At 55.0% G+C, this 89145-nt stretch carries 85 protein-coding genes and 10 tRNA genes (1 of these 95 running past the window's edge); 36 read left to right on the top strand and 59 right to left on the bottom strand.

The annotated features are described in order from the left end of the window. Positions 1-348: 348 nt before the first annotated feature. Genes bioD through bioB form a run of 4 tightly spaced genes read right to left on the bottom strand, consistent with a single transcriptional unit; the run spans position 349 to position 3935 of the window. The gene (bioD, locus tag CTZ24_RS05995) at positions 349-1017 is read right to left on the bottom strand and encodes a dethiobiotin synthase (protein ID WP_021182454.1); all 669 of its coding nucleotides are present in this window, start codon (positions 1015-1017) and stop codon (positions 349-351) included. Then, the gene (gene bioC, locus CTZ24_RS05990; protein WP_208725047.1) at positions 1014-1769 is read right to left on the bottom strand and encodes a malonyl-ACP O-methyltransferase BioC; all 756 of its coding nucleotides are present in this window, start codon (positions 1767-1769) and stop codon (positions 1014-1016) included. The genes bioD and bioC overlap by 4 nt, the downstream gene beginning before the upstream one ends. Continuing rightward, a complete protein-coding gene (gene bioF / locus CTZ24_RS05985) occupies positions 1750-2904 on the bottom strand; it encodes an 8-amino-7-oxononanoate synthase (protein WP_208725046.1) in 1155 nt (384 codons plus the stop codon). Before bioF ends, bioC begins: the two co-directional genes overlap by 20 nt. Continuing rightward, on the bottom strand, positions 2904-3935 hold the full coding sequence (bioB, locus tag CTZ24_RS05980) for a biotin synthase BioB (protein WP_021182451.1): 1032 nt from the start codon (positions 3933-3935) through the stop codon (positions 2904-2906). Before bioB ends, bioF begins: the two co-directional genes overlap by 1 nt. A gap of 86 nt (positions 3936-4021) precedes the next feature. On the opposite strand from bioB, the gene bioA reads away from it, so the two are divergent. Continuing rightward, on the top strand, positions 4022-5314 hold the full coding sequence (gene bioA, locus CTZ24_RS05975) for an adenosylmethionine--8-amino-7-oxononanoate transaminase (protein WP_208725045.1): 1293 nt from the start codon (positions 4022-4024) through the stop codon (positions 5312-5314). Positions 5315-5403: 89 nt separating this feature from the next. Here the strand turns inward: bioA and pgl are convergent, their stop codons facing one another. Continuing rightward, positions 5404-6402: a 6-phosphogluconolactonase gene (gene pgl / locus CTZ24_RS05970; protein ID WP_208725044.1), complete on the bottom strand. Its 999-nt coding sequence runs from the start codon at positions 6400-6402 to the stop codon at positions 5404-5406. Between the two features lie 144 nt (positions 6403-6546). Here pgl and CTZ24_RS05965 point away from each other — a divergent pair, with 144 nt between their 5' ends. Further along, the gene (locus CTZ24_RS05965) at positions 6547-7365 is read left to right on the top strand and encodes a pyridoxal phosphatase (protein WP_208725043.1); all 819 of its coding nucleotides are present in this window, start codon (positions 6547-6549) and stop codon (positions 7363-7365) included. A gap of 40 nt (positions 7366-7405) precedes the next feature. Here CTZ24_RS05965 and modC read toward each other — a convergent pair whose 3' ends face one another. The 4 genes from modC to CTZ24_RS05945 form a co-directional block, all read right to left on the bottom strand. Continuing rightward, positions 7406-8464, bottom strand: coding sequence for a molybdenum ABC transporter ATP-binding protein ModC (gene modC, locus CTZ24_RS05960; protein ID WP_021182447.1), 1059 nt, complete (start codon positions 8462-8464; stop codon positions 7406-7408). Further along, complete coding sequence (gene modB, locus CTZ24_RS05955) at positions 8464-9153, bottom strand: molybdate ABC transporter permease subunit (RefSeq protein WP_021182446.1); 690 nt, start codon at positions 9151-9153, stop codon at positions 8464-8466. Before modB ends, modC begins: the two co-directional genes overlap by 1 nt. Continuing rightward, positions 9150-9923 carry a molybdate ABC transporter substrate-binding protein gene (gene modA, locus CTZ24_RS05950; protein WP_208725042.1) on the bottom strand — a complete coding sequence of 258 codons (774 nt, stop codon included), beginning with the start codon at positions 9921-9923 and terminating at the stop codon, positions 9150-9152. The genes modB and modA overlap by 4 nt, the downstream gene beginning before the upstream one ends. A gap of 128 nt (positions 9924-10051) precedes the next feature. Continuing rightward, on the bottom strand, positions 10052-10207 hold the full coding sequence (locus CTZ24_RS05945; RefSeq protein WP_021182444.1) for an AcrZ family multidrug efflux pump-associated protein: 156 nt from the start codon (positions 10205-10207) through the stop codon (positions 10052-10054). Positions 10208-10325: 118 nt separating this feature from the next. Between CTZ24_RS05945 and modE the strand changes: the two genes are divergently transcribed. The 6 genes from modE to gpmA all read left to right on the top strand — a co-directional run bounded on the left by modE (position 10326) and on the right by gpmA (position 17026). Continuing rightward, positions 10326-11108 (top strand): molybdenum-dependent transcriptional regulator, encoded by a 783-nt coding sequence (gene modE / locus CTZ24_RS05940; RefSeq protein WP_021182443.1) that lies wholly within the window; start codon positions 10326-10328, stop codon positions 11106-11108. Between the two features lie 76 nt (positions 11109-11184). Next, complete coding sequence (modF, locus tag CTZ24_RS05935) at positions 11185-12660, top strand: molybdate ABC transporter ATP-binding protein ModF (protein ID WP_208725041.1); 1476 nt, start codon at positions 11185-11187, stop codon at positions 12658-12660. Between the two features lie 246 nt (positions 12661-12906). After that, positions 12907-13950 carry a galactose-1-phosphate uridylyltransferase gene (galT, locus tag CTZ24_RS05930; RefSeq protein ID WP_208725040.1) on the top strand — a complete coding sequence of 348 codons (1044 nt, stop codon included), beginning with the start codon at positions 12907-12909 and terminating at the stop codon, positions 13948-13950. Beyond that, positions 13951-15099, top strand: coding sequence for a galactokinase (galK, locus tag CTZ24_RS05925; protein WP_021182440.1), 1149 nt, complete (start codon positions 13951-13953; stop codon positions 15097-15099). Continuing rightward, positions 15093-16127 (top strand): galactose-1-epimerase, encoded by a 1035-nt coding sequence (galM, locus tag CTZ24_RS05920; protein ID WP_208725039.1) that lies wholly within the window; start codon positions 15093-15095, stop codon positions 16125-16127. Before galK ends, galM begins: the two co-directional genes overlap by 7 nt. A gap of 146 nt (positions 16128-16273) precedes the next feature. Further along, positions 16274-17026: a 2,3-diphosphoglycerate-dependent phosphoglycerate mutase gene (gpmA, locus tag CTZ24_RS05915; protein WP_013508332.1), complete on the top strand. Its 753-nt coding sequence runs from the start codon at positions 16274-16276 to the stop codon at positions 17024-17026. Between the two features lie 83 nt (positions 17027-17109). On the opposite strand, the gene aroG is transcribed toward gpmA, so the two are convergent. After that, on the bottom strand, positions 17110-18162 hold the full coding sequence (aroG, locus tag CTZ24_RS05910) for a 3-deoxy-7-phosphoheptulonate synthase AroG (RefSeq protein ID WP_208725038.1): 1053 nt from the start codon (positions 18160-18162) through the stop codon (positions 17110-17112). 291 nt (positions 18163-18453) lie between these two features. Here aroG and CTZ24_RS05905 point away from each other — a divergent pair, with 291 nt between their 5' ends. After that, positions 18454-18810 (top strand): YbgS-like family protein, encoded by a 357-nt coding sequence (locus tag CTZ24_RS05905; RefSeq protein WP_208725037.1) that lies wholly within the window; start codon positions 18454-18456, stop codon positions 18808-18810. Positions 18811-18854: 44 nt separating this feature from the next. Here the strand turns inward: CTZ24_RS05905 and CTZ24_RS05900 are convergent, their stop codons facing one another. From CTZ24_RS05900 to CTZ24_RS05870, 7 genes are all read right to left on the bottom strand, one after another. Then, entirely contained in the window at positions 18855-19874 is a 1020-nt protein-coding gene (locus CTZ24_RS05900) for a C45 family autoproteolytic acyltransferase/hydrolase (protein ID WP_208725036.1), read from the bottom strand. Between the two features lie 21 nt (positions 19875-19895). Beyond that, complete coding sequence (glnQ, locus tag CTZ24_RS05895; protein WP_036624772.1) at positions 19896-20618, bottom strand: glutamine ABC transporter ATP-binding protein GlnQ; 723 nt, start codon at positions 20616-20618, stop codon at positions 19896-19898. A 2-nt stretch (positions 20619-20620) separates the two neighbouring features. Further along, positions 20621-21277, bottom strand: coding sequence for a glutamine ABC transporter permease GlnP (gene glnP, locus CTZ24_RS05890; protein ID WP_208725035.1), 657 nt, complete (start codon positions 21275-21277; stop codon positions 20621-20623). A gap of 51 nt (positions 21278-21328) precedes the next feature. Beyond that, positions 21329-22081 (bottom strand): glutamine ABC transporter substrate-binding protein GlnH, encoded by a 753-nt coding sequence (gene glnH / locus CTZ24_RS05885; protein WP_208725034.1) that lies wholly within the window; start codon positions 22079-22081, stop codon positions 21329-21331. 137 nt (positions 22082-22218) lie between these two features. Continuing rightward, positions 22219-22770, bottom strand: a complete 552-nt coding sequence (locus CTZ24_RS05880; protein ID WP_208725033.1) for a carboxymuconolactone decarboxylase family protein — start codon at positions 22768-22770, stop codon at positions 22219-22221. A 2-nt stretch (positions 22771-22772) separates the two neighbouring features. Continuing rightward, positions 22773-24110, bottom strand: a complete 1338-nt coding sequence (locus tag CTZ24_RS05875; protein WP_208725032.1) for an aspartate aminotransferase family protein — start codon at positions 24108-24110, stop codon at positions 22773-22775. Between the two features lie 133 nt (positions 24111-24243). Then, the gene (locus CTZ24_RS05870) at positions 24244-25101 is read right to left on the bottom strand and encodes a MurR/RpiR family transcriptional regulator (RefSeq protein ID WP_208725031.1); all 858 of its coding nucleotides are present in this window, start codon (positions 25099-25101) and stop codon (positions 24244-24246) included. 120 nt (positions 25102-25221) lie between these two features. Between CTZ24_RS05870 and CTZ24_RS05865 the strand changes: the two genes are divergently transcribed. Genes CTZ24_RS05865 through zitB form a run of 3 tightly spaced genes read left to right on the top strand, consistent with a single transcriptional unit; the run spans position 25222 to position 29790 of the window. Continuing rightward, complete coding sequence (locus CTZ24_RS05865; RefSeq protein ID WP_021182431.1) at positions 25222-25806, top strand: response regulator transcription factor; 585 nt, start codon at positions 25222-25224, stop codon at positions 25804-25806. Continuing rightward, positions 25788-28862, top strand: coding sequence for an ATP-binding protein (locus CTZ24_RS05860; RefSeq protein WP_208725030.1), 3075 nt, complete (start codon positions 25788-25790; stop codon positions 28860-28862). Before CTZ24_RS05865 ends, CTZ24_RS05860 begins: the two co-directional genes overlap by 19 nt. Continuing rightward, the gene (zitB, locus tag CTZ24_RS05855; RefSeq protein WP_021182429.1) at positions 28831-29790 is read left to right on the top strand and encodes a CDF family zinc transporter ZitB; all 960 of its coding nucleotides are present in this window, start codon (positions 28831-28833) and stop codon (positions 29788-29790) included. The genes CTZ24_RS05860 and zitB overlap by 32 nt, the downstream gene beginning before the upstream one ends. On the opposite strand, the gene pnuC is transcribed toward zitB, so the two are convergent. The 3 genes from pnuC to CTZ24_RS05840 form a co-directional block, all read right to left on the bottom strand. Beyond that, a complete protein-coding gene (pnuC, locus tag CTZ24_RS05850) occupies positions 29787-30506 on the bottom strand; it encodes a nicotinamide riboside transporter PnuC (protein ID WP_021182428.1) in 720 nt (239 codons plus the stop codon). The two genes, zitB and pnuC, sit on opposite strands and share 4 nt — an antisense overlap. A gap of 30 nt (positions 30507-30536) precedes the next feature. After that, positions 30537-31598, bottom strand: a complete 1062-nt coding sequence (gene nadA / locus CTZ24_RS05845) for a quinolinate synthase NadA (RefSeq protein ID WP_208725029.1) — start codon at positions 31596-31598, stop codon at positions 30537-30539. A 157-nt stretch (positions 31599-31755) separates the two neighbouring features. Further along, positions 31756-32241, bottom strand: a complete 486-nt coding sequence (locus tag CTZ24_RS05840) for a methylated-DNA--[protein]-cysteine S-methyltransferase (protein WP_021182426.1) — start codon at positions 32239-32241, stop codon at positions 31756-31758. Positions 32242-32399: 158 nt separating this feature from the next. Here CTZ24_RS05840 and CTZ24_RS05835 point away from each other — a divergent pair, with 158 nt between their 5' ends. Then, positions 32400-33875 carry a DNA-3-methyladenine glycosylase 2 family protein gene (locus tag CTZ24_RS05835; protein WP_208725501.1) on the top strand — a complete coding sequence of 492 codons (1476 nt, stop codon included), beginning with the start codon at positions 32400-32402 and terminating at the stop codon, positions 33873-33875. 89 nt (positions 33876-33964) lie between these two features. Here CTZ24_RS05835 and CTZ24_RS05830 read toward each other — a convergent pair. From CTZ24_RS05830 to sdhC, 22 genes are all read right to left on the bottom strand, one after another. Next, positions 33965-34040, bottom strand: a tRNA-Lys gene (locus CTZ24_RS05830). A gap of 33 nt (positions 34041-34073) precedes the next feature. Next, positions 34074-34149 (bottom strand) — tRNA-Lys (locus CTZ24_RS05825). Positions 34150-34202: 53 nt separating this feature from the next. Further along, positions 34203-34278 (bottom strand) — tRNA-Lys (locus CTZ24_RS05820). A 166-nt stretch (positions 34279-34444) separates the two neighbouring features. Further along, positions 34445-35251, bottom strand: a complete 807-nt coding sequence (gene cpoB, locus CTZ24_RS05815) for a cell division protein CpoB (protein ID WP_208725028.1) — start codon at positions 35249-35251, stop codon at positions 34445-34447. A 9-nt stretch (positions 35252-35260) separates the two neighbouring features. After that, positions 35261-35773, bottom strand: a complete 513-nt coding sequence (pal, locus tag CTZ24_RS05810) for a peptidoglycan-associated lipoprotein Pal (protein WP_013508313.1) — start codon at positions 35771-35773, stop codon at positions 35261-35263. Positions 35774-35837: 64 nt separating this feature from the next. Next, complete coding sequence (tolB, locus tag CTZ24_RS05805; protein WP_208725027.1) at positions 35838-37133, bottom strand: Tol-Pal system beta propeller repeat protein TolB; 1296 nt, start codon at positions 37131-37133, stop codon at positions 35838-35840. Between the two features lie 116 nt (positions 37134-37249). Continuing rightward, positions 37250-38509: a cell envelope integrity protein TolA gene (tolA, locus tag CTZ24_RS05800; RefSeq protein WP_021182421.1), complete on the bottom strand. Its 1260-nt coding sequence runs from the start codon at positions 38507-38509 to the stop codon at positions 37250-37252. Between the two features lie 25 nt (positions 38510-38534). Beyond that, entirely contained in the window at positions 38535-38963 is a 429-nt protein-coding gene (gene tolR / locus CTZ24_RS05795) for a colicin uptake protein TolR (RefSeq protein ID WP_013508310.1), read from the bottom strand. A 13-nt stretch (positions 38964-38976) separates the two neighbouring features. Then, positions 38977-39663 (bottom strand): Tol-Pal system protein TolQ, encoded by a 687-nt coding sequence (gene tolQ, locus CTZ24_RS05790; RefSeq protein ID WP_013508309.1) that lies wholly within the window; start codon positions 39661-39663, stop codon positions 38977-38979. After that, entirely contained in the window at positions 39660-40082 is a 423-nt protein-coding gene (ybgC, locus tag CTZ24_RS05785) for a tol-pal system-associated acyl-CoA thioesterase (protein WP_369700778.1), read from the bottom strand. The genes tolQ and ybgC overlap by 4 nt, the downstream gene beginning before the upstream one ends. Positions 40083-40272: 190 nt before the next feature. Further along, positions 40273-40566 carry a cyd operon protein YbgE gene (ybgE, locus tag CTZ24_RS05780; protein WP_208725026.1) on the bottom strand — a complete coding sequence of 98 codons (294 nt, stop codon included), beginning with the start codon at positions 40564-40566 and terminating at the stop codon, positions 40273-40275. After that, entirely contained in the window at positions 40566-40679 is a 114-nt protein-coding gene (cydX, locus tag CTZ24_RS05775; protein WP_013508306.1) for a cytochrome bd-I oxidase subunit CydX, read from the bottom strand. Before cydX ends, ybgE begins: the two co-directional genes overlap by 1 nt. A 15-nt stretch (positions 40680-40694) precedes the next feature. Further along, on the bottom strand, positions 40695-41834 hold the full coding sequence (cydB, locus tag CTZ24_RS05770; RefSeq protein WP_021182418.1) for a cytochrome d ubiquinol oxidase subunit II: 1140 nt from the start codon (positions 41832-41834) through the stop codon (positions 40695-40697). Between the two features lie 11 nt (positions 41835-41845). Continuing rightward, positions 41846-43417 (bottom strand): cytochrome ubiquinol oxidase subunit I, encoded by a 1572-nt coding sequence (gene cydA, locus CTZ24_RS05765; protein ID WP_021182417.1) that lies wholly within the window; start codon positions 43415-43417, stop codon positions 41846-41848. A 660-nt stretch (positions 43418-44077) separates the two neighbouring features. Continuing rightward, positions 44078-44953: a succinate--CoA ligase subunit alpha gene (gene sucD / locus CTZ24_RS05760; protein WP_021182416.1), complete on the bottom strand. Its 876-nt coding sequence runs from the start codon at positions 44951-44953 to the stop codon at positions 44078-44080. Further along, positions 44953-46119, bottom strand: coding sequence for an ADP-forming succinate--CoA ligase subunit beta (gene sucC, locus CTZ24_RS05755; protein ID WP_013508302.1), 1167 nt, complete (start codon positions 46117-46119; stop codon positions 44953-44955). The genes sucD and sucC overlap by 1 nt, the downstream gene beginning before the upstream one ends. 73 nt (positions 46120-46192) lie before the next feature. After that, entirely contained in the window at positions 46193-47416 is a 1224-nt protein-coding gene (odhB, locus tag CTZ24_RS05750) for a 2-oxoglutarate dehydrogenase complex dihydrolipoyllysine-residue succinyltransferase (protein ID WP_208725025.1), read from the bottom strand. A gap of 15 nt (positions 47417-47431) precedes the next feature. Further along, positions 47432-50239, bottom strand: coding sequence for a 2-oxoglutarate dehydrogenase E1 component (gene sucA, locus CTZ24_RS05745; protein ID WP_021182413.1), 2808 nt, complete (start codon positions 50237-50239; stop codon positions 47432-47434). 204 nt (positions 50240-50443) lie between these two features. Continuing rightward, positions 50444-51160, bottom strand: a complete 717-nt coding sequence (locus CTZ24_RS05740; RefSeq protein ID WP_021182412.1) for a succinate dehydrogenase iron-sulfur subunit — start codon at positions 51158-51160, stop codon at positions 50444-50446. Positions 51161-51174: 14 nt separating this feature from the next. Further along, entirely contained in the window at positions 51175-52941 is a 1767-nt protein-coding gene (gene sdhA / locus CTZ24_RS05735) for a succinate dehydrogenase flavoprotein subunit (RefSeq protein ID WP_208725024.1), read from the bottom strand. Continuing rightward, positions 52942-53289 (bottom strand): succinate dehydrogenase membrane anchor subunit, encoded by a 348-nt coding sequence (sdhD, locus tag CTZ24_RS05730; protein ID WP_021182410.1) that lies wholly within the window; start codon positions 53287-53289, stop codon positions 52942-52944. Beyond that, the gene (gene sdhC / locus CTZ24_RS05725; RefSeq protein WP_036624441.1) at positions 53283-53672 is read right to left on the bottom strand and encodes a succinate dehydrogenase cytochrome b556 subunit; all 390 of its coding nucleotides are present in this window, start codon (positions 53670-53672) and stop codon (positions 53283-53285) included. The genes sdhD and sdhC overlap by 7 nt, the downstream gene beginning before the upstream one ends. Positions 53673-54310: 638 nt before the next feature. Between sdhC and CTZ24_RS05720 the strand changes: the two genes are divergently transcribed. Then, positions 54311-55594, top strand: coding sequence for a citrate synthase (locus CTZ24_RS05720; RefSeq protein WP_021182408.1), 1284 nt, complete (start codon positions 54311-54313; stop codon positions 55592-55594). 114 nt (positions 55595-55708) lie between these two features. Here the strand turns inward: CTZ24_RS05720 and nei are convergent, their stop codons facing one another. From nei to CTZ24_RS05665, 11 genes are all read right to left on the bottom strand, one after another. Further along, positions 55709-56497 (bottom strand): endonuclease VIII, encoded by a 789-nt coding sequence (gene nei / locus CTZ24_RS05715; RefSeq protein ID WP_208725023.1) that lies wholly within the window; start codon positions 56495-56497, stop codon positions 55709-55711. 11 nt (positions 56498-56508) lie between these two features. Further along, positions 56509-57156, bottom strand: a complete 648-nt coding sequence (pcp, locus tag CTZ24_RS05710) for a pyroglutamyl-peptidase I (RefSeq protein ID WP_208725022.1) — start codon at positions 57154-57156, stop codon at positions 56509-56511. A 7-nt stretch (positions 57157-57163) separates the two neighbouring features. Then, positions 57164-58156, bottom strand: a complete 993-nt coding sequence (locus tag CTZ24_RS05705; RefSeq protein WP_302474903.1) for a DUF979 domain-containing protein — start codon at positions 58154-58156, stop codon at positions 57164-57166. Then, the gene (locus tag CTZ24_RS05700; protein ID WP_208725021.1) at positions 58153-58881 is read right to left on the bottom strand and encodes a DUF969 domain-containing protein; all 729 of its coding nucleotides are present in this window, start codon (positions 58879-58881) and stop codon (positions 58153-58155) included. Before CTZ24_RS05700 ends, CTZ24_RS05705 begins: the two co-directional genes overlap by 4 nt. Positions 58882-59038: 157 nt before the next feature. Then, positions 59039-59776: a 5-oxoprolinase subunit PxpA gene (gene pxpA, locus CTZ24_RS05695; protein WP_208725020.1), complete on the bottom strand. Its 738-nt coding sequence runs from the start codon at positions 59774-59776 to the stop codon at positions 59039-59041. Next, positions 59766-60698, bottom strand: coding sequence for a 5-oxoprolinase subunit PxpC (gene pxpC / locus CTZ24_RS05690; protein ID WP_021182401.1), 933 nt, complete (start codon positions 60696-60698; stop codon positions 59766-59768). The genes pxpA and pxpC overlap by 11 nt, the downstream gene beginning before the upstream one ends. Further along, entirely contained in the window at positions 60692-61348 is a 657-nt protein-coding gene (pxpB, locus tag CTZ24_RS05685) for a 5-oxoprolinase subunit PxpB (RefSeq protein WP_021182400.1), read from the bottom strand. Before pxpB ends, pxpC begins: the two co-directional genes overlap by 7 nt. 163 nt (positions 61349-61511) lie before the next feature. Further along, positions 61512-62255, bottom strand: a complete 744-nt coding sequence (locus CTZ24_RS05680; protein ID WP_021182399.1) for a type 2 GTP cyclohydrolase I — start codon at positions 62253-62255, stop codon at positions 61512-61514. 17 nt (positions 62256-62272) lie between these two features. After that, positions 62273-63700: a deoxyribodipyrimidine photo-lyase gene (gene phrB / locus CTZ24_RS05675; protein ID WP_208725019.1), complete on the bottom strand. Its 1428-nt coding sequence runs from the start codon at positions 63698-63700 to the stop codon at positions 62273-62275. Positions 63701-63713: 13 nt separating this feature from the next. Next, positions 63714-64670, bottom strand: a complete 957-nt coding sequence (locus CTZ24_RS05670) for a YbgA family protein (RefSeq protein WP_208725018.1) — start codon at positions 64668-64670, stop codon at positions 63714-63716. 151 nt (positions 64671-64821) lie between these two features. Beyond that, positions 64822-65022 (bottom strand): DUF2517 family protein, encoded by a 201-nt coding sequence (locus CTZ24_RS05665; protein WP_021182396.1) that lies wholly within the window; start codon positions 65020-65022, stop codon positions 64822-64824. 240 nt (positions 65023-65262) lie between these two features. Between CTZ24_RS05665 and kdpE the strand changes: the two genes are divergently transcribed. Then, positions 65263-65937: a two-component system response regulator KdpE gene (gene kdpE, locus CTZ24_RS05660; RefSeq protein WP_208725017.1), complete on the top strand. Its 675-nt coding sequence runs from the start codon at positions 65263-65265 to the stop codon at positions 65935-65937. Positions 65938-65977: 40 nt separating this feature from the next. On the opposite strand, the gene pgm is transcribed toward kdpE, so the two are convergent. Further along, positions 65978-67618, bottom strand: coding sequence for a phosphoglucomutase (alpha-D-glucose-1,6-bisphosphate-dependent) (pgm, locus tag CTZ24_RS05655; RefSeq protein ID WP_208725016.1), 1641 nt, complete (start codon positions 67616-67618; stop codon positions 65978-65980). 25 nt (positions 67619-67643) lie between these two features. Next, positions 67644-68186 carry a replication initiation negative regulator SeqA gene (gene seqA / locus CTZ24_RS05650; RefSeq protein ID WP_021182393.1) on the bottom strand — a complete coding sequence of 181 codons (543 nt, stop codon included), beginning with the start codon at positions 68184-68186 and terminating at the stop codon, positions 67644-67646. 247 nt (positions 68187-68433) lie between these two features. Here seqA and ybfF point away from each other — a divergent pair, with 247 nt between their 5' ends. The 4 genes from ybfF to fur all read left to right on the top strand — a co-directional run bounded on the left by ybfF (position 68434) and on the right by fur (position 71104). Beyond that, positions 68434-69198, top strand: a complete 765-nt coding sequence (gene ybfF, locus CTZ24_RS05645; RefSeq protein WP_208725015.1) for an esterase — start codon at positions 68434-68436, stop codon at positions 69196-69198. Between the two features lie 168 nt (positions 69199-69366). After that, complete coding sequence (gene ybfE / locus CTZ24_RS05640) at positions 69367-69642, top strand: LexA regulated protein (protein ID WP_013508279.1); 276 nt, start codon at positions 69367-69369, stop codon at positions 69640-69642. 128 nt (positions 69643-69770) lie between these two features. After that, positions 69771-70301 carry a flavodoxin FldA gene (gene fldA, locus CTZ24_RS05635; protein ID WP_013508278.1) on the top strand — a complete coding sequence of 177 codons (531 nt, stop codon included), beginning with the start codon at positions 69771-69773 and terminating at the stop codon, positions 70299-70301. Positions 70302-70657: 356 nt separating this feature from the next. After that, positions 70658-71104 carry a ferric iron uptake transcriptional regulator gene (gene fur, locus CTZ24_RS05630; RefSeq protein ID WP_013508277.1) on the top strand — a complete coding sequence of 149 codons (447 nt, stop codon included), beginning with the start codon at positions 70658-70660 and terminating at the stop codon, positions 71102-71104. A 57-nt stretch (positions 71105-71161) separates the two neighbouring features. Here fur and CTZ24_RS05625 read toward each other — a convergent pair whose 3' ends face one another. The 3 genes from CTZ24_RS05625 to nagE form a co-directional block, all read right to left on the bottom strand. After that, the gene (locus CTZ24_RS05625; RefSeq protein WP_021182391.1) at positions 71162-71557 is read right to left on the bottom strand and encodes a hypothetical protein; all 396 of its coding nucleotides are present in this window, start codon (positions 71555-71557) and stop codon (positions 71162-71164) included. Between the two features lie 235 nt (positions 71558-71792). Then, positions 71793-73460: a glutamine--tRNA ligase gene (gene glnS / locus CTZ24_RS05620; RefSeq protein ID WP_021182390.1), complete on the bottom strand. Its 1668-nt coding sequence runs from the start codon at positions 73458-73460 to the stop codon at positions 71793-71795. A 151-nt stretch (positions 73461-73611) separates the two neighbouring features. Continuing rightward, complete coding sequence (nagE, locus tag CTZ24_RS05615) at positions 73612-75639, bottom strand: N-acetylglucosamine-specific PTS transporter subunit IIBC (RefSeq protein WP_208725499.1); 2028 nt, start codon at positions 75637-75639, stop codon at positions 73612-73614. A gap of 342 nt (positions 75640-75981) precedes the next feature. Between nagE and nagB the strand changes: the two genes are divergently transcribed. The 12 genes from nagB to CTZ24_RS05555 all read left to right on the top strand — a co-directional run bounded on the left by nagB (position 75982) and on the right by CTZ24_RS05555 (position 82874). Beyond that, on the top strand, positions 75982-76782 hold the full coding sequence (gene nagB / locus CTZ24_RS05610) for a glucosamine-6-phosphate deaminase (RefSeq protein ID WP_021182387.1): 801 nt from the start codon (positions 75982-75984) through the stop codon (positions 76780-76782). A gap of 61 nt (positions 76783-76843) precedes the next feature. Continuing rightward, the gene (nagA, locus tag CTZ24_RS05605; RefSeq protein ID WP_208725014.1) at positions 76844-77992 is read left to right on the top strand and encodes an N-acetylglucosamine-6-phosphate deacetylase; all 1149 of its coding nucleotides are present in this window, start codon (positions 76844-76846) and stop codon (positions 77990-77992) included. Between the two features lie 7 nt (positions 77993-77999). Next, positions 78000-79220 carry a DNA-binding transcriptional regulator NagC gene (gene nagC / locus CTZ24_RS05600; protein WP_208725013.1) on the top strand — a complete coding sequence of 407 codons (1221 nt, stop codon included), beginning with the start codon at positions 78000-78002 and terminating at the stop codon, positions 79218-79220. Positions 79221-79259: 39 nt separating this feature from the next. After that, positions 79260-80012: an HAD-IIA family hydrolase gene (locus CTZ24_RS05595; RefSeq protein WP_013508270.1), complete on the top strand. Its 753-nt coding sequence runs from the start codon at positions 79260-79262 to the stop codon at positions 80010-80012. A 306-nt stretch (positions 80013-80318) separates the two neighbouring features. Next, positions 80319-81986 carry an asparagine synthase B gene (gene asnB, locus CTZ24_RS05590; RefSeq protein ID WP_021182384.1) on the top strand — a complete coding sequence of 556 codons (1668 nt, stop codon included), beginning with the start codon at positions 80319-80321 and terminating at the stop codon, positions 81984-81986. 217 nt (positions 81987-82203) lie between these two features. Further along, a tRNA-Met gene (locus tag CTZ24_RS05585) sits at positions 82204-82280 on the top strand. 9 nt (positions 82281-82289) lie between these two features. Next, positions 82290-82374: transfer RNA gene (locus CTZ24_RS05580), tRNA-Leu, on the top strand. Between the two features lie 22 nt (positions 82375-82396). Then, positions 82397-82471 (top strand) — tRNA-Gln (locus CTZ24_RS05575). 34 nt (positions 82472-82505) lie between these two features. Continuing rightward, positions 82506-82580: transfer RNA gene (locus tag CTZ24_RS05570), tRNA-Gln, on the top strand. A 31-nt stretch (positions 82581-82611) separates the two neighbouring features. Next, a tRNA-Met gene (locus CTZ24_RS05565) sits at positions 82612-82688 on the top strand. A gap of 8 nt (positions 82689-82696) precedes the next feature. Beyond that, positions 82697-82771, top strand: a tRNA-Gln gene (locus CTZ24_RS05560). Positions 82772-82799: 28 nt separating this feature from the next. Then, a tRNA-Gln gene (locus CTZ24_RS05555) sits at positions 82800-82874 on the top strand. A 152-nt stretch (positions 82875-83026) separates the two neighbouring features. Here CTZ24_RS05555 and ubiF read toward each other — a convergent pair. After that, positions 83027-84199: a 3-demethoxyubiquinol 3-hydroxylase gene (gene ubiF, locus CTZ24_RS05550; RefSeq protein ID WP_208725012.1), complete on the bottom strand. Its 1173-nt coding sequence runs from the start codon at positions 84197-84199 to the stop codon at positions 83027-83029. A gap of 161 nt (positions 84200-84360) precedes the next feature. Here ubiF and miaB point away from each other — a divergent pair, with 161 nt between their 5' ends. The 5 genes from miaB to lnt all read left to right on the top strand — a co-directional run. Next, positions 84361-85785, top strand: coding sequence for a tRNA (N6-isopentenyl adenosine(37)-C2)-methylthiotransferase MiaB (gene miaB, locus CTZ24_RS05545; protein ID WP_021182382.1), 1425 nt, complete (start codon positions 84361-84363; stop codon positions 85783-85785). A gap of 208 nt (positions 85786-85993) precedes the next feature. Continuing rightward, complete coding sequence (locus tag CTZ24_RS05540) at positions 85994-87058, top strand: PhoH family protein (protein ID WP_021182381.1); 1065 nt, start codon at positions 85994-85996, stop codon at positions 87056-87058. Continuing rightward, the gene (gene ybeY, locus CTZ24_RS05535; protein ID WP_021182380.1) at positions 87055-87528 is read left to right on the top strand and encodes an rRNA maturation RNase YbeY; all 474 of its coding nucleotides are present in this window, start codon (positions 87055-87057) and stop codon (positions 87526-87528) included. Before CTZ24_RS05540 ends, ybeY begins: the two co-directional genes overlap by 4 nt. An 82-nt stretch (positions 87529-87610) precedes the next feature. Then, positions 87611-88492, top strand: coding sequence for a CNNM family magnesium/cobalt transport protein CorC (gene corC, locus CTZ24_RS05530; RefSeq protein WP_036624428.1), 882 nt, complete (start codon positions 87611-87613; stop codon positions 88490-88492). 4 nt (positions 88493-88496) lie between these two features. Then, a protein-coding gene (lnt, locus tag CTZ24_RS05525) for an apolipoprotein N-acyltransferase (protein ID WP_208725011.1) crosses the window boundary here: on the top strand, positions 88497-89145 show its start. Its footprint extends 878 nt past the window's final position; only the first 649 of its 1527 coding nucleotides appear in the window; its start codon is at positions 88497-88499; its stop codon lies off the right edge, out of view.

The raw sequence follows: 89145 nt of genomic DNA, 5'->3' as shown, positions 1-89145 counted from the left end.
TTTCCCGTTGCCGGGCAACAGGCAGAGGTCGAGTTTGTTTTTACTGACATCAATACCGAGATAAATCATAAGACAGCTCCCTTTCACATGAACCATCACGCCATCTTGCCTTGTACATACGAAGTCAGAGCTTCTGGTTACCGTTCAGAGTAGATGCTGGCGTGAAAGGAGAAACGGAGGGCTTTAAGCTACGGCACAAGATCGGGTCTTAAGCGGCGCGACAAGCTGCCTCCGTTTCGTGTAACGGGTAGCTAACCAGTTACAACTTCAAGATACAAGCGGCGCGATTTATCGCGCAGTTTTTTCCAGCCACGCGCGGAATTGCGCGATAAATCGCGCCGCTACGCTTCAGGGCAATGTCAGATAACGGCCACAGTCATCCTGCTGCGCGTCATCCGTAAGATACGGGATTTCGCCCAGACACGGCGCATCAAGACGCTGACGCAATGTTGCCAGATATTCCTGATGCCGCTTACCCGGCGGTTGAATAGTATTGGCGATCCAGCCTGCAAGGCGCAGGCCACTCGCATGCACGGCGGCGGCAGTTAGCATCGCATGGTTGATACAACCCAGTTTGATACCCACCACCAGGATCACCGGCAACTGCTCAGCCACCACCCAATCAGCATAGGTTTGCGTTGCCGACAACGGAGTAAACCATCCGCCCGCGCCTTCTACCAATACCCATTCTGCCTGTTGCTCCAGCTCCCGTAGCCCGGCAGACAGTCCGGCAAAATCGATTGGCCTGCCCTCTTCGGCACTGACGATATGCGGTGACGTGGGTTCAAGAAAAGCCAGCGGATTGACCTGCTCATAACGCAACGCCAGCGAGCTGTAGCGTTGCAGCGCCAGCGCATCGCTGTTGCGGATGCCTTCGGCAGTTTGCTCACAACCCGAGGCCACCGGCTTGTAACCTGCGGTGACCCATCCGGCAGCTCCCGCCGCCTGTAGCAACGCGCCACTGGCTACCGTCTTGCCGACTTCGGTGTCGGTACCTGTAATAAACCAGCGTTTCATGCCGTTAAGATTCCATACATCAGATGATAACTCAGGCGATAACCCGCCTCGTCCTGTGGCCAGCACTGCTCCAGCCGGGCCAACTGACTCCGCGTCAGTAATCCGCCCTGGCGTCCATCGTGCAGATGGGTTGCGCCAATGCCTTTCAGCGAACGCATCGCGTTGAGCGCGCTGGGAAAATGTAAGGTGATGGTTTGCAGCGTGCTGTGCAGCGCCATGCCATCGGTCGCGGCGGCGATTTGCGCCGCGCTGAGAAAACGGTTGGCGTGCTGACGTCCATCCAACTGCGCCCACGCCTGATGAACCTCATTGAGCGAACCGGCCAGCAAAGTGGAAAACAGCACGCTGCCGCCGGGGCGAGTCACGCGCAGAAATTGCTGCAAAGCAGTGCGCAGATCGCTACTCCATTGCACCGCGAGGTTGCTCCACACGCCATCAACGCAGGCATCCGGCAGCGGCAGAGCATCAATATCGCCCTGCACATAATGATGTGCCGAGTGTTGCCGGGCCGCGCTATTCAGCATGGTTGGTGACAGGTCAAGCGCAGTCAGGGTACGTCCACGGTCGCGCCAGTAGCGGCTGTACCAACCGGTGCCACATCCGGCATCCAGCAGGTGCGGGCCAAATCCGGCCGGTGCCAGCGCCAGCAGGGCATCACCACTCTGGCGTTGCAACTCGGCATGCTGCTCATAATGTTGTGCCGCCCGACCAAACGCCTGAGCAATCGCCTGTTTATTGATGTGCAGCGTCATACAGCGCCTCCAGCAGACGATCGATATCGTCAAAACCATGTGCGGCGGTCAGGGTGATGCGAAGGCGTGCTGTGCCCGGTGGCACCGTCGGGGGACGAATGGCGCTGACCCAGCAGCCCGCCGCCTTCAACCGCTGTGATAACGCCAGCGCAGCACTGTTCTCACCGACCACCAACGGCTGGATGGCGCTGGCCGATGGCATCAACTGCCAGGGGAGATCTGCCGCTCCAGCGCGAAAACGCGCGATATTGGCGTGCAACTGCGCACGCAATTCATCGCCCTGCTGAATTTGCTGTAACGCCGCCAGCAGCGCGAAGCACTGCGCGGGCGGCATGGCGGTCGAGTAGATCAAATGGCGGGCAAACTGTTCCACATAATCGGCGGTCGCGTCATCGCACAACAAAGCGGCACCGCTGACGCCAAAGCCTTTGCCGAAGGTGACGATCAGTAATTCTGGCTTCACCTGCTGCTGCCAGCAGCTACCACGACCTTGCTCACCGGTCACGCCAATACCATGTGCATCATCGACCAGCAGCCAGCCGTTGGCGCGTTGCGTTTCAGCAGCCAGCTGCGCCAGCGGTGCGCTGTCGCCATCCATGCTGAAGACGCCTTCGGTGACCACCAGGGTGTTACCCTCCACCGGCGTTGCCAACAGCTTTGCCAGGCTGGCGGGCTGATTGTGGGCAAAACGGCGCAGCGTGGCCGGGCTGTGGCTGGCAGCATCCAGTAACGAGGCGTGCGCCAGCTTGTCGGCCACAATCCGATCCGACTTTTCCGCCAGCAGATGGATCACCGCCTGATTGGCGGCGAAACCCGAGATAAACAGCAGCGCACGGCGATAACCCAGCCAGTCGGCCAGTTGTTCTTCCAGTTGCGCATGATAACGGCTGAAACCGGTCACATGTCCCGATGCACCCGCGCCAGCCCCGGCCTCAGCGGCCCCCTGTTGCCAGGCGGCAATCACTGCCGGATGCTGACTCAGGCCAAGATAATCGTTGCTGGAAAAGTGGCGATAGCGTTGCCCGGCGACGGTCAGCTCGCGCACGTTGTTGTGTTCCACGCGGATACGCTGACGCCAGCCGTCGGCGGCACGCCGCGCCGCCAGCGCCTGTTCGATGCGTTGCGACCAGCTCATTACACCGCCGCGTTGTAAAACTGCGCGGTATCGGCATGCAACAGCTGTTCACTCAACTGATATTGCTGTTCGTTATCACCGGCGGTGGTGGCGGTATGCTCCGGGTTGAGTCCCAGTTTACGGAACAGAATCAAATCCTTGTCTTCTTCCGGGTTCGGCGTGGTCAGCAGCTTGCAGCCGTAGAAAATCGAGTTTGCCCCGGCCATAAAACACATCGCCTGGGTCTGTTCGCTCATCTGCTCACGACCGGCAGAAAGGCGGACATGAGAAGACGGCATCATGATACGGGCCACCGCAATGGTTCGGATAAAATCGAACGGCTCGACATCGTCGTTATCCGCCAGCGGCGTGCCTTTAACTTTCACCAGCATGTTGATCGGCACGCTTTCCGGCGGTGTCGGCAGGTTCGCCAGTTGCACCAGCAGACCGGCACGATCTTTTACCGTTTCGCCCAGGCCGACGATACCGCCCGAACACACCTTAATGCCCGCACCACGCACTTTGTCGAGGGTATCGAGGCGTTCCTGGTAGCTGCGCGTGGTGATGATGTTGCCGTAGAATTCCGGCGAGGTATCGAGGTTATGGTTGTAAAAATCCAGACCGGCATGCGCCAGGCGCTGCGCCTGGGTGTCGTTGAGGGTGCCGAGGGTCATACAGGTTTCCATCCCCATCGCTTTCACGCCCTGCACCATCTGCTCCAGGTAAGGCATGTCACGATCGTGCGGGTTTTTCCACGCCGCCCCCATACAGAAACGGCTCGAACCGGCAGCTTTGGCTTTGCGCGCCGATTCCAGCACCGCTTCCACCTCCATCAGACGTTCCGATTCCAGCCCGGTTTTGTAGCGCGCGCTCTGCGGGCAATATTTACAATCTTCCGGGCAGGCGCCGGTTTTGATCGACAGCAGGGTACTGACCTGCACCTGACGCGGGTCGAAATGTTGGCGATGTACCTGCTGCGCCTCAAACATCAGCTCAAGGAAAGGTTTATCGAATAGTGCCTGGGCTTGTGCCAGTGTCCAGCGATGTGCCATTGCTTCACTCCAGAAAAGGGTTCATCCTGACGATTAACGTGGTTATACTTGTAAACTATATTTTTTATTTTTGGTTTACAATACCCATGTTCACTCAGGACGATCTCAATTTCGACCGCCAGCATATCTGGCATCCCTACACCTCAATGCGTGATCCCCTGCCCTGCTACCCGGTCGTCGCGGCGCATGGCTGCCAGTTGCAACTGGCGGATGGACGTGAATTAGTGGATGGCATGTCGTCATGGTGGGCGGCGATCCACGGTTATAACCATCCACGTCTTAATCAGGCATTGCAGGACCAACTGGCGCAGATGTCGCATGTGATGTTTGGTGGCATCACCCACCCGGCAGCGGTGGAGCTGTGCCGTCAGTTGGTGGCGATGACGTCAGCCCCCCTGGAATGTGTGTTCCTCGCCGATTCGGGGTCGATCGCCGTCGAAGTGGCGATGAAAATGGCGCTGCAATACTGGTTGGGACGGGGGGAAACCCGACAAAAATTTCTCACACTGAAACGCGGTTATCACGGCGACACGTTCGCCGCGATGTCGGTGTGCGATCCGCAAAACTCGATGCACAGCTTGTGGCGCGGTTATCTGCCGGAACACCTGTTCGCGGCCGCACCGGAGCGAGGGTTTGATGATGCGTGGGATGACGCTGATTTCGCCGATTTTGCCCGTCTGGCGGAGCAACATCACCGGCAGATTGCCGCAGTGATCCTGGAGCCCATTGTGCAGGGCGCAGGGGGGATGCGTTTTTATCATCCGCGTTATCTGCAACGGGTGCGTGAGCTGTGCGATCGCTACGGTTTGTTGCTAATTGCCGACGAGATTGCCACCGGCTTTGGCCGCAGCGGCAAGTTGTTCGCCTGCGAACATGCCGGGATCGTGCCGGATATTTTATGTCTGGGCAAAGCCCTGACGGGCGGCACTATGACGCTCTCCGCCACCCTTACCACTCGCGCAGTGGCCGATACCATCAGCAACAGCGCCGCCGGCTGCTTTATGCATGGCCCAACCTTTATGGGTAATCCGCTGGCGTGCGCGGTCGCGGTGGAAAGCCTGAAGATGGTGAACGAAGGTCACTGGTCGGCGCAGGTGGCACAGATTGAGCAGCAGCTACGCGCGGCATTGCTGCCGTTAGCTGACCATCCGGCCGTAGCGGATGCACGCGTTCTGGGGGCGATTGGTGTGATTGAGACTCGTCGGGCAGTGGATATGGCAGCCCTGCAACAGTTCTTTGTCGAGCGCGGGGTGTGGATCCGTCCGTTTGGGCGGTTGATCTACCTGATGCCACCCTATGTGATCACGGCGGCGGAGCTGACGAAGTTGACCGACGCCGTACGCGATGCGCTGGATTTTTCGCACCATTTTCAGGGGTGAAAAACAGCGCGATACATCGCACCGCTACCATTCCCCCCGTAACGGCGCGATTAATCGCGCAAGGTTTTAGCGATTTATCGCGTAATGACTTAACCCAGTGGGTGAATCACCACCCACATTGGGCCTTGTCCGACGGCATAACGCGCCAGCGGCGTCAGCAGACCGCGATCGTCGCTGATTTTGTAGACCTCAATATGGTGCGATTTCTGCCCGGCTGCAACCAGATATTTCCCGCTGTTGTCGATATTAAAACCACGCGGTTGCGTCTCTGTCGGCTGGAAGCCCTCGATGTTCAACAAGCCGCCATCTTCGCTGACGTTGAATACGGTAATGGTGCTGCTGGTGCGATCGCAGGCATACAGGAAACGGCCATCCGGCGTCAGATGGATATCCGCTGCCCAGCGGGTGCCGCTGAAATCCGCAGGCATCATATTCAGGCTCTGCACACGCTCCACTTCGCCGTGTGCATTGCTTAACGCCCAGACATCTACGCTGCTGTCCAGTTCGTTGACGCAATAGCTATAGTTGCCATTCGGGTGAAACGCCATATGACGCGGGCCAGCGCCTTCAACCGTGGTGACCTGGGCTTGCGCGGCGGGTGTCAGGCTGCCATCGTTGCCTAACTGGAACAAACAAATACGATCCTGCTTTAGCGCCGGCACAAACAGCGTCTGGTTTTTCACATCAATATTGGCGGAGTGACAACCTTCCAGCCCGCCGATCACCTGGCTCGGAGCCTGCGGCAGACCATCGCTACCAATTGGGCTGATGCTGACACAGGCATCATTGTAAGAACCGCAGAACAGGAAGTTACCCTGGCGATCGGTAGAAATGTGCGTCGGGCTTCCCGGCAGCGGTGCCTCTCCGGCTTCGCTCAGGGTGCCATCCGCGGCAATACGGTATGCCAGCACGCGAAAATTCGGACGCACGCCAACATAGAGGAAATCTTTCTTCGGGCTGACCACCATCGGCTGCACCTGACCAGCCACATCCGTCACCTGTAATAACGTCAGCGCGCCATCTTCCTGTAACTGCCAGGCGTGAATCTGCTGGCTCTCGGGGCTGGCGGTATACACGACTTGTTTCATGCGTTCTCCTTGTTCGGCTTGCTGAAAGGGTATCACTCTAGCGCGTTTCATTTTGCCGCGCAGGAATCATTTGTGCCCTGCTTTTTGTCTCAAAGGCGTTACCCGGTGTAGACTGGTTGCTTTGTAACCCAGACGGAAAGAGTAATGAGCTACCGCGTAATCGCCCTTGATCTTGACGGCACCCTGTTGACCCCGCGTAAAACCATTCTGCCTGAATCCCTTGAAGCCCTGGCCCGCGCGCAGCAGGCAGGCGTCAAAGTGCTGATTGTTACCGGTCGCCACCATTGTGCCATCCATCCTTTTTATCAGGCACTGCAACTGGATACACCCGCTATCTGCTGTAACGGTACTTATTTGTATGATTATCAGGCGAAAAAGGTGCTGGCCTCCGATCCGCTGGAAAAATCTCAGGCGGTGCGGGTGATCGAGATGCTGGATGAACAGCAGATTCACGGCCTGCTGTATGTCGATGACGCGATGCTTTACCAGGAGCCGACCGGCCATGTGACACGTACCCTTACCTGGGCGGAATCACTGCCTGCGGCACAACGTCCGACCTTCCTCCATGTGCCGAGCCTGGTTCAGGCTGCGCACGATGCACAGTCGATCTGGAAGTTCGCCCTGTCCCATGCCGATACCCACGCACTGCAACAATTTGCCGAGCGCACCGAAGCCGAACTGGGGCTGGCGTGTGAATGGTCATGGCACGATCAGGTGGATATCGCCCAGCGCGGCAACAGCAAAGGCAAACGCCTTGCGCAGTGGGTGGAGAGCCAGGGATTAAGCATGAAAGACGTGCTGGCGTTTGGTGATAACTACAACGACCTCAGTATGCTGGAAGAAGTCGGTCTGGGCGTGGCGATGGGCAATGCCGACGACGCGATCAAAGCACGCGCCGGCAAAGTGATTGGCACCAATCTGGAGCCGGGCATTGCCGAAGTGATTTACCAGGAAATTCTGTAAAATCCGCGCGATAAATCGCGCCGCTACGGATTTCCCGACATCAGGGCGTAATCGACACGCTTTTAATCTGGGCATACAGCCACTGATCCGGCCGAATGCCCAGCTCATCCCGCGCCCAAGGCGAAATACGCGCCCACAGCTCGCTGATGCCAATGCGCAGCTTAACCTCTACCTGATCGTCAATCTCCAGCAATTCAACCACCTGTGCGGGCAGGATGTTACGAATTGAGGTGTTTTGCGGCGGTTGCAATGCCAGCGACACATCGGCTGACGCGATACGAATGCGTAACGCGGTTTTCAGCGGCTGATTGACCCGGCTGACCCAGATATGTTGATCGCCGAGTGACAGCGCTGTCATCGGGTAATCAGGATGCTGCTCCAGCACCTGGACGCGAAGTACGCTGGTGCGATCGCTGGCCGGTAGCCACGGGCGCATCGCCGCACTGCTCCACACCTTCTCCAGCGAGCCAAAGGCTTTGACTTTACCGCTGTCCAGCACCAGCACGTTATCCGCCAGTTGCAGGATCTCGTCAAGGCTGTGCGACACGTACAACAGCGGAATATCCACCTGTTTCGCCAGCTTTTGCAGGTAAGGCATCAGTTCACGTTTACGTGGTAAATCCAGCGAGGCCAACGGCTCATCCATCAACAGAATATCCGGTGCCGTGAGCAGCGCGCGGCCAATCGCCACCCGCTGTTTCTCGCCGCCAGATAAAGAAGATGGCGCGCGACGCAGCAAGGCGTCGAGGCCCAATAACGCCACCAGGCTGTCGAATTGTGGTTTCATGGTAGCCGCCATACCGTATTGCAGATTGCCGCGCACGCTGTAATGCGGGAACAGGCGAGCATCCTGAAACACATAACCGATACGGCGTTTCTCTGGCGGTAAATTCAGTCCGGTGGCGGCATCAAACAACAGCCGTTCATCCAGTTTAATCTGCCCCTGCTGCGGCTGAGTTAACCCGCCAATCGCGTTGATCAACGAGGTTTTGCCCGCGCCAGAAACGCCAAAAATTGCGGTGATCCCTTTGCCGGGGATCTCCACGTCCACATCTAACTGGTGGGTGCCCAACTGCTGGGAAAAGTTCAGTGTCAGCATTAAACCCCCAGCCGCTTACGGCCCCAGCGGGCCAGCAGTTCCGACGCCACCAGCGACAGCAACGCCAGCACAATCGCCACCGCACACAAGCGCGCGGCGGCATTTTCCGCCCCCGGTGTTTCAATCAGGGTAAACATCGCTGACGGAATGGTGCGGGTTTCACCAGGTATATTCGACACGAAGGTGATGGTGGCACCAAACTCACCCAGCGAACGGGCAAAAGCCAGCACCGTACCGACAATGATGCCGGGAAAGGTCAGGGGTAAGGTAATGGTAAAGAACACGCGCCAGCGTCCTGCGCCGAGGGTGCGTGCCGCCTGTTCCAGTTTGGTATCTACCGCTTCCAGCGCCAGGCGAATGGCTCGCACCATTAACGGGAAAGCGATCACCGCCGCCGCCACCACCGCGCCACGCCAGCTAAAAGCAAAGCTGAAACCAAACCAGTCATATAACCAGGCACCGATAAAGCCACGCCGCCCGAGGGCAATCAGCAGCAAATAACCGACCACCACCGGCGGTAGCACCAGCGGTAGATGGATAACACTATCGAGCAGGGTTTTGCCCGGAAACTGGCAACGCGCCAGAATCCAGGCCATCAGGATGCCCAACGGCAGGCTACACAACACCGCCACAGTGGAGACTTTCAGGCTGAGAAACACCGCCTGCCATTCGGGATCACTCAATATCATTTCTTCGGCGTAAATCCATACTGTTTAAACACTGCGGCGGCTTCCGGCCCCTGCAAATACTTGAAGAAGGCTTCTACCGGCGCACGCTGATGTTCTTTGACGATCGCCATCGGATATTCGACCGGCTTATGGCTATCTTCCGGGAAACGCCCCACTACCTGCACTTTTTGGCTGGCTACTGCATCGGAACCGTAAACAATGCCATAAGGCGCTTCATTACGTTCCACCAGCGCCAGCGCAGCACGCACGTTGTTGGCCGGGGCCAGTAGCGGCACTAACGTATCCCACGCGCCCAGTTTCTGTAACGCTTCTTTTGCGTAGATCCCGGCAGGAACATGATCCGGGTCGCCCACCGCCAGACGCTGGCCCTTCAGCAGGCTTTTCCAGTCGGTTTGCGCATTGATGGTCACGGCTTTAGCGCTGTCGCTGCGCGGTGCCACCAACACCAAATCGTTACCCAACAGGGTTAAACGCGTGTTATCGATGACGCTTTTTTTCGCCACCGCATCGTCCATCCACTGCTGGTCAGCAGAGATAAACAGATCTGCCGGTGCACCCTGCTCAATCTGGCGCGCCAGTACCGACGACGACGCAAAGGACGACACCACTTCGACACCGGTTTTTTTCTGATACTGCGTGGCGATATCCTGCAACGCGTTGGTCAGTGAGGCCGCTGCAAACACGGTAATTTTCTCAGCAGCCAGTGCCTGTCCGGCCAGTGAAAAAGTCAGAACGGCAGCGGCACCCCAGCGGTAATGTTTTGATAGCATTTTTAGCTCCTTGTTACGTTATATACTGAATACTACAACGCTGGCTTCGATGCTGTCATGAAGTTTATATCGGCAGGATTTGGCGGAAGTTAAGAGCAAAACGCCCGCAAGATGCGGGCGTTGAAAAATCAATGTGAGTTGTTGGCGGGGCGATCGTCGCGGCGGCCAAATTTCGAGATGACGTTGAAGACTTCACCCAAGCCGTAAATTAAACCCAGCATGATAGCCATAACAATTGGCACCATAATGATGGCCACGGCCAGGCTTTTTAGCAGTTCCAGCATGGAAACCTCACGAAAATGATAAAAAAGTGATTGTAACGGCTTGAGAATAAACTGCCATGCCCTTTTCGTGCTTTTACTTTAGCGCATACAATTGGTGCCACTAACTTAAGGAGCTGACATGCAAGCTGAACTCTCTCTCCATATTCGCCTACAGCAGAAGTTGTTTGCCGATCCGCGCCGCATCGAACTTCTGAAGCGGATTAAGGAGACCGGCTCCATCAGCCAGGGAGCAAAACTGGCGGGTATCAGTTACAAAAGCGCCTGGGATGCCATCAACGACATGAACGGGATGGCAGATCAAACCCTGGTGGAACGCGCCACCGGCGGCAAAGGAGGTGGCGGTGCGCAACTGACACGTTACGGTGAGCGCCTGATCCAGCTGTTCCAGCTGATGGAGCAGATCCAGCAGAAAGCCTTTGATGTGCTGCAAAACGACACCCTGCCGCTCGATAGCCTGCTGGCGGCGATTGCGCGTTTCTCGCTGCAAACCAGCGCACGCAACCAACTGTACGGCACGGTACTGGCGCGTGATAATCAGCAGGTAGTGCAGCATCTTGAGGTGTTGTTAAGCGATGGCGTAACCCGCTTGCAGGTGGCGCTGACCCAGCGCAGTGCCGAACGTTTGCAACTGGAAAGCGGCAAAGAGGTGCTGGTGCTGATCAAAGCACCGTGGATTCAAGTCAGCCGCACAGCCAGCCACGGGGATAATCAGCTGCCGGTGCAGATAACCACCATTGAACCCGGTGAACAGGTGAGCGAGGTGTTGATGGCGCTACCTGGTGGAGAAACCCTGTGTGCCACGCTGCCGAATAGCGCAGTGACGCAGCAGAATCTGCAACCTGGCGACAACGTCACCGCCAGTTTTAATGCGGAACACGCCATCATCGCCACACTGCTCTGAAATCCCGGCCATGATTTGACTTCACCGACAGCGGTCGCTACAACTGAGTGACACGATGCATAAAATGGAACAAATCATGGCTTCATTGCAAATTTCGCAAGGCACGTTTCGTCTTAGCGACACCCGAGTACTGTCCCTCAATGATTTAACGCTTAACAGCGGAGAGAGCTGGGCGTTTGTCGGTGCCAACGGTAGCGGCAAATCCTCACTGGCCCGCGCGTTGTCCGGTGAATTGCCGCCGGGTAAAGGCAGCGTCACGCATAGCTTTCAACGTCCGACCCGCTTATCACTCGAACAGCTGCAAAAGCTGGTGACCGAAGAGTGGGAACGCAACAACACCGACATGCTCAGCGAAGGCGAGGATGACACCGGTCGCACGGCTGCGCAGATCATTCAGGATGAAGTCAAAGACGACGCGCGCTGTCAGGCGCTGGCGCTACAGTTTGGCATCAGCTACCTGCTGGATCGTCGTTTTAAATATCTCTCGACCGGCGAAACGCGTAAAACCCTGCTGTGCCAGGCGCTGATGGCGCAACCGGACCTGCTGATCCTCGATGAACCTTTTGATGGTCTGGATGTGGCGTCCCGTGCCAGCCTGGCGCAAACCCTGAGCGATCTGCATCAGCATGGCTACACCGTGGTTCTGGTGCTGAACCGCTTTGACGATATTCCCGACTTTGTCGATCAGGTAGGCGTACTGGCGGAGTGCACCCTCACCCACGTCGGCCAACGTCAGGCGATTCTGGCTGAAGCGCTGGTTGCCCAACTGGCGCACAGTGAAAAACTGTCCGGTATGGCGCTGCCGGAAGCCGATGCTCCCGATCAAATTCCCCCGCTGGCGGAGGATGCGCCACGGGTGATTCTGCGTAACGGCGTGGTGTCATATAACGACAAGCCGATTATCAACGGCCTGAGCTGGCAGGTAAATCCCGGTGAGCACTGGCAGATTATCGGCCCCAATGGCGCAGGCAAATCCACCCTGCTCAGCCTGGTGACCGGTGACCATCCGCAAGGCTACAGCAACGATTTAACCCTGTTCGGCATTCGTCGCGGCAGCGGAGAAACCATTTGGGACATCAAACAACATATTGGTTACGTCAGCAGCAGCCTGCACCTTGATTACCGTGTCAGCGTCAACGTGCGTACTGTGATCCTCTCCGGCTTCTTTGATTCCATCGGACTGTATCAGGCGGTGTCGGATCGGCAAAAATCGCTGGCGCGTCAGTGGCTGGCGTTACTGGGGATGGATAACGCGCTGGCCGATGCGCCCTTCCATAGCCTCTCCTGGGGCCAGCAGCGGCTGGTGCTGATTGCGCGTGCGTTGGTGAAACATCCGGCGCTGCTGATTCTGGATGAACCGTTGCAGGGTCTGGATCCCATCAACCGTCAACTGGTGCGACGCTTTGTCGATGTGCTGATTGGCGAAGGTCGTACCCAGTTGTTGTTTGTTTCCCACCACGCCGAAGATGCGCCACAGTGCATCACCCATCGCCTGAGCTTTGTCGCGCAGGATGGCGGTGACTATGGGTATCAGCAAGAAAAGCTGCGTTAAAACCCGCGCGATAAATCGCGCCGCTACGCTAGCGGCGTGATTTATCGCGCATCACACCATCAATGTAACCGTTACCATTTCATTGCCCACATATTCGGCAAACACGCCTGATAACCCCACAAAATGAGAATCGTCACCTTGTGTAAACGATACCATTTATCCAGACTGGATCACGCTTTCAGTCTGACCTTTATGCTACTTTGAACGCAGTCATTTTTATCTGTTTGTCGTTTACCAGGATCCAACATGGAAAAATTTAACCCGGTCGATCATCCGCATCGCCGTTATAACCCGCTGAGCGATCAGTGGGTATTGGTTTCGCCACATCGCGCCAAGCGTCCGTGGCAGGGCGCACAGGAAACGCCGGCGCTGGAAACATTGCCGGCACACGATCCCGACTGCTTCCTCTGCGCCGGTAATACCCGCATCACCGGTGATAAAAATCCCGATTATAAAAGCACTTACGTCTTCACTAATGACTTTGCCGCGCTGATGACCGACACGCCTGATGCGCCGCAAAGCGACGATATTCTGATGCGTTGCGAAAGCGCGCGCGGCACCAGCCGGGTGATCTGCTTCTCGCCGGATCATAGCAAAACCCTGCCGGAACTGCCGCTCAGCGCGCTGGAAGAGATCGTACGTACCTGGCAGGAACAAACCGCCGATCTCGGTCAGCACTACCCGTGGGTGCAGGTGTTTGAAAACAAAGGTGCAGCGATGGGCTGCTCTAACCCCCATCCGCACGGTCAGGTATGGGCAAACAGCTTTTTGCCGAATGAGGCACAGCGGGAAGACCATCTCCAGCGTCGCTATTACGCCGAAAAAGGCACACCGATGCTGCTGGACTACGCCGCGCGTGAACTGAACGATGGTAGCCGTACCGTAGTAGAAACCGACCACTGGCTGGCGGTGGTGCCCTGGTGGGCCGCGTGGCCGTTTGAAACGCTGCTGCTGCCAAAAGCGCAGGTGAAACGCATCACCGATCTGACCGACGCGCAACGCAAAGATCTGGCGCTGGCGATCAAGCTGCTCACCAGCCGCTACGACAACCTGTTCCAGTGCTCCTTCCCCTACTCAATGGGCTGGCACGGCGCGCCTTTTAACGGTGAAGCCAACGATCACTGGCAACTGCACGCGCATTTCTATCCGCCGCTGCTGCGCTCAGCAACGGTGCGCAAATTTATGGTTGGCTACGAGATGCTGGCCGAAACCCAACGTGATTTAACGGCAGAACAGGCGGCTGAACGCCTGCGTTCTGTCAGCGATGTCCATTTCCGCGAGGCGCAATAAATGTCATTAAAATCCATTACACAACAGACGTTCGTCGAGACATTTGGTTATCAGCCGAGCCACAGCATTCAGGCACCTGGTCGCGTTAACCTGATTGGTGAACACACCGACTATAATGATGGTTTCGTGCTGCCCTGCGCCATTGATTATCAAACCGTGATTGCCTGTGCCAAACGCGATGACCGCCAGGTGCGCGTGGTGGCGGTGGATTACGATAACCAGCAAGACAGTTTCTCACTGGATGCGCCGATTGAGCCGGTAAAAGAACCGATGTGGGCCAATTATGTGCGCGGCGTGGTGAAACATCTGCAAAAACGCGATGCCAGCTTTGGCGGCGTGGATATGGTGATCAGCGGTAACGTGCCGCAGGGCGCGGGCCTGAGTTCTTCGGCGTCGCTGGAAGTGGCGGTGGGCACCGTGTTCCAACAGTTGTATCAACTGCCGCTCGACGGCGCAGCCATTGCCGTGAACGGTCAGGAAGCGGAAAACCAGTTTGTCGGTTGTAACTGCGGCATCATGGATCAGTTGATCTCGGCGCTGGGTAAGCAGGATCACGCCATGCTGCTGGATTGCCGTAGCCTCAGCACCCGCGCCGTTTCGATGCCGGCAGATGTGGCAGTGGTGATCATCAACTCCAACTTCCGCCGGACGCTGGTGGGCAGTGAATATAACACCCGTCGCGAGCAGTGTGAAACCGGTGCACGTTTCTTCAATAAACCCGCGCTGCGCGATGTCACCCTGGCGGAATTCGAAGCGGCTGAAGATCAGCTCGATCCGCTGGTGGCAAAACGTGTCCGTCATGTGATTACCGAGAATGCGCGCACGCTGGAAGCCGCCGACGCGCTGGCAGCGGGCGATCTGACGCGAATGGGTGTCCTGATGGCCGAATCACACGCCTCAATGCGTGATGATTTCGAAATCACCGTGCCGCCGATTGACCAGTTGGTGGAGATCGTCAAAGCTGAGATCGGACCGCGCGGCGGTGTGCGAATGACCGGTGGCGGCTTTGGCGGCTGCATCGTGGCCCTGATGCCAACCGATTTGGTGGATCAGGTAAAAGCGGCAGTGGCCGGGCAGTATGAAGCCCAAACCGGTATCAAAGAAACCTTCTACGTGTGTAAAGCCTCTGAAGGAGCTGGCCAATGGTAAATGATGTGCAATCACATGCACCGGATGGACAACCGTGGCGCATTACCGTGTTACGTAATCATAACGGTATGGTGGTGACGTTTATGGACTGGGGCGCGACCTGGCTGTCGGCGCGCGTGCCAATGCGGGATGGCAGCGTGCGTGAAGCGCTGCTCGGTTGCGCCACGCCATCCGACTATCTGCACCAGGATGCGTATCTCGGTGCCACGGTCGGCCGTTATGCCAACCGTATTGCCAACGCCACGCTGAAGCCGCTGAATCTGGCACTGGTGGCCAATCAGGGCGCGCATCAGCTTCATGGCGGGCCGCAAGGATTTGATAAACGTCGCTGGCAGATCATCAGCCAGAGCGAAACCGAGGTGCATTATCGCCTCGACTCGCCGGATGGCGATCAGGGATTCCCCGGCAATCTGATTGCTGACCTGCGTTATCAACTTGATGACGACAATTGCCTGTCGATTAGCTATGTAGCGAGCACCGATAAGCCCTGCCCGGTCAACCTTACCAACCATGCTTACTTCAACCTTGACGCGCATCATGGCGATGCGCGCCAGCATCGCTTACAACTGCTGGCAGACCGTTATCTGCCGGTCGACAATGAAGGCATCCCCAATGCGCCGCTGAAAGCGGTAGAGGGAACCAGCTTCGATTTTCGTCAGCCGAAAACCGTCGCCGATGACTTCCTCGCCGATGACGATCAGAAAGCGGTAAAAGGTTATGACCATGCGTTTCTGCTGAATACCGCTGGTGACAGCAGCCAGCCCGCCGCCCGACTGTGGTCGGCCGACGGTAAGCTGGAGTTGAGCGTATTTACCGCTGCCCCGGCGCTTCAGTTCTACTCCGGCAACTATCTGGAGGGAACGCGCGCCCGCGAGCAGGGAAGCTATACTGCTTTCCAGGGCATCGCCTTAGAGAGTGAATTTTTACCGGATTCGCCCAACCATACTGAGTGGCCGCAACCGGATTGTTGGTTGCAACCCGGCGACAGCTGGCAGTCGGTGACGCGCTATCGCCTCACCCCGCACTGACCCGCCGGATGAAAAACGCGCACTGCGTCGCTGACAGGCTTACGCAGTGCGATGTTTTCCGCTATGGTATGGCGCTATCAGTGAGCCGCTTCATCAGGTGGCCGCCGCCGGTTTCTATAATACATCAAGCATTAAGGAGTTAAGCTATGGCCGTAACTAAGCTGGTTCTGGTGCGCCACGGCGAAAGCCAGTGGAATCAGGAAAACCGCTTCACCGGATGGTACGATGTGGATCTGTCCGACAAGGGTCGCACCGAAGCCAAAGCAGCCGGTCAGCTGCTGAAGAAAGAAGGTTTCGTATTCGATTTTGCCTACACCTCCGTGCTGAAACGTGCCATCCACACCCTGTGGAATGTACTGGACGAGCTGGACCAGGCCTGGCTGCCGGTTGAAAAATGCTGGCGTCTGAACGAACGTCACTACGGTGCGTTGCAGGGTCTGGACAAAGCAGAAACCGCTGCCAAATACGGCGACGATCAGGTGAAACAGTGGCGTCGCGGCTTCGCGGTTACTCCGCCAGAACTGGATCGCAGCGATGAGCGTTTCCCGGGCCACGACCCGCGTTATGCATCACTGACTGATGCCCAGCTGCCGACCACCGAAAGCCTGGCGCTGACCATCGAACGTGTGATCCCTTACTGGAACGACAGCATTCTGCCGCGCATCAAAAGCGGTGAGAAAGTGATCATTGCGGCACACGGTAACTCGCTGCGTGCGCTGGTGAAATACCTCGACAACCTGAGCGAAGACGAAATCCTCGAACTGAACATTCCAACCGGCGTGCCGCTGGTGTATGAGTTCGACGAGAACTTCAAACCGCTGAAACGTTACTATCTGGGCGATGCCGACGAGATCGCTGCGAAAGCAGCCGCCGTGGCAAACCAGGGTAAAGCGAAATAAAAAAGAAGGCCAGACGCAAGTCTGGCCTTTCTCTTTATCGCGCTGTTATCAAACCCGCGCGATAAATCGCGCCGCTACGGAAATTAACCGCGACGCTGTTTAACCGCCTGAGCCAACTGACGCAATACTTTGTCAGTATCTTCCCAGCCAATACAGGCATCGGTCACGCTTTTGCCGTATACCAGCGGCTCACCGCTGTCGAGGCTCTGGTTACCTTCCACCAGGTTACTCTCCAGCATCACACCGGTAATACCTTGCTCGCCACCGGCAATCTGCTGCGCAACATCTTCCGCCACCACCATCTGGCGCTGGAACTGTTTGCTGCTGTTGGCGTGGCTGAAGTCGATCATCACCTGTGGTGTCAGGCCCGCTTTCTCCAGCCCGGTTTTCACCGCTGCCACATGATGGGCGCTGTAGTTGGGTTCTTTACCGCCGCGCAGGATGATATGACAATCTTCGTTGCCGCTGGTTTCGACAATCGCTGAATGACCATACTTGGTGACCGACAGGAAGCAGTGCGGCGCGCTGGCAGCACCAATGGCGTCAATCGCCACTTTGATGGTGCCATCGGTGCCGTTTTTGAAACCTACCGGACAGGAAAGACCGGAAGACAGCTCACGGTGCACCTGTGATTCGGTGGTACGCGCACCAATCGCGCCCCAGCTCATCAGATCCGCCACGTATTGCGGGGTGATCATATCAAGGAACTCGCCTGCCGCAGGCAGACCGGTATCGTTGATATCCACCAGCAATTTGCGCGCCAGACGCAGGCCGTCGTTGATCTGGAAGCTGCCATCCATGTAAGGATCGTTGATCAGCCCTTTCCAGCCCACGGTGGTACGGGGTTTCTCAAAGTAGACACGCATTACCACTTCCAGCTCGCCGCTCAGCTCATCGCGCAACTTCAGTAAACGCCCGGCATACTCTTTGGCGGCTGCGGTGTCATGAATCGAGCACGGCCCGATGATCACCAGCAGGCGGTCATCTTCGCCATGCAGAATACGGTGAATAGCCTGGCGGGCTTTCGCGACGGTCTGTGCCGCGCTATCAGTCGCGGGAAATTTTTCAAACAACGCAACAGGAGGTAATAATTCTTTGATTTCTTTAATTCTTAAATCGTCGTTCTGGTAATTCATACTTAGTCCATTCAATTTCTGGCCCGGCGCGCGCCGGACGCAACCCGTCCACTGTAGCCCGTCAGACTAGCGCTGTAAATTACCCGCGCGGGGAAAGGGTATAAGTGAAATTTGCATTTATGCGGTTTTGCACTAGACTTTTAATAGTAAGAACCATGTATTGAATAAACTTCATTAGTTAAATTCACACATCACATCTTCGATGGAATTATATTCCGTCGGGGTGCTTTGTTTTCGTCAAACTGCACCATCGGGTTCAAGACGGCAACTGTCATTAATTAAAGGAGCATAATGATGAATAAGTTTGCAATTATCTTTCTCACGGCAGCAATGACACTTGGTAGCGGAGCAGCGATGGCGGCTTCGGATAGTAACGGGACAACTAATCAGGCTGCGGATGCCGGTGCGGCGGCTGGCGGCGCGAAACAGAATCTGCCTCCGAATAAAGTTGATAATAGCAAAATCAACAACACTGATGTGAATAGCGCGGCAACGTCGGGTAGTACTGACAGCAGTAATATGTCTGCCAGCGAAATTCATAAAAATAGCCAGTGTAAAGAAGGGAAATGTCCGGACATGAACAAAAAAGTCCAGACGCAAAAAGGCAGCGGTGAGGTTAATACCAAAACCGACGGTACCAGCCAGTAAGCCTGTTCAATCAGGTCGTCATCTTTAGGGTGACGACCTGTCCATTAACTGACCCAGCCCTTCAACGCGGCAAGCTGGCGATCCAGGGTGAAGACCTGCCAGTCAACCCGCTGCGAACTCAGGGTGAATATCGCGGTAGCGAGGGTGTTTTCGTCATCCGGGTCCTGCGGTGATAAACGGTAGATCGGTAGCTCAGCATCATGCTGGTCCGACAAAATCGCTTTTGCCGCATCCTCGTCCAGTTCTGACTGACTGGCCTGCCAGCCTTTTAATCTTGCCTGGCGTGAAGCTGAACTGGCGGTGATAACCTGCTGAACATCGTCCATCACCGGGTGAACAAGGTGATTGGCATGGCCCATCACATTTGTTACCTGCACCACGGAACAGCCCGAACCGGTGGCCTCCACACTGAATACACGACCGTCGCCCATCTGTCCCAGCGTATGGTGAAATGCCCCGGCACGCGTATGCGTGGTTAATTGCAGAACCGCCTCGTCCAGCGTGGCGGCGTTTAACGCCGCGCGGGCCAGCACCTGACGCGGTAAACCCGCCGGGCGGTGCAGCGCACGGATATTATTCACCGTGTTGACGATGCCCTTCTCGTTAACTGCAAAGGTATGACCGGGAATTGAGCCGGGATAAGCAAAGCTGGTGAACCCCAGCCCGTCATCCGGCGTGATGCTGACCAGCGCGCAATCCTCGCGCAGCTGCGGGAAACCATCCTCGTTATGGGCGATGATAATCTCACCGGTCACGCGACTACCCGCCACGGTAGTACAACCGTCCGAAGTGGAACGCACCAGATCGCCACGGCAGTTCCATGCGAGGACCTCGTCAACCGGGACGCCCAGCCCCTGCGCCATACCTTCCAGCTCCTGCCAAATCAGCGGATACTGCGCGATCACCGCAGCGCGCATTGCCTGGAGTTGTGCCGATCCCTGCATGGCGATCACCGTTTGCCACAGCCGGGTTTGCGTCAGCTTCTGATGCCAGGCATCACGGCCAAACTCACCTAATTGCTTACCGACGGCAAATGCGGATCCACTGATTGCGATTTTTTTCATGGTGTTATCATTCACTTATATTCAGGAAACGTGCTGCAAAAACTCTTTCAGACGCGGATTGCTGCTGGCGTTGAGCAGAATATCAGGCGGGCCATCTTCCGCAATGGTGCCACCATCAATAAAGATTAGTCGCGATGCCACATCACGCGCAAAACCGATCTCATGGGTGACGATCACCATTGTCATGCCTTCATCCGCCAGCGAGCGCATCACCTTTAACACCTCATGGCGCAGCTCCGGGTCGAGGGCCGACGTCGGTTCGTCAAACAGCATCATTTTCGGCTTCACCGCCAGCGCACGGGCAATCGCGACACGCTGCTGCTGGCCGCCGGACAACTCGGAGGGATAATGATTGGCACGTTCACGCAGCCCGACGCGATCCAGTAGCGCCAGCGCCTGTTCGCGTGCCGCCGCTTTACTCTGCTTACGCACGCGAATTGGGCCAAACATCACGTTCTCCAGCGCGGTCAGATGCGGAAACAGGTGAAACTGCTGGAACACCATCCCTGCTTCGCGGCGGATATCACACTCATTGGCGTGGGGATCGGTGATGTGCATGCCTGCCACCAGCAGGGTGCCGGAAGAAATCTCTTCCAACTTGTTAATACAACGCAGCAGCGTTGATTTGCCCGATCCCGATGGACCGATGATCACCACCACTTCCCCGGCTTCAATTTTTAAATTGATATCGTGCAGCACCTGAGTCGCACCAAAATGCTTGGAGACCGCATTAAATTCAACCATGCTCATAAAATATGGATCCTTTTCTCCAGTTGCTTCAGCAGGAAACTCAGGCACAACGTCACCAGCAGATAAATCAGCGCGACCGCGGTCCAGACTTCCAGTGCACGGAAGTTGCCCGCAATAATTTCCTGACCCTGACGCGTTAATTCAGCCACGCCAATGACAATAAATAATGAGGTGTCTTTAATGCTGATAATCCATTGATTCCCCAGCGCCGGAATCATACGACGTAACGCCAGCGGCATGATCACGTACCATAGTGTACGGCGCTGGGAGAGCCCCATCGCCAGGCTGGCCTCTTTAAAACCTTTATTAATGGATAAAATGGCGCCACGGGTAATTTCTGCAATATAGGCACCAGAGTTAATAATAATGGTGACAATCGCGGCGCTCACCGGATCGATACGAATTGGTAACACCATCGGCAATGCGAAGTAAATAAACATCACCTGCACCATAATAGGTGTACCACGGATCAGCTCAACGAAAATTAATGATATCGTTTTCGTGATACGGCCACCCAGGGCACGGCAGGTTCCCGCCAGCAGGCCAATCACAAACCCACCGAGCAATCCCGTCAGGGAAATAATCAACGTCAATTGTAATCCCTGTAATAACAGCGGCAGGGATTCCCATATATATTTGGTTTCGAAATTCATAGCACGACCAATTCAGCTAAATTCAGGCCGGTTTTCACCGGCCTGACAGGATTATTTAGGTTGTTTATCAAACCACTTTACGTAGATTTTGTTGTAGGTGCCGTCGGCGCGTAATGCTTTCAGCGCCGCATTAACTTTTGGCGTCCAGCTGCTGTTTTTCTGCATTGCGAAACCGTACTGCTGCGGCAGAATGCTGTCGGTTTCTCCGGTAGATTTCACTTTGCCATCACCGGCAGTTTTCACGTAATAGAGTACGTTCGGTGAATCGTGCACCACGGCATCCAGATTACCGGCCTGCAAATCAAGGTAGGCGTTGTCGATATTCGGGAACTCAACGTAATCCGCTTTATATTTGGCTTTCATAAAGCTGGCCGCCGCAGTGCCCTGTTTCAGGCCCACTTTTTTACCCGCCAAATCGCTGAATTTGGTGATGGCGTTATCACTGCTTTTAACCGCCATTAATAAATCGGCGTCATAATAACCATCGCTGAAATCCACCACCTGTTTGCGAGCATCGGTGATGGTAATCCCGGCCATTGCCACATCCAGATTGCGTGATTGCAAGCCCGGAATTAAACCACCGAAGTCCATTGGACGTAATTCATAGCTGACATGCATTTTCTGTGCAATGGCATCCCATAAATCGATATCAAAACCGACATATTTATCGCCTTGTTTAAATTCAAACGGAACAAAAGCGGTATCCACACCCACCACCAATTTATCCTGGGCCGTAGCAACAAAACTGGCCGAACAGGCAACGAGTGCCAGCGTGACTTTTAATTTTGAAAAAAATGCAGACATAATAACCCTCAGCGTCAGTGAAACAGCAGGCAGTAGCATTCGCGCAGCACAATAAATATTGGCTACCATTATTCATCAATGTTATTCAGCACGGGGAATAAGGGCGCAATGCCTGCCCTTATTTTCGAGTGAACCACTTATGCGGGGATAATAAAATCCCTGGTGTCGGGTACTGGCGTCTGTGCGCCATTCATTATCATGGAAAGAAAACTGTAATAACCGTTGATACCGATCAGGTCGACCACACCTTTCTCACCCCACAGGGCGATGGCCTGTTGCCAGGTGTCATCATTCACTTTTTTCTGTTGATGCAGCTGCTGGCAGAAGTGATACAGCACCCACTCATCATCCTGTAAATCTTCAGGCAAGCGTTGCTCGTTAATCGCCTGCACCGCGTGGGCGGAGATCCCCTTCTCCCGTGCGATAGGGGCGTGAATCGCCCACTCAACCGGCTGTGACCAATGGCGCGCCGTAAGCAGAATCGCCAGCTCCGACAGGCGCTGACCCAGCGCACTGCGATAACGCAGATATTCACCCATACGTTGTGCATGCGCCATCAACTCCGGACTGCGTAACAGCGGTTCAAACGGTGGCAACAAGGCACCGCGCGGTCCGTTGATGATCTCTTCAGCCAACTGACGCTGTTCTTCGCTCCATTGCTGTTCAGCCAGCGGCGGTAAACGATTCATAATTAACGCCCCGCCAGCTTGCGCGTTTCTTCGCTAATTACCTGATGCAGCGTATCCACCACAAAATCCAGTTGTGGGCGAGTGACGATGAACGGTGGTGCGATCAGGATATGATCGCCATATTGACCGTCGAGGGTGCCGCCCATTGGATACACCATTAAACCACGCGCCATACATTGCGCTTTGATTGCCGCATGCAGCTTCAGTGCCGGATCGAACGGGGTCTTGCTGGCTTTATCCTGTACCAGTTCCACGCCCGCGAACAAACCGCGCCCGCGCGTGTCTCCGACATGCAACAACTCACCTAACACCTCACGCAACGCCTGTTGCAGATATGCCCCCTGCTGCTGTACCTGTGCCAGCAGGTTGTCGCGCTCAATAACTTGCTGTACCGCCAATGCCGCTGCGGCCGCCGTGGCGTGACAGATGTAAGTATGACCATGCTGGAACAAGCCACTGCCCGCCTGTAATGCCGCGACAATTTTTTCGCTCGCCAGCACCGCACCAATCGGCTGATAACCGCCACCTAAGCCTTTGGCGATGGTGACAATATCCGGTATCACGCCGTCCTGCTCAAAAGCATGCAGGGTGCCGGTACGTCCCATGCCGCACATCACTTCGTCGGCGATATACAGGATGCCGTACTTGTCGCATAAACGGCGCACACCCTGAAAATAGCCGGGGGTTGGCGGCGTGGCACCGGTAGTCGCACCGACCACCGTTTCCGCGCAGAAACCGATGATTTTCTCCGGCCCGGTGGTCAGAATCGCTTCTTCCAGTTCATTCAACAGACGCTGGGTATATTGCTGCTGGCTTTCATCGTCACGACGATCGCGATACTCATTGCATGCCGACACGCGAACCACATCCATCAACAAAGGGGCAAACTGACGGCGACGCCACTCATTTCCCCCTACCGCTAACGCTCCAAGGGTATTACCGTGATAACTCTGCTTGCGGGCAATAAAGGTGGTGCGCTCAGGCTGACCAATCTCAACAAAATACTGACGTGCCAGTTTTAGCGCCGTCTCAACCGCTTCGGAGCCGCCAGAAACGAAGTAGGCATAGTTCAGATCGCCAGGGGCAGTGCGGGTTAATTGCGCAGCCAACTGTTCAACAGTTTCACTGGTGAAAAAGCTGGTGTGCGCATAAGCCAGTTGATCAATCTGGCGGTGCATGGCGGCCAGCACCTCGGGATGACCATGCCCCAGGCAGGAAACTGCCGCGCCCCCGCAGGCATCGAGAAAACGCTTACCATGAATATCGGTGATGTAAGCCCCCTGCGCGCTCACCGCCACGGCTGGCGTGGTACGAAGGCTGCGGTGAATGATCTGACTCATGCTTTGTTCCTGTTCCTGAAAACGCTTGTGCTCGATATTGATTGCATCTTGCATGATCCATTTGAATCACGTCAATGCAAATATGATACAAATGCATTTCATTTTCTTATGACAGGAACAAATGGATCAGCCGTCAGGATTTGCCAGGGATAACGTAGGCTCCCGAATCAATCAGATAACGTTCCGCGCTCTCAATCTTGCTGACCGCTTCGCGTCCATGACGCGCCACCAGCATCGCCAGCAGGCATTCCGCTAACCCCATACCCGACACCACCGAAGGGAAGAAGGAAGGACTGTCGATAGAGAACAACAGGGTACAATCTGCCGCCTGTGCCAGTGGGGAAACCGGGGAATCGGTAATGGCGATGATACGCGCACCGGCCTCAGTTGCCGCGTGCAGGACATCCAGCGATTCGCGTGAATAAGGCGCGAAGCTGGTCAGCAGCACACAATCTTTGCCACTTAACTCGCGGGTAAAGACTTCGATGTTACTCGCCAGACCATCAATCAATGACACCTGACGGTTAAACAGCCGGTAGACATAAAACAGCGACCAGGCGATGGGGAAGCTGGCACGAAAACCGCAGATATAGACGTTTTCCGCCTCATCCAGCAAGGTGACTGCCTGCTGCATTGCCTGTTGGTTTTCTGTCTGGGTAAAGGCCAGATTGGCCTGATGCGCCAGAAAAACCTCTTCATACAGCGCTGGCTGGGTGCCTTTCGCAATCAGTTTTTCCGCTTTGGATACATATGTATCATTGCGCAAACCCAGATCATCAATCATGGCGCTTTTCAGTTCACCCCAGCCTTGATAACCAAGGCGCTGCGCCAGCCGCAGCAATGTGGCAGGTTTGACGCCGCCTTCAGCGGCAAAAGCGCGCATCGACAACACCACCAGTTTGTTGGCATGTTGCAGGGAAAATTCGGCGGCACGCTGTAACTCTGGCGAGAGTGAACTGAACTGACTGACAATATTTTCCCGTAGATTCATCGCGTTTCGTCATCATAAAAAGGGTAACGGCACGATGTTAACACTCATACGCCGGGGAGATAATGAATATTCCCCTGCTTTTCCGTTATGCTAAAACAACGAAAACGACAGGACAGGATTATGGCTGCGCTGCTGCTTATTGATGATCACCCGTTAGTTGAAGTCGCGCTGAGTGCTGCCTGCGTCAACTCCCCGATTCCGTTACAGCTGTACGCCGCCGGTGACGAAGCCCAGGCGCGCCAATTGCTGCAACAACAAGCTATCGACCTGGTTATCCTTGATATTGGCTTACCGGACAGCGACGGGCTGGAACTGTTGCGTCGTCTGCGCATACATCATCCCGACTGTCCGGTACTGATCTATTCAGCGGAGCAGAGTCGTCATACCCTGCTGCGCGCCGCCTCGCTAGGTGCTGCTGGTTATGTGGTGAAAAGCCAGAGCATGGCGCAGTTGCTGAGTGCAATTCTCGCGGTGCTGGGCGGGCAACAGGCGTTTCCAGCCTTGCCAGAACGCATCGATTTACCACTGACCGAAAAAGAGCAGCAGATTGTTGCCCTGCTGGCTCGCGGCCTGTCGAATTTGCAGATTGCTGAACAACTGCATATCAGCAACAAAACCGTCAGCACGCATAAGAAGAACATCCTCGAGAAAACCGGGGTGCATTCGGTGGTTGAACTGGCTGAACTGTGGAAAGCACATCAGTGAGACGTCTGCTTTTGTTGCTGGTCTGGCTTTTCAGCACCGTGGTACAGGCCGATTTACAACCCGCCAGCAGCGTGATGCTGCCGTCAATGATGCCTGCGCCACACAGCACGCCGTGGTCGTCCTCTCCCCTGCGCGTGGCGCTCCCCGCGCAAAATAGCGCGCCCTGGGTGATGCGCATCGGCGATCAGATTTGGGGTGTCGACGCTGACTATCTGAGCGCGCTCAGCCAGCTCACGGGCAGCCACTTCGTGTTGCAAACCTATGCCGATCGTGACCAGCAACTGGCCGCGCTGGCGCGCGGTGAGGTTGATTTGGTGCTAAGTACCAACCACGCCTCCTTATCACCCGACATTCGCCTCAGCGATAGCTGGTACACCAGCCCGGTGCGTATCTACCGCAACCGCGAAAATCAACGCGCCGTGATGTTCAATAGCCACAATGCGCAACTCACCGTGGCCCAATCCACGCTGGCGCAGCTGCCGGAAAATTTTGTGCGTGCGCATCGCTGGTATGCGTTACCGGGGGATCTTCAGGCGCTGTATGCGCTGCTCAATCAGCAAAGCGACTACCTGGTGGCTGACCAAACCAGCGCCGGATTTCTGCTCAGTCAGTTGCAGCAGGGGCAGATCTACCAAATCACCGCTGACCCGGGTGCCGGAGATCTCACCCTGCGAGCGATGGCTCGCGATCCGGCCCTGATCCAGTGGCTTAATCAGCAACTGCGTCTGCTGCCTGCCGAATTCAGCAACCGGGTTCAGCAGCGCTGGAGTCCCCCGCTGCTGCGTTATCAGGATACGCAGACGCTGATGCTTTCTGCGACGGAGCAGCAGTGGCTGACGCAACATCAGCAAATCCCCTATGCCGCTGAGGCTGATAACGCCCCCTGGAGCTATCGTGATGCCAATGGCAACCCACGGGGTTTTGCTATTGATTTACTCAACGCACTCAGCCAGAGCACCGGCCTGCATTTCACCCCGCACTGGGTGGCGAATCCACAACAGGCGGCCACCTTGCTCCAGCAGCAACAGGTGATGCTCAGCGTTCTGCCTGCGCTGGACGGCACCACCACGCTACCGGTATGGCGTGCCATCTGGGGCATTTACACCCTGTCGACGCACCAGCCCATGAACTGGCAGGCGCTTCAGGGACAACGCGTAGGTATCTTGCGCGACGACCTGGCACAACGCATGCTGCCCGGTGGAATTAACGTCCAGGTTTTTGACGACCGTGCCCAGTTGTGGCAGGCGCTGAGTAACAACCAAATCGATGCGCTGGTGGATAATGTGCTATCGGCACGTTGGCGCATCGCCAGCCATTATGGTGAGCGCATCCATCTGGCGTTTGCCGCCAGTGATATTGCCTGGCCACTGGCCCCGCAAATCAGCGATCAACAACCGGTGTTGCGTGCCTTGCTGGATCGGGCGCTACAGCAAATCCCACCGGAAACCCTCAACCAGATGCGCGATAACTGGTCGGTGCCGCCACAGCCCGGCACCAGCATGGCGATGCGTAATGTGCCGCTACTGGTGCTGATTGCCGCGGGTATCGCGATTCTGGTGCTGCTGGTGCTGCTGATACGTCGCTACCTGCAACAACGGCGCGAACGTCTGCAACGCGAGCAGGCCGAGCGGGCCAATGCCGCGAAAAGTCAGTTTCTTGCCACCGCCAGCCATGAGCTTCGTACACCAATGCAGGCGATTCTGGGCCTGCTGGAGCTGGAACAACAGCAACATCCCAGCGCCCGGCTGGAACTGATGCACAGCAGCGCACGCTCGCTGATGGCATTGCTGAATGATTTGCAGGATCACGCGCGCATCGAGAGCCACAGTTTTCGCCTGGCACCGCGCCCGTTGAATTTGTCGCACTGGCTGCAACAGCAGCAGCAGTTCTATCATCCGTTAATGCGGGATGCCGGCCCACAGCTGGTGGTGGAGGCGTTAACTCGTCTGCCCGGCACGGTACTGCTGGACGGCGACCGCCTGCAACAGGTGGTGAATAATCTGGTGGCAAACGCGCTGAAGTTTACCCGTCAGGGTGATATCCACCTGACGCTGGCGGTCAATGACGCCATCGTGTTGGTGGTGACGGATAGCGGCAGCGGCATCCCGCAAGAGGAGCAGGCGCAGTTATTTGAACCCTGGTATCAGGCACCGTCCGGTAAAGCCCTCGCCGTGCAGGGCAGCGGTCTTGGCTTGTTTATCTGCCGGGAGATTGTGCAGCGCATGGGCGGTAGCCTGACGTTAACGTCAGCACCGGGGACGGGCACCCGCGTTGAGGTCACGCTGCCGCTCACCCTTGTCGACAGTCAGACGGAAAGCGATTCTGCCGCCTGGCCGCACTATCCGCAGCTACGCGTGGCGATTGTCGACGACCATCCCACCAATTTGCTGGTGATGCAGCAGCAACTGGCGCTTTTTGCCATTCATGCCGAGGTGTTTGATGAGGGGCGCGCATTGCTGCGCGCGGATGCTCGGCAGCCCTTTGACCTGCTGTTTATTGACCAGATGATGCCGCGTCCCAACGGCCTCACGCTGTTGCGGATCCTGCGTCGCCGCCAGCGACAACGTGGTGATAATGCGTTGCGGGTGATCTGTTCCGCAGATGCGCAGCTGGTCAAGCTGCCGCTTCAACCCAGCGAAGCGCTGCTGGTAAAACCGATCACGCTGAATGATGTTGCCCCCTTGCTGGCGCGCGCCAGCCAGGACCCGCTGATACAGCTATCCGACAGCCTGCATATCCTTGCGCAGCACAACGCCAGCATGATTCCGCGCATTTGTCAGACGTTGCAACGCACGATGCTACAGGACCGCGACACCCTGCTGACCGCCAGCACCGCGCAGAATTGGCCAGCACTGGCGCGCGCCGCACATCGGATGAAAGGCAGCTGGCTGTTGCTGGGGATGGACGAGGTTGCGTCCCATTGTCAGCAACTGGCAGAAGCCGCCAAACAGCAACGGCTGGAACCAGAGCAACTCAATTTACTGATATCATTAACGAACAGGTTACTGAAAAAACTGGAAAGTTATGGCACACACCCATTCTCACAACACGCCTGACGGCAACCATACCCGCCTCGCGGCGGCCTTTGGCATTACCGCCCTGTTTATGTTGGTCGAAGCGATTGGCGGTTGGATCTCCGGTTCGCTGGCCCTGCTGGCGGATGCCGGTCATATGCTTACCGATACCGCCGCCCTGTTGATGGCGCTGCTGGCTGTGCAATTTTCCCGACGCAAACCGAATGCGCGTCATACCTTTGGCTTGTTGCGTCTCACCACGCTGGCAGCCTTTGTCAACGCGATTGCCTTGCTGGTGATTACCGTGATGATTGTCTGGGAGGCGTTACGGCGCTTTTATCAACCGCAGCCGGTCGCCGGTGGCCTGATGCTAACCATTGGCGTGGCCGGTTTGCTGGCGAATTTGCTCTCCTTCTGGCTGCTACATCATGGCAGCGAAGAGAAGAACCTTAACGTGCGCGCAGCCGCCCTGCATGTGCTGGGGGATTTGCTGGGTTCGGTCGGTGCTATTGTCGCGGCGGTGATCATTATGTTCACCGGCTGGACGCCTATCGATCCGATTCTGTCGCTGCTGGTGTCGCTGCTGGTGGTACGCAGCGCCTGGTCGTTGCTGCGTGAGAGCTTGCACGAACTGCTGGAGGGCGCGCCCGGTCATATCAATGTTGATAAGCTCAAACGCGAACTGACTCTGAATATCGCTGAAGTGCGCAATGTCCATCATGTGCATTTATGGCAAGTGGGCGAGAAACCGGTGCTGACGCTGCATGTACAGGTGATCCCGCCTTATGACCACGACGCGCTGCTGGTGCGCATTCATCGCTACCTGCACCAGCATTATCAGATCGCTCACGCCACGGTGCAGATGGAGTACCAGCCCTGTAGCGGGCCGGATTGTGAATTGTGCTTCGACTCAGGGAGTACGCAGCATGACCCGCATCATCATGCCGGTCATGTGCACCAACATCATTAAGAGGAGAGCGCATGCGAGCCATGTTCGCGTGCGCTTTTGATCCACAAACGGGAACCGTTCAGCGCGATCAGCGTCAGGATGGCGTACTCCAGCGACATGGCATAGACGCCCTGGCGGGCAAAAATCATCACGCTGATGACATTGATCACCACCCACAGCAGCCAATTTTCCACGTATTTACGCGTCATCAGAATCATCGCCACAATCGACAACACCATCATGCTGGAATCCCAGAACGGGAAGGCATCCGGTTGTAATTGCGGCATCACCACCTGCAACCCCAGCCCCTGCATGATGCCTACCGCGCTGCGGGTCAGGAAGGCAAACACCGGATCAATCCAGAAGGTCATCAGCGCGATGGCAATGACGCATACGGCCCCCCAACCCAGCGCTTTTGGCAGCGGCAGCCAGCGAATTTTCAGCTCCGCTTCCTGCGCTTCATTTTGCCGACTCCAGGCATACCAGCCATAGACATTGGCGACAAAGAAAAACAGTTGCAGCAGCAAACTGGCGTAGAGCTGGATCTGGAAGAAGATCACCGCAAACAGGGTAACGTTGATCAGGCCGAAGAAATAATTGATGATTTTTTCCAGACTGGCCAGCCAGATACACAGCAGGCCAGCCACGGTGCCAACCGCTTCGATCCAGGAAAGATCGTAGCCGCCGACGCCGAGAGGAATATGAACCAGAATGTTTTGTGTGCTAAAGAAATCCATAACGGGCACCTGTCTGAAAGGTGCAGCGCGTCAGGCGTTCCCTTTCACCTTGAGTTTGAGTTCCGCTGCAAAGGATAGCATGCGGTTGAGTGGCAGCAACGCCGCTTCGCGTAATCCATCATCGACATGGATTTCGTGCTCACTGCCGCCCTGCGCTAACCCTTCGGCAATCGCTTTCAACCCGTTCATTGCCATCCACGGGCAATGCGCACAGCTGCGACAGGTGGCCCCTTCTCCGGCAGTCGGTGCTTCCAGCAGCTCCTTTTCCGGTACCGCCTGCTGCATTTTGTAGAAGATGCCGCGGTCAGTGGCGACAATCATCTGCGGATGCGGCAGGCTTTTCGCCGCCTGAATCAGCTGGCTGGTAGAACCGACGGCATCGGCCAGATCGACAATCGCCTGAGGGGATTCCGGGTGGACCAGCACTGCGGCATCAGGATAGAGCGCCTTCATACGTTGCAGCGCCTGGGTTTTGAATTCATCGTGTACGATGCAGGCCCCCTGCCAGCACAGCACATCCGCGCCGGTTTTCTGCGTAACGTAGCGCCCCAGATGACGATCCGGTGCCCAGATGATTTTCTCACCGAGGCTGTCGAGATGTTCAATCAGTTCAACCGCGATGCTGGAGGTCACAACCCAATCAGCGCGGGCTTTAACCGCTGCCGAGGTATTGGCATACACCACCACGGTACGATCCGGGTGCGCATCGCAAAAGCGGTTGAACTCATCAATCGGACAGCCCAGATCGAGCGAGCATTCCGCCTGCAAGGTAGGCATCAGCACGGTTTTTTCCGGGCTGAGAATTTTCGCGGTTTCGCCCATAAAACGCACCCCTGCCACCAGTAGAGTGGAGGCCGGATGAGTGCTACCAAAACGCGCCATTTCCAGCGAATCCGCTACGCAGCCACCGGTGGCTTCCGCAAGAGCCTGAATTTCTGGATCGGTGTAATAATGCGCCACCATCACCGCATCGCGTTCTTTTAGTAACCGTTTAATTTCTCCGATATAAAACGATTTTTCATCCTGGCTGAGACGCGCCGGTTTCGGCGGGAAGGGGTAGATCGCGCTTTCAGGATCGAACATCAGACTCATGACACGGCTCTCGGTTTTCTTAATTTAACAAAATCGCCTTACATGGCGATTAAGATGGCACAAAATCCGCCATCGTGTTTTATATGCTAAACAAGATAGCGGATCTCACCGAGCGTGTCGTGTTTTTTTTACCCAAAGCAGAGTGGCTGTGACGCGGTTAGCGTTTTGGCATCCCTTCCAGTTCCAGCAGGAAGGCTTTGACCGGCAAGCCACCGGCAAATCCGGTCAGTTTGCCATTGCTGCCAATAACACGATGGCAAGGTGCCACAATCGACAGTGGATTCTTACCGTTGGCCGCACCGACGGCCCGCACCGCTTTAGGATTACCAATTTGCTCGGCGATCTGGCGATAGCTGCGGGTTTCACCAAAAGGAATGGTGATCAACGCCTGCCAGACTTTTTTCTGAAACTCAGTGCCGACGGTGTCATAGGGCAGGTCAAACTGCTGACGCTGCCCGGCAAAGTATTCGCCTAGCTGGCGTTCGGTTTCACATAAGATCGGATGCTGGTCATCACGGCTGATCGGCTTGAGCGGCACGCGTTGTGATCCTTCGTTCTCCCACAAAATCGCCGATAGTCCTTTATTGCTGGCAATTAAGGTGAGATCGCCCACAGGGGTAGCGATAATTTTTGCATGATACATAGTGCGCCTCCGGCTTGATATCTGTGGTGCATTATCGCACTTTTGCTGCCATAAACTGGCTGTTTTCGGTCATGCAGATAAACTGATTAGCTGTCCGAAAGCAGCGAGTTTTCGTCGCCAGGCTGCGCGAGGATGCGGTTTATTTGCTGGAGAAGATGATGTTTGATCCCGATATTGCTTACCAGGCGCTGACATCGCGCGACAGCCGTTTTGACGGCTTGTTTTTTGTTGGTGTGACATCAACCGGCATCTATTGTCGACCGATCTGCCCGGTTAAAGCCCCAATGCAGAAAAATTGCCTGTTCTTTTCCAGCGCTGAAGCGGCAGAGAAGGCCCATTTTCGCCCCTGTCTGCGGTGCCGCCCGGAACTGGCTCCCGGTTTTGCCCCGGTTGATAGTCACCATCGTATCGCCGATCGGCTGATCCGCCGCATTGAAGAAGGCCTGCTGGAAGAGCAGGAAACGCTGGCGGAGATTGCCAGCGAGTTTGGTCTGAGTGAGCGCCAGCTGCGCCGCGTAGTGCAACAGGAACTGGGCGTATCACCGATCGAATTACGGCAAACCCGGCGCATGTTGCTGGCGAAGCAGCTATTGACTGAAACCTCGCTGCCAATCACGGAAATCGCCTATGCCAGCGGTTTTAACAGCCTGCGCCGATTCAATGATGTGTTCCAGGCCCGCTATCGTATGACGCCATCCCGCCTGCGCAAACAGGCTTCCCCTGCCCCCGGCACACCGTTGCAGGAGAGCGCGGAACTCCGCCTGAGTTATCGCCCGCCTTATGACTGGGAGGCGATACTCGATTTTCTGCAACAGCGCGTGATGAAGGAGGTGGAATGGGTGTCAGAAGGCGTTTATCACCGTACCGTGGCGCTGGGCGGTTGTCAGGGCTGGGTACGCGTCAGCCACTATCCTGAGAAACAGGCGCTGAAGGTGCAATTCACCACCAGCCTGACGCCGGTGTTGCCCGCCCTGCTACGCCGCCTGCGCGATTTGTTCGATTTGGATGCCCAACCGCAGCGAATTGCCGACCAGTTAGCCCAGGACCCGTTACTGGCACCGAGTCTGGCAAAGTATCCCGGCCTGCGAGTGCCAGGCGCGTTTGATGGTTTTGAGCTGGGAGTGCGGGCGATTCTCGGTCAGCAGGTGACGGTCAAGGCGGCGACGACGTTGAGTAGCCGTGTGGCACAGCGTTTTGGCGAGCCCATGATAACGCCGTGGCCTGAGCTGTCGCGCCTCTCTCCCAGCGCAGAAACGCTGGCGGCTGCAACCCAGGATGATATCGCCAGCCTTGGGATTGTCAGCGCACGTTCCCAGGCGATCATCGCACTGGCTCAATCCTGCGCCTCGGGTGTCTTACGTTTTAATGGCGCGGTAAATCCGGATGTGGTGCAGCAGCAATTGCTGGCGTTGAAAGGGGTCGGTCCATGGACCGCCAGCTATATCGCGATGCGGGCGCTGCGCTGGCCGGATGCGTTTCCCAAAGAGGATATCGCGATTCGTAACAATCTGGGCGGCGTAAGTGCTAAGGAAGCGGAACAACTGTCGCAGGTGTGGCGTCCGTGGCGCAGTTATGCGGTGCTGCATATCTGGCGTAGCGGTGCGATTGATCGCGCAGAAAAGCATGATTCGTAACGGTCATAAAAGAGCGCGATAAATCGCACCGCTACGCATCCGAATCCCGGGAAAGCAAAAAGGCGCCTTTAGGGCGCCTTTCTACATATTGGTGGGTCGTGCAGGATTCGAACCTGCGACCAATTGATTAAAAGTCAACTGCTCTACCAACTGAGCTAACGACCCGCTCGATGAGGGCTTACAACCAGAGTGACCAGATGGTGGGTCGTGCAGGATTCGAACCTGCGACCAATTGATTAAAAGTCAACTGCTCTACCAACTGAGCTAACGACCCATCGTGGTTGTGAAGCAAACTGAAGAAAACACTGAACCGATTAGAGGTTGAGATGGTGGGTCGTGCAGGATTCGAACCTGCGACCAATTGATTAAAAGTCAACTGCTCTACCAACTGAGCTAACGACCCATCTTCAGCGCTGCCGATACTTGTTAAGATATGTCCCGGCAACGGCGGCATATATTACTGATTTAGCGGGGTAGCGCAACCCTTATTTTCCACCAAATTACTCAATTGCTTACCTTTCATGCGGCCAGACCAGAAATCACACGAAATCCGGTCTGTGCTGCACAAATTACAACCCGGCGAGACGTTTCTGCGCCAGCTTTGCCGATTCGCTGTTTGGGAATTGTTTGATCACTTGCTGGTAGACCGCTTTAGCTTTCGCCGTGTCGTTCTTCTCCTGCATGATCACCCCAACCTTAAACAACGCTTCTGCGGCTTTCGGCGATTTTGGGTAGTTTTTTACCACAGTGGCAAAATAATAGGCCGCATCGTCCTTTTTGCCCTTGTTGTAAAACAACTGCCCCAGCCAGTAATTGGCATTGGGCTGGTAAGTCGAATCAGGATAACGCTTCACCCATGCCTGCAACGCAGTAATGGCCTGATCGTACTGCTTCTTCTCCAGAATCAGCGCTACAGCGGCATTGTAGTCGCTGTTAGCATCACCGCTTTGTGTCGGCGCTGCGGTTGCTGCGCTGTCACTGCTGCCTGCGGTGGCAGCACCAGCATCAGCACCACCGGCGGCTGCCGCTGCATCACCACCACCGCTGGCCTGAGCACCATTATTACCGCTGCTCAAACTGTCAATCTGCTGGTAGATCTGCTTCTGGCGTTCAATCACCTGATTAAGCTGATAGGTGTTCTGCTGAATTTGCCCGCGCAGCGAATCGATATCGCTTTGGTTGTCACTCATCTGCTGCTGCAACTGCTGCAAAAGCTGAGCCTGGGCATTGGAGATTCGTTCAAGAGTGGTGACACGGTCTTCGACCGAGCCTGAGCCAACGCTACTGATTGACGCCTGGGCATTAGCGGCCCAGGGGGCCGCTACACCAACCAGTAACGACAGACTCAAGAGATGAAGTCTGAAGTTACTCATCATGTGATTATCTTAGTAAACCAGAACGGCACGACGGTTTTTAGCGTAAGCCGCTTCGTCGTGACCCAGAACTGCCGGCTTCTCTTTACCGTAAGAAACGATAGACATCTGATCAGCTGACACGCCTTTACCCTGCAGGTACATTTTCACTGCGTTAGCACGACGCTCGCCCAAGGCGATGTTGTATTCCGGCGTACCGCGCTCATCCGCATGACCTTCGATGGTCACTTTGTAAGACGGGTTGCTACGCAGGAAAGCAGCGTGCTGATCCAGCATCTGAGCGTACTCAGACTGCACGTCATACTTGTCCAGACCGAAGTAAACGATGTTGTTCTGCTGCAGCTGCTGCATTTGCAGACGTGCCTGCTCGTCAGAAGACATGTTACCGTTCTGGCCAGAACCGTAAGCGCCATCAGCACCCATACCAGTCTGGTCGTTGTTGTTGTTTTTGTGAGAGCTACATGCAGCCACTGCGATAACCGGCAGAGCCAGCATCAAACCCTTCAGCACTTTGTTCAGTTGCATTTCTTTATCCTATTATTTTGTTTGCCATACATATGATCCCCCACCTCAGCAGGGGATTGATGCATCACAGATACGGCGACCAGGCAGGTGATTTTACCTGTCCATCAGTTGCCGGAAGACGCGCTTTGAAACGCCCATCGGTTGAAACCAACTGCAACACGGAACCCATCCCCTGAGTAGAGCTATAGATTACCATCGTGCCGTTAGGAGCCAGACTTGGCGTCTCATCCAGGAACGTGTCCGTTAACGTTTGAACGGCTCCCGTTTCCAGATCCTGTTTGGCGACATGCTGAGCACCACCGGCGCTGCTGATCATCACCATTGTTTTACCGTCGGCAGACACATCCGCATCCTGGTTCTGTGAACCTTCCCAGGTAATACGTTGTGGCGCACCGCCGTTAATGCCAATTTTGTAAATCTGTGGCGCACCGGCCTGATCCGAGGTGTAAGCCAGGGTCTGGCTATCCGGGAACCAAGTGGGTTCGGTGCTGTTGTAACGCCCATCGGTAATCTGACGAATCTGACCTGAACCCAGGTCCATCACATACAGATTCAAGCTACCGGTTTTAGACAGGGCAAATGCCAGTTTAGAACCATCCGGCGAGAAGGCTGGCGCACCGTTGTGGCGCGGGAAAGAAGCCACCTGGCGAATCGCACCATTTGCCAGCGTCTGCACTACCAGCGCAGATTTACCGCTTTCAAAGGTCACATAAGCCAATTTGCTGCCGTCCGGCGACCAGGCCGGTGACATCAACGGTTCCGGCGAACGATGCACCACAAACTGGTTGTAACCATCGTAATCAGAAACGCGAAGTTCATACGGGAACTGACCACCGTTGGTCTGTACCACGTACGCGATACGGGTACGGAAGGCACCTTTGATACCGGTCAGCTTCTCAAACACTTCGTCACTGGCAGTGTGTGCGGCATAACGCAGCCACTGCTTCGTCACTTTGTAAGAGTTCTGCGCCAGTACCGTGCCCGGTGCACCACCGGTATCCACCAGTTGGTAAGCGATCTGGTAGCTGCCATCGGCATTCGGGGTGACCTGACCTACCACGACAGCGTCGATACCCAGTGCGCTCCAGGCGGCAGGCTGAACCTGCTGTGCGCTGGTCGGCTGCTGCGGCAGACGTGAGCGATCCAGCGGATTGAATTTACCGCTGTTACGCAAGTCTGCTGCGACAATGCCACCAATATCTTCTGGTGCAGCGCCCGGACCGGCCCACTGGAAAGGAACCACACCAATAGGACGTGCGGTATTCACGCCCTGCGTAATTTCAATGCGTACTTCCGCGTGCAGCATGGCCGCCCACAGCAGTACAAAAAAACCTAAGGTTACACGAAGTGCCTGCTTCATCTTTTCTCCCTTATCTGAACCTGAGTTCATGATAATTCGCACTGTTCCTGAAAAAACACGGGTACTCATAGAATACGGCAAGCTAACCTTAGTTCAACCTGCCGTATGTTACTGCATTACTGAGGTTTGAAATCCATTGGTGCGTTTTTGAACACCTCATACACCGCCTGTGAAGGTGGCTTCGGTATGCGTGCTTGTTTCGCCGCCGAGACTGCCGCCTGACACAACGCAGGATCGCCACCCTCCGCCCTCACATCAATCAGCAAGCCATCCGGAGCCAGCTTGATGCGCAGGTTACACTCTTTACCTTTGTAGGAATCAGCATCATAGAAACGGCTCTGAATTGCTGCCACAACCTGACCCATATAGGAGTTAATTTCGGCTCCTGAAGCACCGGCTTTCTTCTGATTACCTTGTCCAGCCGCAGCCCCGCCACCGGAAGCGTTCCCACTTTTCGGTGCATTCTTACCGGATGAAAGACCACCCAGCAGATCATCAACAGCGTTTTCATTCTTCGCCGCTTCGGCAGCTGCTTTCTTCTTCGCGTCAGCTGCTGCTTTGGCTTTCGCCGCGGCATCCGCCTTCGCTTTCGCTGCTGCTTCGGCTTTTTCTTTCGCCTCAGCCGCAGCCTTAGCTTTCGCGTCTTCAGCCGCTTTCTCTTTGGCTTCCTGCGCGGCTTTTGCCTTGGCATCGGCCGCGGCCTGCGCTTTCGCTTCGGCATCCGCTTTGGCTTTCGCCTGAGCCGCTGCTTTCGCTTCCTGCGCCGCTTTCTCTTTCGCCGCTTCGGCTGCTGCCGCCTTCGCCTCTTGCTCAGCCTGTTTCTTCGCTTCAGCTGCTGCCTGCTTCGCTTCAGCAGCGGCTTTCGCCTGAGCTTCTGCCGCCGCTTTTGCCTGTGCATCGGCCTGCGCTTTAGCGTCGGCTTTGGCTTTCGCCGCTGCCGCTTCAGCCGCTTTCTGTTCTTCCTGCGCCTGTTTTGCCGCCGCTTCAGCCGCTTTCTGCTGCTCGGCCTGCTGTTTCGCCTGCTCTTTGGCTTCCTGTTGCGCCTGCAAACGCTCTTTCTCCAGCTCTTTCAGACGCTGTTGTTCGGCGGCCTGCTTCTGTTGCAACTCTTCAGCCTGCTGCTGCGCCTGTTTCTCGCGCTGCTGCTCGGCACGCTTGCTATCGCTTTGTTGATTCTGCTGACGATTGTATTGATCGACCACGGCACCCGGGTCGACCATTACCGCGTCGATATCGCTACCGCCGCCACCGCCGCTGGATTCGATTTTTTCGTTAAACGAGCTCCAAATCAGCAAGGCGATCAACACGATGTGCAGAATCACCGAAATGATTATCGCGCGTTTTAACTTCTCGTTTTGCTCGGTTGCCTTCGACACTCTCGGTTCCCAAAAACGGTTCGCTTTAAATCGGCTGCGTCATCAAACCGACAGATTTCACGCCAGCCTGATGCAGCAGGTTAAGCGCCTTGATGATTTCGTCGTAAGGCACATCTTTCGCACCACCGATCAGAAAAACAGTCTTCGGATTGGCTTCCAGTCGGCGCTGCGCTTCGCTCACCACTTGCTCAGGAGGCAGTTGGTTCATACGATCGTGATCCACCACCAGGCTGTACTGCCCTACCCCGGAAACTTCGACAATCACCGGCGGATTATCATCGCTGGAAACTGTTTTTGAATCAGTCGCATCCGGCAGATCCACTTCCACACTTTGGGTAATGATCGGCGCGGTTGCCATAAAAATCAGCAGCAGCACCAGCAGCACGTCCAGGAGTGGAACGATGTTGATTTCCGACTTAAGGTCGCGGCGTCCGCGACCACGGGTTCTGGCCATCGTTTACCTCGACTTACTTCGTATTGTCGGTGGAGAAAGCCTGACGATGCAGGATAGCCGTGAACTCTTCCATAAAGTTGTCGTAGCCCTGCTCCAGCTTATTCACACGCTGGTTCAGACGGTTGTACGCCATGACCGCCGGAATCGCGGCAAACAGACCGATTGCGGTGGCGATCAGCGCTTCAGCGATACCCGGCGCAACCATTTGCAAGGTAGCCTGCTTCACCGCACCGAGGGCGATAAAGGCGTGCATAATCCCCCACACCGTACCAAACAGACCGATATAAGGACTGATGGAACCGACGGTGCCAAGGAAAGGAATGTGGTTTTCCAGCGCTTCCAGTTCACGGTTCATCGAGATACGCATGGCACGGCTGGCACCTTCCACCACCGCTTCTGGCGCGTGGCTATTGGCGCGATGCAGGCGCGCGAACTCTTTAAAACCGGAATAGAAAATCTGCTCTGAGCCGTTCAGTTCGTCACGACGTCCCTGGCTCTCCTGATACAGGCGAGACAGCTCGATACCTGACCAGAATTTATCTTCAAACGCTTCGGCTTCGCGCCCGGCAGCATTGAGAATGCGGGTACGCTGAATAATGATTGCCCAGGAGGCAATGGAAAAGCCGATCAAAATCAACATGATAAGTTTGACCAGAAGGCTTGCCTTCAGGAACAAATCAAGAATATTCATGTCAGTCACTGCTTGAACTCCGCGACAATAGACTTGGGAAGCGCAATCGGCTTCATTAGATGTGGGTTGATGCAGGCAATCAGGACTTCTGCTTCATTGAGCACTTTGCCTTCATTATTCACGATACGCTGCGAGAACGTCATGGTGGCTCGCGTCATTGAGGTCACTTCACTCTGGATTTCCAGAAGATCGTCAAGACGTGCTGCCGCAAGATAGTCCACCGTCATACGCCGTACCACAAAACAGATTTGCTGTTCCAGCAACGTCTGTTGATTGAAATGGTGCTGGCGCAACATCTCAGTACGTGCTCGTTCATAAAAAGCGATATAGCTGGCATGGTAAACCACACCACCGGCGTCGGTGTCTTCGTAATAGACCCGAACCGGCCAGCGAAACAGCGTTGTACTCACTCTACATCCCGGTATCATTTTAAACGTTGCTACTATACGCAAGTGAGATCAGCTTGGGAATGGCCCGCTGACGCCGCGAGAAAATAATTATCACACGGTAACAATCGGAAGGATTTTTGGCAGGTTTCTTGACCAGGCGCTGACATAACCTCACACCAGCGCCTGAAATTTCTACAGAAAAAGGACAACATTCGTCCTGATCGTTGACTTAACGGTAAAACCAGATGATTCCCGCCGCCAACACGACCATTGCCGGTAACGGTGTGAACAACGCTTGCCAACGCAAGCGCTGAGGACGGAACCCGGTACCATGAATCACGCCAGTACATACCGCCCAAATCAGCACCAGTCCATGCCAGACAGAGAGAGCGCTGGTCTTCGCCGCGAAGCGCGACGGATCCCAGAACACACACCCCGCCAGCCATAGGGCCAGCAATAGTGAAAGGGCCCGCAACGGGCCCTTATCCATCAGACGATACAGTGTCTGAAACAATCCGCGCATCAGGCTTTATCACCCTTTGCTGCGGCTTCTTCCGCACGCTCCAGCGCCAGTGCCGCGATCACACCGAACGAACAAGCCAGCAGGGTGCCAAGTATCCAGGCAAAATACCACATGCTCTTTCTCCTTAATCAGTACAGGGAGTGCGTATTGCTCTCAATGTGTTCTTTGGTGATGCGACCATACATTTTGTAGTAACACCAGGTGGTGTACAGCAGAATGATCGGCACAAACACGATGGCCGCAAAGGTCATAATTTTCAGCGTCAGCGCACTGGAGGTTGCATCCCACATGGTCAGGCTGGTGCCCGGCACGGTGCTGGATGGCATGATGAACGGGAACATCGCAATGCCTACCGTCATGATCACACCCGCCAGAGTCAGTGAAGAGAAGATAAATGCCCAGGCACCCTTCTCAGCACGCGAACACAGGATGGTCAGCAGCGGCATCAGCACACCCAGTAACGGGAAGATCCACAGGATCGGCGTCTGCTCAAAGTTCACCAGCCAGGCTCCGGCTTCACGTACCACATCTTTACCCAGTGGGTTAGACGCCGCATGGTGATCGATAACGCTTTTCACCACATAACCATCAATACCGTATTTCACCCACACACCAGCGAGAATGAAGCACACCATCATCACTAAGGCGGAGATCTGCGCAACAGAACGTGAACGGACATGCAGTTCGCCAGTGGTACGCATTTGCAGATAAGTTGCGCCCTGTGCCAGGAACATCGCCACACTGATCACGCCAGCCAGCAGGCCAAACGGATTTAACAGCTGGAAGAAGTTGCCGGTATAGAACAGACGCAGGTATTCGTCAGCGTGGAAGGGTACGCCCTGCAACAGGTTACCGAATGCCACGCCAATCACCAACGGCGGTACAAAGCTACCGATAAAGATGCCCCAGTCCCAGGTGCCACGCCAGCGCACATCTTCAATCTTGGAGCGGTAATCAAAACCGACCGGACGGAAGAACAGTGACGACAGCACCAGGATCATCGCGACATAGAAGCCAGAAAATGCGGCGGCGTACACCATCGGCCAGGCAGCGAAAAGCGCGCCACCTGCGGTGATCAGCCACACCTGGTTCCCATCCCAGTGCGGGGCAATGGTGTTGATCATTACGCGACGTTCGGTATCGGTGCGGCCCATAATACGGACCAGCATCCCTACCCCCATGTCGAAACCTTCAGTGACGGCAAACCCAACCAGCAGAATGCCGATCAGCAGCCACCAGATAAATCGCAACACTTCATAATCAAACATGGTAGCTCTCCTTATCCACGCGCCGGTTGAGTCGATGAGCCAATCTGCTCATGGTGGTAGCGGCCCGTTTTCAGGCTGCTTGGACCAAGGCGGGCAAATTTGAACATCAAATACATCTCCGCCACCAGGAACAGGGTGTACAGACCGCATATCAGAATCATGGAGAACAGCACGTCACCAGTAGTCAGCGAAGAGTTCGCCACTGCCGTCGGCAACACCTCACCGACCGCCCAAGGTTGACGACCATATTCCGCGACAAACCAACCTGATTCGATGGCGATCCACGGCAGTGGGATGCCATACAGTGCCGCTTTAAGCAGCCACGGCCACTTGCCGATGCGATTGCGGATCACACTCAGGAACGACAACGCAATGATTGCCAGCAGCAGCACGCCGCATAGCACCATGATACGGAAGGCAAAATAGAGCGGTGCGACGCGAGGGATCGAGTCCGCCGTCGCTTTCTGAATCTGCGCTTCGGTAGCGTTAGCCACGTCCGGGGTATAACGCTTCAGCAGCAAGCCATAACCGAGATCCTGTTTGCTTTGCTCAAAAGCGGTACGCACTGCCGGATCCTTGCTACCTGCACGCAATTCGTTGAGTAACGCATAGGCCTTCATACCGTTACGGATACGCACTTCATGCTGCGCCAGCAACTCTTTCAGGCCGGTAACCGGCGTATCCACCGAACGAGTGGCTATCAAACCGAGCAGATAAGGAATCTGGATAGCGTATCTGTTTTGCTGCGCGTCCTGATCTGGAATACCGAACAAGGTAAAGGAGGCAGGCGCAGGTTGCGTTTCCCATTCCGCTTCGATGGCAGCCAGTTTGGTTTTCTGCACATCACCCATTTCATAGCCGGATTCATCACCCAGTACGATAACGGAGAGCACCGCAGCCATACCGAAGCTGGCGGCAATCGCGAAGGAGCGCTTAGCGAAAGCAATGTCACGCCCTTTCAACAGATACCATGAGCTGATACCGAGGATAAACATCGCCCCTGCGGTGTAACCGGCTGCCACCGTGTGCACGAATTTCACCTGCGCCACCGGGTTGAGCACCAGTTCGGAGAAGCTCACCATCTCCATACGCATGGTTTCGAAGTTGAACTCAGAGGCAATCGGGTTTTGCATCCAGCCGTTCGCCACGAGGATCCACAGCGCTGACATGTTCGAACCCAGCGCCACCAGCCAGGTCACCGTCAGGTGTTGTACCTTACCGAGGCGATCCCAGCCGAAGAAGAACAGGCCGACAAAGGTAGATTCAAGGAAGAACGCCATCAGGCCTTCGATGGCCAGCGGCGCACCAAAGATATCGCCGACGTAATGTGAGTAATAAGACCAGTTGGTACCGAACTGAAACTCCATGGTCAGACCGGTCGCCACACCCAGGGCAAAGTTGATACCAAACAACTTGCCCCAGAATTTGGTCATATCTTTATAAATTTGTTTCCCCGTCAGGACGTATACGGTTTCCATGATCGCCAACAGAAACGCCATACCCAGCGTTAATGGCACGAACAGGAAATGGTACATCGCCGTCAGAGCAAACTGTAAACGCGACAGCTCGACAATATCTAACATGATGACTCCTTGCTCCTCGCATGAACTCCTTCTGCGGGCGACAACGGTAAAAAGACAGACATTGACGTGCAGAATAAGAGTCAGGAACGACTGATTATTGATTCCAGTTTTGTTTTGTTACCGACAGAACAGAGTAATCTGCTGCCCGAAGTGAGCGAGTAACTGTGATGAAAAAACCCTGAAAACTCATCGCAACAATCGGTTTTCGACAGTCGAGAGTGCGGTGGCGACAGAATTGATATAACAACGCCTGGCACAAACTCCTGAAAAAACATGGAAATGATTGAATTGATGTAGCGCAATTTATACCGTTTGCGCTGCGCTTTGCCAGCGGTAAAGTTTGTTATATCTCAGCATTTATTGATCTGAGATAACGTACAAAATTTCCAGATATGTATTGTTAGGCAGGTTGTTAATTAGTTGTCATGAGACGATGACGTAATTAAGAAAATAATTACCTTTGCCATAAAAATTTAACGAAGCGGCGGGTAAGACTTTCCTAACTTTCAAACAGAACGCCTTCGAATTTGCCCTTCTTTACCTTTCTGACAAAGTAAGCATAGACGGCAATTTTCACTGCGTAGGATTTTTCCCCACTTTTTCAGTGGCTACGGACATAAAAAAAGCCACCCGCAGGTGGCTTAGATCAAAAACGTAAACTTATTTAGCAGGCAGTACCGCTTTCACCGCATCACCGATGTCAGCCAGGCTGCGCACGGTTTTCACGCCAGCCGCTTCCAGTGCAGCGAATTTCTCATCCGCCGTACCTTTACCACCGGCAATGATTGCACCGGCGTGGCCCATACGTTTACCTTTCGGCGCAGTCACACCGGCGATGTAACCAACAACCGGCTTGGTGACGTGTTCTTTGATATAGGCAGCAGCTTCTTCTTCAGCACTACCGCCGATCTCACCAATCATCACGATCGCTTCGGTCTGCGGGTCTTCCTGGAACATTTTCAGGATGTCGATGAAGTTAGAACCCGGGATCGGGTCACCACCGATGCCGACACAAGTAGACTGACCATAACCGATATCGGTGGTCTGTTTAACCGCTTCATAGGTCAGGGTGCCAGAACGTGACACGATACCTACGCGGCCCGGCAGGTGAATGTGGCCCGGCATGATACCGATTTTACATTCGCCTGGGGTGATCACACCCGGACAGTTCGGGCCGATCATGCGCACACCAGCTTCATCCAGCTTCACTTTCACGGTCAGCATATCCAGCGTCGGGATACCTTCGGTGATGGTGATGATCAGTTTGATACCGGCATCGATCGCTTCCAGGATACCGTCTTTGCAGAACGGAGCCGGAACGTAGATCACGGTGGCGGTTGCGCCTGTTGCTTCTACCGCTTCGCGCACGGTGTTAAACACCGGCAGACCGAGATGGGTGGTGCCGCCTTTGCCCGGCGTCACACCGCCAACCAGCTGAGTACCATAGGCCAGCGCCTGCTCAGAGTGGAAAGTCCCCTGGCCACCGGTGAAACCCTGGCAAATGACTTTGGTGTTTTTGTCGATCAAAATGGACATTATTTACCCTCCGCAGCAGCAACAACACGCTGTGCCGCGTCTGTCAGGCTGGTTGCTGCAATGATGTTCAGACCGCTGTCCGCCAGTTTCTTAGCGCCCAGCTCGGCGTTGTTACCTTCCAGACGTACCACCACCGGTACGTTGACACCCACTTCTGCCACTGCACCGATGATGCCGTCTGCGATCAGGTCGCAACGCACGATGCCGCCGAAGATGTTAACGAATACGGCTTTAACCGCATCGTCAGACAGGATGATTTTGAAGGCTTCGGTTACGCGCTCTTTGGTTGCGCCGCCGCCGACATCAAGGAAGTTTGCAGGCTGACCACCGTGGTGTTTCACGATGTCCATGGTACCCATCGCCAGACCGGCACCGTTGACCATACAGCCAATGTTGCCTTCCAGTGCGACGTAGTTCAGTTCCCACTGCGTTGCATGAGCTTCACGCGGATCTTCCTGGCTCGGGTCACGCATTTCACGCAGTTCCGGCTGACGGAACAGGGCGTTGCCATCGGCACCCAGTTTGCCATCGAGGCACACCAGGTCACCCTGCTTGGTAACGACCAGCGGGTTGATCTCTACCAGCGCCAGATCGCGCTCGAGGAACATGGTCGCCAGACCCATAAAGATTTTGGTGAACTGGCTGACTTGCTTACCGGTCAGGCCCAGTTTGAACGCCAGCTCGCGGCCCTGATACGGCTGAGGACCGGCCAACGGATCGAGTGCCATTTTGTGGATCAGGTGCGGGGTCTCTTCCGCCACTTTCTCGATCTCAACACCACCTTCGGTCGAGGCCATAAAGACCACGCGACGGCTGGCACGGTCAACGACCGCACCCAGGTACAGCTCCTGATCGATGTCAGTCGCGGCTTCAACCAGAATCTGGTTTACCGGCTGGCCTTCGGCGTCAGTTTGATAGGTCACCAGACGTTTGCCCAGCCAGTGTTCTGCAAAGGCGCGGATCTCTTCTTTGCTCTTAACCACTTTCACACCGCCCGCTTTACCGCGGCCACCGGCATGAACCTGACATTTCACTACCCACGGGCCTGCGCCAATTTTAGAGGCGGCTTCTTCTGCTTCGCGTGGCGTAGTACAGGCGTAGCCAGTCGGTGCCGGCATACCATACCGTGCAAACAGCTGTTTCGCCTGGTATTCGTGTAAGTTCATGATGTTCTATCCATTCAGGTCTGAAAAGACTAATGAGTGTTGGGCGCGCCCTTAAGAACGCGCCCGGTGAAAATTAGACGTCCAGCAGCAGACGAGCCGGATCTTCCAGCATCTCTTTCACGGCCACCAGATAGCCGACAGACTCGCGGCCATCGATCAGACGGTGATCATAGGAGAGCGCCAGATACATCATTGGCAGCACCACAACCTGACCATTCACTGCCATCGGACGATCTTTGATAGCGTGCATACCCAGGATCGCACTCTGCGGTGGGTTGATGATAGGCGTGGACATCAGCGAACCGAACACCCCACCGTTGGTGATGGTGAAGTTACCGCCGGTCAGTTCTTCAACGGTCAGCTTGCCGTCACGGCCTTTTACCGCCAGCTCTTTAATTTTCTTCTCGATGTCAGCCATGCTCAGCGCATCAACATCTTTCAGCACTGGCGTCACCAGACCACGCGGGGTTGATACCGCGATGCTGACGTCGAAATAGTTGTGATACACCACGTCTTCGCCATCGATAGACGCGTTCACTTCCGGGAAGCGTTTCAGCGCTTCAACCACGGCTTTGATGTAGAAAGACATAAAGCCCAGACGCACGCCGTGACGCTTCTCGAAGGCATCGCCGTACTGCTTACGCAGATCCATGATCGGCTTCATGTTCACTTCGTTGAAGGTCGTCAGCATCGCGGTGCTGTTCTTCGCTTCCAGCAGACGCTCAGCCACGCGCTTACGCAGACGCGTCATCGGTACACGCTTCTCGCTGCGGTTCGCAATCGCCGTCGGCGCAGCAGCGGCAGCAGGCTGCGCCGCCGGTGCGGCTTTAGCTTCCGGTTTCTTCGCCAGATGTTTTTCTACATCTTCACGGGTGATACGACCGCCCACGCCGCTGCCTTTGATCTGGCTGGCGTCAAGGTCGTGCTCCGCGATCAGACGGCGAATCGCCGGGCTGAGCGCGTCATTGCTCTCTTCTTCAAGAGAAGCAGTCTGACGCTGTGCTGGCGTTGACTCCTTGCTCTCCACTTTGGCGGTAGTCTCTTTCCCGCTGCTGTTGCCTTCCTTCAGACGGCCCAGGATCTGACGAGAGGTCACGGTTGCGCCTTCATCTTCCAGCACCGCATCCAGAACACCATCGGCAGCAGCCGGTACTTCCAGTACCACTTTGTCGGTTTCGATTTCGACAATCACTTCATCGCGACTGACCGCGTCGCCGGGTTTTTTATGCCAGGTGGCTACCGTTGCATCCGCTACGGATTCAGGCAAATCGGGAACGAGAATATCTACACTACTCATTATCTTTCCTTTTTATTAACCAAGGTTCAGCGCGTCGTTAACCAGGTCTTGCTGCTGTTTTTGATGTACAGACATGTAGCCCACGGCCGGTGAAGCCGAAGCCGGACGGCCTGCATAACGCAGTGACGCACCAAACGGAATCACTTCGCGGAAATGATGCTGACTGCAATACCATGCACCCTGATTCAGTGGTTCTTCCTGACACCAGACAAAATCCTGCACATGGGCATAAGCTTTTAATGCTTCCTGTACCGCTTTATGCGGGAACGGGTATAACTGCTCGATACGAATAATCGCGACGTCGTTTTTCTCGTTCTTACGACGTTGCTCCAGCAGGTCGTAATAGACCTTACCAGAACACATCACTACGCGTTTTACCTGTTTCGCATCAAGGGCGTCGATTTCGCCGATAGCCGGCTGGAAGCTGCCGTTCGCCAGTTCGTCGAGTGTGGAAATCGCCAGCGGATGACGCAGCAACGACTTCGGTGACATCACGATCAACGGACGACGCATGCCGCGTAACGCCTGACGACGCAGCATATGGTAAACCTGCGCTGGCGTAGACGGTACACACACCTGCATGTTCTGCTCAGCACAGAGTTGCAGATAGCGTTCCAGACGGGCGGAGGAGTGCTCCGGGCCTTGTCCTTCGTAGCCATGCGGCAGCAGCATCACCAGGCCACACATACGGCCCCACTTCTGCTCGCCGGAACTGATGAACTGGTCGATTACCACCTGAGCACCGTTGGCAAAGTCACCGAACTGCGCTTCCCAGATGGTCAGCACGCGCGGCTCTGCGGTGGCATAACCGTATTCAAACGCCAGCACCGCTTCTTCGGACAGGACGGAGTCCCAAACTTTGAACTGGCCCTGACCATGATGGATATGGTGCAACGGCGTGTAGGTTGAACCGTTCGCCTGGTTGTGCACTACCGCATGACGATGGAAGAAGGTGCCACGGCCGGAGTCTTCACCAGACAGACGGACCGGGATGCCTTCATCCACCAGCGTAGCGTAAGCGAGGTTCTCCGCGCCGCCCCAGTCAAAGGCTTTGTTGCCTTCGGCCATCTCTTTACGATCGTTGTAAATCTTGGCGACACGCCCCTGGACTTCAACCGCTTCCGGCACCTGGCTGATACGACGCGCCAGTTCCTGCAAACGTTTCATCTCCACAGTTGCCGGGTAGCTCTCATCCCAGTCGTGGTTGAGATACGGTGACCAGGTGAAAGAATGCAGACTCATCGGACGCCATTCCGGCACCACGCATTCACCGGCATCCAGTGCGTCGCGGTACAGGTTGACCATCTCGGTGGCATCTTCCAGTTTGGCAATACCATCCGCTTCCAGACGATCGGCATAGATTTTACGCGGTGTCGGATGCTTTTTGATTTTCTGGTACATCAGCGGCTGGGTTGCACTTGGCTCGTCGGCTTCGTTATGGCCATGACGGCGGTAGCACACCAGATCGATAAACACATCACGTTTGAAGGTGTTGCGATAGTCGAGCGCCAGTCGGGTAACAAAGGCAACGGCTTCCGGATCATCCGCGTTAACGTGGAAAATCGGTGCCTGCACCATTTTACCGATATCGGTGCAGTACGGCGTAGAACGCGCGTCCAGCGGGTTAGAGGTGGTGAAGCCCACCTGGTTGTTGATCACGATGCGAACGGTACCGCCCACTTCGTAACCACGCGCCTGCGACATGTTCAGGGTTTCCTGCACCACGCCCTGGCCGGTTACCGCTGCATCACCATGAATGGTGATTGGCAGCACTTTATTGCTGCTTGGTTCTGCCAGACGATCCAGACGCGCACGCACCGAACCCATCACCACCGGGCTAACGATTTCGAGGTGCGACGGGTTAAACGCCAGCGCCAGATGCACCAGGCCGCCTTCGGTTTCCACGTCTGACGAGAAGCCCATGTGGTACTTCACGTCACCGGTGCCGAGATGTTCTTTATGCTTACCGGAGAACTCGTCGAACAGATCCTGGGGCTTTTTACCCAGCACGTTGATCAAGACGTTAAGACGACCACGGTGTGCCATACCCAGCACCACTTCACGCGTGCCACTCTTACCGGCATGACGGATCATCTCACGCAGCATTGGAATCAGCGCGTCGCCGCCTTCCAGCGAGAAGCGTTTTGCGCCCGGGAATTTAGCGCCCAGATATTTTTCCAGGCCTTCTGCCGCTGTCAGTTCTTTCAGGAAACCTTTTTTCTCATCCGTGCTGAACGTCGCGTGCCCCACCACCGATTCGATACGCTGTTGAATCCAGCGTTTTTCATCGGTGTTGGTGATATGCATATACTCGGCACCAATGGAGCCGCAGTAGGTTTGCTTCAGCGCCTCATAGAGATCGGCCAGCTTCATGGTCTCTTTGCCGATAGCAAATGAGCCTACGTTAAAGCTTTCCTGAAAATCGGCGTCGGTCAGGTCGTGATAAACCGGGTCGAGATCCGGTACAGCGTCCTGCTTCCACAAGCCGAGTGGATCAAGGTTAGCGTGCTGGTGTCCGCGAAAGCGGAAGGCGTTGATCAGCTGCAACACCTTAACCTGTTTGGAGTTGGTGGCCGGATCAGTGACTGTGGAAGTGTAACGCGCAGCATCTTTCGCCAGGCGGCGGAAGTAATCACGCGTGGTGGAGTGAAACTGCTCAGGTTTCACGCCAGTGCCAGGCAGCTGTTGGAACATGTCGCGCCACACTGCATCAACAGAGTCAGGATCGGTCAGGAAATCCTCATAGAGTTGCTCTATGTAAGATTGGTTCGCGCCGGCCAGCCAGGAGGAGTCCAGCCAGGGCTTCATCGCGCTGTTCTGCATTGTGATCCCTTAAGCATTAGTATGCTTTTTTTGAGGTTTCATTGTTGCCGCTTTCGCGGCTTGCCGTAGTGAGTTCAGCGATACGAGCCCTTGCGCTATCGGCGCCCGACTCGTAAGGGAACCTTTATAAGCGTGGTGTTGACCGCGCTTATAGAGGCTTCCGTAAACTGCCGGGAACCTGAGGTTCCCGGACAGTGGTGGTGATTACGCCCCGCGTTGCAGCAGCATCGACTTAATATGGCCGATGGCGCGCGTCGGGTTTAGTCCTTTCGGGCACACGCTCACACAGTTCATGATGCTGTGACAGCGGAATACACTGAAAGCATCGTTCAGATTATCCAGACGCGCATCAGTTTCCGTATCGCGGCTGTCAATCAGGAAACGGTAAGCCGCCAGCAGACCGGCCGGACCGATGAATTTATCCGGGTTCCACCAGAACGACGGGCATGAGGTTGAGCAGCAGGCGCAGAGGATACACTCGTACAGGCCATCCAGATGCTCACGCTCAGCCGGGCTTTGTAAATGCTCGCGTGCCGGTGGATTTTCCCCGTTATTCAACAGGTAAGGCTTAATCTTCTCATATTGTGCGTAGAATTGCCCCATATCCACAACCAGATCGCGGATCACCGGCAAACCAGGCAATGGACGGATAACAATTTTCTTCGAACCATTACCCAGCGCAGAGACCGGGGTGATGCACGCCAGACCGTTTTTGCCGTTCATGTTCAGGCCATCGGACCCGCACACGCCTTCACGACAGGAGCGACGGAACGCCAGCGTCGGATCTTTCTCTTTCAGCTTGATCAGCGCATCCAGCAGCATCATATCGCGACCGTCTTCCGCTTCCAGGCTGTACTCCTGCATACGCGGCGCGTCATCCACTTCCGGGTTGTAACGATAGATTGAAAATTCGAGTCTCATGATGATCTCCGCAATTAGTAAGTACGCGCTTTCGGCGGGAAGGCCGCACGCAGTTTCGGTTGCATGTTCACCTCACGGCGCGTCATGCTTTCCGTTTGCGGAACATAGAGGCTGTGGCACAGCCAGTTTTCATCATCGCGATCCGGGTAGTCGAAGCGGCTATGCGCACCACGGCTTTCGGTACGGAAGTTCGCCGCCACTGCCGTGGCATACGCGGTTTCCAGCAGGTTATCCAGTTCAAGACACTCGATACGCTGAGTATTGAAGTCCGGTGAACGGTCATCCAGACGCGCGGTTTTCAGACGCTCACGGATCACTTTTAACTCTTCCAGCCCCTGCGCCATCGCTTCACCTTCACGGAACACCGAGAAGTTGTTCTGCATACAGCGTTGCAGTGCTTTGCGAATCTCAACCGGGTCTTCGCCAGTGGTGTTGTTTTCCCAACGGTTGAAACGTGCCATTGCCGCGTCGATCTCTTCCTGGCTGGCATCGCGCAGTTCACCCTGCTCTTCGATACATTCCGCCAGATGCAGACCCGCTGCACGGCCAAACACCACCAGGTCAAGCAGTGAGTTACCGCCAAGACGGTTAGCACCGTGTACCGATACGCAGGCGATTTCACCCACCGCGAACAGGCCTGGAATCACTTCATCTTCACCCTGCTCATTGACGCGCAGCGCCTGACCGGTGACTTTGGTCGGCACGCCACCCATCATGTAGTGACAGGTTGGAATGACCGGAATCGGTTCTTTAATCGGATCGACGTGAGCAAAGGTACGCGACAGCTCGAGAATGCCCGGCAGACGTGACTCCAGCACTTCTGCACCCAGATGGTCGAGCTTCAGTTTGATATGCGGACCCCACGGGCCGTCACAACCACGACCTTCACGGATCTCCACCATCATGGAACGAGCGACCACGTCACGCCCCGCCAGGTCTTTGGCGTTTGGCGCATAGCGTTCCATAAAGCGTTCGCCGTGTTTGTTCAGCAGATAACCGCCTTCACCACGACAACCTTCGGTTACCAGAACACCGGCTCCGGCAATGCCGGTTGGGTGGAACTGCCACATCTCCATATCCTGCATCGGCACGCCAGCGCGCAGCGCCATGCCAACGCCGTCGCCGGTGTTGATGTGGGCGTTGGTGGTGGACTGATAAATACGTCCCGCACCGCCGGTTGCCAGGATGGTAGCTTTGGCTTTGAAGTAGACGGTTTCACCGGTTTCGATGCAGATAGCGGTACAACCGACAATCGCACCGTCTTCATTTTTCACCAGGTCCAGCGCATACCATTCGGAGAAGATGGTGGTTTTGTTTTTCAGGTTCTGCTGATACAGGGTATGCAGCAGGGCGTGGCCAGTACGGTCAGCGGCCGCAGCGGTACGCGCTGCCTGCTCACCACCGAAGTTTTTTGACTGACCACCAAACGGACGCTGATAGACGCGGCCGTCATCAAGACGGGAGAATGGCAGACCCATATGCTCCAGCTCCAGAATCGCTTCCGGGCCGGTTTTACACATATATTCAATCGCGTCCTGGTCACCGATATAGTCGGAACCTTTGACGGTGTCATACATATGCCATTCCCAGTTATCTTCATGGGAGTTACCCAGCGCCACGGTGATACCGCCTTGCGCCGACACGGTATGGGAACGGGTTGGGAACACTTTGGATAACAGGGCGCAACTCAGGCCCGATTGGGAGATTTGCAGAGCGGCGCGCATACCTGCGCCACCCGCGCCGATCACCACGGCATCAAATTCTCTGACTGGCAAACTCATTTACACACCCCACACTACAACGGTTCCATAAATTGCATAGGACAACAGCGCCACCACAACCACCAGCTGCAACACCAGACGGGTCGCCACCGGTTTCACGTAGTCAGTCAGCACCTGCCACATCCCAATCCAACCGTGGACCAGAATCGAGAACAGCGTCAGCAACGTGAACACTTTGGTAAAGGAGGAAGCGAAGAAGCCGCGCCAGACGTCATACGTCAGCGTGCCTGTCATCACCACAAAACCGAGAATGTAGAGAATGTAGAGCGTAATTAAGATTGCAGCAGCACGCAGCAACAGCCAGTCATGAACACCGTTGCGTCCTAATGCAGAAGCATTGCTTACCATACGAGGACTCCAGCCAAAATTGAAAGCACGACAGTGATACCAAAAGCCGCCTGAGCGGAACGGGTGCCCACCTGCAAGGTTTCTTCCATAAAGCCAAAATCAGCCAACATATGACGAATACCGCCCACGACATGGTAAGCCAGCGCAGTCAGAATGCCCCACATGATGAATTTGACGAAGAAGCTATCCATGATGGATGCGGCTTGCAGGAAACCTTCAGGAGAAGAGAGAGAGAGACCCAGTAACCAGAGCAGAATTCCGAGAGCGACAAAGGTGATCACGCCGGAGACGCGGTGGAGAATGGACGATATTGCAGTAACGGGAAACCGGATCGTCGAGAGATCCAAGTTAACAGGTCTTTGTTTTTTCACGGTTTTGCCCACACAGCTCTTTTTTATTTTGCTTCCTCCGGTCCTGGGTTGCACCAGAGACACAGGACGTGTTCAGAGTGCAACCGTCACCAAAGAAGCAACATCCAGTGTTCAGTGACGCGGGGAAAACGCTGGGTGGCTCCTGGTGTCAGGGTGTTCCGGAGACCTGGCGGCAGTATAGGAGGATCACATTCTGATTACAATTCCCCTACAATCTCTTTGGTCACATTTAAGCTGAACAGTGATCCCCCTCACGTATTTCACATTTCATACATTTTTAATTATCTGATTTGACAAAAGTTCAACAATTCGGTTACAAACAAACGCATTAAAGCCCTATGATGCACAAAAGTTATGGGGATACACTTTCCCCTAAGCTGAAGTTATGTAACATTGCCACTCAGAGCATTACAAAGCATCAGGTTATTGGTTACCAAGAAGTTATGTCGTGACAGGATCTTTAACATCCGCGATTTGCAGCATGTCATGCCCGGACGCCACTGCCCCAAACGTAACGTTCACTCTGTACTCTACCTTGCACGACAAACGTGACCGCAGAGTGATACTGTGAAGATTGTGGTTTTTATGAAACATGAAAGCTGTATTGGTGTCTAAGATCCTTACCTACCAAGGCGCTATGGAGACGAAAAATGACAGATAAAAAAGTGACGCTAACCCTACAAGACAATACGGCAGTTGAACTGGACGTGATGCATGGCACGCTGGGACAGGATGTCGTTGATGTCCGCGCTCTCGGCAATAAAGGCCTGTTTACCTTCGACCCCGGTTTCACCTCTACAGCGTCATGCGAATCTAAAATCACCTTTATTGATGGTGATGAAGGTATTTTGTTACATCGCGGTTTTCCGATTGATCAACTGGCAACGCACTCAAACTACCTGGAAGTCTGTTATATCCTGCTGAACGGCGAAGCGCCAACCCAGGAGCAGTTTGAAGAATTCCGCGTTACCGTTACCCGCCACACCATGATCCACGAGCAAATCACCCGTTTGTTCCACGGCTTCCGCCGTGACTCGCATCCGATGGCGGTCATGTGTGGTGTAACGGGTGCGCTGGCCGCGTTTTATCACGACTCGCTGGACGTCAATATTGAACGTCACCGTGAAATCGCCGCGTTCCGTCTGTTGTCCAAAATGCCAACCATGGCGGCGATGTGCTACAAATACTCCATTGGTCAGCCATTCGTTTATCCGCGCAACGACCTCTCCTATGCGGGTAACTTCCTGCATATGATGTTTGCCACCCCGTGCGAAGAGTACAAGGTAAACCCGGTACTGGAACGCGCCATGGACCGTATTCTGATTCTGCACGCTGACCACGAACAAAACGCCTCCACCTCCACCGTACGTACTGCTGGTTCTTCCGGCGCTAACCCGTTTGCCTGTATCGCGGCGGGTATCGCGTCTCTGTGGGGACCGGCACACGGCGGTGCGAACGAAGCTACGCTGCGTATGCTGGAAGAGATCAGCACCGTGGATCACATCCCGGAATTCGTCCGTCGTGCCAAAGACAAGAACGATTCGTTCCGTCTGATGGGCTTCGGCCACCGTGTGTATAAAAACTACGACCCGCGCGCTACCGTCATGCGTGAAACCTGCCACGAAGTGCTGAATGAGCTGGGTATGAAAGATGACCTGCTGGAAGTGGCGATGGAGCTGGAACATATCGCGCTGAACGACCCGTACTTCATTGAGCGTAAACTCTATCCAAACGTCGATTTCTACTCTGGCATTATTCTGAAAGCGATGGGTATCCCGTCCTCCATGTTTACCGTGATCTTCGCGATGGCGCGTACCGTGGGCTGGATTGCACACTGGAAAGAGATGCACGACGAAGGCATGAAGATTGCCCGTCCACGTCAGCTGTATACCGGTTATACCGAGCGTCCTTTCACGTCGGCGCTGAAGAAATAAGGTTAAGGGCGGGTTATCCCGCCCGCTGCATCAAAACCGCGCGATAAATCGTGCCGCTACAATTGGAACACCTGGCGTAGCGGCGCGATTTATCGCGCATCAGGCCTGCTGTCATTAGCTCTGACACCCCGGACACCAATAAAATGGTCGGGATGACAGCACGCCCTTCTCGATCACCGTGCCACATCGTCGACACTTTTTCCCCTGCCGATGAAACACCTCAAAACGGAAAGCCGCCTCTTCATGGTATTTCTTCATGCTGCCACGCATCTGATAAGAGTGGCGCGGCACCGCCAGTAGCGCTTCACTCAGCGCCCTGAGCTGCAACGCATTCAGATCCTGAGCACGATGCTGCGCCAGCAACTGCGCATGCCATAAAATCTCCACGCGCAGGTAGTTCCCCAGGCCAGCGAGAAACGCCTGATCGAGCAGTAAGCCACTGAATTGCCGCCGCCGAAAGCGTGACGACAACAAGCGCTCCTGCACCGCGTCCACCGTCAGGCTGGCATCCAGCACATCCGGTCCTACGCGTTGTAAAAAAGGATGAGCGGCCAGCGTCTCCGCGTTGAGCAGCTCAATATCGGAAGCGCTATATAGCAGGATGGTTTGGTCAGCATTAGCCAGCCGTACCCGCAACTGCCGGGCGGTCTGCGGTTGGGTACCGGTCGGCACCACACGCCAGACGCCATACAGCTGGTTATGGCTGTAGAGGGTCAGACCATTGGAGAAATGAGTCAGTAGCGCCTTGCCCCGGGTTTCAATTGCCGTAACGGTTGCACCCAGTAGCGCCGGTTCGTAAGTTTTCAGCTGCGGAAAGGCAAACCACACATCAGTGAGCGGTTTGCCCGTCATCGCCGCCGCCAGCTGATCCGCCGCTCGGCGGATCTCCGGTCCTTCAGGCATGACGACTCCTGTTAATGGGTCGCGCCCCCCGCGACATGCAAATCTTTATCCACCTTCAGCGTCACGCGGATCGCCATCTCCAGCGCCTGAATGACACTGGCCGCTGCCATGCTCGGCGCACCGGGATGCTTCACCGCTTGCTCCGGCAGATATGGGATATGAATAAAACCACCGCGCGCACTGCTCTGATGCGTCGCCAGCCAGTGCAGCAAGCGATACATCACATGATTACAGGTAAAGGTCCCGGCAGTTTGCGATACCGAGGCCGGTATCCCCGCCTCGCGCGTTGCTGCAACTATCGCCTTGATCGGCAGCGTCGAAAAATAAGCCGCCGGCCCGTCCACCACCACCGGCTGATCAATCGGCTGCTGCCCCTCATTATCAGGGATACGTGCATCATCAATGTTGATCGCCACCCGCTCCACGCTGATGTCGCTGCGCCCCCCCGCCTGACCGATACAGAGAATGCGATCGGGTTGCAACGTTTCCAGCGCCTGCGTCAGCACGGCACCGCAACGGCTGTACGCCACCGGTAACTGACGTGCCACCACGCGTGCGCCGTCAATCACCTTTCCATCAAAAGATCGTACCGCTTCCCACGAGGGATTGATGCTTTCGCCTTCAAAAGGCTCAAACGCGGTCATTAATACCGTTTTCATTCTTTCCTCACAAAAACATCATGAACCACAGCAGGAAAATATTGACCACCAACAGCATTAAACCGGTCGGGACCTGTGCTCTGATTACCGCATTGCGATCAGGCAGCTCCAGCAGGCGAGCCGGGACAATATTGAAGTTCGCCGCCATCGGGGTCATCAAGGTGCCGCAATAGCCCGAGAACATGCCAATCGCCGCCATCACTGCCGGGTTACCGTGGTGTTGCAGCACCAGAATCGGGATACCGATACCGGCGGTGACAATCGGGAACGCAGCGAAGGCATTACCCATCACCATGGTCAACAGCGCCATACCAATGGCATACACGGCTACCGCGATAAAACGGTTATCGACAGCCAGATACTGCTCGGTCAGGTGTGAAATCGCGTTACCCACCCCGGCGCTGGTGAACAGCAGGCCCAGCGTGGCAAGGATTTGCGGCAGGATAAACGCCCAGCCAACGGCATCCAGCAAACGTCGCGTTTCCTGCATCGACTGCATCGGCTTTTCGCGGGTCATTTTCAGTGCCACCAGCCAGCCAATCAGACAACCCATCATCATTGAGAACAGCGTAATCAGGGTGGAATGGTTCCCTGCGCCAAACACCGCCTGTTGCAGACCAGGCAGATTGTTAAACGCCAGCACGCCAACCACCGTCACCACCGGGATCGCCAGCGCCGGGATAAACAGCTGGTTACCCAGACGTTTGGCGCTGGCCTGCTTCTCTTCATCGCTGCGTTGGTGATACCGGCCCAGGCGCACGCCGCCAAAACCGGCAATCAACGCCATCACCACCACGGCAACACCTACGGCGATATGCAGGGTTCGTGGCGTCATCCATTGATAAACCCCATCACTAATCAGGAAGATCATCCCGTATAGCGCCCAAAACAACCCGGTAGTCAGACGCCGAGGATTGGCACGATCCCGCCAGGAAAATACGGCGACAATCAGCAGAATGATGCCTGCCAGCCACATCAGATATTGTTGCTGGAACATCATTCTGCTCCTTTGGCTTGTAACGCCTGTTGATTCAGTGCGCCCAGCTCACGCGCCAACTGGCGGTCAAGACGGATCAAACGGGCGGAGTGGATCAGGAAGGCGCAAATCGCGGTGGGAATGCCCCATACCGCGATATGCAGCGGTTCGGTCTGAATGCCAGCCGACTCCTGCATAAAGTTGTGCATAAAGATGATGGCACCGAAGGCAACGAAAATATCCTCACCAAAAAACAGTCCGACGTTATCCGTGGCGGCCGACATGGCGCGCAGACGGTGACGTACTTCCGGCGACACTTCACCATAGCGGTTTTCTGTCGCCCCTTCCGCCATCGGCGCCAGCAGCGGGCGCACCATTTGCGGATGACCGCCGAGGCTGGTCAGCCCCAGCGCTGCGGTAATTTCTCGCACAAATAAATAGACAATCAGCAGACGTCCCGCCGTAGCGGTTTTGATCTGCGCGATCCAGGTTTGCGCCCTTTCTTTCAGGCCATGTCGTTCCAGCAGACCGATCACCGCCAGCGGCAACAGCAGAATCAACGGCAGGTTACGGGTGTTCAGGAACCCGGAGCCCAGTTTTTCCAGAATATCGGCCAGCGACATATGGGCCGATAACCCGGTAACAAAACCCGCCACAATCACCACCAGCACCGGATTAAACCGCAGCACAAAACCGAGCACGATAGTACCAATACCCAGCAACGGCCAGAGATTCACCACGCTTTCCATGTTTTCTCCCCTTATCAGAAATAAAAAGCCCGGCTTGCTTGCGCCTGGTCGTCGCGGCACGATTTATCGTGCGGGTTTTGGCAGGCCATGAAATGCCTGAAAACAGCGCGATAAATCGCGCCGCGACGGAATGTGTAGCCGGGTAATTGTTCGAAACTTATACGCTGGTCACAGTAACGTGCTGGGCCGCAAACGCCGCGCGCAACGCGTGAGCAAATTGCAGCGCATGAGCCCCATCGCCATGCAGACACACGGTTTGCGCATTCACCGCCACCCAGTCGCCAGAGATGCTTTGTACTTTACGCTGTTGCACCATCGTCAGCGTGTGGGCAATTGACTGCGCAGTATCTTCAATCAACGCACCCGGCTGACCGCGTGGCACCAGCGCGCCACTGGACAGATAGCCGCGATCGGCAAACACTTCTTCGCGCGTTTTCAGCCCATGATGGGCCGCTGCCCGAATCGACTCACTGCCCGCCAGCCCCACCAGGATTAAACCGGCATCAACCACCTTGACGGCACGAGCAATGGTATCCGCCAGTTGTGGATCGGCTGCCGCCTGGTTGTATAACATGCCGTGCGGTTTGACGTGCACCAGTCGCGCGCCCTCGCTTTCCGCCAGACTTTTCAGTGCGCCAATCTGGTAAATCAACTGCGCATAGACGATATCTGGCGGCAACTGCATGGCGGTGCGGCCAAAATTTTCCCGGTCGGGAAAGCTGGGATGCGCACCAATCGCCACCCCTGCCGCCTGCGCCCAGCGCACCGATTGCAGCATGGTTGCCGCATCCCCCGCATGGAAACCGCAAGCAATGTTGGCGGAGCTGACCAGTTGCAACAATTCCTGATCGCTGCCGCTCCCTTCGCCAAGATCGGCGTTGAGATCAATTTTCATGTGATAGCCCCCAGTTCATCTGATCAAATACACGCTGTTGCTGCTGCTTCGCCTGCATCGCTTCTTCCAGCGTGCAATGGGTGAAATGAATCGGTTCCCCCAGGCGAATCTGGGCTAAATGATAGAGATCGGCTTCGATAATGCAGGCAATTCGCGGATATCCCCCGGTAGTCTGTGCATCGGCCATCAACACAATCGGCTGTCCGTTTGGCGGCACCTGCACCACGCCCGGTACCAGACCGTGTGACAACAAATCGCGCGTGGCTTTGCGATGCAGCGTGCGCCCCTGCAAGCGATAGCCCATGCGGTTACTTTGCGGACTCAGTTTCCACGCGCTGCGCCAGAACGCTTCCTGCGCTTCACGGGTGAATTCGTTGTATTCCGGACCGGGCAGCGCACGGATACGATTGCCCCACAGCAACTGCCGCACCCCGGCTTTCTTGCTGAAGTCACGAGTCGCCTTGCCGAGCGGCAACAGATCACCATCCTGCAACTTACGTCCGGCAAAACCACCAAATCCGGCTTTCAGATCGGTACTGGCGGAGTCCAGCATCTCTGGCACGGCAAAACCGCCGTTAATCGCCAGGTAACTGCGCATGCCGTGCACTGGCATCGACAAACTGAGGACCTGCCCTTTCTTCACCGGCAGACGCCAGCCGGTCCAGACAGCTTTGCCGTCCAGGTTAGCATTGCAGCCTGCTCCCGTCAGAGCGAACCAACCGTCACGCTGGAACTGCGCTTTAAACTGCCCCAGCACAATCTCCAGTACCGCGCTGCCTTCATCGTTACCCACCAACATGTTGGCGGTGCGCATGGCCGGTTGATCGAGTGCGCCACTGACGCTGATGCCAAACTGCCGCCAGCCGTTACGGCCCTGATCCTGCAATGAGGTCATCAATCCGGCACGAAGAATCTTTAGCATACGCCCTCCTTTTGCGGCACGAAGCGCACGCTGTCGCCGGGACGCAACAGCGTTGGCGGTTGCTGTTGGGGATCAAACAGGCTGATGGCGGTTTGTCCCAGCAATTGCCAGCCACCTGGGGTTGCCAGCGGGTAAACGCCGGTTTGGCTGCCGCCGATGCCGACTGAACCGGCAGGGACGATCACGCGTGGCTCGGCGCGACGCGGCGTATGTAAGCGGCTATCGAGGCCGCCCAGATAGGGGAATCCAGGCTGAAAGCCAATAAAATAAACCACATAGTCGGTGCTGCTGTGTAGCTCCACCACCTGGCGTGGTGTCATACCGGCATGCTCGGCGACCACCGATAAATCCGGCCCGGCCTCACCGCCATAAACCACCGGGATCTCCACCAGACGCGATTCCGGTCGCTGCGCTTCACTCTCTTCCCACCAGCGTTGCAGATTCTCGATAGCATCCAATGCATTGCGCTGTGGATCGCGCAGCAACAGCGTCAGATTGTTCATGCCGGGAATCACTTCCGACACCTTTTCATTACCCTGTAGCCGCTGGCACAATCCCCAAATGCGTTGCTGGCTGGCTAAGGAAACCGGTGGTTCCAGTTCCAGCACTACCGCGCGTTCCCCCAGCAGATAACAACGTGCTCGTTGCAAAACCCACCTCCTGATTCACTTTCTTCCGGGCAGCCAACTGATGTTGCTCCCCGCTGTACGCGTGTCGCTTATGCTTTAAAGGCAACCAGTTATGCGAAAGTGTCAGAGGTGTGTCAACCGATTTGCGCCCCCAGCCGTAGCTTAGGGCGCAATAGCTGAAAAATCAGGCAGGATTGTCGATATCGATAAAGGTCACGTCGAGGCCATAGCTTTGTGCCAGCCATTCCCCCAGTGCCTTGATGCCGCCACGTTCGGTAGCATGGTGTCCGGCGGCAAAGAAGTGCAGTCCCTGCTCGCGAGCGCTGTGAATGGTTTGTTCCGACACTTCGCCAGTGATAAACGCATCGACACCGAATGCCGCCGCGCTGTCAATAAAGCCCTGACCGCCGCCGCTACACCAGGCGATACGTTTGATTTTTTCCGGCGCGTTATCACCGCAATGCAGCGGTGTGCGCCCCAGCGCCTGGGCGATGCGTTGCGCCAGCGCCTCACCGCTTAGCGGCTCCGCCAGCTCGCCCCACGGTACCAGCGGCATCACCTCGCCCTTCACCTCAATATTGAACAACCGCGCCAACTGCGCGTTGTTGCCGAGATGAGGATGGGCGTCAAGTGGCAGATGCCAGCCATACAGGTTGATATCATTGGCCAGTAGCGTGCGCAGGCGCTGGCGTTTCATCCCTTTAATCACCGGCGCTTCGCTTTTCCAGAAATAACCGTGATGCACCATCACCGCATCGGCATTGCGTTTTACCGCTTCGTCGAGCAATGCCTGACAGGCGGTGACACCGGTAATAATGGTTTTCACCTCCGGACGACCTTCGACCTGCAATCCATTGGGGGCATAGTCGCTAAAGGTGCTGCTGTTCAGCTGCTGGTTAACAATGTGTTCTAATTCAACGTGATTCATAATGGCTCCCTGACCTCTCAGGCCGCGCTGCGCGCGCGCTCGAAGGCGTCCAGTGTCTTTTTACGTGCGTCCTTATGTTCCACGATTGGCTCAGGATAATCGAGTGTCTTGTTATTTTTCTGCGCCCAGGCGTGCGGCTGATGGATATGCGCGTCCGGTACTGCCGCCAGTTCCGGTAACCACTGGCGGATAAACTCACCCTGTGGATCGAAACGCTCGCCCTGAGTCGTCGGATTAAAAATGCGAAAATAGGGAGCCGCATCAGTGCCGGTAGAAGCCGCCCACTGCCAGCCTCCGTTATTGGCCGCCAGATCACCGTCGATCAGCTGCTGCATAAAGTAGCGTTCCCCGTCATGCCAGTCGATCAGCAAATCCTTCACCAGAAAACTGGCGACAATCATCCGTAGCCGGTTATGCATCCAACCCAGGGTATTTAGCTGGCGCATCGCCGCATCCACAATCGGATAACCGGTTTTCCCCTGCTGCCAGGCCACCAGATGGTTTTGATTTTTCTGCCAGCGCACGTTACGCGTCCAGGCGACAAACGGCTGATGTTTGCATAGTGCGGGAAATGCCACCATCAAATGGCGATAAAACTCACGCCAGATCAACTCGTTAAGCCAGACAAATGCGTGACCGCCATCCAGCGCGTCCGGGTGGTGTTTGAGGATACGATGCAGGCACTGGCGTGGCGACAACACGCCCGTCGCCAGATACACCGATAGTCTGCTGGTGCCATCCACTGCGGGTTTGTCGCGTTCAGCGGCATACGCCACCACCGGTTGCTGCGCGAAATGGCGCAACTGTTGCAGCGCCGCCTCTTCGCCGGCGGGAAACAGCGTGGCGTCGAAATCTTCCAGCGGATAGTCAAACGGCGGAATTTCGTGTTCGACCGCGATGGGGCCACCGGCACGGGCGCGAGGGGCCATATGACATTCGGGCAGCCCCTGATGCAAACGACGGACAAAGGCTTTGCTGAACGGGGTAAACACCTTAAACATAGTGTGATTGCCGGTCTGCACGCTCCCCGGTGGCAACAACAGGCTGTCATCAAAGCCCTGGCAAATCACGCCCTGATCATCGAGACGTTTTTCCGCAGCGGCATCGCGCTGACGTTCATTGATTTCGTATTGATAGTTGTAAAATAGCTGATCGACCTGCTGCTGCTGGCAAAAGTCTGCCAGATACTCCAGCGAGGCAGCAAAATCGTCGCATTGTTGGTAATGCAATGGGATGCCCCGTTCCGCCAGCGCCCCCTGCAACAAACACAGGCTTTGATAAATAAACGCCGCCTGTTTCGGTGCCATATGATGTTGCTGCCACTGGCCGGGCGTGGCGGTAAACAGCGCCAGCACGCGCGCACCCGGATCGCGACAGGCAGCATACAGCGCGCTGTTGTCGTTGATGCGTAAATCATTGCGCAGCCAGACAAGATGAGTGGTCATAAAGCTCCTGAGATTATTGGCCATAGCGCAGACGCAGCGCTTCCGGATAAGGGTCGAAATAACGCTGCTGGGTTAGCCACGGATGCGGGAACTCCGCCATGTAGTGTTTCAGCATGGTGATCGGGGCCAGTAACGGCTGTAGCCCACAGCGATAACGGTCAATCAGCAGGGCCAGCTCCTGGCGTTGCGGCGAGGTCAGCTGACGGCGGAAATAACCCTGCACATGCATCAACACATTGGTGTGGTTGCGTCGGGTCGATTTGTGCGCCAGCAAACGCATCAACCGGTTGCGATATTCAAAAGCATAATCATCCAGCGAATCCCACGACTCCATCTTCGCCACAAAACGTCCCAACTCACGGTATTCATCCTGAGAGTGAGACAGCAGCAGCAGTTTGTAGCGACTATGGAACGCCACCAGTTGATGACGCGTCAGGCCATTGCGCCACATCTGATTGAACTCATGCAGGGCGTAAACACGGCCAATGAAATTTTCCCGGATATCCGCATCGTTGAGACGACCATCCTCTTCCAGTGGCAACCACGGCAGTTCACGCTGGAGGAATTCGGTGAAAATGCCGGTCCCCGCTTTACGATTGTTGTTGGTTTGCGGTTCATACACCCGCACCCGCTCCAGACCACAACTGGGTGATTTGGCGCACAGGATGTAGCCACACAGATGATGCAACCCTTTCACCCGTTGTGCAGACCACTGCGCCATCAGATCCGTGACCTCATCGCCGCCCGCCTTACTGAAGCACAGATGTACGCGCGCATCGTCCTCTTTTACCAGACGCAGCGCCGGACGCGGCGTCGGCAAACCAATCGCCATTTCCGGGCATACCGGCTCGAAATGGACAAAGGGGCTGAGTTCGTCTGTCGCAAAGGCAAAACGCTTATGGCCGCCATCAAAGCGAACGCTATCCCCGAGCAGGCAGGCACTGATACCGACAGGAATTTTTTCGCGCATACTTGTACAACCTCCAAAATCTTGTAGAGGTTTTAAGTGTAGCTGAAATGTATGCCAAACACAGCGTCAGCGGGGATGCGCAGTGAAAAATTGGCATAAAAAAACCCGGTGCTTCAGGGAAGACACCGGGCGGAACGACAGCGGAACAGCGTTACCAGAAAATGCCGCCAGCCGCTTCAGATTGCGCCAGCCAAACTGGCTTCGCGCTGGTTTTGCACCACATACGGTGCAGATAGCTGTAAAAGCGTGCGCGATCGGCACGGAACAGCATTACAGGGAGCGCCAGCACCCCCAGCAACACCACCAGCGCGCGGCGCAGCACAACTTTGTAGAACGGATATGCCTGATACATGGTTGCCTCCTGGTGAGTCTGAGAAAATGTGATCTGACACAAATATTACGCCTCGTTGTGTAATTTTACTACTCATCCGACCACTTTTTTGATCTTTTTTTGTCCATTTCATCGCCGCACTGAAATTAAGTTACATGAATGTAAATGTAAGGTTCCCAATGGGTAACAAACTTCAACACGGACGGCGTCGCGATTTATTGCTACAGTGAACCGTTATCCATTTCAGCCGCAGGAGTTCGCGTGACCACCATCTTGATCGTTGAAGATGAAAAGGAGATCCGCCGTTTCGTGCGCCTGGCGCTTGAAGGCGAAGGGCTAAAGATTGTGGAAGCCGAGCAGTTGCAGCGCGGCCTGATTGAAGCCGCCACGCGCAAACCCGATTTGGTGATCCTTGACCTCGGTTTGCCCGACGGCGATGGCAATGACTTTATCCGTGAAGTGCGCCAGTGGAGCAGCATGCCGGTGATTGTGTTATCCGCCCGCACGGACGAACAGGATAAAATCGATGCGCTGGATGCCGGTGCCGATGACTATCTCACCAAGCCTTTTGGCATTGGTGAACTGCTGGCACGGGTGCGTGTGGCGTTGCGACGTCATCAGGGCAGCCAGTTCGAACCGGTATTGCGTTTTGGTGACGTGACGGTCGATCTGGCGGCGCGTCGTGTGCTGCGCGCTGGCGAAGAGGTGCATCTGACGCCGACCGAATTTCGTCTGCTCAGTTTGCTGCTGAATAATGCCGGAAAAGTGCTGACACAACGTCAGTTGCTGAACCAGGTCTGGGGGCCAAATGCGGTGGAGCATAGCCATTATCTGCGCATTTATATGGGGCATCTGCGTCAGAAGCTCGAAACCAACCCCACCCAACCCAACCATCTGCTGACAGAAACCGGCATTGGTTATCGGTTTATGCCATAAAAAAAGGCGCAGAACGCGCCTTTTTTTCATTTCGCTGTGCTTAAGCGTTTTTCAACACTTCGCTCACGATTTCTACCGCTTCTTTCTCGATCAGCTGGCGATGCTCAGCGCCGAGGAAGCTTTCACAGTAGATTTTATAAGCATCTTCGGTGCCGGACGGACGCGCGGCGAACCAGCCGTTCTCCGTCATCACCTTCAGACCACCAATTGATGCGCCGTTACCCGGTGCCGCCGTCAGACGTGCGGTGATCGGATCACCGGCCAGCGTGTCAGCGCTCACCATTTCCGGTGAAAGCTTCGACAATGCCGCTTTCTGCGCGGAAGTCGCAGCTGCCTGCAAACGGTTGTAGCTTGGTGCGCCAAAACGCGCCGCCAGCTCATCATAATGTTGCTGCGGGTTTTTACCGGTGACAGCGGTGATTTCCGCCGCCAGCAGGCACAGAATGATACCGTCTTTATCGGTGGACCAGGCCGTGCCGTCGAAACGCAGGAACGACGCCCCGGCGCTCTCTTCGCCACCAAAGCCGAAGCTGCCGTCGAACAAGCCATCAACGAACCATTTGAAGCCCACTGGCACTTCCACCAGCTTGCGGCCAATGTCGTTCACCACGCGGTCAATCATCGCGCTGGACACCAGGGTTTTACCCACGGCGACATCTTTGCCCCACTGTGGACGATGCTGGAACAGGTAGTTGATCGCCACCGCCAGATAGTGGTTCGGGTTCATCAGGCCAGCCGGCGTCACAATGCCGTGGCGGTCGTAATCGGGATCGTTACCGAAAGCCAGGTCGAATTTGTCACGGTACGCCAACAGGCCAGCCATCGCGCACTCTGACGAGCAGTCCATACGCACCACGCCATCTTTATCCAGATGCATGAAGCGGAAGGTCTGATCGATAGCATCGTTAACAATGGTGATATCCAGCTTGTAATGCTCTGCGATACGCTGCCAGTAGGCCATACCAGAGCCACCAAGCGGATCAACACCAATTTTCAGGCCCGCTTTCTGAATCGCCGGGAAGTCGATCACCTGTGCCAGACCCTCAACATAGGGTTGGATCAGATCCTGCTCAACGATATGACCGCTGGCCCACGCCTGATCCAGTGGCAGGCGTTTTACATCCTTCAGACCCGCTTTCATCAGCTGGTTAGCACGATCTTCCACCACTTTGGTGACGTTCGTATCGGCCGGGCCACCATTCGGCGGGTTGTATTTGATACCACCGTCTTCCGGCGGGTTGTGCGACGGGGTGATAACGATGCCATCAGCCAGTGCGCCACCGCGTTTGTTGTGCTCAAGGATCGCGTTGGAGATAGCAGGCGTCGGCGTGTAGCCGTTGTCCTGCTGCACAATCACATCGACGCCATTAGCCGCCAGCACTTCCAGCACCGACAAAATCGCCGGTTCCGACAGCGCATGGGTGTCTTTACCGACATAGCACGGACCGGTGATGCCGTTCTTCTTACGATCTTCCGCGATGGCCTGCGCAATCGCCAGAATATGCATTTCGTTGAAGCTGTGACGACCTGCGCTACCACGGTGACCGGAAGTACCAAATTTCACCGCATGTTCAGGGTTATCCACATCCGGCTTCAGGACGTAGTACTGAGAGGTTAATTGTGCAACGTTAATCAAATCGCTCTGCTGGGCGGGCTGCCCGGCACGGGGGTGATTGGCCATTGGCGCTTCTCCCTGACGCTTCGGTTTAAATGGTGCCGCAAACTTTCTCTGTCAGTTCCTGCGGGAACTGCATGGCTAACATGATGTGTTCCACCATGCTGCATTTGCGACCGGTATTGGTATTGGTGATCACCCAGTACGGTGTGCCGGGCACATGCTTCGGCTTAGTATGGGTGCCATTTTGCAGCAGCGTATGCTCATCACCGGCAAAATAGACGCGGGTGCGTCCTTGCAGTGACGCCGTGGCATCCGCAAAGGCTGCGGGATCAAGACGATAGAGCGTTGACAACACCAGCATAAAGCGATTAACCGCCTTTTTCTGCTCTGCATACTCATCGGAAAGTAACAGTTCACGTACCGCACGAACGCGATCCTGCGGACGGGCTTGCGTTGCGACCGGCTGGGCTTCTTTGGCCGCAACGGCGACAACAGCAGAGGTTGCAGGGGCACTCTGACCGGCAGTGAACTTCAGCATGCGGCGCAAAATTTCGGAGGCGCTTTCACCAATGTGCTGGGTGTGGCTGGCAATATAACGGTAGAGTTCTTCGTCAACTTCAATCGTTTTCATCTTTTTCCGTACGATTCTGGCAAATGACAGAACCACGCATTTCTGCAAAGGCCTTAGCAAAATCCTGCCGTGCAAAATGTGAGCGGGCTCTAACATGAGGATTATAAAGTTAAATCCCAGGCGGCCGATAGCGCTGGCATCGTTTCAGGGCAAAAGTCGGAATATGCCCTAATGCCCACCAGGTTGGCTCCTGAGCAGGTGGATTCATGATAACCTAAGCGAAGCTCACAACCGTAAGAACTTTGCCATGATTTTGAATGCCCGTCTGGAAACTGAACAATCTGCCCCTGATGCTCCTCCAATTCTGTTAATTCATGGCCTGTTTGGCAGCCTGGATAACCTTGGCGTGCTGGCGCGTGGCCTGCGCGATGCCCGTCCCACCTTGCAGGTGGATGTACGCAATCACGGTCTGTCCGCGCGCAGCGACGAGATGAACTATGCGGCGATGGCGCAAGATATCGTTGACACTCTTGACGCCCACGGCCTCGATCGTGTTGGCGTAATCGGCCATTCGATGGGTGGCAAAATTGCCATGACGTTAAGTGCCATTGCGCCGGAACGCATTGAAAAGCTGGTGATGATTGATATCGCGCCGGTGGATTATCAGACACGCCGCCATGATGAGATTTTTGCTGCTATCCGTGCCGTAAGCGCCGCGGGTGTGACACGTCGCGGTGAAGCCGCCGAGGTGATGCGCACCCTGTTGGAAGAAGAAGGGGTCATTCAGTTCATTCTGAAATCGTTCCAGGATGGCGAATGGCGCTTTAATGTGCCGGTGCTGTGGGATAATTACGCCACCATTTCCGGCTGGAATGAGGTTCCTGCATGGCCACATCCGGCGCTGTTTATTCGCGGGAGCGAATCGCCTTATCTGGACAATCAACATCGTGATGCGTTGCTGCGCCAGTTTCCACAGGCGCATGCGCATGTCATCAGTGGTGCCGGTCACTGGGTCCATGCTGAAAAACCTGAGGCGGTTTTGCGCGCAGTTCGCCGCTTTTTTGTACTGTAAAAGCAAAAGCTTGCCGCAAAACGTTTAAGGTTGGCGTCGCAAGGAGTGCTGGAGTATGATGTCGCGCTAAAAATTTGCCGCGGATGATTTTTTCACCGTGGCTGGGCCGATAATGTATAAATTGCGCAGCGCCTTTCCGCCGTTCGCGCCCACTCAGTTTTACAAAAAATGGCAAAAGAACAAACTGACCGCACCACGCTCGATCTCTTCGCTGATGAGCGACGTCCCGGTCGCCCCAAAACCAGTCCGCTAACGCGTGACGAACAGTTGCGCATTAACAAGCGCAACCAGCTAAAACGCGACAAAGTGCGTGGTTTACGTCGCGTGGAGCTAAAAATGAGCAGTGAAGCGGTTGACGCGCTTAATACTCTGGCAGAGCAGCAGAACATCAGCCGTAGCGAATTGATTGAACAAATGCTGCTGGCGCAACTCAAACTGTCGTAACACACGCAGACCGCACGCAGGAACACAAAGTCTCGGCTTTACAAGTTCCGCCACTTTGCCCGGTCTGCTATCATTCGCTTAACTGTGCATTCAACCCATATATCAGGATTTAAGAGGTTACTTAACTCATGGCAATCGTAGGCATTTTCTTCGGCAGCGATACCGGCAATACTGAAAACATTGCAAAAATGATCCAGAAACAACTGGGTAAAGATGTGGCCGAAGTGCATGACATTGCCAAGAGCACCAAAGAAGATCTCGAAGCATTCGATATCCTGCTGCTGGGCATTCCGACCTGGTACTACGGCGAAGCGCAATGTGACTGGGATGATTTCTTCCCGACTCTGGAAGAAATTGATTTCAATGGCAAATTAGTCGCGCTGTTTGGCTGCGGTGACCAGGAAGATTACGCTGAATACTTCTGTGATGCGATGGGCACCATCCGCGATATCATCGAGCCAAACGGCGCGGTGATTGTGGGACACTGGCCGACCGAAGGCTACCATTTCGAAGCCTCGAAAGGTCTGGCAGATGACAAACACTTCCTCGGTCTGGCGATCGATGAAGATCGTCAGCCTGAACTGACCAACGAACGTGTTGATAAATGGGTGAAACAGATTTTCGATGAGCTGCAACTGAAAGAGATCATTGAAGCCTGATCCCCTGCCCTCCTCAATGTGGGCGCTGGCTCACATTGAGTTAAAGGAATTTCCTATAAAAATAATAGCTACTGTTTTTTAACTTTTTCCCGCAAATCTGTAGAATACCCGTAACGGTCATCCGCTTATTCCTCTGGCATCAGAATGAGGCTGAGTGAAATGGAAACAAAGACCTGCACGATCCCCGCCGGCGTTAGTGACATTTCTCCTTACAGCCACTGGTGATTTTCAGGACATTGCCTTGGTTTTCATTTCACTGCTTGAGTTCTATAATGAGACGCAAATGAGAATGCGCGTGATCGACATTCAAGGCCCTGCGCCGCAAGTGACTAGCTAAGTAACAGGACAATATCCGCATGACTGACAACAACTCCGCATTGAAGAAGGCTGGCCTGAAAGTCACGCTCCCCAGACTGAAAATTCTGGAAGTGCTTCAGGAACCCGAATGCCATCACGTCAGCGCGGAAGATTTGTACAAACGCCTGATCGACATGGGCGAAGAGATTGGTCTGGCAACGGTTTATCGCGTTCTTAACCAGTTTGATGACGCGGGAATCGTGACCCGCCATAACTTCGAGGGTGGTAAATCCGTCTTTGAACTGACGCAACAGCATCACCATGACCACCTGATCTGCCTGGATTGTGGCAAAGTGATCGAATTCAGCGATGAATCCATTGAAACCCGTCAGCGCGAAATCGCCACACGTCACGGTATCAAGTTGACTAACCACAGTCTGTACTTGTACGGCCACTGTGCGTTGGGAGACTGCCGCGAAGACGAGACGCTCCACGACAAGCAATAAAATGTGCTATGCAGTATAAAAAAACCGGTGCCTGGCACCGGTTTTTTTATGGCTGCTTCACTGCACCAGCGTTTCCTGTAAATAACGCCAGCGCGGAATTGAGGTACTGCAATCCAGCACCGCCAGTGAGATGCGGCTCTGGTTAGTGCCGTTCATCATTTGCAATTCGCGATACTGAATCGTCACTTCCTTGCTTTGTTGCGAGATGATGGCATGTTCGCTGGTGGCGATACGCATCCCTTCACGTTGACCACGCAGTTGACGGAACAGCACTTCCGTCGCATTGAAATCCAGTTGCTTGCCCTGCGGTGTCACCATTTTGAAATCCGGGTGAAAGTGCGAAAGGAACAATTCAATGCTGTCGTCGGTGCTATCCGACTGATTAAAAATACGTTCGATAAGTTGATGTAATACCACTACGCTGTGTTTGGCTTCCTGAGCGAGACTTGTCATTTTTTTTCCTTTATAACCCGCGGAGCAACGTCTGAGAGCGCATAGCCTACCTGAAAAAAAGTTTTTAACACTCGTAAATTGATTAATTATGTTAAAGTCAGATTAGTTGCAAATCCCGGTAACAAGCACGTTTCGCAAGCCACAGAATAAAAGATGGCTAAACTCAAATTACAGCCAATAAAAAAGGGCGATTTCTCGCCCTTTTATCAGGATATGGGGAAAACGACAAAAAGGATTAATCGCCGATTTTCGCCCAGGTATCACGCAAACCGACAGTACGGTTGAATACCAGCTTAGAAGGCTGCGAATAAACGCTATCTGCGCAAAAATAACCTTCACGTTCAAATTGATACGGCGCAAGCGCTACTGCATCACGCAGACCCGGCTCAACAAAACCTTGTTTGATTTCCAGCGAGTTCGGGTTGATGGTGGTGAGGAAATCCTCTGCCGCACCTGGGTTCGGTACACTGAACAGACGGTCGTACAGACGGAATTCCGCAGGCAGCGCATGGATCGCCGAAACCCAGTGGATCACGCCTTTCACTTTACGGCCATCAGCCGGATCTTTGCTCAGGGTATCGACGTCACAGGTACAATAGATGCAGGTGATATTGCCTTCATCATCTTTCGCTACGCGCTCGGCACGGATCACATAAGCATTACGCAGACGGACCTCTTTACCCAGCACCAGACGTTTGTACTGCTTGTTGGCTTCCTCACGGAAATCAGCGCGATCGATCCACACCTCACGACTGAACGGAACCTCACGCGTGCCCATTTCCGGTTTGTTCGGATGGTTCGGCATGGTGATGATCTCTTCATGACCCGCAGGCAGGTTCTCAATCACCACTTTCAGCGGATCCAGCACCGCCATAGCACGCGGCGCATTCTCGTTGAGATCGTCACGGATACATGACTCCAGCGAGGCCATCTCAACGATGTTGTCCTGTTTCGTCACACCAATTCGCAGGCAGAATTCACGAATCGAGGCTGCGCTGTAACCACGACGGCGCAAACCGGACACGGTCAGCATACGCGGGTCATCCCAGCCTTCTACCACCTTTTCACTCACCAGCTGAGTCAGTTTACGCTTCGACATCACCGCGTATTCCAGATTCAGACGTGAGAATTCATACTGACGCGGGTGAACCGGAATGCTGATGTTGTCCAGCACCCAATCGTACAGGCGACGGTTATCCTGGAACTCCAGCGTACACAGTGAATGGGTAATGCCTTCCAGTGCGTCGGAGATGCAGTGGGTAAAATCGTACATCGGGTAGATGCACCATTTGTTACCAGTCTGGTGATGCTCAGCAAATTTAATGCGATACAGCACCGGATCGCGCATCACGATAAAGTTTGATGCCATATCGATTTTGGCACGCAGGCAAGCCTTGCCCTCTTCGAAGCCACCGGCGCGCATTTTTTCAAACAGCGCCAGGTTCTCTTCCGGTGTGCGATCGCGGAACGGGCTGTTTTTACCCGGGGCAGTCAGGGTGCCACGGTATTCGCGAATCTCTTCCGGCGAAAGCTCATCCACATAGGCCAGGCCTTTGTTGATCAGTTCGACCGCATAGTTGTACAGCTGGTCGAAATAGTTCGAGGAGTAACAAACGTCTCCGCTCCATTCAAAGCCCAGCCATTGCACGTCGCGCTTGATGGACTCGACGAACTCCATATCTTCTTTCACCGGGTTGGTGTCGTCGAAGCGCAGATTGCACTGTCCCTGGTAATCTTGTGCGATACCAAAATTCAGACAGATCGATTTCGCATGGCCAATATGCAGGTAACCATTGGGCTCAGGCGGGAAACGGGTATGCACGCTGTTGTGCTTACCGCTCGCCAAATCTTCGTCGATAATCTGACGAATAAAGTTCGTTGGGCGGGCTTCAGCCTCACTCATCTCAAAATCCTCAAATACAATACGGGTGATTTGTCCTGGAAAGTAACGGAGTATGATCCACAAAGCGCAGAAGGGAAACAACCGTTTGTTGGTCGTTTTAAAACAAAAAAGGCAGGAATCGCTTCCTGCCTTTGGGGTTTATCACAAGGGTTTAGCCTTTAACCTCGTACAAACGGGTTTCACCGGCGACCACTGACCCACTAGCCAGCAGATTGAGGCCAGCGAAATCATCGCTGTTGCTGACCACCACCGGGCTGATCATCGAACGGGCATTGGCATTGAGGAAATCCAGATCCATTTCCAGCACTGGCTGGCCCGCCACCACCGTTGCGCCCTCTTCCACCAGACGCGAGAAGCCTTTGCCTTCCAGCGCGACGGTATCCAGACCCATATGCACCACGATCTCAACACCGTTCTCGCTCTCCAGACAGAAAGCATGGTTGGTATTGAAGATTTTCACGATGGTACCGGCAATCGGTGCCACCACGGTTTTACCGGTAGGCTTAATTGCCAGACCATCACCCACCGCCTTGCTGGCGAAGGCTTCATCCGGCACCGCGTCCAGGGCAACCACTTCACCGCTCACCGGAGCCACCAGCGTGGCGATCACGCCTTTGTCGCTGTTCAGCACGGCCTGCGGCTGTGGTGCCGCGGGTTGTGCAGCAGCAGGCGCGGTAGCGGCAGCGGCGACTGGGCCTTTGGTCAGCACGGTTTTCATCGCGGTGGCAATGCTTTCCGCCTGGGTACCGACGATAATCTGCACGCTTTGTTTGTTGAGACGGATAATACCGGATGCACCCAAACGTTTCGCCACGCTGTCGTTCACCTGAGCGGCATCTTTCACGTTCAGACGCAGACGGGTGATACAGGCATCGATGTTGGTCAGGTTTTCTGAACCACCCACGGCACCAATGTAGCGACGCGCCAGCGATTCGGTCTGGCTTTCGCCACTGCCGCTGTGGTCAACATTGACGTCATAGCCGTCAGTTTCATCATCAGCAGCCAGTTCACGGCCCGGTGTCATCAGGTTGAATTTCTGGATAGTGAACCGGAACACCACATAGTAGATAGCGAAGAACACCAGACCTTGTGGGATCAGCATCCACCAATGGACCGCCAGCGGGTTGCGCGTTGACAGCGCCATATCCACCAGGCCGGCGCTGAAACCAAAGCCCGCAATCCAGTGCATGCTCGCCGCGATAAATACCGAAAGCCCGGTCAGCAGCGCATGGATGACATACAGCACCGGTGCCACGAACATAAAGGAGAATTCCAGTGGTTCGGTGATACCGGTAAAGAAGGCAGCAAAGGCAGCAGCCAACATGATACCGCCCACTTTGGCACGGTTTTCCGGACGCGCGCAGTGGTAAATTGCCAGCGCTGCACCCGGCAGACCGAACATCATGATCGGGAAGAAGCCCGCCTGATAGCGACCGGTGATCCCCGGAATGCCGCTGCCATTAGCGATGGACTGTGCACCACCGAGGAATTTCGGAATATCGTTGATGCCAGCCACGTCAAACCAGAACACGGAGTTCAATGCGTGATGCAGACCCACCGGAATCAGCAGACGGTTGAAGAAGGCATAGATACCTGCGCCAACAGAACCCAGTTTCTGAATGCTCTCGCCAAAGCTGACCAGACCATTAAACACCACCGGCCAGATATACATCAGAACGAACGCGACGAGGATCATCAGGAAGGAGACCAGGATGGGAACCAGACGGCGGCCACTGAAGAATGACAGCGCTTTTGGTAGCTCAACGTGGCTGAAGCGGTTATAGACTTCCGCCGAGATAATCCCCACCAGGATACCGACAAACTGGTTCTCGATTTTGCCGAAAGCGGCAGGCACTTGATCCAACGGGATTTTCTGAATCATCGACACGGCGGCCGGTGAACACAGGGTAGTGACCACGAGGAAACCAACGAAGCCAGTCAGCGCCGCAGCACCGTCTTTATCTTTTGACATGCCATAGGCAACACCGATGGCAAACAGCACCGACATATGCTCGATGATCGCGGCACCGGATTTGATCAGCAACGCAGCCAGAGCGTTACCCGCCCCCCAGCTGTCAGGATCGATCCAGTACCCCACCCCCATTAAAATTGCCGCTGCCGGCAGGGTCGCCACCGGCACCATAAGCGCTCGGCCGACCTTTTGCAGATATCCTAAAATACTCACCTTATTCTCCCCCTTTGAGACTGGCGTATTGCCGTAGCGCGGGTTGATTTTATTATCCCGGCACCCGGTAGCTTAGATGACACTTTTCACCACGAGGCGAAGTGTAGAGATAAATTAATTCGCCTCGCAAATTAAAACCACAACAACTGTGACTTTTATCACCAAAAATGACGTTTACACCCCCTAACTGCTAGCCATCACCCCAAACTTATTTTATGATGAAAAATATCAGGACGCACTTTTCCCCGTATGGTTGAGCTTAAACGGATTACGCTTAAGAACGGTCTGTAGAGAAAACGGCGACCCCACTTTTCAATCTTTAACTGAGGTGAAGACATGAGACTGATCCCTTTAGCCACACCTACCCAGGTGGGTAAATGGGCCGCGCGCCATATTGTTAACCGCATTAATGCGTTTAATCCTGGCCCAGATCGTCCCTTCGTGCTAGGTCTGCCCACCGGTGGCACACCACTGGAAGCGTACAAGCACCTGATTGAGATGCATAAAGCGGGCCAGGTTAGTTTCAAACATGTGGTCACGTTTAACATGGATGAATACGTTGGCCTGCCAAAAGAGCATCCGGAAAGTTACCACAGCTTTATGTATCGTAATTTTTTCGATCACGTTGATATCCAACCAGAAAACATCAATCTTCTGAATGGCAATGCGGAAGATATTGACGCAGAATGTCGTCAGTACGAAGAGAAGATCCGCGCTCTGGGCAAAATCCATCTGTTTATGGGTGGCGTGGGCAATGATGGTCACATCGCCTTTAACGAACCAGCCTCCTCGCTTGCATCCCGTACCCGTATCAAAACGTTGACACACGAGACTCGCCTCGCCAATTCCCGTTTCTTTAACGGTGATGTGGATCAGGTGCCAAAATATGCCCTGACCGTGGGTGTAGGTACGTTGCTGGATGCCGAAGAGGTGATGATTCTGGTTACCGGTCATGTCAAAGCTCAGGCGTTGCAGGCGGCGGTAGAAGGTAATGTTAACCATATGTGGACCATCAGCTGCTTGCAGCTGCACGCCAAAGGCGTGGTGGTGTGTGATGAACCCGCCACCATGGAACTGAAAGTGAAAACCGTGAAATATTTCCGCGAAATGGAAGCGGAAAATATGAAAGGTGTGTAAGACCACGTTGTAAAAATCCTGCTGCCAGCATGGCGGTGGGCTTAGCCGGGAGAAAGAAACGATGTACGCATTAGTAAACGGCCGGATTTTTACCGGTCATGAAATTCTGGACAATCATGCGGTAGTGATTGCCGATGGCCTGATTGAGCGCGTCTGCCCACGCGATACGCTCGACGCCACCCTGCCGCAACAGGATGTTGCGGGTGCGTTTATCGCTCCCGGTTTTATCGATTTACAACTTAATGGCTGCGGCGGCGTGCAGTTTAACGATGATATCGATGCACTGACCGTGGAAACGCTGGAAATTATGCAGCGCGCCAATGAGAAATCAGGCTGCACCAGCTACCTGCCAACGCTTATCACCAGCACCGATGCGTTAATGAAACGTGCAATCGAAACCATGCGCGCATATCTGGCTAAACATCAAAACCAGGCGTTGGGTTTACACCTCGAAGGTCCGTGGCTGAATAAAGTCAAAAAAGGCACGCACAATCCGGAATTGATTCGTCTGCCGGATGCACAACTGGTGGATTTTCTTTGCGCTAACGCCGATGTCATCACCAAAGTGACACTCGCCCCGGAGAATGCCGGTAGTGCGGTGATCCGCAAATTAAGCGATGCGGGTATTATTGTTTCAGCGGGCCACTCGAACGCCACTTATGAAGAAGCCAAAAGCGGTTTCGCCGCAGGCGTAAGTTTTGCCACCCACCTCTACAATGCGATGCCGACCTTTGCCGGACGTGAACCCGGTTTGATTGGCGCGCTGTTTGATTCGCCTGATGTATACTGCGGCATCATTGCAGATGGTTTACATGTCCACTACGCTAATGTGCGCAATGCGAAGCGTATCAAGGGCGACAAGTTGGTGCTGGTCACTGATGCCACAGCCCCGGCAGGCGCCTCGATTGATAAATTTATTTTTGCAGGTAAAACAATATACTATCGCGATGGCCTTTGCGTGGATGAGAACGGAACCTTAAGTGGTTCTGCTATCACCATGATTGAAACGGTTCAGAACTGTGTAGAACATTGCGGCATTGCGCTGGATGAGGCGCTGCGCATGGCTACGCTCTATCCGGCAAAGGCGATGGGAGTGGAAAAACAGTTGGGTACGGTCGAAGCTGGAAAAGTCGCCAACCTGACTGTCTTTACCCGCGATTTTCAAATCATTAAGACGTTCGTCAACGGAGAGAACGTCCTCAGCGAGTAAGCACTGAATGACCACTGGCGGCCAGACTCAAATAGGAAATGTCGATCTTGTCAAGCAACTCAATAGCGCAGCCGTTTATCGGTTGATTGATCAACAAGGGCCTATTTCGCGCATTCAGATAGCTGAAGTAAGCCAGCTTGCGCCCGCCAGCGTCACCAAAATTACCCGCCAGTTGATTGAGCGTGGCCTGATCAAAGAGGTGGAACAACAAGCCTCCACCGGTGGTCGCCGCGCTATCTCCATCATCACGGAAACCCGCCATTTTCACACCATTGGGGTGCGCCTCGGACGCAATGATGCCACGCTGACGCTGTTTGATCTCAGTGGCAAATCCCTGGCACAGGAAGATTACCCGCTGCCGGAACGTACCCAGGAAACGCTGGAAAATGCGTTATTCAACGCCATCACCGCGTTTATGGCCGCCCATCAGCGAAAAATTCATGAACTGATTGCCATTGCCGTGATTCTGCCTGGCCTGGTGGACCCGATTAACGGGGTGATTCGCTATATGCCGCATATTGCCGTCAGCCACTGGCCGCTGGTTTCCAGCCTGCAAAAACGCTTCAATGTCACCAGTTTCGTTGGCCACGATATCCGCAGCCTGGCCCTTGCTGAGCACTACTTCGGTGCAAGCCGTGACTGTGCAGACTCCATTCTGGTGCGCCTGCATCGCGGTACCGGGGCTGGCATTATCGCCAATGGTCACATTTTTCTTGGCAGCAATGGCAACGTGGGCGAAATTGGCCATATTCAGGTCGATCCGCTGGGCGAGCGCTGCCATTGTGGCAACTTCGGCTGTCTGGAAACTATCGCCGCCAATGGGGCGATTGAAAACCGGGTGCGCCATCTGTTGAATCAGGGCTATCCCAGCTCGCTGACTCTCGGCGATTGCCAGATGCCGCAAATCTGTCGCGCAGCCAATCAGGGCGATGCGCTGGCATGCGAAGTGATCGAATATGTCGGTCGCTATCTCGGAAAAGCCATCGCGATTGCCATTAACCTGTTTAATCCGCAGAAAGTGGTGCTGGCCGGTGAAATTACCGAGGCCGATAAAGTGCTGTTTCCGGCGATTGAAGGCTGCATTAATACCCAGGCACTGAATGCGTTTCGTAAAAATCTGCCTGTGGTACGCTCAGAACTGGATCATCGCTCCGCCATCGGCGCTTTTGCGTTGGCAAAACGCGCGATGCTGAATGGCATTCTGCTGCAACATCTGCTGGAAGAGTAATCGATGCCTGCCCCAGGCAGGCCATACCGGATGCAATCTATGACAATTAAAAGCGTAATCTGTGACATCGACGGTGTGTTGATGCACGACAACACCGCCGTTCCTGGTGCCCAGGAGTTCCTGCAACGCATCCTTGAAAAAAAGATGCCGCTGGTGGTGCTGACCAACTATCCCTCACAAACAGCGAAAGATTTGGCAAACCGTTTTGCCTCTTCTGGCATTGAAGTGCCGGATTCGGTGTTCTACACCTCGGCAATGGCGACGGCCGATTTTCTGCGCCGTCAGGAAGGGAAAAAAGCCTATGTGATTGGCGAAGGCGCGCTGATTCATGAGCTGTACAAGGCGGGATTCACCATCACCGATATCAATCCGGATTTCGTCATCGTCGGCGAAACGCGCTCCTTTAACTGGGAGATGATGCATAAGGCGGCGTTCTTTGTTGCCAACGGCGCGCGCTTTATCGCTACCAACCCGGATACCCATGCACGTAATTTTGTCCCGGCCTGCGGTGCGTTGTGTGCCGGCATTGAGAAGATCTCCGGGCGCAAACCGTTTTATGTCGGTAAACCCAGCCCCTATATCATGCGTGCTGCGCTGAATAAGATGCAGGCGCACTCCGAAGAAACGGTGATCGTGGGCGATAACCTGCGCACCGATATTCTCGCCGGTTTCCAGGCCGGTCTGGAAACGGTGCTGGTGCTGTCGGGTGTTTCCACACTCAGCGATATTGATGCCATGCCGTTCCGCCCGGACTGGATTTATCCTTCGGTTGCCGATATCGATCTATTCTGATTCTCTCCATCAACAAAACTTATGGCCCGGCGCACCAAAAAAGTTCGCCGGGTTTCTTTTTTTCGCGCCCTGCCTTGTTCACAAAATAGCCCGAATTGAGATTTCATTAGATGCCATCTAATGAAATGGTTATTTGATTGAATAAAATTCAATTTATTTGCGAAGACAACATTCTTTTTATCAACCAATCGTGAATTTGCTTGCATTACCACCACCAAATAGCGCATTTTCTTATACATCACGCAGCCGATGCTGCCGGACAAACGTAGAAATAACATCCCCACAGGGTGAGATCAGGAGTCAGTTATGTGTTCGATTTTTGGTGTGCTGGATCTGAAAACCGATCCTGTTGAATTGCGCAAGAAAGCGCTGGAATGTTCCCGTCTGATGCGCCATCGCGGCCCGGACTGGTCAGGCGTCTATGCCGATGACAAAGCCATTCTGGCGCATGAGCGCCTGTCAATTGTTGACGTCAACAACGGCGCACAGCCGCTGTACAACGCCGATCACACCCACGTACTGGCGGTAAACGGTGAAATCTACAACCATCAGGCGCTGCGTGCTGAACTGAGCGATCGCTATCAGTTCCAGACCGGTTCTGACTGTGAAGTGATCCTCGCGCTGTATCAGGAAAAAGGCGTCGATTTCCTCGATGACCTGCAAGGCATGTTTGCCTTTATTCTGTGGGACAGCGTGAAACAACAATATCTGATTGGTCGTGACCATATCGGTATCATCCCGCTGTATATGGGTAACGATGAACACGGCAACTTCTATGTCGCTTCCGAAATGAAAGCGCTGGTGCCGGTGTGCCGCTCCATCAAAGAATTCCCGCCGGGAAGCTACCTCTCCAGCACCGATGGCGAAATCCGTCGTTACTGGCAGCGTGACTGGATGGATTACAAAGCCGTTGAGCACAACGTTACTGATGCCGCCGGTCTGAAAGCCGCGCTGGAAGAGTCAGTCAAAAGCCATCTGATGTCAGACGTCCCCTACGGCGTGCTGCTGTCTGGTGGTCTGGACTCGTCCATTATCTCCGCAGTGACCAAACGTTTTGCGGCAAAACGCGTAGAAGATCATGACAAGAGCGATGCCTGGTGGCCGCAACTGCACTCCTTCGCGGTAGGTCTGGAAGGTTCACCGGACCTGAAAGCGGCGAAATCGGTCGCGGAACATCTCGGCACCGTGCACCATGAAATCCACTTCACCGTGCAGGAAGGTCTGGATGCAATTCGTGATGTGATTTACCACATCGAAACCTACGATGTGACCACTATCCGTGCCTCAACGCCGATGTACCTGATGTCGCGTAAAATCAAAGCGATGGGTATCAAAATGGTGCTGTCTGGCGAAGGTGCTGATGAAGTGTTTGGTGGCTACCTCTACTTCCACAAAGCGCCGAACGCCAAAGAGTTCCACGAGGAGAACGTGCGTAAGCTGCTGGCACTGCATATGTATGACTGTGCCCGTGCTAACAAAGCGATGTCAGCCTGGGGTGTGGAAGCGCGTGTGCCGTTCCTCGACAAGAAATTCCTGGATGTCGCGATGCGCATCAATCCGGAAGATAAAATGTGTGGCAGCAACGGCAAGATGGAAAAACACATCCTGCGTGAATGCTTCTCCTCATATCTGCCGGAAAGCGTGGCATGGCGTCAGAAAGAGCAGTTCTCTGACGGTGTAGGTTACAGCTGGATCGACACCCTGAAAGAAGTGGCCGCGAAGCAGGTTAGCGATCAACAACTGGCGACCGCCCACTTCCGCTTCCCGTACAACACGCCGAACTCCAAAGAAGCGTATCTGTACCGTGAGATCTTTGAAGAACTGTTCCCGATCCCGAGTGCCGCTGAATGTGTGCCGGGTGGTCCGTCGGTGGCCTGTTCTTCCGCAAAAGCGATTGAATGGGATGAAGCGTTCAAATCGATGGACGATCCATCAGGTCGTGCGGTAGGCGTGCATCAGTCAGCCTATAAATAAGATTTTTAATATCAAGTAAAAGGGGCCAGAAATGGCCCCTTTTTTTATCCGTTGCGTTTGTATTGATCGAAAATTGCCGAATAAATCATCAGCCTGGTTATAAGCCAGACAAACAGGCGCATTAAGGCGAAAAACGGTAAAAAATTTGTTGACGCTACAAAGCTCAATACGCATAATGCGCCCCGCAACGCCGATGAAGGTAGCGCGAAAAAAAGATGGCTACGTAGCTCAGCTGGTTAGAGCACAGCACTCATAATGCTGGGGTCACAGGTTCGATTCCCGTCGTAGCCACCATCTTTTTTTGCGGGAGTGGCGAAATTGGTAGACGCACCAGATTTAGGTTCTGGCGCCGCAAGGTGTGCGAGTTCAAGTCTCGCCTCCCGCACCATTTCCAGTCTTCGGCAGCCGGATGGGGTATCGCCAAGCGGTAAGGCACCGGTTTTTGATACCGGCATTCCCTGGTTCGAATCCAGGTACCCCAGCCAATCCGATGAACTCTCGTGGATATGAGTCGACTATTGGGATATCGCCAAGCGGTAAGGCACCGGTTTTTGATACCGGCATTCCCTGGTTCGAATCCAGGTATCCCAGCCATCGTCGGATATGATGTAAAGCAGTACAATTTGGCTACGTAGCTCAGCTGGTTAGAGCACAGCACTCATAATGCTGGGGTCACAGGTTCGATTCCCGTCGTAGCCACCATATAAAATTGGGGTGTCGCCAAGCGGTAAGGCAGTGGATTCTGATTCCACCATTCCGGGGTTCGAATCCCTGCACCCCAGCCATACAAAGACAATTTGACCAAACACCTATTGGGGTGTCGCCAAGCGGTAAGGCACCGGATTCTGATTCCGGCATTCCGGGGTTCGAATCCCTGCACCCCAGCCAAATTGCACAATAAAGCCCGCTTTTGCGGGCTTTATTGTTTTCTGGGTTTATGTAAAAACACATCCCCCGTAGCGGCGCGATTTATCACGCTCTTTTGATTTTAAAACCTGCGCGATAAATCGCGCCGCTACGGAATGTGCATAAATGCCAGATTAAAGCCCCAACGCGTAACGCAGCACCTGACGTTTTAACGCACCGGCGTGTTCAGCAGCGATCAGTCCCAGATTACGGGCGAAACGCAGCGGCGGCAGTTTATTGCTGAAAGCGAAGTAAAACAGATCCATTCCGCCCTGCATCAACAAATTATCTCTGCGGCGCTGGCGCTGATAACGCTGCAACACCGCCGCCGATGACCACGACTCCGCCTGACTACGCGCCTGCACCAGCGTGTCCAGCAACGCATCCACATCACGATAGCCAAGATTCACCCCCTGCCCGGCCAACGGATTGATGGTGTGCGCCGCATCGCCAACCAACGCCAGCCCGGCGGTGACATAGCGCGTTGCATGGCGTCGCACCAGCGGAAAGGATGCCGCCGCCTGCACCTGAAAACGCCCCACCCGCGCCGGAAAATGCGCGTGGATCTCTTTTTCCAACTGTGGCAACGGCAAACTTTGCAACTGACGAATACGTGCTGGCGCGTCATACCACACCAGCGAAGCATGCCTGCCGAACAGCGGCAAGAACGCGCGCGGCCCTTCCGGCGTAAACTGTTGCCAGGTGGCATCCCCGGCGTCATGTTCACACTCGACGCTAATCAACATGCAAGATTGCGCGTAGTTCCAGCCATGCACACCAATCCCGGCCAATTGGCGCACGCGAGAATTGGCACCATCGGCCCCCACCACCAGTCTGGCATCCAGCGTGGTGCCATTGTCCAGTTGCACATGCCAACCGCCGCTGTGCGGCAGCACATTATCCAGGCTGGCCGGAGCGCATAAGGTCACCCCATCTTCCTGCATCTTTTCCCACAACGCGCGTTGCAGCACGCTGTTCTCAACCATATAACCCAGTTCAGACAGACCGAGTGATGCCGCATCAAAGGTGACATGGGCCGTTTGCCATTCCCAGGTTTCCAGCTTGCGGTAAGGTGCACAACGCATCGCCTGCACACGCGGCCAGACGTTAAGCTGTTGCAGCAACGCCACCGACGACGCACCAATGGCGGAAATACGAACATCCGGCGCGCGCGCCGCATCAAAAGGGGCCGGTTCAGCCCGCTCAACCACCGCCACACGGAATTGCTGCTGCGCCAGGCCGCAGGCCAGGGCCGCACCAACCATCCCGCCGCCAATCACCACCACATCAAAATGTGAATCCTGCATTACCGTTATCCCTCATATCTAACGCAGCGCTCATTGTGCGAAGTGTACCGGAAATTCACGTCACGATCAGAAAAGCCCTTACCCTTATACTGGTCACAACAGCAGCAAAGCATTACAATACGCGCCCAGCACTTACCTGCACTGAATTAATGGCTAGTCCAATGACCAAAAAACTGCATATCAAAACCTGGGGCTGTCAGATGAATGAGTATGATTCATCGAAGATGGCTGACCTGCTGAACAGCACCCACGGCTACACCCTGACTGAGGAAGCCGAAGAGGCAGACGTTCTGCTGCTCAACACCTGTTCCATTCGTGAGAAGGCACAGGAGAAGGTTTTCCATCAGTTAGGACGCTGGAAAACGCTGAAAGAGCGTAATCCCGACCTCATCATTGGCGTGGGTGGCTGCGTGGCTTCTCAGGAAGGCGACCATATTCGCCAGCGCGCGCCCTGCGTCGATATCGTGTTTGGTCCACAAACGTTGCATCGCCTGCCGGAGATGATCAACACCGTGCGCGGCAGCAAAAGTCCAATCGTCGATATCAGCTTCCCGGAAATTGAGAAATTTGACCGTCTGCCCGAACCGCGTGCAGAAGGCCCTACAGCGTTTGTTTCCATCATGGAAGGCTGCAACAAATACTGTACTTTCTGCGTGGTGCCTTACACCCGTGGCGAAGAAGTGAGCCGTCCAAGTGACGACATTCTGCTGGAAATCGCCCAGTTGGCGGCCCAGGGTGTGCGCGAAGTTAACCTGCTGGGCCAGAACGTCAACGCGTATCGCGGCGCGACCTTTGACGGTGACTTCTGCACCTTCGCTGAACTGCTGCGTCTGGTGGCGGCGATCGACGGTATCGACCGCATCCGTTTCACCACCAGCCATCCGATTGAGTTCACGGACGATATCATTGAGGTTTACCGTGATACGCCGGAGCTGGTCAGCTTCCTGCATCTGCCGGTGCAGAGCGGCGCTGACCGCATTCTGACGCTGATGAAACGCGCGCACACGGCGCTGGAGTACAAAGCGATCATCCGTAAACTGCGCGTGGCGCGTCCGGATATTGAAATCAGCTCCGACTTTATCATCGGCTTCCCCGGTGAAACCCAGCAGGATTTCGAACAGACCATGAAGCTGATTGGCGATATCAATTTCGACATGAGCTTTAGCTTTATCTACTCCGCACGCCCGGGTACGCCAGCGGCCGACCTGCCGGACGATGTGCCGGAAGAGGAGAAGAAGCAACGCCTGTACATCCTGCAAGACCGCATCAACCAGCAGGCGATGGGCATCAGCCGCCGTATGTTGGGTACCGTGCAGCGCATCCTGGTGGAAGGTACCTCACGTAAAAACGTGATGGAACTGTCAGGTCGTACTGCAAACAACCGCGTGGTGAATTTCGAAGGCTCGGTCGGCATGATTGGTAAGTTCGTTGACGTGGAAATCGTCGATGTTTATACCAACTCATTACGTGGCAAAGTGGTACGTACAGAAGACGAGATGGGCCTGCGTGTGGTAGAAAGCCCGGCGTCGGTGATTGCGCGTACGCGTAAAGAGAACGAAATCGGCGTAGGTCTGTTCCAGCCTTGAAACCCCGACCTTTGAGCGACAGCGCACAAAACGCTGTCGCCTGTTGCCTCAGGCAGCACTTGCATTCTGGCAGTGCTGCCCAAATATCTCCCCTGAAGCTTGCGCCCAGGCGTTGCCCCATAAATAATTCCGTAATGATGCGTCGGGCCTTGCTGCCACGCCTCGGATACACTTTTTCAACTGGCCCTGAGTGACCCAAAGGATTCATTTGAATATCGAAACTCGTGAAATCGCCCTTGAACCGGTAGATAACCGCCGACTGCTCAGCCTGTGCGGTCCGTTTGATGACAATGTGAAACAGCTGGAACGGCGTCTGGGGATCGAAATCAACCGCCGTGACAACCAATTTAAACTGGTGGGCCGCACGCTGTGCGTCAACGCCGCAGCAGATATTCTGCGCACCCTGTATGTGGATACGGCACCCGTACGTGGTCAGTTCCAGGATATCGAACCCGAGCAAATCCATTTAGCGATTAAAGAGAGTCGCGTACTGGAACAAAGTGCGGAGAGCGTGCCGGAGTACGGTAAAGCGGTCAATATCAAGACCAAACGCGGTGTGATTAAACCGCGCACGCCCAACCAGGCGCAATACATCGCCAATATTCTCGACCATGACATTACCTTTGGTATCGGTCCTGCCGGTACGGGTAAAACCTATCTGGCGGTCGCTGCCGCAGTCGATGCGCTGGAACGCCAGGAAATTCGCCGTATTCTGCTGACGCGTCCGGCGGTCGAAGCCGGCGAGAAACTTGGTTTCCTGCCAGGCGATCTCAGCCAGAAAGTCGATCCTTATCTGCGCCCACTTTACGATGCGTTGTTCGAGATGCTCGGTTTTGAGCGGGTTGAAAAACTGATGGAACGCAACGTCATCGAAGTGGCACCGCTGGCGTATATGCGTGGCCGTACGCTGAATGATGCCTTTATCATCCTTGATGAGAGCCAGAACACCACCATCGAGCAGATGAAGATGTTCCTGACGCGTATTGGTTTTAACTCCAAAGCAGTGATTACCGGTGACGTAACGCAGATTGACCTGCCGCGCCATACGAAATCCGGCCTGCGCCATGCTATCGAAGTGTTGTCCGAAGTCGATGAACTCAGCTTTAACTTCTTCCACAGCGAAGATGTGGTACGTCACCCGGTGGTGGCGCGCATCGTTATCGCCTATGAAGCCTGGGAAGAAGCAGACCAGAAGCGCCGTGATAAACAGGCCGAAGAGCGTAAACGTGAAGCGCTCGCGGCCACCCAACCCAGCCCGCAGGAGCCTTCATGAGCGCGGTAATTCTTGATCTACAACTGGCTTGTGCTGACAGCCAGGGCTTACCTGACGAAGCGGCTTTCCAGCGTTGGCTGGAAGCTGCCGTCACCCCGTTCCAGCCCGAGAGCGAAGTGACGATACGTCTGGTTGATGAGGCGGAAAGTCATGAGCTAAATCTGACTTATCGTGGGAAAGATAAGCCGACCAACGTGCTCTCTTTTCCCTTTGAAGCCCCACCCGGCATTGAGTTGCCGCTGCTGGGTGACCTGATTATTTGCCGCCAGGTCGTGGAGCAAGAAGCCGTTGAACAAGGGAAAACCCTGGAAGCCCACTGGGCGCACATGGTGGTGCACGGTACACTGCACCTGCTGGGTTACGACCATATCGAAGACGATGAAGCCGAAGAAATGGAAGCGCTGGAGACCGAGATAATGCTTGCCCTTGGTTATCCGGACCCGTACATTTCGGAGAAAGAAGACGCCTGAGCCACTGGCTCCGGTCATTATGCTGCTGGCGTGGACGCCGGCAGTTTCCTTCCCTCACCAGAGAGAACTAAATAAAAACGCCATGAGCGACGACCATTCTCAAAACAGCGATGCACCCAGTAGTAAAAAGGGATTTTTTTCCCTGCTAATCAACCAATTGTTCCACGGCGAACCGAAAAACCGTGACGAACTGCTGGGGCTAATCCGCGATTCTGAGCAAAAAGAACTGATCGACCAGGACACCCGCGACATGCTGGAAGGGGTGCTGGATATTGCCGAACAACGCGTGCGCGACATCATGATCCCACGTTCCCAGATGATCACCCTGAAGCGTAACCAGAGCCTCGAAGAGTGCCTGGCGGTGATCATCGAATCGGCCCATTCCCGCTTTCCGGTGATCAGCGAAGATAAAGACCACGTTGAAGGCATTCTGATGGCGAAGGATTTGCTGCCCTTTATGAGCAGCGCCTCAGAACCTTTCAGCATGGAGAAGGTACTGCGTCCGGCAGTCGTGGTGCCGGAAAGCAAGCGTGTGGACCGCATGCTGAAAGAGTTCCGTTCACAGCGCTATCATATGGCGATTGTGATTGATGAATTTGGCGGCGTGTCCGGTCTGGTGACCATTGAAGACATCCTTGAACTGATCGTCGGAGAGATTGAAGACGAGTATGACGATGAAGAAGATCGTGATATCCGTCAGTTAAACCGCCACACCTACACGGTGCGTGCGTTGACGCCGATTGAAGACTTCAACGAGGTGTTTGGTACCGGCTTCAGTGATGACGAAGTGGATACCATTGGCGGTCTGGTGATGCAGGGATTCGGCCACCTTCCCGCGCGCGGTGAAAGCATTGAAATTGATGGTTACCAATTCAAGGTCGCCATGGCTGACAGCCGCCGTATCATCCAGGTGCATGTAAAAATTCCGGAAGACTCGCCGCTCCCTCAACTGGATGACGAATAACTTTATGGCTTTAGCCTCTCTCTACTCGCGGCAGCGGGTTCGCCTGCTGCTGGCGTTAATTACGGGTGCCATCGGCACCCTTTCCTTTTCCCCGTATGATTTCTGGCCCGCGGCGCTGATTTCGCTGTGTGGCCTGCAACTGTTATTGCTGGACCGTCGTACCGCGCAGGCGGCCGCGATTGGCTTCGCCTGGGCTTTTGGCCTGTTTGGCAGTGGTATCAACTGGGTATACGTCAGCATTGCGACTTTTGGCGGTATGCCGGGACCGGTTAACGTTTTCCTGGTGGTGTTGCTGGCTGCCTACCTGTCGCTCTACCCGATGCTGTTTGCCATCCTGCTTAATCGCCTGTGGCCTCGCGTCACATTATGGCGTCTGGCAGTGGCGGCCCCGGCATTATGGCAAATCACCGAGTTCCTGCGCGGCTGGATCCTCACCGGATTTCCGTGGCTCCAGTTTGGCTACAGCCAGATTGATGGCCCGCTGAAAGGCCTGGCTCCGCTGGCCGGAGTGGAAACCATTACCTTCCTGTTGATGGTCATTGCCGGTCTGCTGGCGTATGCGCTGCATCAACGCAACGTCAAAAGCCTGATCGCTGCCGCACTGCTGCTGTTGCTGCCGTGGCCGCTACGCATGTTGCAGTGGTATCAACCGC

The sequence above is a fragment of the Pantoea phytobeneficialis genome, assembly GCF_009728735.1.
Classification (GTDB): domain Bacteria; phylum Pseudomonadota; class Gammaproteobacteria; order Enterobacterales; family Enterobacteriaceae; genus Pantoea; species Pantoea phytobeneficialis.
The sequence above is the reverse complement of the archived record's forward strand: the minus strand, read 5'-3'. Positions and strand labels throughout refer to the sequence as shown.

Excerpts from the sequence above, each read along its gene's own strand:
- glnQ (WP_036624772.1), bottom strand. The coding sequence starts at position 20,618 with ATGGTTGAATTTAATGCGGTCTCCAAGCATTTTGGTGCGACTCAGGTG.
- modE (WP_021182443.1), top strand. The coding sequence starts at position 10,326 with ATGCAAGCTGAACTCTCTCTCCATATTCGCCTACAGCAGAAGTTGTTT.
- cydA (WP_021182417.1), bottom strand. The coding sequence starts at position 43,417 with ATGTTAGATATTGTCGAGCTGTCGCGTTTACAGTTTGCTCTGACGGCG.
- ybgE (WP_208725026.1), bottom strand. The coding sequence starts at position 40,566 with ATGCGCGGATTGTTTCAGACACTGTATCGTCTGATGGATAAGGGCCCG.
- gpmA (WP_013508332.1), top strand. The coding sequence starts at position 16,274 with ATGGCCGTAACTAAGCTGGTTCTGGTGCGCCACGGCGAAAGCCAGTGG.
- CTZ24_RS05720 (WP_021182408.1), top strand. The coding sequence starts at position 54,311 with ATGACAGATAAAAAAGTGACGCTAACCCTACAAGACAATACGGCAGTT.
- CTZ24_RS05595 (WP_013508270.1), top strand. The coding sequence starts at position 79,260 with ATGACAATTAAAAGCGTAATCTGTGACATCGACGGTGTGTTGATGCAC.
- CTZ24_RS05670 (WP_208725018.1), bottom strand. The coding sequence starts at position 64,670 with ATGCGCGAAAAAATTCCTGTCGGTATCAGTGCCTGCCTGCTCGGGGAT.
- fur (WP_013508277.1), top strand. The coding sequence starts at position 70,658 with ATGACTGACAACAACTCCGCATTGAAGAAGGCTGGCCTGAAAGTCACG.
- sucC (WP_013508302.1), bottom strand. The coding sequence starts at position 46,119 with ATGAACTTACACGAATACCAGGCGAAACAGCTGTTTGCACGGTATGGT.
- CTZ24_RS05905 (WP_208725037.1), top strand. The coding sequence starts at position 18,454 with ATGATGAATAAGTTTGCAATTATCTTTCTCACGGCAGCAATGACACTT.
- aroG (WP_208725038.1), bottom strand. The coding sequence starts at position 18,162 with ATGAATTACCAGAACGACGATTTAAGAATTAAAGAAATCAAAGAATTA.
- asnB (WP_021182384.1), top strand. The coding sequence starts at position 80,319 with ATGTGTTCGATTTTTGGTGTGCTGGATCTGAAAACCGATCCTGTTGAA.
- corC (WP_036624428.1), top strand. The coding sequence starts at position 87,611 with ATGAGCGACGACCATTCTCAAAACAGCGATGCACCCAGTAGTAAAAAG.
- pxpA (WP_208725020.1), bottom strand. The coding sequence starts at position 59,776 with ATGAAAATTGATCTCAACGCCGATCTTGGCGAAGGGAGCGGCAGCGAT.
- pgl (WP_208725044.1), bottom strand. The coding sequence starts at position 6,402 with ATGAAACAAGTCGTGTATACCGCCAGCCCCGAGAGCCAGCAGATTCAC.
- ybfE (WP_013508279.1), top strand. The coding sequence starts at position 69,367 with ATGGCAAAAGAACAAACTGACCGCACCACGCTCGATCTCTTCGCTGAT.
- zitB (WP_021182429.1), top strand. The coding sequence starts at position 28,831 with ATGGCACACACCCATTCTCACAACACGCCTGACGGCAACCATACCCGC.
- ubiF (WP_208725012.1), bottom strand. The coding sequence starts at position 84,199 with ATGCAGGATTCACATTTTGATGTGGTGGTGATTGGCGGCGGGATGGTT.
- CTZ24_RS05835 (WP_208725501.1), top strand. The coding sequence starts at position 32,400 with ATGTTTGATCCCGATATTGCTTACCAGGCGCTGACATCGCGCGACAGC.
- nadA (WP_208725029.1), bottom strand. The coding sequence starts at position 31,598 with ATGAGTCTGATGTTCGATCCTGAAAGCGCGATCTACCCCTTCCCGCCG.
- seqA (WP_021182393.1), bottom strand. The coding sequence starts at position 68,186 with ATGAAAACGATTGAAGTTGACGAAGAACTCTACCGTTATATTGCCAGC.
- glnP (WP_208725035.1), bottom strand. The coding sequence starts at position 21,277 with ATGAATTTCGAAACCAAATATATATGGGAATCCCTGCCGCTGTTATTA.
- modF (WP_208725041.1), top strand. The coding sequence starts at position 11,185 with ATGGCTTCATTGCAAATTTCGCAAGGCACGTTTCGTCTTAGCGACACC.
- CTZ24_RS05945 (WP_021182444.1), bottom strand. The coding sequence starts at position 10,207 with ATGCTGGAACTGCTAAAAAGCCTGGCCGTGGCCATCATTATGGTGCCA.
- CTZ24_RS05840 (WP_021182426.1), bottom strand. The coding sequence starts at position 32,241 with ATGTATCATGCAAAAATTATCGCTACCCCTGTGGGCGATCTCACCTTA.
- CTZ24_RS05900 (WP_208725036.1), bottom strand. The coding sequence starts at position 19,874 with ATGAAAAAAATCGCAATCAGTGGATCCGCATTTGCCGTCGGTAAGCAA.
- cydB (WP_021182418.1), bottom strand. The coding sequence starts at position 41,834 with ATGTTTGATTATGAAGTGTTGCGATTTATCTGGTGGCTGCTGATCGGC.
- modC (WP_021182447.1), bottom strand. The coding sequence starts at position 8,464 with ATGCTGACACTGAACTTTTCCCAGCAGTTGGGCACCCACCAGTTAGAT.
- ybeY (WP_021182380.1), top strand. The coding sequence starts at position 87,055 with ATGAGCGCGGTAATTCTTGATCTACAACTGGCTTGTGCTGACAGCCAG.
- nei (WP_208725023.1), bottom strand. The coding sequence starts at position 56,497 with ATGCCTGAAGGACCGGAGATCCGCCGAGCGGCGGATCAGCTGGCGGCG.
- glnS (WP_021182390.1), bottom strand. The coding sequence starts at position 73,460 with ATGAGTGAGGCTGAAGCCCGCCCAACGAACTTTATTCGTCAGATTATC.
- tolR (WP_013508310.1), bottom strand. The coding sequence starts at position 38,963 with ATGGCCAGAACCCGTGGTCGCGGACGCCGCGACCTTAAGTCGGAAATC.
- CTZ24_RS05700 (WP_208725021.1), bottom strand. The coding sequence starts at position 58,881 with ATGGAAAGCGTGGTGAATCTCTGGCCGTTGCTGGGTATTGGTACTATC.
- pxpC (WP_021182401.1), bottom strand. The coding sequence starts at position 60,698 with ATGCTAAAGATTCTTCGTGCCGGATTGATGACCTCATTGCAGGATCAG.
- CTZ24_RS05870 (WP_208725031.1), bottom strand. The coding sequence starts at position 25,101 with ATGAATCTACGGGAAAATATTGTCAGTCAGTTCAGTTCACTCTCGCCA.
- pnuC (WP_021182428.1), bottom strand. The coding sequence starts at position 30,506 with ATGGATTTCTTTAGCACACAAAACATTCTGGTTCATATTCCTCTCGGC.
- nagB (WP_021182387.1), top strand. The coding sequence starts at position 75,982 with ATGAGACTGATCCCTTTAGCCACACCTACCCAGGTGGGTAAATGGGCC.
- pcp (WP_208725022.1), bottom strand. The coding sequence starts at position 57,156 with ATGAAAACGGTATTAATGACCGCGTTTGAGCCTTTTGAAGGCGAAAGC.
- miaB (WP_021182382.1), top strand. The coding sequence starts at position 84,361 with ATGACCAAAAAACTGCATATCAAAACCTGGGGCTGTCAGATGAATGAG.
- pal (WP_013508313.1), bottom strand. The coding sequence starts at position 35,773 with ATGCAACTGAACAAAGTGCTGAAGGGTTTGATGCTGGCTCTGCCGGTT.
- bioD (WP_021182454.1), bottom strand. The coding sequence starts at position 1,017 with ATGAAACGCTGGTTTATTACAGGTACCGACACCGAAGTCGGCAAGACG.
- bioB (WP_021182451.1), bottom strand. The coding sequence starts at position 3,935 with ATGGCACATCGCTGGACACTGGCACAAGCCCAGGCACTATTCGATAAA.
- CTZ24_RS05625 (WP_021182391.1), bottom strand. The coding sequence starts at position 71,557 with ATGACAAGTCTCGCTCAGGAAGCCAAACACAGCGTAGTGGTATTACAT.
- CTZ24_RS05705 (WP_302474903.1), bottom strand. The coding sequence starts at position 58,156 with ATGATGTTCCAGCAACAATATCTGATGTGGCTGGCAGGCATCATTCTG.
- sucD (WP_021182416.1), bottom strand. The coding sequence starts at position 44,953 with ATGTCCATTTTGATCGACAAAAACACCAAAGTCATTTGCCAGGGTTTC.
- glnH (WP_208725034.1), bottom strand. The coding sequence starts at position 22,081 with ATGTCTGCATTTTTTTCAAAATTAAAAGTCACGCTGGCACTCGTTGCC.
- CTZ24_RS05665 (WP_021182396.1), bottom strand. The coding sequence starts at position 65,022 with ATGTATCAGGCATATCCGTTCTACAAAGTTGTGCTGCGCCGCGCGCTG.
- nagC (WP_208725013.1), top strand. The coding sequence starts at position 78,000 with ATGACCACTGGCGGCCAGACTCAAATAGGAAATGTCGATCTTGTCAAG.
- CTZ24_RS05965 (WP_208725043.1), top strand. The coding sequence starts at position 6,547 with ATGAGCTACCGCGTAATCGCCCTTGATCTTGACGGCACCCTGTTGACC.
- CTZ24_RS05865 (WP_021182431.1), top strand. The coding sequence starts at position 25,222 with ATGGCTGCGCTGCTGCTTATTGATGATCACCCGTTAGTTGAAGTCGCG.
- sucA (WP_021182413.1), bottom strand. The coding sequence starts at position 50,239 with ATGCAGAACAGCGCGATGAAGCCCTGGCTGGACTCCTCCTGGCTGGCC.
- ybfF (WP_208725015.1), top strand. The coding sequence starts at position 68,434 with ATGATTTTGAATGCCCGTCTGGAAACTGAACAATCTGCCCCTGATGCT.
- CTZ24_RS05880 (WP_208725033.1), bottom strand. The coding sequence starts at position 22,770 with ATGAATCGTTTACCGCCGCTGGCTGAACAGCAATGGAGCGAAGAACAG.
- CTZ24_RS05875 (WP_208725032.1), bottom strand. The coding sequence starts at position 24,110 with ATGAGTCAGATCATTCACCGCAGCCTTCGTACCACGCCAGCCGTGGCG.
- galM (WP_208725039.1), top strand. The coding sequence starts at position 15,093 with ATGGTAAATGATGTGCAATCACATGCACCGGATGGACAACCGTGGCGC.
- galK (WP_021182440.1), top strand. The coding sequence starts at position 13,951 with ATGTCATTAAAATCCATTACACAACAGACGTTCGTCGAGACATTTGGT.
- modB (WP_021182446.1), bottom strand. The coding sequence starts at position 9,153 with ATGATATTGAGTGATCCCGAATGGCAGGCGGTGTTTCTCAGCCTGAAA.
- ybgC (WP_369700778.1), bottom strand. The coding sequence starts at position 40,082 with ATGATACCGGGATGTAGAGTGAGTACAACGCTGTTTCGCTGGCCGGTT.
- pgm (WP_208725016.1), bottom strand. The coding sequence starts at position 67,618 with ATGGCCAATCACCCCCGTGCCGGGCAGCCCGCCCAGCAGAGCGATTTG.
- bioA (WP_208725045.1), top strand. The coding sequence starts at position 4,022 with ATGTTCACTCAGGACGATCTCAATTTCGACCGCCAGCATATCTGGCAT.
- sdhA (WP_208725024.1), bottom strand. The coding sequence starts at position 52,941 with ATGAGTTTGCCAGTCAGAGAATTTGATGCCGTGGTGATCGGCGCGGGT.
- phrB (WP_208725019.1), bottom strand. The coding sequence starts at position 63,700 with ATGACCACTCATCTTGTCTGGCTGCGCAATGATTTACGCATCAACGAC.
- cpoB (WP_208725028.1), bottom strand. The coding sequence starts at position 35,251 with ATGATGAGTAACTTCAGACTTCATCTCTTGAGTCTGTCGTTACTGGTT.
- cydX (WP_013508306.1), bottom strand. The coding sequence starts at position 40,679 with ATGTGGTATTTTGCCTGGATACTTGGCACCCTGCTGGCTTGTTCGTTC.
- nagA (WP_208725014.1), top strand. The coding sequence starts at position 76,844 with ATGTACGCATTAGTAAACGGCCGGATTTTTACCGGTCATGAAATTCTG.
- sdhD (WP_021182410.1), bottom strand. The coding sequence starts at position 53,289 with ATGGTAAGCAATGCTTCTGCATTAGGACGCAACGGTGTTCATGACTGG.
- bioC (WP_208725047.1), bottom strand. The coding sequence starts at position 1,769 with ATGACGCTGCACATCAATAAACAGGCGATTGCTCAGGCGTTTGGTCGG.
- tolB (WP_208725027.1), bottom strand. The coding sequence starts at position 37,133 with ATGAAGCAGGCACTTCGTGTAACCTTAGGTTTTTTTGTACTGCTGTGG.
- modA (WP_208725042.1), bottom strand. The coding sequence starts at position 9,923 with ATGCTATCAAAACATTACCGCTGGGGTGCCGCTGCCGTTCTGACTTTT.
- CTZ24_RS05740 (WP_021182412.1), bottom strand. The coding sequence starts at position 51,160 with ATGAGACTCGAATTTTCAATCTATCGTTACAACCCGGAAGTGGATGAC.
- bioF (WP_208725046.1), bottom strand. The coding sequence starts at position 2,904 with ATGAGCTGGTCGCAACGCATCGAACAGGCGCTGGCGGCGCGGCGTGCC.
- CTZ24_RS05680 (WP_021182399.1), bottom strand. The coding sequence starts at position 62,255 with ATGAATCACGTTGAATTAGAACACATTGTTAACCAGCAGCTGAACAGC.
- odhB (WP_208725025.1), bottom strand. The coding sequence starts at position 47,416 with ATGAGTAGTGTAGATATTCTCGTTCCCGATTTGCCTGAATCCGTAGCG.
- galT (WP_208725040.1), top strand. The coding sequence starts at position 12,907 with ATGGAAAAATTTAACCCGGTCGATCATCCGCATCGCCGTTATAACCCG.
- fldA (WP_013508278.1), top strand. The coding sequence starts at position 69,771 with ATGGCAATCGTAGGCATTTTCTTCGGCAGCGATACCGGCAATACTGAA.